Origin of the sequence: Weissella sagaensis, from assembly GCF_005405285.1 — a bacterium.
Lineage (GTDB): Bacteria > Bacillota > Bacilli > Lactobacillales > Lactobacillaceae > Weissella > Weissella sagaensis.
Window position 1 is genome coordinate 1 of record NZ_BJDT01000005.1, and the last position, 115343, is coordinate 115343.

Sequence of the window (115343 nt, forward strand, 5' to 3'; positions counted from 1 at the left end):
GATTAGCCACTCATACTCAAAACAAGGTTATCCTTATGATAATGGGCCAATTGAAGCTTTTCACTCATTGTTGAAGAGAGAGTTTGCCTTTCAAACAACTTTTTCCAATTTTGAGGACTTGGTAATCCGAACCTCAAATTACATCAGTTGGTTTAATTCCGACAGAATTAGAACGAGTGTTTAGAAAAATATGTGCCATTTATTGACATAGGAGCACATCATGTAGTGATGCCATTTCTTTTGATATTTCACTTAAAATACTGTTAATTGCATTCAAGCCAACTATAGTATCATGTTCAACTGAATTAATAGTTTTATCGTTCTTTACCTTTCCAACGGCATCGTTGTAGACCTGTTTGATCTTATTGATTAACTCATTTTGTCGATTAATACTTAATCCTGAATGATAAACTTTATCAATCACTGTCGCTTTAGCTTTATCCAACTTGTTAATAGAAACATTCTTAGCAGCTTGCAATTTAGCAGCACCACTAATGTTATTAATAGCTATTTCACTATCTTTTTCAGCGAGAGCAACTTCTTGAGAAGATGTTGTATTAGTGATGTGACTATTAAAATCAGTAACTACTTGCAGTATTCCATCAATAAATCGTTGCTTTTCTTTGGACGTTAAGTTTGAGTTTTGATTAATCTCTTTAATGGCCGCTTGAGCTATTTGATTAATTTTATCCTTAGCAACATTTTGTGCTGTTTGTAAGGCTTCACTCTCTTCAGTAACTGTGCCTGCAATACTATTAATGGCATTAACGCCATCCGTCGTATCTTGGTTAACTTGGACAATCGTTGTGTCTGCCGTCACCTTATCAACGGCTGTATCATACGCTTCGTTGACGGCATTAATCAATGCATTTTGTCGATCTGCACTCAAACCTGATTCTGTAATTTGAGCAATCGTTGTGTTCTTAGCTTCATCTAACTTTGCGATACCCTCATTCTTAGCGGCTTGTAACTCAGCGGCATCACTCACGACTGCAATATTGGCTTCACCAGTTTGTGTTGCTTCAGTTGCTTCGTCTGGACTTGTTGCTTGTGCAATTTGATCCTTTGCTGTATTTGCTGCTTCATCAACGGCAGCCACTAAATCATGCTTTTCATCCGCTGTTAGACTTGCATTATTATTAATGTCGTTCTTGGCAGCTTCCGCTGCTGCATTAATGGCATTTTGCGCTGTCTCTTGTGCCGCTTGTAAGGCTTCACTTTCTTCAGTGACTGTGCCTGCAATACCATTAATGGCATTAACGCCATCCGTCGTATCTTGGTTAACTTGGACAATCGTTGTGTCTGCCGTCACCTTATCAACGGCTGTATCATACGCTTCATTGACGGCGTTAATCAATGCATTTTGTCGATCTGCACTCAAACCTGATTCTGTAATTTGAGCAATCGTTGTGTTCTTAGCTTCATCTAACTTTGCGATACCCTCATTCTTAGCGGCTTGTAACTTAGCCGCATCACTCACGACTGCAATATTGGCTTCACCAGTTTGTGTTGCTTCAGTTGCTTCGTCTGGACTTGTTGCTTGTGCAATTTGATCCTTTGCTGTATTTGCTGCTTCATCAACGGCAGCCACTAAATCATGCTTTTCATCCACTGTTAGACTTGCATTATTATTAATGTCGTTCTTGGCAGCTTCCGCTGCTGCATTAATGGCATTTTGCGCTGTCTCTTGTGCCGCTTGTAAGGTTTCACTTTCTTCAGTGACTGTGCCTGCAATACCATTAATGGCATTAACACCATCCGTCGTATCTTGGTTAACTTGGACAATCGTTGTATCTGCCATCACCTTATCAACGGCTGTATCATACGCTTCATTGACGGCGTTAATCAATGCATTTTGTCGATCTGCACTCAAGCCTGATTCTGTAATTTGGGCAATCGTTGTGTTCTTAGCTTCATCTAACTTCGTGATACCATCATTTTTGGCAGCTTGTAAGTCAGCGGCATCACTCACAGCACTAATATTGGCTGTACCTGCATCCTCAGCTGTTGTAACATCGGCAACGTTCGTTGCTTGATTGATGTCATTCTTCGCATCTGTTGCTGCATTAGTGATTTGCTCTTTGTACGCATCCTTTTGTCCAGCTGTCAGACTCGTGTTGTTCTCAATCGCAGCGATTGCGTTTGTTGCTGCGGTATCAATTGCATTCGCAGCATCATTCTTAGCTGCTTGCAATTTAGCCGCATCACTTACAGCACTAATGTTTGCTGTACCTGCATCTTCAGCCGTCGTAACATCCGCAACGTTCGTTGCTTGATTGATGTCATTCTTCGCATCTGTTGCTGCATTAGTGATTTGCTCTTTGTACGCATCCTTTTGTCCAGCTGTCAGACTCGTGTTGTTCTCAATCGCAGCGATTGCATTTGTTGCTGCGGTATCAATTGCAGCCACAGCATCATTCTTAGCCGCTTGCAATTTAGCCGCATCACTCACGACTGCAATATTAGCTTCACCAGTTTGTGTTGCTTCAGTTGCTTCGTCTGGACTTGTTGCTTGTGTAATTTGATCCTTTGCTGTATTCGCTGCTGCATCAACAGCAGCCACTAAATCATGCTTTTCATCCGCTGTCAGACTTGCATTATTATTAATGTCGTTCTTGGCAGCTTCCGCTGCTACATTAATGGCATTAACACCATCCGTCGTATCTTGGTTAACTTGGACAATCGTTGTGTCTGCCGTCACCTTATCAACGGCTGTATCATACGCTTCATTGACGGCGTTAATCAATGCATTTTGTCGATCTGCACTCAAACCTGATTCTGTGATTTGGACAATCGTTGTGTTCTTAGCTTCATCTAACTTCGCGATACCATCATTTTTGGCTGCTTGTAAGTCAGCGGCATCACTCACGGCACTAATATTGGCTGTACCTGCATCCTCAGCTGTCGTAACATCGGCAACGTTCGTTGCTTGATTGATGTCATTCTTCGCATCTGTTGCTGCATTAGTGATTTGCTCTTTGTACGCATCCTTTTGTCCAGCTGTCAGACTCGTGTTGTTCTCAATCGCAGCGATTGCGTTTGTTGCAGCGGTATCAATTGCATTCACAGCATCATTCTTAGCTGCTTGTACCTGGGCTGTATTTTTAATATTAGTAAAACTAATCTCGCCATTCTGTTCAGCGGTCAAAGCATCTTCAGGACTTAATGTTTGCCCAATTTCCAAAATTGCATCATCATGCACCTTATTTATTTGTGATTCATAATCACTAATTTGTGTACTTGTTAAACCATCTATATTATTAATATCATTAATCACATTTTCCGTTGCCGTTTGTAATAAATCCATGGCATAATCCTGGCCATCTGCCAAACCAGTTATTGTGTTTAAGTCATTAATAAATGAATCGTAAGCATCTGAATTTGCTGAATTTTGAGAAACATTATCTACAAATTTATCAATAACACTAGCAACACTAGTGTTAACTTGACCAATTAAGCTCTCTTTTGCTGATTTGTTAAATGAGTTAATCCATTAATATGAGATGTAGCATCTGTTGCTGCTGCATTAACTTTATCTCTATATTGTTGAGCAGTTAAAATACCTAAGTCAGCTGATACGACATCACTATCCAAAAAATTGTATGTCGCATATAAATCAATATTTGTACCAGGTGCTAATGTATTAATAACATCATTGGGAATAATTTCAAATATGAATTTATAACCTTTACCATTTGGATCTTTTGTCATTGATGCTTGTGCAGCATAAACAACTGTGGTATCTATCCCGTTTTCTCTCCAGTATGGACTATCTAATTTTTGACCAGCAAATTCATTGCCATTAATTGTGGCATGAATATACGCACCCGGCGTATCCGTATAACCACTCACTTCTAAATATTTACCATTTTCTTTAGTAACAGTAACATTATCATCAACGATATTTACTTCGCCATTAGCCTGAACAAATTCTAGTGATGCAACACTTGCATCACTACCTATTTGATTTAATAATGAAATTAATTTATTTTCATCAGCCTGTGTTAAACCAATGATTTTTTTACTATCCGCGTCAGTAACCAGAACATTACCACCACTAACAGTAAAACTAATTGTCTTAAAAGGCCCTGTAGTTGCGCCATTTGTTTTCAATCGCGCTTTTGACAAACTAAAACTACCGTCTTTAATCCACTGTGCTTGTGAATTAGTCCCTAAGTGCAATAAGAAATCTTTTGGACTTTCAATTGAAACATTTCCACCTGTATCTAATAAAACAATTGATCCAGTACCACTAGTTGCATCATCCAGTACAATTTTAAAAGTACTACCCAATAATTTAGCATTTCCAGAAATTTGAACTAATGTACCAGAAAATGATCCCATATCATGGCCATTAACATTAAAAGATGCGCCATAACCAGTGTTTAACTGACCATTAATGTAAACAGCTGTATTTGATGATTGTCCACTACCGCCATAACTGCTAATGTTTCCTGTAACATTGATATTAACGGTACCACCATCGTTAATATTCATAATTGTATTTTTGTCTGTAATACTAATTGCAGCAACCCCTTGAGATGAATCTTCACCCGCGTTGATGTTCAAAGTACCACCGTTTTCCACAGTTAGAACACCACTACCTGACATATAGATTCCATTAGCCTTATTACCCCATTCAGCGGAACCATTCTTTCCGGTACCATTATCGTGTGGGGTTAAAGTAACGATAGCCCCTTTTTTAACCGTAATACCACTATTATTTCCTGTCATACGAATAACATTGTCTTTGAAGGTTGATCCTTCGAAAATCGACCCTTCATCAAAAATAATATAATCATTCTTACCAGTGAATTCTAAGACTTGTTGTGAATTACTAACACTTACAATCGAACCATCGACTGGACTAACATAAGAACTAACGGCCTTAATCGTATTTTTACCCTGGAAAGTAACAGTTGTATTATCACTAGCATAAACTAATTGTGCTCCTGTATAACTTGTATTCCTAAACGTAATATTTGATTGCTTAGAAGACAAAAAAACATCTGTATTAATAACACCATAATAAACCGTTCCATAAAGATCAATATTTTCATAGGTTAGGTTAAGTTGACCTTTTGGATATGCGCCTCTAAAATCAATAGCGTAACGACCACCATCATTTGAGCGAATTAATAAAGTATTATTATCTCTGACTGCAACGGATTGCGAACCACTACCTGATGCAACAATATTATTATCTATAATTATTTCATTAATATCTTTATTTTTTAAGGCACTCGTAAAATCATTCCAACTGGAAACATGAACACTAGAAATAACCTGCGATGCAGCTTTAGTACGTGGTACTGTATTAGCTTTTTTTATTTCGGCATCCGTAACAGCTGCTGAACTACTTCCGCTTACTACCGCACTACTATTTGCCGTTACTGCCTCACTATTAACACCTGTAGCATCGCTTGTTGCTGTTACTTCACTATCTGCACTTACGGCACTACTACTATTAACGCTCGTGGCACTACTTGTTGCTGTTACTTCACTATCTGCACTTGCTGCACTACTACTATTAACATTCGTAGCATTGCTTGTTGCTGTTACTTCACTATCTGCACTTGCGGCACTACTACTATTAACATTCGTAGCACTGCTTGTTGCTGTTACTTCACTATTTGCACTCGCAGCACTGCTTGTTGCTGTTACTTCACTATCTGCACTTACTGCACTACTACTATTGACACTCGTGGCATTGCTTGTTGCTGCTGATGTTTGCGAGTCAGCATCGTTTAAATTTGATTCAGTCTTGACTGTAGTCACTTCATTATTTGAAGAAGTTGAACTAATATTTGATGAACCATCATTTATTTGTTCATCTTGTTCTACTTTATTACTAGCAGAAATATTTTCTGTTGTTATTTGCTTATCCTCAGAAGCAGGTAAATTTTCTTCTTTTGTTACTGGTTTATTATCTAAAACCACTTGTGGTTGTGATAACTCATTTGTTGCATTATCATCATTACTAATTTCAGAACTAGCATCATTAGTTGTATCCGCATGTACACTATCAGCATGAACTGCCCCCGTTAACATCACGGTCATTATAGATATGCTGGCAAAAACCCACCGCTTACCGTCCTTATACATCTTGTAATGTTCTTTCGAATTATTAATACCCATGATAATGTAACCTCCTAATTTTTTTGCGTTTACAATGTATTGTAGGTTATTCATTAGGCATTCATCATTATCAAAAACAGTCTATTACTATCAAAAAGTATCTATTTTTATATATTAATAACCATAAAAATTAATATACATTTTTATATTTTTTCATAACAGACTTTTATCATTCAAGTTCAATATTTTAATATGCTAATTAAAAACGACCACTAAATTTCATAAAAAATCCAGTGGTCGTTTATTTATCTTATTCATTTAAAAATATGATTTATAGCTAATTGTTTTTTACACTTACTTTTTAGCAAAATACTCTTGGCAAATATTCACAATTCGTTCTGCTGTATGACCATCACCGTAAGGATTCTGAGCATTTGCAACTCTTTTATATTTATCAGCATCATGCAAAAGCGTAAGCATTGCTTGTTTTACTTTAAATGTATCTGTCCCAACTAGTTCTAAAGTACCTGCATCGACCCCTTCTGGACGCTCCGTTGTATCTCTTAAAACTAAAACAGGTTTATTTAACGATGGTGCTTCTTCCTGTACACCGCCTGAGTCAGTCATAATAAAGTAACTACGTGCAGCTAAATTATGAAAATCAGTAACCTCTAAAGGGGCAATTAAATGGATATTGTCAATATTTGCAAAAATTTCATGTGCAATCTTTTGCACATTAGGACTTAAATGGACTGGATAGATAACATCGATATTAGAATTTTCGATAGCTACTTCTTTAATTGCAGTAAAAACATCTCGCATCGGTTGTCCTTGATTTTCACGTCGATGCATCGTTAATAAAATAATCTTATGATCAACCGGTATTTCATCTAAAACACCATGGCGATAATCAGTATGTACTGTATATCGCAAAACATCAATAACAGTATTACCTGTCACGAAAATTTGTGTTGCCGTATGCCCTTCTTTTAACAAATTATTTTCACTAAGTTGTGTTGGTGCAAAATAAAGGTCAGCTAAATCATCAGTTATCATTCTGTTCATTTCTTCTGGATACGGTGAATATTTATTCCAAGTTCTTAAACCTGCCTCAACGTGTCCAATTGGTACTTGATGATAAAAAGCGCTCATACTCGCTGCCATGGTTGTTGTTGTGTCACCATGCACTAAAATCAAATTAGGGTTTTCTTGTTCTAAAATACTATCTAATCCCAAAATAACTTTACTAGTTATCTTAGACAGCGATTGATTTTTCTCCATAATATTTAAATCATAATCAGGCGTGATTTTAAATAGCTGTAATACTTGTTGTAGCATTTCACGGTGTTGACCAGTCACGACAACCATTGATTGAATATCTTCTCTAGCCTCAATTTCTTTAATAACCGGAGCCATCTTAATTGCCTCAGGACGTGTACCAAAAATCGACATTATTTTTAACATGCTAATTTATTCCTTCCAGCACAGCCATCGTTGTCAAAGTAGCATCATAATAATTATTTGTGACAAGTGGTTGTGCAAAAATCTTTTGTTGACTCGTAAACAGTTGATTATAATTTAAATTACGTTCTTTATTAACAGCGTAAAATATAGGTGCTCGAAAACTATTCGATTGATAATTATTCAATGGATGCCCATTTAATGCATAACCTGCCGTAATTTTTTCTTGTTTATCAAAAAAATCTAATAATTTATGGCGAACTTTTTGAGCCCGTAAATCATTGCTATCCGCTAACATCATTGGTACCCGACTTGCATTTGCTGAATAATCCCCATCATTCAGTGAAGAAATAGTCTGTGGCTTTACAGGGTAGGCATCCTTTACCTTTATCCAGGCAAAATCCGGTACTAAGCCCGTTTTGTGTTGATTACTTAAATCAACCATACGATCCAACATCCCGCTTTTAACCGTTATCCACCGCTTATCATGCGATTCTTGATAAAAAGTTTCAAAAAAAGCAGGCGCAACATCTGACGTACGCATTAAATTATAGTAATCAGAATTTTTCGTTGCCCAACTTCCTACAGTTAGCACACGCATCTTTTCATTATATTCATAAGTTAAAATGTCATTAGCTACATTACGTGCTAATTTTTGGTAATAAGTTTGATGCTTAGGCCAAACTTTTTGGGCTAATATTAAACTTTCAGCAATATATAAATCACCATCAGTTGCACTACTACGTTGACTAACCCACCTACCGTCTTTTTTACTTTGTCGCCATTTCATCAAATAGGTCGTATTTTGACCAATACTTTCACGATGATGCAAATAATAATTCAATAAACTTTTGAAATCACTTTCTTTAGCCCAACCTTTAGCGCCTGCTTTTACTGTGATGTAAAGTCCATAACCCTGTCCTTCTGATAATGCAACTGGCTTATCAGGCTTATTACTCGTATTAACAAATGTTTCATGCTTATTTTTCTTAATGACATAACTTTTTTCCCAACGATTATAGATTCGCCTTTCAACCTGTTGTGAATTTATTTTATGTAAAATCATAAAAACAGCAATATAAATGATTATCAGACAACCAATCAAAATCCACATTAATTTAACACGCTTCATTCGCTACTCCTTTCTATCGCTTAATCAAATCGTTTTGTTTTGACCCAAATATTACCGTTTCTACGAAATATTGCATCTAAACATACCGAAATAACAGCATGGACAGAAACAACGATGAACAACTGTGCATATGTGAAATATGATGCTAACGACAACCATATTTGTCCGGTTGTCGCCTGACCAAATTGTGTCGACATAGCTAATGAATTTTGCAACATATACAAAACAATCATCAAAATCCAGTTAATTAATAAAACTTGCATAATCAAAACATTGTTACTACCAAAACTAAACGGCATCATAATTGATGGATTAAACAGATTAGCAACCATAAAGCCAACATTCGTTATGAAGATAAGATCTGATAAAATGATTGCAGTGTTAAATAACAGGAAAGTACAAGTAATATAAAAAGTTTTCAATTTAACACGCCAGTTACTACGATTAAATAAATTTTTAAAGTTATGAATGACAACCTGATAGTTTCCTTTAGCCCAACGTAAACGTTGGAAATAATAGTCATGCAGGGTTTCAGGTTCTTGTTGAAATGCTTCAGAATTGTAAGCTAAAGCAATTAATTTACCACTTTGCATAATTTTGAAGGAAATGTCGGTATCTTCAGTCAATGCACCATTGCGCCAACCCCCAATAGATTTGGCAAATTCACGGTTAATAATAAAATTAGTTCCTGGAATTCGCCAATCTTAAACATATGCCAGACAGCACAATGTTGAATGCGATGTGTGACAACAATTTCTTGATTAATACACTTTGTTAAAAAATTTTGTTTTGCATTACGTGTTTTATTACGACCAAAAGCAGCCATATATTCTTCTGGATTTTCAATCGTTTTTTTCACCAAAAAATAAAGGGCATTTTTCTCTGGCATTGCGTCAGCATCATAAACACCAATGTATTCTCCCTGAGCAACTTTAAGCGCATCATTTAAAACACCCGCTTTGCCTCCTTCTCCTGTTCGTTCAATGACTTGTGCATTATGATGCATATATTCTGGTTTATTTAAAACTTTATGCATCTCTGTGGCTGTCTGATCATTACAATTATCGGCATATAACAAAATTTCAACTTTATCTGTTGGATAATTAAGTTTTAAAATAGCTTCTAGAGTTTGTGCAATAACAATTTCTTCATTGTGAGCTGGTATCACAATTGTTACTTTTGGATATACAGGCAGTGGTGTTATCTGTGCGATTTTAGTACTATTTTTTAGCCAAAAATGGGTTGCTCCACCTAAAGTGTTAAGGACATGGCGAGTGATAACCAAATTGAAATTAGCGTTATGATCATTACACTTTGAAAAAACATTTCTTACTTACCTACTATTTCTTTCTTGCTTATGAGCAATTTGTTTTAACATTGTTTTCTCAACACGAAAATAAATAATCCATTGAAAAACAAAAATCACTAACAATAGCACAAAAAAAATAAACGTTATGATTAATAACAAATGTAAAAAGATATTAAGCATTATTGTTCAACCTCTTTTAAATACTCAACAACTAAATCTGTCTCCATCATGCGTTCAACATGTTTCATAGCCTTATCAAACGTCAAAAATTCAACCACATTAACAGCATCAACCTTAAGATGACCCCATTGAAATTGCGGTGTTATTTGTGAAGTATTTACCTCATTTAAGTAGTTCTTAGTGATTTGGTTACGCCTTACAAATGAATCATCTGTTGTTTCATAGGATACGATTAAAAATGTTCCCTTCTCCAAGTAATATAATGATTCAGATGGTAACCGCTTATTTTTTAGTACCTTCGCAATTTGACTGAGTGTTTGTTGGTATTCTGTCTCATGAAATTGACGGAATTGTTGACTATGTACCCAATTAATAGCTGTTACGTGCACCCATAAATTTTCATCTTACTGAATAAAATTAACAATCTTTTGATACATCTTTTCAGCATTATAGGCACCCTGCAATTTTGTAGCTTGATTATAATGTTGAATATACCGTTCTATCTGGTCTCGATTAACATTTTTGGAACTAAATGTTCCTAATAAACTTCTATTAAAAATCGTAATACCCGCTACCAACGGTAAAACTAAAATTAATAATAATTTTGATGGCAATGGTAGCAACATTTGTCCAAATACCAAAAAGCTACTACCTATTGTTGTTAGTAAAATAATGACCCATGTGGACAGAATACTTGATAATAAACTACCAATAAACAATCCCATAATAAATAAAACAATTATTGGCATAATAATATTTGGATCATATGAATTAACAGCATATATAAAAATAATAAATGCTGAAGTTGTAATAAATAAACTTAGCAAAGCTAATCTTATTGTATGTCGTTGCGCCAAAATAACGTTCTCCATTCTTAAAATAATAAGCATCTATTGCTAGATGTTTAAATATAAATGATGATTTTAGTTAACCTGCTAATTAAAATTTCTCCAGGGAAAATAAATTCCTAATATTTTAGCAAGTTTTAATAAAAGAAAACAATCAAATTAAATTAATTTATCTCATCTTTTTATAAAATAAAAGAAACAATAAACTTTATCATCAATAATCACTAAATTAACAACACAAAAAAAGTTACTAGATTCTTAAAACCTAGTAACTTATAATATTGTTTATCTTTTTAATCATTCAATTCAACGGGTGCATCAATCAGCATATCACTGGCAGCATCATCAATATTAGCGACAATTTTAATATGCTGTTTATGATTAATAAACGTAACTGGTGCATCCCCACCATATTCACCATCAAGATTAATCATAATTTTGTCGTTCTTTAATGACGATACTTCAACACGTTCAGACTTTGCATAAATTAAATTAGGATTATTAATATGCTTTCCTTTTAAGACTTCAGTAATCAGATTCAAAATTTCTGCAAACTTAGTTGTCTTAACAATCAACAAGGTAAACTTACCATCATCTAACTTAACATCGGGCACGATTTGTTCAAAGCCACCAACTGAATTAGTTAATGCCAAGAAAAACATGGCTGACTTACCTTTAAACTCACCATCGTCGTATTTAATATGCAAATCCATGGGTTTAATACTAGTCAACATTTCAGCCCCTTTTACAACATAAGCCAAGTAACCATACATTGACTTTAACTTAGAAGGAACCGAATACGTTAATTCTGATAAAGAACCACCTGCAGCAATATTAATAAAATACGAATCATTTGACTGACCAATATCCATTTTAGCAGCCCGCCCCTTTAAAATTACACGAGCTGCAGCTAACGGATCTTCACGTGGTATGCGCAATGCACGCGCATAATCATTAGTTGTCCCAGCTGGAATGATAGCCATCATTGGTCGGTGTTCCAACGGTGCAATACCATTAACGACTTCGTTTATTGTACCGTCACCACCTGCAGCAATAATTAGATCAAACCCTGCCTTCGCTGCACGAGTTGCCTCATTCATTGCTGAATTTTCTTCAGGGGTTGTTGCAAACGCACTCGTTTCATAGCCAGCTTGTTCATAAACATCTAAAATATCAACTAAATCTCGACGAATCGCCTCACGACCAGACGTTGGATTATAGATAATTCGAGCTCGTTTCATTACATTATTACTCCTATTGTTAGTATATGTATGAAATCAGACAAACTGTCTGATTTCTTAGTGTCAACATCATCAAACGATGTACAACATTATTTTTAGTTTATTCTGGCTTACGTGCTTGTAATCCAGCCATCAGTAACTTATTGACAACTGCTGGATTAGCACTACCTTTAGTTTGTTTCATAATTTGACCCACTAAGAATCCAACCGCACGATCTTTTCCATTATGGAAATCAATAATTGATTGTTCATTATTATCCAAAATGTCATCAATCAGCGGTGTCAAAATTGCCGGATCAGATAATTGTTTCAAGCCATTCTTTTCAACAAACTCAATTGGGTCTTCACCCTTAGTGATAGCTTTGAAAACCTTCTTGGCCATCTTAGTTGAAATCGTACCATCATCAATTAGCTTAATCATATCGGCTAAGTGAGCTGGTGTTAATGGGGTTTCTTCCAAATCAGCTTGTTGCTCATTCAAAAAGGCATTAACATCACCCATCAAATAATTAGCCGCACGTTTTGGATCAGCACCTTGTGCAACTGTTGCATCAAAGAAATTTGACATTGCCAATGTTTGCGTCAATACTTCTGAATCATAGACCTCTAAGCCAAGTTCATCAACATAACGTGCTTTACGAACACTAGCTGTTTCTGGCAACTTAGCTTGCACTTCTTCAACCCACTCATCGCTGATATGCACTGGTGTCAAATCAGGCTCTGGGAAGTAACGGTAATCATCTGCCGTTTCTTTAACACGCATCAAAACAGTTTCACCAGTTGCTTCATCAAAACGACGAGTCTGTTGTTGAATTGTACCCCCTGACATATAAATCTTAGCATGGCGGTTCTCTTCAAATGCCAAAGCTTTACGTACATAGTTAAATGAATTCAAGTTTTTCAACTCAACCTTTGTACCGTATTCTTTAGCCCCAACGGGACGAATTGAAATGTTTGCATCAACACGCATTGAACCTTCTTGCATCTTAACATCAGAAATACCCGTAAACTGGATAGCTTGACGTAATGCTTCTAGGTAAGCATATGCTTCATCAGGTGATGAAATATCAGGAGCACCAACAATTTCAATTAAAGGCGTTCCTTGACGATTCAAATCAACATAAGAATAACCATCTGTTCCGTGGGTATTCTTACCCGCATCTTCTTCGACGTGTAATTCAGTAATCCCTACGCGCTTCTTTTGACCTTCAAATTCAATCTCCAACCAACCATTACGGCCAATAGGTTCTTGTTGTTGTGTAATTTGATATGCCTTAGGATTATCTGGATAGAAATAATTCTTACGATCCCAATGCAAATCACGAGTAATATCGGCATTCAAAGCCAAAGAAGCCATCATACCGAATTCCAAAGCACCTTTATTTGCTTGTGGCAAAACCCCTGGATAACCCCAATCAATAACGTTTGTATTGGCGTTGGGTTGTGCACCATATTGTACTGGAGAAGGTGACATTGCCTTAGAATTTGTTTTTAACTCAACGTGGACTTCTAAACCAATTGTCGTTTCAAAATTTGGAACTGCCATTAATCCTTACCTCCTGGTACTTTTTCAAACAAACGCGTTGCTTGCTCATACGCATACGCTGCGCGATAAATGGTTTCTTCTTGATAACGATTAGCAATCAATTGCATACCAACAGGTAAACCATCAACAAAGCCGGCCGGTACTGACATACCTGGTAACCCAGCCATGTTAACTGGAATTGTCAAAACGTCATTCATATATGTGACTTCAGGATCATCTTGGTTAGCACCAAAGTCATAGGCGACATTTGGTGTTGTTGGTGCAACAATCAAATCATAATCGGCAAATACCTTTTGGAAGTCATCATTCATCAACGTACGTACTTGCGCAGCCTTTTTAAAGAAAGCATCATATGAACCGGCTGATAATGAGTATGTTCCAAGCATGATACGACGCTTAACCTCATCTCCAAAGCCTTGTGTACGTGTTTGAACGTACAAATCTTCTAAATTCTTAACATTTTCTGGACGGAATCCATAACGAATACCATCGAAACGTTGCAAGTTTGAAGATGCCTCAGCAGAAGCGATGATGTAATAAGCAGCAACCCCATACTTTGTGTGTGGTAATGAAACTTCATCAACCGTTGCACCTAATTCACGTAACTTTTCAATACCTGCACGAACGGTTGCTTTGATTTGATCATCAATCCCATCAGCAAAATATTCCGTTGGTACGGCAATTTTCAAGCCTTTAATATCACCATCTAAATGTGCTGTAAAATCAGGTACGGGTTGGTCTGATGACGTTTGATCATTAACGTCAGTACCCGAGATCGTACGCAAGACGCTAGCATTGTCTTTAACATTACGCGTAAATACGCCCACTTGGTCAAGTGAAGATGCAAAGGCAATTACACCAAAACGTGAAACACGGCCATAAGTTGGCTTCATACCCACAATACCATTAAAAGCAGCTGGTTGACGGATTGAACCACCCGTATCAGTTCCCAACGCAAATGGTACTTGCCCAGCAGCAACTGCGACAGCAGAACCACCAGAAGAACCACCAGGTACCTTTGTTTGATCCCAAGCATTCTTAGTCTGCTTATAATATGACGTTTCAGTTGTTGAGCCCATGGCAAATTCATCCATATTCAACTTACCAACCCCGATTGCACCTTGTTGGCGTAAACGCGATACAACAGTGGCATCATAAATAGGCTTGAAGTCTTGCAAAATCTTTGATGCAGCAGTTGTGGTAACATCCTTAGTAATTAAATTATCTTTAATACCATATGGAATTCCAGATAAAATATTATCCGGATCAATACCTGCTTCATCAATTGCAGCTGCTTCGGCCAAAGCCTTATCTGTCATTGTTGTTAGAAATGCATCATAAGTGGCATCAGTCTGTTCGATGTTTGCTAAAGTTTCTTTTACCAAATCAACAGCTGTTATCTCTTTGTTGACAAGCTTTTCATGCAACTTTTGAATATCTGTATGCAAAAAATCCATTAATCTTTAGCTCCCCCATCAAGAATTGCAGGCACCTTAATTAAGGTGTCTTGGTGTTCTGGTGCATTATGCAACAATTCTTGCGATTGGTGGGCATTATTAGCCACATCATCTCGTAAGACTGTATGCATTTCCGTAACTGAATACGTTGGCTTAACATTTTCTGTATCTACCTCAGCTAACGTTGTAACCACATCAAAAATTTTACCTAGATGATCTGTAAACATATCAGCTGCTGTATCCGTTAAAGCTAACTTTGCTAAGTTAGCTACATGTTCAACTTCTTCACGCGTAATTTGCTCGTTTGCCATGTTAATTCCTTTCATGCTTTGCTATAGCTATTTTACAAAAGATTTTACATTTAGTATATGTCATCTGGCAAATTTGCTAGATTATCATAGATAACGTGTCACTTACCGTTTAATTCTCACCCTAGTAAATGAAGCACGCATTCTTAATAAACGTTTTAATCAATATAATATACTTATTTTACACGTTTTTTTAGCTTGAAAGTAGTATTTTAAATATAAAAAACCACATGTTCAAAGCGCTATTAATAGTCCATTTTTTAGATACTTAAATAATTTTAGCTAAATACTTAGCCAATCCATCTTCATCATTAGTATATTCAGTCACATCATTGGCAATCGCTTTTAACTGTGAATTACCATTTTTCATGACAACACCGTGCGTGGCATAGTCGATCATTTCATAATCATTCATCTCATCTCCAAAAGCATATACATCAGCCTTATCAATGTTAAAAGCCCGTTGTAAAATCTGTAACCCAGTATCTTTAGCCACCCCAGCAGGGGCAATTTCTAGGACTGGTGAACTCGCACCCCATGTCTTAACCATTACCCGATCAGCACCATATCGATTTGTCACATATTCTTGGATCACGTTTTGATGCGTTTCATTTTGGGCCTCAATCAAAATTGAATTAATATTCTTTTTTAAATTTAATCGATTCAACATCTGTGTTGTTGCTTCATTTTGTGGAAAGAAAAAGGCCTCAGCTGAATTTTTGGGCGCAATTACGCTGTTTGTCCAAACTTCAGAACGATTTTCAGCAACAATCGATTTAATCGCCAAATCAGTTGCGTTTTCAATCAAATCAAACGCAATTTCACGATCTACTTTATAAGAATAAGCATGCTCCCAAGGCGTATTAGGAATTTCACCAAGTGCCCCATTAAAATTAACCATTGGTGATATAAGCCCCAACTGATGATAAATATCCATTGACAAACGCACAGGCCGCCCCGTTATAATGGCAACCACATGGCCCGCCTGCTGCGCCTTTTTAATCATTTGTTGCGTCATTAATGATACCTGTCCAGCGTCATTTAATGTTGTACTATCTAAATCAATCCCAATTAATTTTCGTCCCATTTATCTTTTCCTATTAATCTTTTGCATCTGCTAATGTCACAATTGGCACTAATAACTGACTGTGCTTTGTATCAATTGTATAAGTAATATTTTGATTGCCACGCACTGTCATTTCAAAATCAGTCCCGTAAATAACAACACCTAATTGATGGCCTGCTGTTAACTGATATAACGTTGGTTGCAAAGTTAAGGTTAAATCAACATATTCCTGTGGTCTTAAATCATTGACCCGCCATGAGTTTTCACGATTTTGCATATTTATATGACCAATCGTTATCATTTTAAATGGCGTTGCTTGTGCTAATTCAAATTCAACTAATGACGTTGGTTGCCAATTCTTGCCACGATCAATTTGTTCCCCTTGGGGCACAGGTTTATTCGTTAAGCGTCGTTCTATCCCATAATCAACTAACATTGCACTGACCAAGCCAACATTTGCAGATGATTTCATGCGCAATTGCAAAGATACCTCACCATCAATTAACAAATCTTGCGCCTGTTTAGGTTGTAAAAACATAATGCGTGCATGGTCCAAATCATGCTTTTCACGATTCATCATTAACGAGCGCCAAGTTTGATAGTCTTTACTGTAAGTAGCATAAGCTTGCTTCGTTTGCTGATCTGTATAACTAACTGGTGTTTGCACATTAGCTAATGAAATAGCTGTTGGTGTTGTTTGCCCCCAACTAGCCTTTGTCTGCCACGTATCTGGCTGTTGATTATTTTGCCATGTTATATCTGGTAATTGTGTTTGGGCCTGATTATTAACATCATATAATTTATAGCTTAGCCATAAATTCATTTGATCACTAAAATCTAATGACCGATTGTTATTAATATAAATATGCTGACCTTGATGTAAATATAACTTTTTGACAATATTCAACTCTTGTAATTTTTGGTATAAACGAAAGACCTGACGTGGCTTCACGTTCCAATCATTTAATCCCTGTACCATAATTACATCAGCCTTGACGTTGGGAACATTTTTTAAATAATTACGTGCATCCCAATAGGCATTATAATTACCACCTACTCGATCCATCTCTTGAGCAGTTTGCACTTGTTTTTGATGCCATTGCGCTTTAGTCCGATGCCAGTCACCTGCATCCTGCATTCTTGAATATACTAATTCTGCCAAAACATCCATATCCTCACCAGGAAAACCACCTGGTGCAATCGTTAAACCATTGTCACGATAATATTGATACCAGTCAGAAATTGCTGCTTCAGAAATAACTGTTTCTAGACCAGCAACGCCTGTTGTCGCTACCGCTGTTGCTAACGTCCCCAAATAGGATTTACCAGTCATAGCAACTTTACCATTCGACCATACCGCTTTAATTGTTATACCGCTTGTTTTGTCAGTAAATGCACGCCGATTACCTGCCAACCATTCAACAACCGCCTGCATACTAGCTACTTGTTCTGGTGAACCAGTATCTTGCATACCATCCGAATCACGCGTCCCCACCCCAGACGAGTACACAACTGCAAAACCACGCGATAAGAAATAGTTATTTAAATCAACATGTGCCGTTGGATAAAATGTTTTGGTGGCTACCGATGTTTCGCCATTTTTTTCATGACTTGTCAACACGTTAGTTGGTGCTGCTTGATAGGCAATTTCGTCATACGTAACATGGTTTGGTCGCTTTCTTTCTAGTGGTACATTAACCTTATGCATTTTTTGATCACTAATAGCATCATTTGTTCCTTGATAATATGGAGATGCTGTAAACAATACAGGCACTAACTGGTTCGTTGTTGGTCGAATAATATCAACACGGACCAAATCTTTTATACCATCATCATCCGTATCTAAATCAGTTTCAACGTAAACAACTTCCTTTTTTAATGACTTTGTATCAAAAGTCACCATTGCTTTACCATTAAAAAATAGTGATTCGTTAGTGGTTTTAAAGTAGCCATGACTCGCCAAAAAATCAATAAACTGAAGCCCATTTTTAGTATGGGTCGTTAATAAGTCATACCATGCTGATAACAAATCATTAGTTGACCAAACTCCCGGTATATTAGCCAACGGCAATCCCAGTGCCTGAACGCCTTTCATTGGTTCTGCTAATGTGTAGTCAACATTTTCTGTAAATTGTAATAACTGTAGTGCAACACTATCAAATTCTTGCATTGTCAATGTTGTACAAGTGGTCAAAAAATCAGCTAAGTTTTGATTTTCATTAACCATATAATCAGAAAATTCAGTTGTTACAGCCGTTATTGTCGCTGCTTGCTTCATTAATGCTGCAAATAATGTTATTGGTCCCTGTTGAGCAGCTAATTTAATTGGTGCATCATAAAAACCAATCGCCGTTAACTCTGTTATTTTTTGTTCAAAAGTTGTCTCAATAATCCCAAATTGATTTATCTTCATGTGATCATCTCCATTTCAATGTTTATATTATAACAAACATTAAAACAGAATGAGAACCAGCTCAACCTCAAACAATATCGTTTAAACGATACCCCAAATAATTCAATCAAAAAATATGGCCCATATAAAAAAAGGTGTGTCAATCTACCCTTTAATATAGTAGATTGACACACCTTAAACTTATTTCAAAAAATAAATTCTTAATGTAACATAGCAAAATTTTAATGATTAATCGTTATTGCCCCCTCTTCACCAGCTATCTTCAATGCTTTGTTTTGATCACCAGTTATGTAATCCGTTTCACCCTGATCTTTATCATTTACTTCAAGGTCACTATCACTATTAATCACTCTCATCCCCGGCACAACGACATTATTCAATTTAATATCTGAATTATCACTCTTAATTTCACTAGCTTCCTTAAGTGTTAGTCGGTTAGCATTAAAAGCAACGTCATCGCCAGTTACATGTAATTGATTTGCACTAACATTTTTTAGACGATAACTACTTGATTCACCATTCATGTTAATTTTATCTGCATGGAGTGATTGTAAACGAACACCACCATAATAATTTGTAATGACGACATTTTTAGCTGAAATGCCTTTCGTAATAACACCACTACCCTCAGTTCTAACCGCTAATTTATCTAAATCAATCCCTCGAGGTACCGTAATCGTTAACTTTTGACTTGATGGTTCAATCCCTAAGATAAATCGATCACGATCATGCATGGTGATATTCAAATCATCATTATCGGCATGCAATTTAAACTGGTCAATATTTGTATAATGACCTGAAATATGCCATTTATCGCCTTGTACTAAGTTAATAATACTATTTGAACCACCATTAATAGTTAGTTTTTTGTATTGATGGTCTGCAAGTGTCTTATTAAATTTATGCGTCTCAACAATTTTGGGGCCGTTATCCCAAGTAATAGCTGTATTAGCACCTGTAGATAGACCAATCACTACCATTGCGCCACCAACAACCATGACGCTACCACCAGTGATTAATGCTGCTTTTAATCCCATCTTAATGTGCCCCCTTTACATTATTTTTACTCAAATAACGGTTACCTACCCATTTGATAAATGTTACTAACATTTCAAATAACCAGCGTGTTACACGCCAAACGATTGGTGCAAAGAAGATAACAGCACCAGTCAACAGCAACCCTGCTCCAATGTAAAAGACGCCGGTGGCAACTGATTGCCAAAGTAAAATAACACCGTTAACAAAGGCGATTAATCCCCCTGCTAATACACCAATAATACCAACATAAATACTAAATAAAATGCCCAAGAACAAAATGATTGCTGATATCAAAATACCAATCACACCAATCGCAATTGGAATTAAGAAAGGTGACGCAAATAACCCTAAAACGACTAACCAGACAAGATTCATCCGATTTTTAGTTCGTGTACTACGTGGTACCGTATCATCAGCTACTTCATCATTTTCAATAAAATACTCAATTTTTAAAGAACGAGCGAATTGTTTCGGTGTCCCATATTTTTCTTCAATATCTTGTATTGAGTAGCCCGCATCTAACATTTGTTCTTCGTAAAATTGTAATAATTCTTCCCGTTCATCAGTTGGTAAATCTTTTAAATAAGATCTCACATTATCTAAATACTCTTTAATCATTACGCTCCTCCAATAATGAATTAACTGCCTCTCTAAATGACGCCCATGAGTGAACAATTTCTTGCAGGTGACTTACTCCTAAGTCAGTTATGTGGTAATATCGTCGATTACGTCCTTCAAATGGTTTATCGTATGTCTCTAGATAGCCATCTCGTTTTAGCCGTCTAAGTACCGGATACATGGTGGATTCGCTTACCCCCAATAATTCTTGCATTGATTTGGTAATAATATAACCGTAAGTATCCTCTTTAGTTAATACTGCTAATACTGAGCCATCTAGTACCGTAGTTGGCACTTGAATATTCATGGCTTTTCTCCCTATTTTTCAATATTATATTTCGTATACCATTATATTATACGACATATAATGGTATGTCAAGAAAATGCTTATTTTTTAATAGTCAAAAACGCACGGATAATGAATAAAACATTATCCGTGCGTTTAACTTTTGATTTTAATAATCAATCTGATTAACTAATTAGCTAAACATTTGACCAACAATTTGGAATACTAATTGGAGATTTAATGCTGTTAAGACAGTAAATATAATCCAAGCCAACCAAGTCATCCACTTTGGATTAGCAAAATCTTCACCCATAACCTTCTTTGAAGAAGTAAAGGCAATTAGTGGTGCCATCGCAAATGGCAAAGCAATTGATAAGAACACCTGTGAATAAACAAGCAATTGATCAAGCTTTCCTTCGTCCCCACCATATATTAATGTGAAAGCGACAACCGGAATCAAGGCCAAACCACGTGTAATCACACGACGTAGCCACATTGGTACTTTCAAGTGTAAGAAACCACCCATGATAACTTCACCAGTTAGAGTTCCAGTAATTGTTGAATTTTGACCTGATGCTAACAAAGCAACCGCAAACAAAGTCGATAGAATTGGTGAAGCAATTGCTCCAGCAATTGCACTATCACTCAAAGCACTGTACATTTGTCCAAATGTTCCAACTGAATCACCGTGACCGAAGAACAACGAAGCTCCTAAAATCAACAAGAATGAGTTAATAACAAAGGCTAGTGACAATTGGATATTTGAATCCCATGTCATAAAACGAACACCTTCTTTTAGCTCTTCTTTGTTATCACGATTAACATTACGTGTTTGCGAAATTGATGAGTGCAAGTACAAATTATGTGGCATAACAGTTGCCCCAATAATTCCTAATGTCATCAAAAGTGGTGAATCAGCACCGTGAATACCAGTTGTGCTAACTGCTTGAATTTGTGGTAGATAACCACCAAACAATTCTACCATGTTAGGATCTGATGATACGACCAAGTATCCGAAAATAAATAAAATCGTTAAAATAAGTGTGACAACAATAGCTTCGATTTTTCGGAATCCAAAACGCATCAATAGCAACAACAAGACAACATCTAAAGCAGTAGTCAAAACAGATGCAATCATTGACCAACCAAATAGCAAGTGTAAAGCAATCGCTCCACCAATAACTTCAGCAATATCGGTAGCCATCAAAGCTAACTCACTGATAATCCATAAAACAATACCGCCAGTTTTATTCGTACGTTTTCTAGTCGCTTGGGCTAAATCTTCGTGCTTGACCATTCCCAACTTACCAGCCATATATTGTAGCATCATCGCAATCAATGATGAAATCAAAACAACTGATAATAGGGTGTAGCGATAAGTTGCTCCACCAGTAACTGAAGTTACCCAATTACCTGGATCCATATACCCTACGGCAACTAATGCTCCTGGACCTGAAAAGGTCCATAATTTACGCCAAAATGAACCACTTTTAGGTATTTCTACCGAGCCATTCACATCGCCCAGGCTAGCATCATCCGCTGCGCTTTGAATTAAGCCCTTTTTTTCTGTCATTTCTTTCTCAGACATGACAACCTCCTAAGATAAATAATTGTCGTCGTAAGGTCATCCCAGTGTACTATTTACTTTTTGTATATAGTGCTAAATAAAATTCATAAAGATTTTCGTCCAACTTGGTTGTTGAAAGCTTATGACTTTCACTTAACCGGGAGTATTCCCACCCGCAAAGAACATCTTACTCTGTTGCTAGATAAGATGCAACCATTTATTTTCTTTATTTTTATTTTTTTTATGCAGTATTGTCAAAAAGTTTATCAATCAATTCAATATAATTTTACTACCGACTAAATTATTTTCGGATTTCGATTAAACAATAGAATGATTATAGTTATCCACTGCTGATGAACTTCATTTCTTATTTTTATAACGGCATCGTTACTTTAAATCAATTTGTGCCATTTTTAACGCAAATTTTCTGCCATCCCCATTAATAACTTACGCATAAATTGATCCCCTGCAACCAAATATTTAGGATGTGATTTACGACGAAGCATTGCGCCTACTTCACCCTTTGTTACTTTAAAATCTGCAGCCTGCCAAAAAGCTAACAAATCTTCAGTTGTATATGACATCGCAATTTTAATTTTTTTAATCACAACATTATTAATATCATTATCACGTTGCATACTATAATCTTGTGGTGCTAAAGAACCATCTTCATTTTTCTTATGCCCGCGTTGTGACACAATTAAACCATTCATAAATTTTTCTAAATCATGCCGTGATAATTGCGCATCACGTGCACTTTCCGGGGCTGGCTTGGCAATAATGGCCAAAAATTCAGCCTTCGTTAAATCCAAATCACCCAATTTAAAAATGGCTAACATATCTTTACTACTAATATTAAAAATATACTGCAAACGACGAACGATATCATTATTATGCATTTACTAATTAACTTCTTTCATTTTTGAGATTATAACAACTTATTTGCCAATAAAAAAACTGTTTATTTCCATATTTGTTACTTTGAAAATAAACAATTTTAACTTATCCTTTTAGGATTTGATCAATTTTACTTAATTCTTCTGTTGATAACGTCATATTATCAGCAACTTTAACATTATCTAATAAATGGTCAACTGAAGAAGCACCAATTACAATTGACGGTACCCGCTTATCTCGTAACAACCAAGCCATTGCTAATTGGGCCAAAGTTTGACCACGGTCAGCAGCAACTTTATTTAGTGCATTAAGCTTGGCAACTGCACCCTTAGGATCTTCTTGAATAAATGCATTTGTTCGATGTAATGGCATGTCAGCTGGAATGCCATCCAAATAGCGATCAGTCAATAAACCTTCTGCCAATGGTCCATACGCAATTAAGCCAGCATGATGATCATCTAAAGTTGACAACATATCACTTTCTTCAGCTTCACGATTAAACATGTTATATGACATTTGATTACCAATAAAAGGCGTATGTAATTCATCAAATATTTTTGAAATCTCAGCCACTTGTTCAGTTGTGTAATTAGATACACCAACATACAAAACCTTACCTTGACGAACCATTAAATCAAGGGCTTGCGCTGTTTCACGTAAATTAGTGTTAGGATCCCAACGATGTGCATAAAAAATATCTACATAATCTAAGTGCATCCGTTGCAATGACAAATCCAAGGCAGCTGTTAGGGTTTTCTTACCCGAAAATTCACCTAGTGGCCCTGGCCACATATGAAAACCAGCCTTTGTTGTAATGACTAATTCGTTACGATATGGTTGTAAATCTTTTTGGTACACCGCCCCAAATGTCTCTTCAGCAGTCCCATCTGCTGGGCCATAATTAGAAGCATTATCAAACGAAAAGATCCCGTTATCAAACGCTTTTAAAATAACCTCACGTGAATTTGATAGTGGCATTTGATCACCTAAATTACGCCACAAACCAAAAGACAGTGCGGGTAAAATTAAACCGGAATCTGATACGCGACGATATGGCATAACATCATACCGGTTATCTGCTGCTGCATAAACCATGTTTGTACCTCCCAAATTTGACTTCATATTAATTTTAAATTAGTAAATGTTAACGTCAGGATTGTTACTTGAACGCAATAAGACGTCAATCCGATCGTTATCGTGAATACGTTGAATAGCCTCTGCTAATAATGGTGCAATTGATAATACTGTAAACTTAGGATTCAACTTTTCTTCTGGAATCTGAATTGTATCTGTGAAAATATATCGTTCAATATTATCATCAGTTGCTAATTTATCAGCAGCATCTCCTGATAAGACTGGATGAGTAGCAGCAACATAAACTTCAGTTGCGCCATTAGCCAAAAGTGCACGAGCTGTCATTTGTACACGGTAACCTGTATCCACGATGTCATCTACAATTACAGCACGACGACCATTAACATCGCCAACGATTGCATCTGGTGACTCTGGCTTTGTCATGGCGATATTATCATTAACAACACCCCATGGTGCTTTCAAAATATCAGCAAATTTACGGGCGCGACCAGCACCAGTATGATCTGGTGACACAATTACCAAGTTATCCGTCATATTACGACTATAAAAATAGTCTGTTAATAATGGCGCTGCTTTTAAATGATCCACTGGAATATCAAAAAATCCTTGTATTTGCTGGGCATGTAGGTCAATTGAAACGACACGATCAACACCATTCATTTCAATTAAAGAGGCCACCATTTTAGCGGTAATAGGTTCACGAGACTTTGCTTTGCGATCTTGACGTGCATACCCCATATATGGCATAACCACAGTAATTTGTCCCGCCGATGACCGGCGCAGTGCATCAACGACAATCATGATTTCCATGAAAGCATCATTTACTTCTTCTGCAATCGGCGCAATAACATAGACATCATCTCCACGAATGCTTTCTTGAACTCGTTCATAAATTTCACCATCAGCAAAACGCTGAATATCTACTGGTGTCAATGGTATGTTCAGCTCTTCAGCCACAGATTTTGCTAGAATATTATTGGTACTTAACCCTAACAATGTTATTTGAGATTCCACGAACGAATGCCTCCATTTCTCATCCTTACTTCTTGTCTTCTTTATTTTACCAAAATAAACAACGTTACGGTATCTTTTATCTATATATAATCTCGCTAAAATTTATGATAAACCTAAGTTTAATTTGCAAATAGATTTAATTACCCCTATACTAAAACAAGCGAATCAAATAAGCTGGGGTGCCAAGAGCTGGCTGAGAAAATACCCATAGAACCTGAGCAATGTAATTTTGCTAGGGAGCTTCTTGTTTATCATGACAGTAAACAATCCCAGTACCCACAAAGACATGTGTCTTTGTAGTGCTGGGATTTTTTTGCTACCAGAGCTTTGGCGATTCGACGATATTATTTTAAGGAGGTTTGCAATTTATTATGCAAACAGTTAATGAGTCAAAGACAAAATGGTCACTACGGGATGTTATTTTCCTAGCAATCATCGCCATATTTTTTGGGGTTATTTTTGAGGTGTGGAGTGCTTCTTATTATGCTGTAGCAGCAACGCCTTTGAAGCCATATGCCAATGATTTAACGTTAGGCGTTTGGTTAATGGCCGCCCCACTTGCTGGTGCAATTTTACAAAAAGTAGGTAGTTCACTACTAGGCGAAGTCCTAGCTGCTGCTGTTGAAATGATGCTATTTTCAAGTTGGGGTGCCGCTAACTTGATTTCTGGCTTTGTTCAAGGTGTGGGAACTGAATTAGGCTTTGCCGCAACTGGTTATAAAAACTGGGGTAAACTTGGTTTGACTTTTTCTGTCATTACAACCACTATTGTCACGTTTATCTGGGATTTGTTTAATAGTGGTTATGCAGACTATAAACCCAGCTTGATGATTACCCTATTTATCATCCGTTTAATTTCAGCTGGGTTCTTTGGCGGCGTCTTAGTATATTACATTCAAAAATTAGTTACCAAGTCTGGTGTCTTAAAACATTAAGCTTATGACAAATTTAAAAGTTGAAAATTTTAGTTTTGCGTATGCTGATAATCAACCAAATATCTTAAATCAAATTAATTGGCTACCACAACCCGGATCATTTAACCTATTAATTGGTCCTTCAGGTTCAGGTAAATCAACACTCTTAAAATCAATGGCTGGTTTATTGCCAAAATTTGGTGGTGTCATTACTGGTGGCCAAATTTTATTAAATAATGAGCCCATCCAACCTATTGTCCCATTTGAAAGAGCACGACGTATTGCTATGCTCTTTCAAAATCCAGATCGCCAATTTGCAATGCGTACTGCCCGTTCACAATTAATTTTTGCATTAGAAAATCTTCAGCTATCACTAGACGTGATTAATCAACGGGTCCCATTGGCTCTTGAAGCACTCCACCTAACTGATATTGCTGATCAAGAATTATTAACATTATCAGGTGGTGAGAAACAGCGTGTCGCCCTGGCTGTTGTGTTGGCAATGGATAGCGATATTATTTTATTAGATGAACCTTTTGCAAGTGTTGATCCGACAGCTCGTTTAGCCTTGTTAGCTGATTTAAAAAAATTACAAGTTGAACAACATAAAACAATTATCATCTCAGATCATGATTTATCTGGTTATGAAAAATTAGTTGATTATTTATATGCCCTTGATACTAAAACTGGCACATTGTCCCAACAACCCTTAACAAAACTAGATAACTTACCGGTCATCACACCGTTTTATGGTGTACCTCATCCCACAGGTCATCTTAGTTTTAACCAACTCACGTTAACTGTTGGTCAGCAACGGACTTTGTTAGCTGAAAGTTCTTTCACCTTACCTAGTGCCCAGATTGGCTTATTATCTGGTGCCAACGGCATTGGTAAATCGACTTTATTTAAAGCATTAGGTCACCAAATAAAGTATGCTGGTCAGATTAATTGGGACGGTCAAGACACCCGTAAAATAAAGTTAAAAAATTGGACCAAACAAGTTGCCTTAATTTTCCAGTCGGCGACAGACCAATTTGTCAAAATGACCTTACAAGAAGAAATCAATTTATCGCAACGTCATAGTTTAGCTGCGTCTTATTGGACACATGAACGTATTCAAGCCGCTTTAACGACCTTGCATTTGGATCAATTATTAGATCATGTTGTTTACCAGCTGTCCGGTGGCCAACAGAAAAAATTGCAGGTTTTAAGTATGTTGATTATGGGACAACCTGTTTTGTTACTTGATGAGCCATTAGCCGGTCTAGATAGCAATTCTGTTCAAGCTATTATGCAGTTAATTAGTGATAGCATTCAGGCAACCCAACAGAGTGTCTTAATGATTTCTCACCAACGTACTGGCTTGGCTAACTTTATTGATTATGAATTAGTCTTCAAGAATAAATCACTCATCTTAATTGGGGAGGCCAACAATGTTTAGACTAAATCCAACAATTTTAGTTGCCATCATGCTTGGCATTGGTATTGAAACATCATTTGTTCGCTCAATTATTTTAAATGGTGTCGTTGTTTTGATAAGTGGTGTTTATCTGCTGACACAGCGTCCAAATTTTAAGTTAATTGGCTTAATGATTTTGATTTCACTCCCCCTTGCTTTTGGGACGTGGTGGTCATTCATTGCCTTTGGAACTGGTGACACACACCATTTAGCGCTCGTCTACGCAACCCGTTTGTACGCCTATTTATTCTTAGGTGCTGCTGTTACGCTGACTGTATCTGTTAAAGATTTACTAATGAGTTTAAATCAACATGCTAAAATATCTAATACATTTACGTATGGTTTATTAGCTGCTTTTAATTTGGTACCTCGCGTACGCCGCCAAGTCCAAATTATTCGTTATGCTGGTGCCTTGCGTGGCGTGACGTATCATTTATGGCAACCACAAATTTACTTTAAAGCAATCTTAAGTGCTTTGCATTGGTCTGATGATTTGGCTATTGCCATGACTTCTCATGGTTTTTCAGAAGGCTTTCCTCGAACACAAACTGTTACAGACCATTTATCAAAATGGGAATGGCTTTTACCAATTATTTTTGTTCTATTATATTTATTAGTTGCCATCATCTTTAAACCTTGGTAAAAAATAGCTTGCGAAGAACGTAGCCACTTACATGGCATCACGTTAAGGCTTAAATCTTTTAGAACACATTTAAGGCCTAAATCCAAATAATGGATTTAGGCCTTTTTTGCGTATTGCGTATAAAATCATTTATATACCGGATTTATTTTTAATTTATGATGCTTTAATGAACGATATCAACCATAATCAATTTTCAAAATCCGCAATTAGTATGCGATTACTTGCTACTGATTGATCAGGATCTACTTTTCCAAAAGCAGCCCGAGTTAACTGTAATTGATTACTTTCTACACCAAAATAATCTTGAATTAAATCACCTATAAAAACTAACAGGGTTTGACTATCTAACTCAGTCTCATGACGTAATAATGACCCACTATTTTTAAATGGCCCTGCATTACGCAAATCATCAACTTTTTGTTCTAAGGCTGGTAATCCTGCTACTAGATGATACAAAACATGATTTTCATGCTGCCACTTAGTCAAGTGAATAACATGACGTAAATCTGTTAACCCAACTGGTAAAATCATATCAGCACCAACTGCCACTAATTGCATTGCTTCATGACTATAATTGGCAATAGAGGCCGTTAACGCATTTATTGATAACGTAAAATTCCCGTTATAATCAAACATTGCTTGACCTAAAAGCATTTCAGTACGTGTCACATACCCAATACGATCAAAATTTTCATCTACTTGTAATGCGTTGTTTAAATAAGTTTTAAAAACATCAGGCGCACGCCAATCTAAACGTAATCTAATATTGTCCATCCCAATATCATCCCCGATACCATGAAAAGTCACTAAAGAGTAGCTCATGGTTCCTGGAATACTAGCAATCAGTGCTTGTCGTTCACTTTCAAAAAATCGACTTTTATATATCATAACTTGTTCCCCATTTTTGCAATAAATCTGTCAGCAACAATTGACCAGGTGCAGAACTGCTAATGACAGTTGCAAATGTTAACTGTGAGCCATATTCCCTGCCAATTATACGAGAAGGTATCCCCATGGTGCCCATTGCCATTGTAATCAACGGTTTTTTTGCATCTTTTGCAACCTTTTTTGTACTCGTTAATAAAGCAGCAACATCACTTAATTGTTGCGGCATAACTGCCAATTTAACAATATCAATTGGTAAAGTGTCCATTTTCTCTAATAGTGGCACTAAATTAGTGGGTGTTTTTGTAAAATAATGCTTTGACCCAATGATTTGCACATCATTGGGGATTTTTTGTAATAAATTTTTCTGATCTGCCAATAAACTGATTTCAATGTCTAAAGCGGCAACACCTGCTGAAATGGCATTTAAATAAACATTTTCATATGTCTGTTTACGATATGTTTTTTGGCCACCTTCCGCCTGCGTACGCCAAGTAAAAATAACAGGCTTATTGACTGCTTGGCAAACCTTTTGGATATGCGTAACCATTAAATTATCTAACGCACCAAGATAATCCACCCGCCATTCAGCAACATCAACTGCACTTTCTTTGAGCAAACTGGCTTGTTGAACTGCTTGTTGCCAAGTATTAGCTGTAATAGGCGCAGCAATTAATGGCCGATCAGCTGTTGCTGTGACTGCCCCTATTTCTAACTGTTTCATCCCCAATATCCTTTAAATATGCAATAATTTCATTGGCTACTTGCTCTGCACTTTTATTATCTGTGTAAATTGTTTTGGTTGCAATAGCAGCATATTTTGGTAATCGATCTTCCCAGAGTTGTGCTAACTCAAGTAATGATTTATTTCGCACAATTGGCCGTGAATTATCTTTAACTAAGCGTTCCATTGTTTGTCCAAATGAACCAGACAAATAAATAACTGGCACTGGCATCTCCGCTAACAACTGGCGATTTGCACTTAATTCAATAATGCCACCGCCTGTTGCAATGATGCCTGGTTTATTGACTGCTGCCATTAAAATTTGCCGTTCAATTTCTCGAAAGCCATTTTCACCAATTGTTGCAAAAATGTCGCCTGGTGTTTGCGACGTCTGATCAATAATTAATTGATCGGTATCTAGTAAAGATTGCATTAGTTTAGTCGCTAATAATTGACCAACTGTTGTTTTACCAGCACCCATAAATCCAATTAAAATAACTTTCATTTTATGATAAAACCTCATCTAAATCTTTGAAAAATTTAGGATATGAAATATTAACAGCATCTGCTCTAGCTAAAGAAACATCACCGGCCGTAATTAAAGCAGCAATTGTCAACATCATACCAACACGGTGATCACCACAAGAATCGACAACAGTTGGGGTTGTCACATGTAATGGCGTATCGCCATGCACATAAAAACCATCTTCTTTCGCTTCAATATGCGCACCTAATTTATTAAGTTGTGTCGTCACAGTTGCAATACGATCAGATTCTTTTACATGTAACTCACTAGCACCAGTAATCAGTGTGTCACCTTTAGCCTGAGTTGCTGCCAAAACAATCAAAGGCATTTCATCAATCATCGTGGGTACATCAGTCGCTGTCACAGTCGTCCCGCGCAGTGTTTGTGAATGTACCCGAATATCAGCAATTGGCTCCCCAATTGTCTGTTCGGCTTTAAATTCAAACGACCCTCCCATCCGTTTCAGGATATTAATAATACCCATTCTTGTCGGGTTCACACCAACCTGTTTTAGGGTTAAATCACTATCTGGCACTAATAAAGCGGCAATTAACCAATAAGCTGCTGATGAGATATCACCTGGAACCTGAATATTGGTTGCTATCAGGTTCGTTTGTGGCGCAACAATCACGCGATTATCAACCCGCTTTATGGAAATACCAAATGCAGCCAGCATACGTTCAGTATGATCTCGTGTGGGAATAGGTTCAATAATGGTTGTTGTTTCATCAGCCTGTAATGCAGCCAAAATAATGGCACTTTTAACCTGAGCTGAGGCCACTGGTAATTCATATGATATCCCTTTTAAACTTTTAGTAGCCAATTTTGTTACTGGTAAACGATCATTTTTCGTAACAAAACTAACACCCATTGCCATCAGCGGTTTGATTACCCGTGCAAAGGGGCGTTTAGACAAACTACTATCACCACGAAAAGTTAAAGTGAACGGTTGTTTCGCTAACAACCCCATTAATAAACGAGCGGAAGTTCCCGAATTTTCCATGTTCAATACTTGTTTTGGCTCAGTTAACGTGTCTAATGATTTACCATGGACAATTAAGTCATCACCATCATGCTCAAAAGTCACACCAAGGTTGGACATTGCTGTAATTGTACTGTTAACGTCTTGTGAATCTAATAAATTGTGAATTCTGGTATCTCCTGATGCAATGCTTCCCAACATCACTGCACGATGTGAAATACTTTTATCACCAGGCATTATTAGTGTTCCCCGCAGATGCCGCCCCATTGTTTGTAACTTCAAATTGCCCATTATTTAACCTACAATTCTTTTATCATTAAAAATTCTTAATTTCCTCACGATACGCAGCCACTTGTTCTTGCAAGCGTGACAAACTATCCGTATCAAATTTATCTAAGATGGCTTTTGCCAATTCAATAGCCACCATTGCTTCAGCAATAACTGCCGCTGCTGTGACTGCAGTTGTATCAGACCTTTCTGTTGACGCACGATGATCTTCATGTGTATCGATGTCAACACTTTGCATTGGCTGATATAACGTTGGAATTGGTTTAACAACACCACGAACAACAATCATCTCACCAGTAGTCATACCACCTTCAAAACCGCCTAGATGATTAGCACCTCGGTAAAAACCACGAGTTGCAGACCAATAAATTTCGTCCATAACTTGACTACCATATTTATCAGCATTATCAAAACCACCACCAAATTCAACACCCTTAAAAGCATTGATGCCAACAATTGCACGAGCAATTTTAGCATCTAGTTTTTCATCAGCAGTAACATATGACCCTAATCCAGCCGGCACACCTGTTGCCATCATTTGGACAGTACCACCCACTGTATCACGGTTTCTTTTTGTTTGGTCAATAACGGCTTGCATCGCTTGATCATCTGCAGCAGTCATTGAACGTGTCGCAAAATTTTCAGTTACGGCACGTAATTCTGCCAAATTTTGATATTTAGTTAATTGTGTCAAATCACTCTTAACCGGACCTATGTTCGACACAAATCCGTGCACATCAATATCTAATGCTGCTAATAATTTTTTAGCAACTGCACCCACAGCTACACGCATAACTGTTTCACGAGCGGATGAGCGTTCCAACACATTGCGTAAATCTGCTTGATGCCGATATTTCATCCCCCCAACCAAATCAGCATGTCCTGGTCGCGGACGCATGACTTTACGTGTACTATTTTCAATCGTTGCTGGTATATTAGGGTCCATAATTTTGGCCCAATGATTATGATCATCATTATGAACATTTAGGGCAATGGGTGAACCTAACGTTACCTGATGACGTACGCCTGCCATAATTGTCACTGTATCAGTTTCAATGACCTGACGTTGACCACGACCATAGCCATGTTGACGTCGTGCTAATTGTTCATTAATATCCTCAGCTGTAATCGTTAAACCCGCTGGAATTCCTTCAATAATAGCGACTTCTTCTGGTCCATGACTTTCACCTGCTGTCATATAACGCATTGCATATCACGCTCCTTGCATAAATTTGTTCATATCCGTTAATGCTTTTGGGATAATTAGTGGCTCACCTGGCGTTTTAATTGCGACTAACTGCAAGACACCTGCACGATTTTTCTTGTCATGCACCAATTGATGCAACATGTCTGGATTTTGCACTAACGACGAGTCAATTGGCAGTCCAACTACGGTTAATCTATTACGCAAATCATCCAAAAATTTTGCCGTGCTAATATCAGCTTTTACAAATCGTTGCGTAATTGCAATCATGCCAATTGAGACTGCCTCACCATGCCGTAATTTACCATGTGCCAATAACTCAATGGCATGCCCAATTGTATGTCCAAAATTAAGATATTTGCGAATACCCGCTTCCTGTTCATCTTGTTTAACAATCTCGGCTTTATATTGCACCGACTGGATAATTAACGTTAACGCATTCTCTAAAATATCGGCTTTTGATTGTATCTTACCAGTTAAGTTCCACAAAACGCCACCTGCTAGTGCACTCGTTTTTACAACTTCGGCATAGCCTTCCACTAAATCACGCGCCGCTAGTGTAGTTAAATATGTCGGATCAATTAAAACTAAGTCGGGCTGGTAGAATGTTCCCATAATATTCTTAGTTTGACCTAAATTAATGGCCGTTTTCCCTCCTACGCTCGAATCAACTTGGGCAGTCAAAGATGTGGCAAGTTGAATAAATGCAATGCCTCGCATATACATTGCTGCAGTAAGGCCTGCCAAATCACCAATGACACCACCACCAAGAGCAATCACACCATCATCACGTGTAAAATGATTATCTGCTAATGTTGTGATTGCTTGTTCTAGATACGGTAACGTTTTCGTTTGTTCACCACCTGGAAGAACCAATGTTGTAACCTGATAGCCAACTGCTTCTAATTGTGCACGTGTTTCTGCTAAATAATGATGACCAACTTGTTCATCTGTCATAATAAGTATTTGCCGTTGTGACCAAATACTTTTAATTTGCAAACCAATCTGTTCACGTAATCCGTTTGCTATTTTGATTTGATAGGTTTTATTAGGAAGAGATACCGTTATCATGATTTTACCTCACTATGTCGTGAATGGCTTGGGCTTTCTCAAATAAACTAACCATTTGTTCTGGTGTTAACGCTTGTTTACCATCAACCAATGCTTTTGTTGGTTGATCATGAATTTCAATCATCAAACCCTGAGCACCAGCTGCAACGGCTGCCAAACCAGTTGCTGTCACATGTTCAGCAACTCCAGCAGCATGTGATGGATCCGCTAAAATAGGCAAATGTGTCAACTCTCTTAATACTGGAATCACACTAACATCCATTGTATTCCGTAAATATTTTTGATCAAAACTACGAATACCACGTTCCATCAGCATAATTTGCGTATTTCCCTCTGAGGCAATATATTCAGCTGCACTTAACCATTCATCGACTGTGGCGCTCATGCCTCGCTTTAATAATACGGGTTTGTCCTGTTGACCAACTGCTTTTAGTAACGCAAAATTTTGCATATTACGCGTACCTATTTGGAATATATCTGTGTACTGACCAACTAAATCAACATCAGCAGGACTCATAACTTCTGTCATCATATCCATTCCTAAAGTATCTGCAGCTATTCGATGCCACTTAAGCCCTTGTTCACCTAATCCCTGGAAACTATATGGATTAGTTCGTGGTTTATATGAACCACCGCGTAAAATAGTGGCACCAGCTGCCTTAGCAGATTTTCCCATTGCTAAAACATGTTCAGCTGATTCAATAGCATCAGGTCCCGCAATTAAATTAAAATTATCGCCACCAATTTGACTATGAGCCGTTTGAATCATGGTATCGTTGGGGTGAAATGTTCGACTAACCTGCATTGCTGCTGGATGTTCAGCAATTATTTCAATAACATCATCTTGATTAATGAACGATAACGCTGCACTATTTTTAATATCAGCAAAACCAACGCGATTTTCAAAGCGATAAACATGGTTTAATTGGAAACTCTTAGCTTGTGTTACGACAGTCTGTGCTGCTTGTTTATCTTTCATTACAATAATCATTTTAATTTCTTCTTTCTTTTGAAATCGCCGCCAACATACGTTGTTGATCAGGGAATATACCCGTCCAAGCGGCAAAACTTAATGCCCCTTGCCCGGCTAACATAGCTAGTCCATCCGTTGCTGCTCGATTAGCTTGTTTGGCTGCTGCCACAAAAGGTGTATCGTCTGTCTTATAAATAATATCAACGACTTTTGCTTGCCGAGGTGTTAAAGAAAATTGTTGCGGTGATAACAGTGACGGTTCACCATTCATCCCCACACTTGTTGCATTCACAATTAGATCAGCTGTTGGCAGGTACTGTGTAATGGTTGCCAAGTCGTGCAATGGTTCTTGCATAAAGTGCGCTAGAGCATCTGCCTTAGCAACAAATTTTTCATTCATACGATTGAATACATGCACTTGTGTCGTTTTCGGGGCACTTGCAATAATTGCTTGCGCTGCACCACCTGTCCCAATAATAATCGTCTGTTTAGGTACTTGCTTTATTGTCGTCCAAAATCCCTGTCCATCAGTTGTATCACCAAATAAACGACCATCACTAATGGTAATCGTGTTAACCACACCAAGCCGTTTAGATAAATCCGATAGTTCATCCATATAAGGCACAACTGCCTGCTTAAATGGCATCGTAACATTTAGTCCTTTGATACCTTTAGCAACTAATTGTGGTAATGCTGTTGCTAAATTTTGCGGTGCAATAGGAAATAATTGATAATTTGCATCAATCCTTGCCAGACGAAATGCTTGGTTTTGCATCACTGGTGATTTTGAATGTTCAACCGGATAACCAATTAAGCCATAATAATCTGTCATTAATCTCTCCGGGAATTTTATATTTTTAACAAGCAAAAAAGAGACTAACAAGAAGTAGTCTCTTTTTTGTTACTAAACTCTTCTCAACTAATAAGTTTACTAAAATCAGAAGAGCATTCCAATACCGTAATGAATTGCAATTGTTATTAAGCCAATAATAATATTACGAATAATAGCCCGTTTAGGCAGACCTTGTCCTAATTTAGCACTTAAAAAGCCAGTTAAAGCAACCGCAATAATTGTTGCCCCAATCGTTGCTAAAAACTGCCACTTTAAGGGTGCTAAATACATTGCCGCAAGCGGTAACATCCCACCTAAGCTGGCACAGATTAGTGAAGAAAATGCTGCTGACCAAGGGCTAACGTAATGGCCCAATGTCATGTCATATTTCACTTTTAAAATCGTCTCTAGCGGAATTTTATGCATCAACTCACGGGCAATTTTATGGGCCGTTATTTCAGTTAATCCTTGATCGTAATAAAATTGATAAATGTCTTGCTGTACTTGCTCAGGTTGTGATTTGATGCGCCTTTTTTCATCTACAACCACAACTTTTTGTGCATCTGATTGTGAACTAACCGAAGCATATTCCCCTGATGCCATTGATAAGGCGCATGCTAATAAATCCGCTAGGCCGGCCAATAAGATTGTAAATTGATTGGTCGTTGCAGCGCCTACTGAAAAAAGCACCCCAACTACTGTTAAAATACCATCATTTGACCCCAAAACGCCTGCTCGAATTGTGTTCAATTTTTCTGACATGATGCTTGCTTTTTTTGTCATAATACTAAGCTCCTATCAATGAACCAATTAAATAAGTAATAATCATCGTAAAAACCCCTGCCATAATATTACGGATAGTCGCTTTTTGTTCATCTGCGCCTGATAAACGAGCCGCCATAAATCCAGTAATTCCTAGAGCAATTAAAACAGCAATACCTGTTGCCATAATACGTATGTGCTCAGGTAATAAGGTAATCGCCAACATTGGCAACAATGAGCCCAGCGGAAAAGCAATCATTGAGGCAACCGCAGCCGATACAGCTGATATTTCATGATGTTGTGAAAAGCCATAACGTTCTTTAATTGTTGTTCCTAAAGGATCTTGATTCATTAATTCAGTCGTGGCAGTCAACGCTAATTCTTTAGAAATGCCTTGTTGCATATAGCGTTCTTTTACAAAATTAAATTCTTCTTGATATCTATCTTGTAGAGCTGATTTTTGCTGTATGATTGCCTTCTTTTGGGCATCATTTTCTGAGTGCACGGATACATATTCACCCATGGCCATGGAAACCGTTCCTGCTAAAGCCCCTGCAAATCCAGCAATAAATATTGCAAAGGAGCTTGTCGTTGCCCCTGCAACGCCAATAACGATACCAGATACAGATAAAATACCATCATTAGCGCCCATTACCGCAGCTCGAATAATATTATTTTTTTGTGCTAAATCTTGTTTTGTTTTCATGCGATAGCCTCCTCCCAATAATCTTAATTATACACGTTAAAAAATCAAAAATGTTTTTGACTTAAAGTAAGAGTTTTTGCAAAACAAAAAATATTCCCATAAATCAGACAAAATAAAAATTCGTTTATAACCACACGGATTATAAACGAATTTTAAAGACAATTCAGCTGTTTAGAGTTGCCTCTTCATATAAGTTAAAACTGGCATACCAATCAATGGCACTAAAATAGCACCAACAATTATTTCAAAAATACCGTTAAAACCAGCAATTGAAACAATCAACCACTGCGCTAAATTAGTATGAGGAATACCCGTAAATGACGTATCCATTATTGTAAAACTAATCCAAGTAATCGCTAATACTAAGGTCGTATTAATCAAGGCAGATAGTCCACCTAAGATACTTAACCAAATACCTTGCTGTTTAAAATCACGTTGTTGCACAAATCGATGATACAAATAACCAATCAAAAAGCCAACCATTATTCGTGGCACGAGTGCCGTAACCGGATTACGAAAAATTAAAGCACCAATACTCGGTACGCTTGACCAGGCGTGCCACAGTGAATATGCGCCCCATACAAATCCTAATAAGGCCCCGCCTTTTGGTCCTAAAACCATGCTACCAATTGCGACTGTATAGGTAATAATTGTAACAGCTGCGCCAATGGCAAACGCCCCTAATGGTAAAGTGCCTAACCAAGGGACAATTGATTGTAATAAAACAATCCCAATGAATAAGGCAGTTAAAACAAGTTGTCTACTTTTATTCATACGCGGTTGCATCAGTGTTCCTCCAAATTTATTGTTTATGTTTATAAAATATTCATTAATTATCATACAACAAATGTTTGAAATTATTACACAAAATCTTTTAAATTGTTTAAAAAAGCAATTATATGGTCAAAAAAATAGCCTTTCAAACTAAAAAATAGTAAAGACCTGATTAATAGGCGTTTACTACTTTTTAAACGTATATCAGCAAGCAATAAGCTACATACGGTTTTTTAATATTTTATTGATTTGCACGTTTCTTATCAAAATAAATATTCATACGGCGAATTGCTTCTTTTAAATCTTCATCCGATGCGGCATATGAAATACGAATATATTCTGGTGTATATTCAGAAAAAGCAGCCCCTGGAATGACAGCAACGTGTCCATTTTCAGCTAAATCTAACGCAAAAACTTCACTGTCTTGATTCATGTCAGCTGGAATCTTAGCAAAGATATAAAAAGCACCTTCTGCCGGTACAACTTCAAAACCAAGTGCTTCTAATTGCGGTACCATCCAATCACGTCGCTTTTTGTAAATATCGCGCATTCCCTCAGCAACATTAGCTGATTTTGTTAAAGCAACGGTTGCACCATCTTGGATAAACTTAGGTAAGGCGAACGTTAGCGCCTCATGTACCTTTTGTGCCTGATCAACAAAGGCTTTATCAGCAATAATAAAGCCAATACGATACCCTGTCATCGCATGTGACTTTGATAAACCAGTCATTAAAATTGATTGTTCTGGCAAAAGACTAACCATTGAAACATGCTCTTGATCATATGTTAATTGTGCATAAATCTCATCAGAAATCACCCATAAATGGTACTTTTTAAAGACATCTGCAAGCGCTTCCAACTCCTCGCGTGTGTACGTAACACCAGTTGGATTAACTGGATAATTAAACAAAACCGCTTTAATATTAACATCAGATTCTTCAACAGTTTGCGCAACTAATTCTGGTGTTAATTTAAAATTAGTTGGTCGTGTATTAACGGCAATTTTTTGACCATGTGCCAAATCTAAAGACGCTGTATACGGTGCGTATGCTGGTTCAGGAATCATTAAGCCTTCGTTTTCATTTAGTAAAGTCATAAAAATCACATTGATAGCTTCTGATGCGCCCACAGTTACAATGACATTCGTTTCATCATCAAATGGTAAATCATAGCGTGAACTATAATACGCTGCTGCTGCTTGACGTAAATCACGTTCCCCTTGCGCATCAGCATAGTGTGAATTATTATTGGCAATTGATGACATGACAGCTTCTTTGATATTTTCATCAACATCAAACCCCGGTTCGCCAAATGTTAAACGTAACAAATCTGGTATGTCACGCACTTGTTTTTGAAAACCTGTTAACCCATCAGGTGCTAGATTCGTGATTTTGGCATTCAACGGTTGTACAAATTCATTTTGCGTCATTTTCATTCACTCACATTTCTATTTATTTTTTAATTTAATATCACAGTGATTATTAAATTTAAAGTCCATTTTACTATCTTTTTCTACTCTAACACAACTAGTAAATCAGTTTATTATACTAAATTCATGATAAAATAATCATATACCATTCTCATAAAACAATGTTTTTTTAATCATTAAACTAAAGGAGGCTTAAAATGTTAGATTTTACTGACACGCCAATTGAAGCACCCATTCAAAATTGGGACTGGGCACCTATTAAAGAAGTGCCAATTACAGAAAATAACGAGCCCTTAGTTTCATTAAGTTATTTACCTGAAAAGATGATTGTTAGCCCACAGTATTTTATCCAAAATTTACCTGGTACCTACCCTGAACTATTTGCTCGGGCACATGTACAAGAAAAATTAATTGAAGCAGCGCGTAGACTACCTTACGGCTATAAATTTGTTGTGTTTGATACGTGGCGAAGTATTCCCACCCAACAAGCCTTATTTGATCAAATGAAATTATTTGTTAAGCGTGACCATCCGACTTATTCTGACGAAGAAATTCAACAAGCAGCTTTACGGATTGTCGCCTTACCTTCTACTGGTGAAAAGAAACCTTCACCGCACAACACTGGGGGCTCGGTTGATTTATCAATCATTGATGAAAAAGGACGTCTATTAGATATGGGTAGTCCCTTTGATGATATAAGTCTTCGTGCCAAGACGACTTATTATGAAGTAGATGATACTTCTGAAAAATATGAGGAAGCACGCCGTAACCGACGTTTGCTTTATCATATTATGATTCAATCTGGCTTTACTAACTATACTGAAGAATGGTGGCATTTTGACTATGGTAACCAAAATTGGGCAAAATTAAGTCATCAAGATCACGCCTTATATGGTGCTACTAAACCAGTATTCCCTTGGGTAAAAACGTATTAATTATATTAATAATTTGTCATATACATTCTAAATATCAAGATTAAAAAACAACAAACTGCTAGATGTCGTTTGTTGTTTTTTAATTTTATGCATATTAATTATGGGATATTTATTGCTAATCCAAATTTATGCTTGGCTATGAATTAAATCACGCTTTGCTAATTCTTCAGCAATTTGAACCGTATTCCAAGCCGCCCCTTTTAAAAGATTGTCAGAAACAACCCACATATTAAAGCTACCTGGATTTTCAACATCCGCCCGCACACGACCCACAAATGTTTCACGCTTATTCACGGCGTTTAACGGTTGCGGGTAGATTTGATGTGCTGGATCATCTTCCAAAACAACACCTGGTGCGGTTGCCAAAAGTCGTTGTACATCTGCGCGTGTTGCAGATTCATCAGCGACAGTAACATAAACCGACTCACCATGACCAACTGGTACTGGTACACGAACCGCCGTTGCTGTTACCTTAACTTTAGTTGATGTTGGATCACCAAACATAATTTTCTTGGTTTCTTGCATCATTTTTTGTTCTTCATACGTATAACCGTCATCTTGGAACGTATCAATTTGGGGTAACAAATTAAAGGCTAACGGATAATGTTTTACATCACCCTTGGTTGGTAAAATATCAGCTGTTTGGGTTTCACCATTTAAATGTTGTTGTGCTTGTTGTAATAATTCGTCCCAAGCGCGCTGCCCTGCTCCTGAAGCAGCCTGATATGTCGAAACAATCACTTGTTTTAGACCATAAGCTTTACGTAGTGGTTCTAATGCAACAACCATTTGAATTGTTGAACAATTAGGATTAGCAATAATGCCATGATGATCAGCTAATGCATCTGCATTAACTTCAGGTACAATTAATGGTACATTGGGATTCATGCGCCAATGTGATGAATTATCAACAGCAACAGCCCCACGTTTGACAGCTTCGGGTAACAATTCTCCTGCAAGGCGTCCACCTGCTGATGCCAATACTAAATCTACCCCGTCAAATGATGCTGGTTTCGCTTCTTCAATTGGAATAACTTGTCCTTTAAATTGCCGCATTTGACCAACCGAACGTGCTGATGCTAACAATTTCAATGATTTTACTGGAATTGTTGATTGTTCTAACTGTGCTAAAATACGCGTACCAACTGCACCAGTTGCACCTAAAATTGCAACATGATATCCTTCATTCATCTTCTTTCCCCCTCATGTGATTGGTTCTAACCAAAAATTTGCTACATTAAAAGCACAATGCTGAAAAATCCAGTTGTGCTTGCAATGATTATTTATTTTTTAGTTCAACATAATGTTGCAAACGTGTCATAGCTGTTTGCAAATTTTCTGTTGAAGCTGCATATGAAATACGAATATACCCTTCACCACCAGCACCAAAAATTGAACCAGGTGCGATTCCTAGTTTGACAGTTTCTGCTAAGTCATAAACAAATTCCAAATCATTAGTATTTAACGATGCTGGAATTTTTGCAAAGATATAAAAAGCGCCACCTGGTTGTGCAGCAGTGAAACCGGCCTTAGCTAAACCTGCTAAGACCAAATCACGCCGCTTTTGATAAACTTCTCGCATCGCAACAGGATCTTCACGTCCGTTGCGTAAGGCTTCAATAGCACCAGCCATCATTGGCCCCGGGGCAGTTGCTACCATTGATTGATGCGCTTTACCTACCTGAGCCATTAATGCTGCTGGCCCAACTACGTACCCAATTCGATAACCTGTCATGGCATGTGATTTTGATAAACCGCTAATCAAAATCGTCTGTTCTGGTAATAGTTTAGCCATTGATGTGTGTTTTTCATCATAAACAAGTTCTGCATAAATTTCATCAGAAATAACTAACAGGTTATGCTCACGCAAAATGTCAGCTAAGGCCGCTAACTGTGCAGCTGAATAGGTTACACCCGTTGGATTTGATGGATAATTCAATAAAATTGCTTTTGCATTAGGATGCTCTGCGATTGTTGCCGTTAACTTTGCTGGTGTCACAATAAAATCAGGTGCTGTATTTAAACCAATTACTTCAATATGATTCATTTTTGCAACTGATTCATAAAGCGGAAATGTTGGCGTGGGAACAATTAATTCGTCTCCAGGATTAAATAATGCCTGAAAAGTCGCATTGATGGCTTCAGCGGCACCCACAGTAACGCTAATTTCAGATTGTGGCTGATATTTTGGTGTATCAAATCGCTCTGTCAAATAATCTGAAATGGCTTCACGCAATGCCATTACACCTTGTGATGGTGAATAGTGCGAATCATCAGCTGCAACGTCAGCAATAATTGCTTGCTTGATATGTTCAGGAGCTGAAAAATCAGGTTCACCCAATGTTAACTTTAAAATGCCGTCTATTTTTGAAAACTTATCATCAACCACCCGAATTGGTGATGGGACAATCTTAGCCAATGTTTTATTGAATTGGCTAACCAACGCTTCACTCACTTCAACCATCTTTACTTCTCCTTGGCTTATCCGCCCACATTCTTTTATTTATTATAATACCTTGTCTAATCCTGTTTGTAATCCTTTAACAGTATTCACACGGCGAATGGCTAATGCAACGCCACCCATGAATGATTCACGCGTAAATGACGTTTGTTTAATACGCAACGTTTCACCTGGTGCACCAAATATCACTTCTTCTTCCGCAACATACCCTGGTAAACGCATTGCATGAACTGAAACGCCATCTATTTCATCTCCACGCGCTGTATCAGCATGATCAGTTGAAACAGGTGTTTGTATTCTAGCTTTTGCAATTGCTTGCGCTGTTGCACGGGCCGTTCCTGAAGGGGCATCCACTTTTTTTGGATTATGAATTTCTAAAATTTCAGCATCTGGTAAATATTTAGCAGCTTGGGCTGCAAATTGCATTAACAAAACTCCCGATAACGATAAGTTGGGTACAATCAATCCTGTTTGACCATTCGCTTCACTAAGCTTTGCTAATTGATCAATTTGATCTGCTTGTAAACCACTAGTCCCAACCACTAAATTAAAACCATGTTGCAGGGCATATTTTCCATTATCAAAGGCGGCATCTGGCTGTGACACATCTACCCATACATCAGCCGCAACGTCAATATCAGCCAAATTTGTAAAAACTGGCACATGACTTTGACGTGGTGTACGCGTCAAAATACCAACAAGTTCTAAATCTGTTTGTGTCGTTATTAATTGTTGAATAGCTTGTCCCATTTTGCCGAAGCCACCAGCTAAAAATACAGTTATCATGTGTTCTATCCCTTCCGCTCAAGCTTCTCTAAAACATCTTGCGTCTCAACATCATCTAATGGCAAAATTGGCAAACGGGTCACATTTTGTAATTCCCCTTGATGCGCCAAAACGGCTTTGACAGGTGCTGGGGATGGATAACTAAATAAAGCAAGCATCTTAGGGGTCAACCAACGCTGTATTTCACCTGCTTTAACAATATCACCCGCAGCCAATGCCGCAAATAAATCTGTCATTTCCTTACTATATAGATGTGCAGCCACTGAAATTGTTCCAGCTGCACCAACCGCTTTGGCAGCTAATGTTTGTGAATCTTCACCTGTATAAATTTTAAAATCTGCCGGCGCATTTGCCACCAAATATGCCAAATCATCAATACTCGTCACTTGTTTAACTGCGTTAATATTTGGATGTTTTGCTAATTGCAAGACACTTTCATTCGTCAGCCCAACAACTGATCGTCCAGGAATGTTATAGATCATAACCGGCACGGTTGCAGCATCGGCAATTGCTGTAAAATGAGCAATCATGCCTTTTTGATTGGGCTTACTATAATACGGCGTTACAGCCAAAACAGCATCAATTCCCGCAATACCACTGACTTCTTTAGCAAAAGCAACTGAATTCGCAGTATTATAATCACCAACATTGGCAATTACCGGACCAAAATCCCCTACTTTAGCCGCAAAATAAGCATATAGAGAAATCTTTTCATCATGTGATAAGGTTGGCGCTTCACCTGTCGTACCGCCAATCACAAAACCTTGTGTACCTTCAGCAATTAAACGACCCGTTAAAGAATCTAAAGCCGGATAATCAATGGTATTTTCTTGCGTAAATGGCGTAATAATTGCCGTAATTAACGAAATATTTTCATACATTTTATTCACACTTTCTATTGTTGCATTCGCCAATTCAAAAACTTCGTAATTGCTCTAATACCTGGTTCAATAGCTGATTCATCAGGTGCTAAATGACTATCATGTAAACCATGCTCAGCATCACCAACTCCTAACCAAAACATTGTACCTGGAATTTGATTAATTAAATAACCGAAATCTTCACCTGTCATTGCCGGTTGTGACACTACAAAATCAATTTCTTTATCTTCTTGCATAAATTGCATAAAATTTGTTGTCGTTTTTGAATCATTATTCACCGGCCAATAGCCACCTTGGTTTAATTCAAGGTCAAATGTAACACTATACATAGCCGCAGTACTTTGTGCAATCTCACGCACACGTTGCTGCATCATTTCTAAATCAGCTTGCTCAAACGCACGAATTGTTCCCGCTAATTTGGCTTCATTAGGAATAACATTACCAATCGTACCAGCCTGTAATTTACCAATCGTGATGACCCCACCACGAACTGGATTCACATTACGTGAAACAATTGTTTGTAGTGCCATCACAAATGAGGATGCTGCAACAATCACATCTTGCGCTTGGTGTGGAAATGCTGCATGACCGCCACGCCCTTTAATCGTTAAGTGAATTTCGGTAGTACCTGCAAATAATGTTCCTTGCCGTGTCGCAATTTGCCCAGCCGGCATTGCTGGTTGATCATGCAATGCATAGAATTCATCAGGCCGCCACTCATTCACAAATGTTCCCAACTCATATAATTGTTTGCCCCCTGCTTGTTCTTCTTCAGCCGGTTGAAACAAAAAAATCAGATTATCGACAGGTTGATGTGTTGCAAAATATGCTAACACACCTAATGCAACCGTCATATGAATATCATGACCACATGCATGCATCACCCCAGGATTCTTTGACGCATATGCTAAATCAGTTTCTTCATTAATCGGTAGCGCATCAATATCCGCTCGATAGCCAATGGTTCTTGTTGGCTTGCTACCCGTTAACCGAACCAACAAGGCTGTCGGTACAGCTGGAATTTCGCGAATCGTTAACCATGATGATTGCCACGACAAAATAATTTCTTTGAGATATGCTTGTGTTTTAAACTCCGCCATTGATAATTCCGGATAGGCATGTAAATGACGGCGAATCGCTATTAAATCTAGATCAGCTATAGCCATTACTCCTCCTCCTTTGATTTACAATGAGCGCAATGCATCAACTAATGCCGTTTTTGCTTGTGTCTTTTCATCAATTTGTTTAATAACCTTGGCTGGAACACCTGCAACAACAGTATTAGCCGGCACATCCTTGGTAACAATCGCACCTGCTGCAATAACGGCATTGTCACCAACCTGTACACCCTCAATCACAACAGCATTTGCCCCAATTAAAACATTATCACCAATCGTTACTGGTGTGGCTGAAGCAGGCTCAACAACGCCTGCCAAAACGGCTCCAGCACCAACGTGACTATGAGCACCAACGATTGCGCGGCCACCTAAGACCGCGCCCATATCAATCATAGTCCCCGCACCAATTTCAGCACCAATATTAATCACAGCCCCCATCATAATGACAGCATTATGGCCAATCGCAACTTGATCACGAATAATGGCACCTGGTTCAATACGAGCAGAAATATTTTCATAATCCAACAAAGGTACCCCACTATTACGGGCCAACAATTCAACATGATAGTCAACAATCTTATCGCCAGCAGACTCAATAACTGGTTTAATTTCTTCAAAATCACCAATCACAACACCTGTCTTTGTTTCAATAAATGATTGTACCGTTTCTGGCCAGATAATCTGAGTCAAATCGCCTGCTAACGTAACTCGGGCTGGTGTTTTTTTAGGGGCAGTGGCAATGTAATTAATAATTTCTTGTGCATCTAGATTATTCATATTTTCTTCTCCCAAAGCGTTCTTTTTTAGTGATAATGCTTATCCAAACGTAGCATATCAGCATACGTTTCACGTTCAACAACTAATTGATCCTGGCCATCCTCAACAAAGACAACAGCAGGTCGTGGATTACGGTTATAATTTGAAGCCATTGAATAGCCATATGCACCAGTTGCTAGCACAGCTAAGATGTCGCCTGGCTTCGTTTGTGGCAAAGCTTGTTCCCAGACTAACACATCCCCAGATTCACAATACTTGCCAGCTACTCGGACAACCTGATCAGAAGGTGCCTGTGGATTATTAGCTAATACGGCTTCGTACTTTGCTTCATATAAAGCTGGGCGAATGTTATCACCCATACCACCATCAACAGATAGATAACTCCGAATGCCTGGCACATCTTTTCTTGCACCAATTGTATATAAATTATAACCAGCAGGCCCAACAATGGCCCGCCCTGGTTCAATCCAAATCGTTGGCATTGCCATCCCATATGCAGCAGTTTTTTCAGTAATCGTATCAATAATGGCTTCAACAAATTCAGTTGCAGGTAATGGTTCGTCTTCCTTCGTATAACGGATACCAAAACCGCCACCTGTATTGATAACTTGTGGTTCAAAGCCCCATTCGTGGACCAAGTCAACCAGCTTAGCAGCAGCCATTTGAAAACCTGTCACGTCAAATATTTGTGAACCAATATGAGCTGAAACTCCCAAAACATTCAAATAAGGATCAGCTAATGTTTGTTCTAGCGCTGCTTGTGCTTGGCCACTATTAACATCAAAACCAAATTTACTATCAGTTTGTCCGGTTGAAATGTAATCATGTGTATGTGCTTCAACACCTGGTGTAATCCGCAATAACACATTTTGCTTTTTATTACGTTCGACTAATAGTTCATGTAATAGATTAATTTCATAAAAGTTATCAAGAATAATGGTCCCTAAATCATGATCAATCGCCATACTTAATTCTTCAACAGATTTATTATTACCATTGAAAGAAACGTGTGCCATGGGAAAGTTAGCAGCCAAGGCCGTTTGAATTTCACCACCAGAAACAACATCTAAATGAATGTCTTCTTGAGCAGCAACCTCATACATCGCCACATTCGCAAATGCTTTCGAAGCATATGAAACAGCATAATCTATGTGCCGATTAATGAACACGGTCTTAAATGCACGCATTTGATTACGAATGCTATTGACATCGTACACATACAATGGTGTTTGATATTTTTGTGCTAATAATGTAGCGGATAGCCCCCCAATTGTTAGTTCACCAGCTTGATTCACTTGATATGGTGCTGCCATAATTTTTCCCCTTTAATCTGCTATTACACGCAATAAGCGCTCTTGTAAGCCTGTTGCGACAACCCATGGCGCTAATGCCACATGCTGTGCAACATCTTCTAATGTATTTTCATATTGTCCTTGTTGACCAATAATTGTCACAACCGTTCCAACTGGTAATTCTTCTGGTAACGAAATCATCATCTGATCCATTGCTAAATTACCAACAATGGGAGCCCTTTGTCCATTGATTAACACTTCGAATCCTTTTAATGATCGTGGTAATCCGTCGGCGTAGCCAATAGGTAAAGTCCCAATCCATTCACCCTCTTGCGTATGGTATGTATGTCCATAACTAATGGCAGCATTGGCTGGCATTTTTTTCACATAAATCAGTTCTGTTTCTAGCGTCAATACCGGTCTTAAATAATCGTCAGCAAGTACTGTTCCTCTTGATGGTTCCATCCCATAAATAACCGTGCCAGCACGAATATAATCTGTGGGTAATTCATCTGCATGATATAACGCTGCTCCTGAGTTAGCCAGATGCACCATTGGTGGCATAGGTAACCTATCTGTTAAAGTATGCCAATTCGCTAACTGCTCATGAAAGTAATCATTGTTTACTGAATCTGCTTCAGCAAAATGCGTCATAATACTTTGATAATTAAATGGTGTTTTAGCGTCTTGAACGTATGTTATTGCTTGAGCTAATGCCTCACGTTTCCTAAAGCCAATGCGACCCATGCCGGTATCAACACCTAGATTAACTTGTAATTTGTTAGCCGTATGTTCAAGATTATGAGCTGCTAGTTTCAGCCAATCCAGATCACTTACGGTTGCGATTAAATCATTTTCAGCCATTATTTTAGCGTATTGAGGTAATGTAATGCCCAGAATTAAAATCGGTGCCGTAATGCCGGCTTGCCGTAATGCCAGTGCTTCATCTAACACAGCAACCGCCAGGCCATCAACACCACCTTTAATGGCTGCTTGAGCCATCGTTTGCAACCCAAAACCATAAGCATTGGCCTTCACTGCCAAAAACATAAACTTGGCACCACTTATTTTTCTAGTAACCGAAACATTATGCGTAATTGCTGATTGTGAAATTTTAATCCTAGTTGGTCTTGTTATTGCTACTACCATGTTGTAAACCTCTATTTTAATTTCTGACACAAAAAACCGGTCGACAGGCACTACTGCACTGTCAACCGGACATAAATTTATCCTATAAGACTGTGACAATAGCTCCCCGCTTATTAGCGACAGTCTAATAGTTATTAGCTATTATCCCAACAATCCAAATGGCACAATTTGAATTATTTCGGCAACCGCTCCTTTTACTTAGTTTCTTAACCTGTGCAGGCTCCACTAAGCGACTCTTATTGGTTGCAACCTCTATTAATCATTAACGTAACATTAGAATATATTAATTTTATTACTATGTCAACACTTGACATTAATCTTTTTTTCACTTTTAATTAGTGCCAATTAGAATTTTATTTGGAGGAGAAAAATGAAAGTCGTAAAATTTGGTGGTTCATCTCTCGCAACCGGTGAACAAGTTCAAAAGGTTTTTAATATTATCCAAGCCGATGAGGACCGTAAAGTCATTGTTGTATCAGCACCTGGAAAGCGTTTTTCTGGTGATATTAAAGTCACTGACTTATTAAAAACTTATGCTGACCAAACCATCGCTGGGGATGACACAACCAATATTGTATTAACAATATTGGACCGTTACCAAGCTATTGCCGATTTTTTTGGATTAAAAGAAAATAAGATTATTCCGCAAATAAAGCAAACATTATTACAATTAAACCGCGTTCACTACCCTTCATTTGACCACTTATACGCTGCTTTCATGGGGCATGGTGAATTACTTAATGCACAATTAATTGCTTATATTTTACAAGAAATTGGCCAACCTGCGGGTTTTATTTCTCCTACTGATTTGGGGATGATTGTGGCAGGTTCTCCAAGAGCTGCTCGCTTAGATGCAGCGAGTTATGAACGTATGCACAATTTCCAATATAATCCTGATAAATTATTAATTGTTCCTGGTTTTATTGCCTATACCAATGACGGTTATGCCGCAACTTTTAGTCGTGGCGGTTCTGACATTACAGGAGCAATCTTGGCCCGTGGGCTACAAGCTGATTTATATGAAAATTTCACTGACGTTTCAGCCATTTATGCTGTCAATCCCAGTATTGTCCCACATCCAAAATCGATTGAAAAAATGACATATCGAGAGATGCGTGAATTATCATACGCCGGGTTTGCCGTTTTTCATGATGAAGCCATCATTCCTGTTATCGAAGCGAATATACCAATTAACGTCAAAAATACTAATGATCCAACAGCACCCGGTACACTAATTGTGCCTAATCAAGCAATAACACCCACTTATCCTGTAACTGGTATTGCCAATGATGATCGATTTGCAGCATTATATTTACATCGTTATTTGCTTAATCGTGAAGTTGGTTTTACATTAAAAATATTACAAATTCTTGCATCATATAACGTCAGTTATGAACATATGCCTTCTGGAATTGATGATATGACAATTATATTTGATAAATCACAATTAACCCCCACTATCAAAGCCCACATTAGTCATGATTTATATCAAACAATTGCACCTGATGAATTAGAATGGCTTGATGATTATGCTATTATTATGATTGTTGGCGAGGGGATGCAAAGAAATATTAGTACCCTTAACAAAATTACAGATGCATTAGCTCAAGCTAACATTAATCTTCCAATGGTTAATCAAGGTGCTTCTCAGATTTCAACAATGTTAGGTGTCCCTGTTGACCAAATGAACGAGGCTGTTAAAGTCATTTATGAAGCCGTTTTTTAAGCCGCCATTTTATAAAATGCCAGCAAATAGACATCTTTCATCTAAAAAAGTCGTAAATTACCAATAATTTTGGTAATTTACGACTTTTTAAATATATGATGGTTTATTAAAATTTACTTTTAGCATAATTACGTAAAGCTGATTCTAAACCAGCATGCCGATTAGCTGGTTTGACATCTAGTGATTGATGAATTTGGCCACCCGCATTGGCATAATTAGTTGATTCTGTATTCGCAATCATTTGTAATTCAGATAATGAATAATCTGCTTGTACTTCAGAGAACACTAACGCACCACTTTTTGTGACCGTTTGATGTTCTTCAAGCGCTGTCCACATTGATATAATGGCACCTTCGGCATTAAAAATTAGTTCCAAATGGTAACCTGGCATGGCCATTTTGACATTACTATTATCAGCGACACCACGATTATGAAAATTAGCCTTTGGATATGAAACTGGCGTACCCGTTAACTGTACTATTTTTTCAGCAACATCAGCTTGTGTCAACTGTTCACGTTTTATTAAATCAACCACTGGTTTACTTAAATAATAACGTAATTGATTATCAATCACTTTATCTAATTGATGACTTGTTTCATATTTAGAACGAATCCCGTTCCAAGTATGATGCTTTAAACGCATCATAAAAGCAACTTGTTTAACAAATTCTAAATAGTCTTCAAATTCAGCCATATTTTCGATATGCAAGTAATACAAGTCAGCATTTTTATTTTCAAATCTAGTTGGCCAATGTCCTAATTTTGTCATTTTAACAAAGTTTTCTGAGCTAACTGTCATCCCCAAAAGCGCATATAGCATTTCTAAACGATCTGTTGCTGGCACACCACCACGGTGGAATCCGGCAACATACATCTTGGTAAATAGATTAGAACCAACACGATGTGCTTCAAGCCATGCTTTTGATAAGATAGCTTGCATGGTTTCATCACTTAGTTGTTCATCATTAAAAATTTCATCAACATACGCTGCAATTGATTTAGGTAGCCAACCATCATTCATAAGATGCGTTGTTTGCGTTGATAAAGTTGCTGTCATTAACGTCCGACGCTTATCCACCCCATTCGGTGACTTTATTAACTCTCGCGTTCGTTTAAACAATCCTGTCATTACAAAATGACCTCCTCGCTACAAATAGCTTACCATATTTTACATTAAAGATGCAGTTGATGAACGTATAACTAATGTTGTATCAAAGGCCGTTACTTGACGTGCCATATCTGGTTGTTTAATACGTTCTATGACTGTTTTTATTGCTGCTTTAACAACTAATTCAACTGGTTGTTGAACTGTTGTTAACGCTGGCGTGAAGAATTCAGCATAATCTGTATCATCATAGCCAACGACAGATATATCTTCTGGTACTCGAATGCCATGTGCATTTAAACCTGATATTAAGCCAACTGCTAATTCATCATTGAGCGCAAAAGCTGCCGTCGCCTGTGTAATTGAGACTGCCATTGCAGCTGCCCGACCAGCATGCTTTGTTAGATTACGCGTCGTCACTTCACTTACTTTTGCACCTGCAGCTAACATGGTTTCTTTAAAAGATGCTGTTCGGTAAAGTAAATTATCGGTATATAGTTGATTTCCTAATAGCACCACATGTTTATGACCTAATGATATTAGATGCTGCGCTACTAGACGCCCCCCTATTTTATCTGAGGCATAAACAGCATCAGCATCAGATAATTCATCATGGTTTTCTAATACTACTAGCGCAATTCCCCGTTTTTTCAAACTTTGCGCAATGGCAACTGGTTGTGTCAGTTGACTAACAACAATAATCCCGTGAGCGCCTGAATTAACCAGTGTTTCAATCGCTTGATCAGCAGCTCCCCGATCAGCCGTCATAATTGATAATGACGTATTTTCAGGTAAATGTTCTTGCATTTTTTGAACAATATTCCCAAAAAATTGTATCTGTAAACTAGGTACTACCACACCAATCAGCATGTTAGCACCTCGTTTTAAACTGCGTGCGCTGGCATTCGGCACATAACCTATTTCATCGCGCGCAGCCAGTACTTTAGCCTTCGTTTTTTCAGAAAAACGCCCGCCCTTACCATTTAATACTTGTGAAACAGTAGCAATAGATACACCAGCTAAACTGGCTACATCTCTAATTGACACTTTTCCCATTTAAACACCTCTATTCCATTAATCAAATTGTAACGTGACTAGCCATTCTTTTACAATTAAAAACAATGGATTATTTTTAAATTTAGCTAATATATATTAAAACATTTTACCAACATTTAAACGATTTAAAAACCTTTTTAACTTGTTTATTTAAAATACTTGTTTACTTTAACCAGAAGAACAGTATAATATACTCTTGTAAGTCACTCAGGGTAGATTAAGATGCGTCAAGTGCTGTGGAAACGGAATGTGGGCCACAGACGAAGGATTTTCCGCGATATCTTAATCACATTCACTGCAATAAGTGAAACCCTCCAATTTAAAAGGAGGTGTTTTCAAATGAAAACATTATCATATGGATTACCACAATTACGCACAAAGCAACTCGCTATGCTGGGCATTTTGATGGCATTACAACTTGTCATTAGCCGTTTTTCATTGGGGACTGCAACAATCAAAGTTGGGTTTACTTTCTTGATTGTTGGGATCATCGCTAAATGGTACGGGCCATATTGGGGGATGTTAGTTGCCACATTTATGGACGTTATTAGTAGCTTAATGAATGGTTACGGTTATTTTTGGGGATTCACGATTTCAGCTATCATCGCAGCTGGTATCTATGGCTTTTCGTTTTATAATCGTCAAACTATTTCCATCCTTCGTGTTGTAGTAACTGTTTTCTTCGTATTACTTATCGTCAATGTGATTCTCAATACATTATGGGTCACATTAATTGGTAATATTCATAATATGCAAACTATCATGTCTCTACTGTGGTTACGTATTATCAAACAAATTGTCTTTTGGCCAATTCAGAGTATCCTATTGTTTTTATTACTTAATAATAAAACAATTGAAACGCTCCATAAAAAAATCTAATACGAAAATATTTAGGATAGCTATAGGTATCCTAGTTTAGAAAAGCAGTAAATTCACCAATTTATTTTTGGTAAATTTACTGCTTTTTCATATGTTTTAAAAAATATTTATCCCATGATAATCATCAAAATTACTAATTATAGAAATTAGAAATAGTTTTTAACCTATTATTAGTAACTTCGATGCACGGTGAATCCAGCATGACAACACGCCGCTTCAAATGAACTTGCAAATTTATTACGCACAGCTGGTGTTGCAAATACCAATTTGGTTTCAGTATAAATATCACCACAACCAATCCGATAAACACAACTGTCATATACTTGGCCAACAAATATTTCAGGCTGACATGTTAACGTATTTTCTAATGAATTAACTAATTGCTCAACCATATGATCCGGAATATCTCGTGTATTCTTCAGTAAATGATGAATGCTTGCACAGCCTGTTGACTTATGATGATAACTTGTTTTAATTTCTGGCATGATTAACCTCCACTTATTTTACCAACAACTTATACCTATTAACTTCTATATTTTTATCATAACTAATCATTTTTGTTTTTTCAAGCATATAAAAATATTCATACTCGAAAAGAATATTACTGGAGATTTATGGTATAATTAACCCTATTAATCAATATACAAAACGAGGAATTTTTACACTATGACCGAATCCATTTCGAAAACACAGTATCTACAGACTATATTGGAATTAAGTGGCGGCGATGAATCAACCAAAATTTCAAATAACCAAATTGCTGAACACTTAAATGTTACACCTTCATCCGTATCAAATATGCTGGCAAAATTACAAGAAGCCGGTGAAGTTAATGTCGTGCCTTATTATGGTGTTACTCTAACAAAACCTGGTCGTGAAACTGCCCTACGTTTAATTCGTTCACACCGATTAATAGAAACTTTTGGTGCGACTAAACTTGGATTATCAATTTCTGAAGCACACTCAAACGCCGATAACCTAGATCACGATGCTGACGATCAATTCATTAATGCCCTCGATAAATATTTAGGTTTCCCAAACCTAAGCCCACATGGTCTCGTTATCCCCGACATCAAACACCACTACTCACCTAAATCATTACGTTCATTACGTGAAGCTAGTGACGGTGAAACTGTTAAAATTAATAGTTTTACTGAAGACTTAGAACTCTTGCAATATACAGAGACACTTAAGTTAGGACTTAATACAGTTTGGACAATTAAAGAACGTCTACCATTTGACGGGCCATTAGTGCTAGTATCAAATGATACAACGTTACAAGTAACCCAACATGCAGCCGACTTCATTTATGTTAATGATTAACTAACAATTATAGACAAAAAGGACACTAAGCAACCATTTTTTAGATGGTTAGCTTAGTGTCCTTTTTATAACGCTGTTTATTAACATAATTGATAGTCTGCGTATATGCAACGTCACAGTTTTGGTTTATTTCTCACCAAAATTATTTATAAAATACAAAAGCGTTTGCAATTCGTTTGTTAAGTCCACGTTTTGTACACGAACGCTATTAGGTACATCTAAACGTAATGGCGTGAAATTTAAAATGCCACGAATACCAGCATTCGCTAAACGATTAGCAACATCTTGTGCCACATCTGCTGGTACTGTTACAATTGCAACATCAATACGTTGGTCCATAATTTGTTTTTCTAAATCAGCTAAACTATAAACTGGAATACCTGATTGAATGGTATTTATAATTTCTGGTTTAACATCAAATGCTGCTGCGATACGCGCATTAGAACTTTGATGAAAGTTAAAGTTTAATAATGCTTGTCCAAGATTTCCAACACCAACTAATGCAACTGAAGCCAACGTATCCTGATTTAAAATTTCACCAAAGAAATTCATCAAAGCTTCAACATCATAACCATACCCACGTTTACCTAATGCGCCAAAATAAGAAAAATCACGTCGAATTGTTGCAGCATCAAATTTTACCGCTTCAGATAATTCGTTTGATGAAACGCGAACAGTCCCAGAATCAAGCAACAAATTTAAATAACGATAGTAAATTGGCAATCGCTTTGCCGTTGCTTTAGGAATATCATGTTCAACCATTTGGTTCGACCTCTTTTTTCAAAATTTAACAAGTTTCACAAGCAAAGAATAACATTGTGAAACCAATACTACCTATTATCATAACATATGCAGTAATTTTTGTGAACTAAATAACAATTAATAATTCACAAATAAGCGTTATTTTGTAAGCGGTTTCTAAATATTGGTATATCTATCGGCTAGTGTTTTGGCTTTCCCTTATTCTTACGGTGCTTTCTTTTTGCATGCTTTTCTTTGGCTAATCGATCTTGTCGTGATACCGTTGGTTGCGTATTAACTGCCTTCTTAACCGTCTTTTTTGACTGCGTATTTTGAGTTGGTTCGTCATTATTTTTTGTATCGTTAACTACTTTACGAGCCTTATCACTAACTGTATTTTTAGTTTTAGAACCCTTATGTGCTTTATCTGCTGATGAAGTTAATGCCTTCGTTTTATGCGATACGATCGTTTTAACACCAGTAACTGTTTTAATATCAACAGCAACTAATTTCTTTAAATCACGCTGGTCATGATCATTACCAAATGAAATCACTAACCCTGCTTTACCCATACGGCCAGTACGACCAGCACGATGTGTATATGTTTCACCATCACGTGGCAAATCAAAATTAATAACTGCTGGTAAATCAGGAATATCCAAACCACGAGCAGCCACATCAGTCGTTAATAAGAATTTTGCTGTCCCCTTACGAAAATTATCCAACGATTTAGCACGTGTTGTACTGGAATCACCACGTACCAAAGTTGCCATTGCCACATGTTCATGGGCTAAGAAACTAGCTGTAATTTTTAGTTGCTTTGTCGTATTAAAAAATACCATTGCTTGGAAATGTTTTTGCGTTGCTAACTGACGTAAACGCTTTTGGCGTTGATCACGTGCTGTTGGCCAAAATTCATGCTTAATTGCTGTTGGAATTTCTACATGTCGCTGATCAATGCGTAAGAAATCTCGTTCAAAAAGACCACTCGCTTTTGTCTTATCAACTTCTGTTGCCCCAAACAAAGCAACTTGTACGTCTTCGTCTGCAATTGTATCCCAGATTTGATCAATTTGATTTGCTGTATCATCACGTAGTAATTCATCAGCTTCATCAAGAATCACCGTTCGTAAACGCTTTAACTTTAGTTTACCGTTACCAATGAGTTCGCTAACACGACCTGGTGTCCCAACCAAAATTTCAGGATGCTTTTTTAATCGATCTAATTGATGTTTAACATTAGCACCACCCGTTAATGATAATACCTTTAGTGACAAAATATTTGCCCAGTCACGCACAACTCTTGTTGTTTGCATGGCTAACTCTTGTGATGGCGCTAAAATTAATAATTGTTCACCATCATTTGGTACTATTTCTGGCAATAATGGCCATGTAAAAGCTAGTGTCTTACCAGTCCCAGTTGGTGCTAAAGCATCAATTGATTGTCCTTCTGCTAAAGGCTTAGCAACTGCCTCTTGTATCGGTGTTAAAGTTGTAAATCCAACACTTGTTAAACGTTCTTCAAAACGGGAATCCATGTTTTCTCCTTAATATCTAACCAGTGCTACTTGTCTGCAGGAAATACAATACCTGCATCTTGTCGTAAGTCAAATAGTACTTGGTTAACAGTTTGACTTAGTGTCAATAATGTTTCGTATGCTTCCTTAGTTTCTGTTTTATTAGTCATCATATTAGCAAACAGCTCTGCTTCGGCAATCATTGGATTAACCGCAGGTGCTTGACTTAATTCATGGGCGACCTTATCTGCATCATAATAAGTAATATCTAATACTTCTGCAATATCACCAATCACTAATGTATCACGTAACCCTAAAATTTCTGAATTTAAATGACTGTTAGATCCTTTACCAAATTGTACTGTAACATCAAAATCTTGGTAACGTAAGATTGCTATCCCACGACCATCGGCACCATTGCGTAATGGCGTTGCAAAATAATGACTTGATTGCGGCTTTCCAAACAATTTAATTGTTGCGTAAATTGGATAGATTCCTAAATCAGTTAAAGCACCTGCACTAAATTGGCGACTCAAAACATTCGGTTCATCACCTGCTAAATATTCGTCAAAACGTGATGAATATTTTTCATAAACAAAAGTCGCCCCTGAAATTTTTGTCATTTTGGCAACTTGCTCTTCAATAATTTTAAAATTAGGTTGTTGAATATGACGTGCTGCTTCAAACAGGCGTACATTTTCATGTTCTGAAAGTAATTGCATAATTTGTGCATATTCACTCGGATTTGAAAATGCTGATTTTTCTACAATTACGTGAAGATCATGCATAATAGCTGTCTTAACTTGTTCAAAGTGAACACTGTTTGGTGATGCAATGTAAACAACATCAATACCACTATTATAAAAAGTTCCTAAGTCAGTATAAACAGCGTCAACATTAAAATCTTGACCAAATTTTTGACCAGTCGATTCGTGACGAGAATAAATAGCTGTTAATTCATATTGACCTGACTCATTAGCTGCTTCAACGAATTGCTTAGTAATCCAGTTTGTTCCAATGATTCCCAGTTTGTATGTCATAATACATCTCCTTTTAATCCGTTCTGTACGATTAGCCACTGTTTATTATACCATTTACAACAGTGAAAAAAGTTGCCTTAAACCATATAAACGATAAAACGCAACTATTTTTCATTATTTAAATAACGTTAATACCCAAACTATTCTTAAAATGCTCTAACGCCCATTCTTGGCCATGTTCAGTAAAAGTGGCTACCCCATCTTTTAAAACGGTTAATTGATAATTTAAATTGTATCCATAAATAGCTGTATGTAAAACACATATGTCCGTACATACTCCTACCAAGCATAAATCATTAATTTGTCGTTCTCGTAAAAAATTATCTAGGTTTGTATTCTGAAACGCCGAATACCGATTTTTGTCAAAACGATAGACTTTTTCATGATGTTGATTAGCTAGATACCACGATTGTAATTGTCCATAATATTGCTGGCCCCACGTCCCAATAATATTATGTGGCGGAAACATTTTGTACTCAGGATGATAAATATCGTTTTCAAAATGTGTGTCTGTTGGCAAAATAACATAATCGTCATTATCTAAAAATTTTTGTGCTTGTTCCACAATATATGATTCCAATGCTTGTCCTGATTTACCACAAGTTAGTGTTCCTTCATCAGCAACAAAATCGTTTGTATAATCAATAATTAGCAGTGCTTTTGTCATGTCTTGTCACCCCCATACATTGATTGTATCATGCTTTTAGGGAGAAAAATACTTTCGTTGTCACTACAAATAGCATTAAAATAGGCCGTCAAGCTGCCACCATTTGAAATGGTGGCAGCTTGACGGCCTTCAATATTTTAAAGATTAGTATCTACTACCATAACCAAGATAAAGTATGGTTATGGTAATTTTATCCTATCTCTAACCATACAATTAATCTTTACGCTCAAGTACAGTAACTGATTCAATATGTGTTGTTTGTGGGAATTGATCAACAGGTTGTACATCGCCCTTAATTGCATAACCATTTTCTTCAAATTGCACAATGTCACGTACTAATGTTGCTGGGTTACAACTAATGTAGACAATCTTCTTTGGTGCCATTTTTGCAGCAGCATCAATTAATTCAGGTGTTAATCCTTTACGTGGCGGATCAACGAAGATCACATCCGGTTGCAAACCATCTTGTTGCCAAGCAACCATCTTTTCTTCAGCCTTACCTAGCTCAAATTTAACATTATGCACATTGTTCAAATCTGCATTACGCTTAGCATCATCAATCGCAGCAGGGACAACTTCAACCCCTAGAACTGACTTAACCTTATCAGCAATCGTCAATGAAATTGTTCCAATACCCGAATAGGCATCAATAACGGTTTCATCACCAGTTAATTCAGCTTTATCAGCTGCTAACTTGTACAAAACTTCTGTTGTTTGTGGATTAACTTGATAGAATGAATTTGGACCAATAGCAAATGTCTTATCAAACAAAGTATCTTTGATGACCTTGTTTCCCCATAGGACGTGGTTAACATCCCCTAAAATAACATTTGTTTTATCTTGATTAACATTTTGAATAATTGACGTTACTTCAGGTAATGCATTCTTGATCTCTGGAATAATAATATTAGCACCTGGAATACGCTTTGAACGAGTTACCAAGACAACCATCATTTCGTGTGAATAGTAACCACGACGAACCATAATATTACGAATAACACCTTTATGATGAACCTCATCATAAGCAGCCACGTGGAACTTACGCAAGATATCACGAATAATCACAATAGCCTTATCAATTTCTGGATCTTGAATATAGAAATCTTCAATAGGCATCAAACGATGTGAGCCACGACGGAAAAATCCGGTCGTTAATTGACCCTTAATTTCACGTGCAGGAATTTGCGCCTTATTACGATAACCGGTTGGATTTTCCATACCAATTGTTGGTGCAACATTCACATCAACGTGTTGTTTACGGAATAATTCACTAATTTGTTGTTGTTTAAATTTTAATTGCGCATCATATTTCAAGTGTGCTAATGGTGCAATCCCTGTTGTTAGGGCTGCACTATTCACATCATTATTACGGTTTGGTGATGCTTCCAGTGTCTTAACAACACGTCCAAAAGCATAATTAGTTGTAACTTTAGTAATACCTACCCGAATTTTTTCTCCAGGTACTGCATTTGTTACGAAGATGGGAAAATCATCAACTTTAACCACACCATTACCTTGATATGTTAAGTCAATAACTTCAGCATCAAATTCTTGATTTTTAACCACTGGGGCTTTCTTCTTCATTACTTTCTCCTTCTTTGGCCTTTGCGACGACCAACAATCATTTTATTGTATCACAGGCGACTACAAACAAAAACACTTAACTACCAATTAATAGCCAAGTGTTTTTAAAACTACATTTTCTTTAATGCCGCAATCCGTTCTGACATTGGTGGATGGGTTGAAAATAAATTCGTTAGTTTTTTTGTTTGCAAGGGATTTGAAATATAAAGCGCTGCACTTTCAGGTGAAACATTTTCATCTGACATAGGTTCACTATTAGAAATCTTATTTAATGCCTGAATTAAACCTTGTGGATTTCGTGTTAATTCGACTGCACCAGCATCTGCTAAAAATTCACGATTTCTAGAAATCGCTAATTGCACCATCGTGGCTGCAATTGGTGCTAAGAATAACACCAAAATCGAAGCAACCATCGCCACAATATTGCCCTCTTTATCATTACTACGACGATTACCACCAAAATACCAAAAATGCGTTCCAAAATTGGCAAGCATGGCAATTGCTGATGTCATCGCCACAGCAATTGTTTGCAATCGAATATCATAATTACGCACGTGTGTCATTTCATGCGCCATAACCCCTTCTAATTCTTCACGAGTTAATGCTGATAAAATACCCGTTGTTGCTGCAACTGCAGCATGTTCTGGATCATTACCTGTCGCAAACGCATTAGGACTTGGATCATCAATAATAAATACTCGTGGCATTGGCACATTGGCAACTAAAGCCATATCTTCAACAATGTGCCATAAATCAGGCGCTTGATCTGAATTGGTAATTTCGTGTGCATGATTCATGCTCATCACAACATCGGTTGACTGACTAAACATATATCCGGCATAAACAACTCCCGTGATGAGTGCAATCACCACGCCAGGAATCCACGCACTTAACAAGTAATACCCTAACGCAGCACCAACAATTCCCATGAACAAAAAGAAACCAACAAATAGCACAATCGTTTTGCGCTTATTCTTTGCAATTTGTTCAAATAACATTGCTCATTACCTCGTTATAGTCCTTTGTCATCAAATGACACATTAACAACTTCACGTTCTTCAGCCGGTGTTTCTAAGAATTCACTTGGCTTAAAGTTGTGTAATTTAGCAATTAAATTTGTTGGGAAAGACTGTAACTTTGTATTGTAGTTTGCTGTAGTTGTATTAAATAATTGACGAGAATAAGCAATCTTATTTTCAGTGTTACTTAATTCTTCCATTAATTTATTATACTGATTAGATGCCTTCAAATCAGGATATGCTTCTGCTACTGCAAAAATTGACTTTAAAGTACTGGTCATTTGATCAGACAAAGCCATCGTCTTTTGGTGATCATCAGTTGGTACTTGTGTGATGGCATTACGTAAATTAACAACCTTTTCTAAAGTACTCTGTTCAAATTTAGCTGACCCTTTTACCGTTTCTACCAAATTAGGAATTAAATCATTACGGCGCTTCAACTGTACATCAATTTGACTCCATGATTCTTGTGTTCGCATACGTGCTTGCACAAGTCCATTGTAGATTCCCACCCACAACAGAATTAAAACTACTACTATACCGAAAATTATCCATCCAATCATCGTTTTCTCCTATCTTGATAAACTAGTTTCAAAACACTACTTTATTTAAATATATTGTACCATGTATAAAAAAGACTTGAAATTTTAAAATTTTTTATTCAAAAAAAGCCGGGCATTTCTGCCTCGACTTCTGCTATTATATTTACTTAACGTATTCTGCAAGAGATGCTTGAATAGCTGCTAATTTTTCGTCAGCAATTGTTTGCGTATCACCTTTAGTCCCAATATATAGCTTAATTTTTGGCTCAGTACCAGAAGGACGAACGGCTACCCATGAACCATCAGCTAGCCAATACTTCAACACATTAGCTTTAGGTAGCGTTAGTGTTGTTTCGATACCTGTTTGTGTATCCGTTTGTACTTGTTGTGTAAAATCAGCGACCTTAATAACCGTAATATCACCCAATGTGACTGGTTGTTCCGAACGGAATTTAGCCATTAAATCAGCAATCTTGTCAGCACCATCAATTCCCTTAAATGTTAACGATTGTGTGTTCTCAACAAAGTAACCATACTCATTAAATAAATCTTGTAAACCATCATACAATGTCTTACCTAGTGATTTATAATAAGCAGCAACTTCTGCCAATAAAACAGTTGCCTGAACCGAATCCTTATCGCGTGCAAACGACTTTACCAAGTAACCATATGACTCTTCAAAGCCAAACAAGAAAGTATGTTCCTGCGTGTCTTCATAAGATTGAATTTGTTCAGCAATATATTTAAAGCCAGTTAACACATTGATTGTTTCAATATTGAAGCTCTTAGCAATATCTGCCGCAAATTCTGAAGATACAATTGACTTTACCAATACCCCATTGGCTGGTAATGTTCCCGCTGACTTCTTAGCTGTTAGTAAGTAATTTAGTAGTAACGCACCAATTTGATTTCCTGTTAATAATTGGTAGTCACCTGAAGGCAAGCGCACTGCAGTTCCCATACGATCAGCATCTGGGTCAACCCCAATGACAACATCAGCTCCTTGTTCTTTAGCCAAGGCAATACCCATAGCTAAAGCAGCCGGATCTTCAGGATTTGGCAAAGCAACTGTTGGGAAATCACCATCTGGCTGTGCTTGTTCTGGAACAATTGTCACATTTTTAAATCCCGCATTTGCTAATGCTTGACCAGCAATTAAAGCACCCGTTCCATGTAATGGTGAATAGACTAATTTCATATCATGACCAACTTCATCAATCAGGTCTTGATTGACTGTCACATTTTTAATTTCAGCCAAATAAGCATCATCAATGTCTTTACCAATTGTCACTAGTAAGCCTGCTTCTGCCAACTCTTCCTGTGACTTAACAGGTACAGCAAACATATCTGCTTGGCGAATAGATGCCGTAATGATATCAGATTCTTTTGGTGGCATTTGACCACCATCTTCACCATAAATTTTGTAACCATTGTATTCTTTTGGATTATGAGATGCCGTAATCATGATACCTGCGTATGCATTAACGTGACGGACCGTAAATGATAATTCAGGTGTTGGTCGTAATGATTCAAAAACATAAGCCTTAATACCATGAGCGCCCAAGACTTTTGCTGATTCAATAGCAAATTCATGTGAAAAATGACGTGAATCATATGAAATTGCAACCCCACGTTGCTTCACATCATCATTCAAAGAATCCATCAATTTAGCAAGACCTTCAGTTGCTTGACGAACCGTATAAATATTCATACGGTTAATACCAGCCCCTAACAAGCCACGCATACCAGCAGTTCCAAATGATAATGGTTGATAAAAAGCATCCTCTGCTTGCGTATCATCATTAGCTAAAGCCATCATCTCAGTTTGCAAATATTCTGGCATATCTGTGTGTTCTGCCCATACTTGATAATTTTCTTGCCAAGTCATTTTAAATGTATCTCCTTTATTTGTTTCACATTCCCCAACATAGCTATGTTTAATTGTACCATAGGATGATTATATTTATTTATTGAACAAAAACGCTTCCCTCATTTTGTGATTATTTTTAGTTGTTCGCCACCAATAATCACTTCATCCACAATATTTAAAAATAACCCATGCTCAACAACCCCAATTGTTTGTTCTAAAAAATAAGCTAAACTTTTAGGATGATCAATTCGTTCTAAAGATAAATCAATAATATAATTATCTACATCCGTTGTTAATCGACTCCCCGCTGCAGTACGCCTAAATGATGGATGCAAATCAGCCTCTGCAAAGCGTTTTAAAAGCTGATGGCTACCATAAGGGACAACTTCAACTGGTAGCGGAAATTGACCAATTACATTATGATATTTAGACTCATCAATAATCCAAATGTTTTTATGTGCATTTAATGCAACAATTTTTTCAAATAATAATGCTGCCCCACCACCCTTGATGCCATTAAAATTTAAATCAACCTCATCAGCACCATCAATTGTTACATCAATATAGGGCACTTCATCTACTGACGACAATTTAATTCCCAAAGATTTTGCCAATGCTGAGGTCTTAGATGATGTTGTCACACCAACAATATTTAAACCTTCAGTATTAATTCGTTTAGCTAACATTTCAATAAAAAAGCGAACCGTTGAACCAGTACCTAACCCAACGACCATATTATCTTCAATTAAGGTAGCCGCATATTCCCCTGCTTGTTTTTTATATAACGTCTGTTTATTTAACATGTCTACGTTCTCCTAATTGTCCCCTGATGCCCTTATTTTAAAGCTAAATGATTTAAAAAGATACAAAATAAGAATAGCAATCTCCACATTTTAAATGGTAGATTAACATCCTTAATATGATTCCCCAAATTTTACTTTTCAAAAAAAAAATGATAGCTAATATCACTATTAGCTATCATTTGATTTAAAATTTTCTAAAACGTGCCCGACGTTGTGCAAGCAATTTTTCAGCCGGCATCTCTGCTAATTTAATGATTTCTTCATCTAATTTAGCCCGAATCAACGAGAACACACGAGCATGTGAACGACTTTCTGGAATGATATATTCAATGACCTGTTTACTTAACAAATCATTAGGTGTCAATCCCATTACTGCAGCCGCTTCATCATGACGCTTAGCATCTTTCCAAAGAATTGAAGCAAACCCTTCTGGTGAAAGAATTGAATACGTTGCATTTTGGAACATCCAAACTTGATCAGTTGTTGCCAATGCTAGTGCACCACCAGAACCACCTTCACCATAAATAATTGCAATCATTGGCACTGGTAACTTTAAGCTTTCAAGAATACTTTGGGCAATTGCATCCCCTTGACCTTGATCTTCAGCTGTTTTACCAGGAAAGGCCCCTGGCGTATTAACAAACGTAATGATTGGACGACCAAATTTAGCCGCCTGCTTCATCAAACGTGTTGCTTTACGATAGCCATAAGGTTCTGGTGACCCATTACGCTTAGCAAGCTTATCATTAATATCCGTTCCTTTATCAATTGCAATAACAGTAACTGGTCGTCCGTTTAAGTTAGCCAGCCCGCCAATGATACTTTCATCATCACCAGCATAGCGATCACCATGTAATTCAAAGAAATCGGTAAAAATACCATCAATAATTTCACGTGCCATAAACCGATCTTCACGTGAACGCTTGACAATTTGTACAGGGGTTAACTCACGTCTAAATAAATTTACCATGACTAACGACCTCCCTGTGGTTTATGAAATTTAACAAGTTGTGATAAAACGTGTGTTAAATCTTTACGTTGCACAACGGCATCAATAAACCCATTTTCTAATACTGTTTCAGCACGTTGAAAATCTTTTGGTACCTTCTCATGAATTGTTTGCTCAATAACTCGTTTACCTGCAAAGCCAACCAACGCATGCGGTTCTGCCAATGTCACATCTCCTTGCATTGCAAAAGATGCTGTCACACCACCAGTAGTTGGGTCAGTCAAAACGACAAAGTATGGTAAATTAGCTTCTTGATGCGCTGCAACAGCGGCTGAAACTTTTGCCATTTGCATTAATGAGTTAATACCCTCTTGCATACGAGCACCACCTGAAGCTGCAAATAGTACAACTGGCAATTTTTGCTTAGTAGCCGTTTCAAACAAACGTGTTATCTTTTCACCAGTAACGGTTCCTAAAGATCCCATCATAAAATAAGAATCCATAATGCCTAGTGCAACAGTTTGATCGTCTAACACTGCTTTTCCTGTCAAAACAGACTCTTTCAAATCAGTTTGTGCCTTAGCACGTGCTAATTTATCAGCATAACCTGGAAAATCAGGATCAGCCAATGTTAAATCAGCATCCCATTCTTTAAAATCATCAGTCATTAAGTTAACACGTTCATATGCTTGCAAACGGAACCCATAACCACAATTAGGACAAACACGTTCTTTTCCTAATTGCTTAGAATATAATTGTTCACCACAATAAGGACATGCTAAAAACAAACCATCAGGTATTTGTGCATCAACATGCGCATCTTTTTTGATTTTAGGTAGTTTGACATTCGCTTGATTAAATAAATCCATCTCTTGCCTCCTACTTGTCAGCTGTTAATGTCTTTTGCCATGCTGGTAAAAACTCTTGTTCTAGATATTGCGTTGTAAATAGGCCTTCAGCAACCCCTGCATCGTTTAGCAAAGCTTCTTGGAAATCAGCATTGGTGTTAATGCCATCAATAACCATTTCATTCAAAACACGCTTCATCTTAACGACGGCTTCCTCACGAGTTGCACCATGAACTAATAATTTTCCAATCATTGAATCATAGAACGGTTGCACGATATCACCTGAATAAACAGCTGAATCAATGCGAATACCTGGACCCCCGGTTGGCAAAAATACAAAGTTTAATTTACCGGCACTTGGCGCAAAGTTACGCTCAGGTTGCTCAGCATTTAAACGCACTTCAATCGCATGACCGTTAACCTTAATATCAGCTTGTTGCATCGCCAATGGTTCACCAGCTGCCACTTGAATTTGCATCTTAATTAAATCAACATCTGTTGCCATCTCTGTAACTGGGTGTTCAACTTGGATACGTGTATTCATTTCCATAAAGTAGAAATTACCATCGTGATCTTCCAAAAATTCAAGGGTTCCAGTATTTTCATAATCCAAAGCATCAACCGCACGCGTCGCAATGCCACCTAATTCATCACGCATAGCTTGGGTAACACCAACAGCTGGACTTTCTTCCATTACCTTTTGGTTATTACGTTGCAAGGAACAATTACGTTCTGGGAAATACAAGACTTGTCCTTGTTGATCACGAATGACTTGCATTTCAATATGACGCACATTTGTCATGACTTTTTCAACATACATGTGGCCATCACCAAAAGCTGCTTTGGCTTCATGTTGCGCATCATCAAATTTATCAGCTAATTCATCTTCAGCATAAACAAAGCGCATCCCTTTACCGCCACCACCAGCAGCAGCTTTTAGTAACAAAGGATATCCAATGCGTTCGGCAATTTTTTGAGCTTCACCAGCATTATGAATAAACCCTTCAGAACCAGGGATAACTGGTACACCAGCCGCACGCATAGACTCACGCGCGTTCGCTTTGTTACCCATTAACTCCAAAACTTTCGGACTTGGACCAATCCATTTAATACCGACTGCTCCAACCATCTCGGCAAAAGCTTCATTTTCTGATAAGAAACCATAACCCGGATGGATTGCTTCGGCACCAGTCAAAAGCGCTGCACTTAAAATATTTTTCATATTTAAGTAACTGTCTTTTGATCTAGGACCACCTACAGCAATTGCTTCATCAGCTAGTCGCACATGTAGGCTATCCGCATCAGCTGAAGAGTAAATAGCAACAGACTTGATGCCCATTTCTTTCAGCGTTCGAATAATACGAACCGCGATTTCACCACGATTTGCCACTAAAACTTTTTTGAACATATTAATCTCCAACTATAAACGTTAAGTCGGCTGTCGTAACACGTTTGCCATTGACATAAGCCGTTCCTTTACCTTCGCCAATTGGGCCACGCAAACGTGTAATTTTCACTTCCAAACGTACTTGATCGCCAGGCCGAACCATCTTACGAAAACGTGCTTTCTTAATACCACCAAAATAGGCAGTTTTCCCTTTATATTCAGGCATTGAAAGTAAAGCCACGGCACCAGTTTGTGCTAAAGCCTCAATTGTTAAATTACCAGGGAATGTTGGGTCACCAGGGAAATGTCCTTGAAAAATTTCTTCATTAATAGAAACATTTTTGATAGCGACTGCACTTTCACCGGGAACTAATTCCTCTACAGTATCCAACATTAACATTGGGTAACGATGAGGTAAAATTTCTTGAATTTGTTGTGTATTTAATACTGACATTTCAAGGTCTCCTTATGCATCAGGCTGGATACGGAACAAAGCATGTCCATAATCCACGACATCTTCTTCTTCAACCAAGATTTCCTTAATTGTTCCTGCCACTTCACTTTTAACCGGCGTCATTAACTTCATTGCCTCAATAATTGCAACTTGTTCACCGATATTAACGTGATCCCCAACTTCCTTAAACGCAGCAGCATCTGGCTTAGGCTTTAAGTAAACCGTTCCAACCAATGCGGCTTCAATCAAAACACTGTTATCAGTCCCTAAATCGGCTGTTCCTTCAGTTGATTTTGATTCTGCCACAACTGCTGGTTGTGGTGCAACAGTTGGTTGCATGGTTCCCACAACTGGTTGTGACATTTCATTCTTACTTAAATGCAAATTAAAATCTTCAGCTTGTAGTGAAAATTCACGTAATGAACTATTCTCTAAATCTTGCATCAAAGTACGAATTTCATCTAATTGCAAACCCATTACTTTTCGCTCCACTTCTTAAAAATAACAACTGCATTATGACCACCAAAGCCATAGTTAGCTGACAGTACATACTTTGGTGCAACATACTTGTTTTCGTCATTAACAAGTGTCACACCCATCGTTTCTGGGTCTTGTTCAGTTAAGCCAACGTTAACTGGTAACTGTTCACGAACAATGGCACCAATAGCAGCAATTGCTTCAATCGCACCAGCTGCTCCTAGTAAATGACCAGTCATTCCCTTAGTTGATGAAACCAAAACGCCGTTTTTACCAAAAACTAATTCCATTGCTTTTGATTCGGCAGCATCATTAGCACCAGTAGCAGTTCCATGAGCATTAACATAATCAATATCACTTGCTTGAATACCAGCATCTGCTAATGCCAATTTAACTGAGCCGGCAGGTCCAGATCCATCAGGTGTAGGACTTGTTAAATGATAAGCGTCAGAATTTGAACCATAACCAACTACTTCAGCAATAATTTGTGCACCGCGTGCTTGGGCATGCTCCAATGATTCTAAAATAAGAACCCCTGAACCTTCACCCATAACGAAACCATGACGGTTAACATCAAATGGTGTTGACGCCTTTAATGGATCTGGTTCGTTTGAAAGTGCTGTTAGCGCAGCGAATCCTGAAATTCCCATTTCATTAACAGAAGCTTCAGCACCACCAGTAATCATCACGTCCATCTTACCTGATTGAATTCGCCAAAAAGCTTCACCAATCGCATTAGTAGCACTTGCGCAGGCAGTTGAAACGGTATAATTAATTCCTTGTGCATTGTAACGCATTGAAACATTACCTGAAACCATATTTGGAATAGCATTAGGTACGAACATTGGACTAACACGTTTTGGTCCTTTGTCATGCATCTTAATAACTTGTTGTTCAATGGTTGTTAAACCACCAATTCCTGTTCCCATAATCACACCGAAACGGGCAGGATCATCAACACCATCTGCTAATCCAGCTTGTTCAAGCGCCTCACCAGCAGCATGAACAGCATATTGTGAAAACAAATCCATTTTACGTGATTCACGCTTACCAACACGGGCAGATGGATCAAAATCTTTCACTTCACCAGCTACAGTAATCCCCGTTTCAGTTGCATCGAATTTTGTAATTGGTGCAATACCAACTTCACTGTTAAAAATACCATTCCAAAAATCTTCAGTACTATTTCCAACAGGGGTAACAGCCCCTAAACCTGTAATAACAACTCGAGTCATCTTGTTCTCCTTTATTTGTTAGCATCGCCATACGTATGAAAAAAGTAAGTAAAAATATAAAATAAGTGCAAAACATACGTATAAGTCGCTTTAAATATATAAACCACCATCAACCGTAATTGTTTGGCCGGTGATGTAATCGTTTTGAGCCAAGAAAACAGCTGTATTTGCAATTTCAGTTGCTTCACCAAAACGTTTCAATGGCACTGCCTCCAACACTTGATTTTTCACTTTATCAGATAAAGCATCAGTCATGTCAGAAACAATCATCCCTGGTGCAATCGCATTAACACGAATACCACGCATTGCACCTTCCTTAGCCAATGTTTTTGTTAATCCAATAATACCAGCCTTTGAAGCAGCGTAATTAACTTGACCAACATTTCCCATTAAGCCAACAACAGACGCAATATTAATAATTTGACCAGTTCGTGCACGAAGCATCTTTTTGAATACTGGTTGCGTTACATTAAACGTACCATTTAAATTCGTATTAACAACTTGTGCAAAATCGGCTGGTTTCATTCCCATGGCTAATTTATCATTAACAATTCCTGCATTATTAACTAAAATATCAATGTTTTTAATTTCAGCAAATAACCCATCCAATGCTTTTTGAACGCTGGCATCATCTGCAATATCTGCTGTAATTGCCATTGTATTATCGCTAAATTCAGCTAAAACTTCAGCCTTTGGCGCTGAGCGTCCATGCAAAATAACATTTGCACCAGCTGCATCAAAAGCATGCGCAATTGCCAAACCAATACCACGAGTAGAACCCGTTACTAATACTGTTTTTCCTTCGAGATTCATTACTGCGTCTCCTATTCTGTTGCTGCTAGCATTTCGCGTACTTCCTGATACGTTTTAAAGTCAGTTACTTTGTAACGCTTAACATCCTTACCAACAATTTTTCGAGCAAATTTATATAATGTATCGCTTGGTCCAAATTCAATCAAAGTATCAATACCGTCATCCACCATCGCTTGCAATGCTTGTGCAAAATAAGTTGGTGAAACAATTTGTTCTAATAAAGTTTCTTTAACGTCTGTAAACTTTTGACCTGTTGTATTTGAATAAACATCAAATGCCATTGGTGCAAATTGTTCATCTGCCAAGCGTTCCGTCAACTGCTTAGCAGCTGGATCCATCAATGGTGTATGAAACGGTCCAGAGACTGGTAATTCAACCATCCGCGCAACACCTGCTTCAGTCAAAGCTTGCATCGCTTGATTGACATCATCTGCAACACCACCAATAACTAATTGATTAAAAGTGTTGTAGTTAGCTGGGTAGACTTTTTTACCAGCTGCTTGCAAAGTTTTGATTGTATCAACCACAAGGTCTTGATCATCAGTCATAACGGCAACCATTTTACCTGGATTTTCTTCACCAGCTGTTTGCATATATGCACCACGATCTTTAATAATTGCCATTGCTTGGTCAAAGTCTAAAACATTTGCTGCTACTAACGCACTATACTCACCCAAACTTAGGCCAAGTGTTGCCTGAGGTGTTGGCATAACATCAGCTAGTGACCGATAAATTGCCGTACTCATTGCTAGGATAGCTGGCTGTGTATACTGTGTTTGCTTAACATTTTCCTCATCATTAACAATGGTAGACATAATGTCATAACCCAACACCTTGCTGGCTTCATCAATGGTTTCTTTATAAACAGGTACTTGCTCGTATAAATCAGCACCCATGCCAACCTTTTGAGCTCCTTGCCCGCTCATTAAAATTCCAAGTTTCATATGTCCTCCAAAAAAGTTAATTCAAAAGGTCTTCTGCTTGTGACCAAGTGTCTTCTAAGATATCAGCAACTGGTTTTAATTCAGTAATTAAACCTGATATTTGCCCAGCCATAAAGGCACCTGTTGTCTTATCACCATCAACAACGGCACGACGTAATGATCCATTCTCTAGATCTTCAATCGCATCATCATCTGGTTTAGGCTTTTGAATTTCAATACGTTCTTGTTTAACAAAGTTTTTTGACATCTTTGTCTTCAAGACACGTGCACGATTACCCATGATTTCACCAGTAATCAACGTATCAATATCCTTCGCCTTAACAACAGCGTTTTTAAAGTTATCGTGAACTTCTGATTCTTCAGATGCCAAAAAACGTGTCCCCATTTGGACACCTGAAGCACCTAGCATAAAGGCAGCAGCAACACCACGACCATCACCAATACCACCAGCAGCAATAACCGGAATATCTACTGCATCAACTACTTGGGGTACTAAGGTCATCGTTGTTAGACTACCAATATGTCCACCAGATTCCATACCTTCTGCTACAACAGCATCAACACCTTTTTTCTCCATCATTTTGGCTAAACCAACTGATGGAATAACTGGAATAACAAAAATGTCATGACTGTGTAACTCTTCAATAAATGGCGATGGATCACCAGCACCAGTTGCAACGACCTTAACACCTTCTTCGATAATGACATCAAATACTTCACGAATGTGTCGTGATAATAGCATGACATTAACCCCGAAAGGCTTATCCGTTACTTCTCGTGCACGGTGGATTTCTTCACGAACTTTATCAGCTTTCCAATATCCTGTACCGATAATGCCTAATCCACCAGCTTCTGAAACGGATCCAGCCAAGTGACCCGTACCAGCCCAAGCCATTCCACCTTGAATAATTGGATACTTCATGCCCAACTTCTCAAAAAGTGGGTTTTTTAGCTCAAAGCTCATAATATCGTCCCTTCTAACTAACAGTGTTGCTTATGCGTTTACTTGTTCTGCTACCTTGTTAACCAAGTCTTGAACAGTTTGAACTTCTTCTGCAACAGCTAGCTTAATATCAAATTCATCTTCAACACGGTTCAAAACTTCAAACAAGTCTAATGAATCAGCATCAATATCTTCGCTCATGTTAGTTGTTAGTTTAACTTCGTCTTCTTCCAAATCAAATTGGTCAACCAAGATTTCGCTTACTTTGTTAAAAATTTCTGTTTCAGTCATGTTATTTTCCTCTTTTTCTGTTATTAATTCGTTTTATTATAAATTATAGTTGGATGATTAATGCACCAGCAGTTAAACCACCACCGAAGCCAGCGAGAGCGATTTTTTGTCCATCATGAACGACGCCTTCAATACGTAATTCATCTAACAAAATACCGATGCTTGCTGCACTGGTGTTACCATAGTTCGCAACATTAATCGGAAACTTTTCGATTGGTTGCCCAAATCGTTTTGCAATACTAGCAATAATGCGAGCATTTGCTTGATGTAATAAATACACATCAATGCTATCAGCTGTTAAATTGGCTTTGTCTAAGGCCTCAGATAGAACTACTGGTACTTGGCGTGTCGCAAAGTTATAGACCTCACGTCCATTCATATGGAAGTAAGGATCTGCTTGTGATAACTCACCAGTAAAATAATTACTATTGCGTTGATGACCGGCTGTTAAAAATTCTGATTGCTCACCATATGTCTTTAACGATTCGGCCAACAGCCCAACTTGAGCTGACGTTTTTTCTAACAAAACACCGGCCGCCCCATCACCAAATAACACTGCTGTTGATCGATCCTGCCAATCAACTAACTTACTAAGCACCTCAGCACCAATCACTAGACCACGGTGATACTTAGTGGCTAACAAAGCACTCGCCATACTGATTGTATAAACAAAACCAGAACATGCGGCAGATAAATCCCAAGCAAAAGCATTATTTGCTCTGATATTTCCCTGTACTTGTTGCGCAACACTTGGTGTCAAATTATCTGGTGACATGGTACCGACAATAATAAAATCAAGTTGGTCCGCCGTTATACCCGATTTTGCTAATAATTTATTTGCAACACTGGTTGCTAAATCACTTGTATTTTCATCGTTAACAACATGTCGTTGATGAATTCCTGTCCGCGGATAAATCCAATCATCAGATGTATCCATAAACGTTGCTAATTCATCATTTGTTACGACTCGCTGCGGTACTACGTGGGCAGACTCAACAATTGTAAATTGTTCCATATCGTCCTCAATTAAAACTGTATTAGCTCATGAAGATATTCTTGTAAGTCTTCGATAGCTTCTTCGACTACCGGTGCCTTACTTTTTTCTAATGAATCAAACAACGAATGTGTCATGCCACGATGAAACGCCTCATGAGCTCGAAATACGGTACGACCTTTATGCGTCAACCCAATTCGAACCACGCGACGATCCTTTGTATCACGATTACGAACGACATAACCTTTTTTTTCAAGTTTATCAATCACGCTCGTCATGGCACTTGGTGTCAAATGCATCATTTGTGCTAATTGAGAAGCTGTGCGTGTGTCATACATAGTAATCGCTGCAATCGTGTGCATATCTTTAATAGAAATATCTTTAAATCGTGATTTACGCAGAGAAGCTTCCTCAATCCACATCACATTATTAAATACATCTACTAATGTCTCATTCATTTTTTCAAAAGAACGCTCTTCATGTGCACTCATACTTATTTCTCCGCGCTATTAGCTGTTTTTTCTTCAGGTGAAACGACAAACATAAGTTCAGCACTTGTAGCCAACTGATCATCAACCGTTGCCTTTACTTTTACCGTTCCCATATTTTCACGTAAGTTACCAAACTCAACATGTAACTTTAAAACATCACCTGGTCGAACCATATGTTTAAATTTAGCATTGTCAATTCCCGTCATATAAGCTGTTTTACCAACAAATTGTGGAGATGACAAAATTAAAATTGAAGCGGCTTGTGCCAATGATTCAATAATCAAAACACCTGGCATTACAGGATTCCCTGGAAAATGTCCTTGGAAAAACTGTTCATTGATCGTAACATTCTTAGTTGCAACCAATGACTCACCAGGAGTCATTTCATCCACATAATCCATATATAAAATAGGATAGCGATTAGGAATTAAATCCATGATTTCTGTCGTAGATAGAACTGCCACAGTTATTCTCCTTCCAAAATTTATTTCGAACATCGAAATATTCGATATTCAAATCTTATTTCTTTTTAGCTAAAATGTCAACTTATTAGACACCCTTATGTTTTTTATTCAATAAATATGCGTAATATTAGCTATTTTGTAAGTTATTTACTTGTTCTGAATTTAGACAGTTGAATAAAAAAATAGCAGATTACCAAGGGCTTGGTAATCTGCTATTTTAAAATTTTCTATTACTTATCAAACTTAGACTTCAAATTGTCAATTGCATCTTCAGTCTTGTCCTTCAAGTCTTCAGCAGCATCTTCAACTTTATCCTTAGCGTCACCAAAGGCACCGCGCGCCTTACCAGCTAAGCCTTGTGCCTTACCCTTAGTCTCAAGCTCTTCATTATCTGTTGCAGCACCAGCAACTTCTTTAACCTTACCTGAAGTTTCGTCTACTTTACCTTTTAAGTCATCTTCAATTGCCATAGTTAAATTTCCCCCTATCAATAGTAGCTTTATGATAACTAATATTAATTAATATTGCAAACAATACGCATCATTTTATTATTTAATATAAAATTTTAATTAAACTGATATTTTTAAAGTTTTTTTAATAAATACTTGAACTAAAAATCATCTAATAAAATCAAATACAACATCATTCAATTCACCAGGTGATTCAATATGTGGCATATGACCAACCCCTTTAAACTCATAAGTCATCCCCTCATTTTGCTTTGTTAAGGATACACAACGTGCACCATGCGCCGATGACCACATAGGTGATTGCTCCCCTGTTAAAAATAACTGTGGTTTATCGATGTTCATTAAAACATCACACCAGTTCTGTGATAAATGATCAACTAACAATGGTAAATTACGCTCAAAGTTAAACGGATGTAATTGATTAGTCTTCTCAATTTGTTGTCTAATCATTGCATTCACCGGCTTTTTGGTCATTTGTATTTCAGTCACTCCCTGTACCTTAAATGGTAGATTTTGCCAGTCCAAATCCAAAGCACCAAATGGCCAATAATCTGTATTTAATGCTTTAGGGGACTGATCAACTGTAATAATATGTGAAACGAGCCGATTTCCCCACAAAGATAAGTAGGCCCAAATAACACTTGCTCCCATAGAATGACCAACTAAAACAATATTTTCCAAATGTAAATAGTCAATTAAATTGGCGAGATCTTGTCCTAATCGAGCAATTCTTAATCCTTTAATGGTCTGACTTGATGAACCATGGTTTCGATGATCTAAAGTAATGACACGATAACCAACCTTCTCAAAAAACACTTTTTGTGCATACCATTCCTCTTTAACACCAGAATAACCTGCTAAAAATATAATGGGTTGGCCTTCACCACCAGTATCCGTATACGCTAAAGAAATACCGTCACTTGTCCTAAATTTCATTATAAAATGCCCTCTAACAGCGCACAGTAAATTGTTAAAATCAGTAGATCAGCTGAGCCACCTAAACTTAAATTTTTTTCAATAAATAAATTATCTAGTTGTTCTAAATATAGCCTACCACCTTCTGTTTGGCTGCCCCCTAATGAAAAGAAAAAATCAACTTTCTCTTTAACCCATGGTAAAACATTTACATTTCCTGCCCGTTTAATTAAATTAGAGTCTTGAGAACTTTTAACAATCAACATTAATGTATTTAATAACCGTTGATTGCGCGTCCCATTACTACGCCGTAGGTAAGGCAAAGCAACCTTAATAACCGTCGGGTAACCGGCAGCTGCTTCCTCTCTAATGCCACCTTTACCGTACTGTAAAAATTGCTTTTCACCCGCCGTTAACTTTTTTTTAGCTGATAAATCGGCAAAATCATTTTTTAATAGATGCGTTAACATTTTTTCCACGACCATCATTAATTTTGTTGTGTCATACGGTATTTTTTGCCGTTCTAAAACACCGGTAGCAGCTACTAAAATCCCCAAAGAAAATATAGCGCCTTTATGTGTATTCACATTATTGGTCGCTGCAAACATCTCTTGCTCTGCCGTTATTCCCAAAGGACGTATTTGCTCAAATAACTCCGACAAATCACGCTTATCAAAATTAATTGCTTGCTGGTACACAGCTTCAAAATATGGGCGCAATGTAATAGCACTATCAATGAAAGTAAATACATCCATATCATCATGGGCGCCAACACTGGCAGGGTCTACTAATCCTGGTTTAGGCGTAACAGAAACTTCATACAATAATGCTTGTAAGGCAGCATTCACAACTTGTTGATTATACATATTCATAAACCTCAAAATATTGATTAGCTAACGAATTAATTGCCGCTTTCATGGCCCCAATATCATGCTTTTGTGACCGTGCACATACCTTAGCTGGTTGATGACAAATAAAACACTGCCGTGATTTAAATCCTAACGCCGTTCGCGAAAGCTGTTTGTGCTTGTTGTTGCCGCTCATGACATCAACATCAAACAAACGCCCCACCACAAAGTCAAGCTCAAACTGAATGGCTTGTCGTTTAATTGTGTTAATGTCATTATCTACAATGATGAAACCTTCTGGACCAGTTATACGATCCACATATAACATGTCAATGATACCTTTTTCACCTATATAATCTGTTATTAATTTTTGCCAACCTGCTTTGAATAAACGAAAAATAGCCTGATTATTTTTCACTTCACCAGGTATATTTAATTTGACTGACATAATGACTTTATTAGTATATTTAGTCATTAATTTTATCTGTTGGTCAGCACGCCATTCTTTGTTATTTAAGACATCTACTAACGTCACTGACGTTCCCTCATTAAAAATATCAATCATGTCGCTGCCCTCCAAATAATATATGTATGGATAAGTTGTATAATCACAACTTATCCTGATTAGAAAGTTACCTCGTAAAATAATAATTATTAATCTTTAACTTCTTTAACAACATCAATTAATGAACCATCACGATATTCAATCATGGCAACAGTTCGATCAGTAAATTCTAATGCCTTAGGCTTACCAACAATCTTTTCAGCCATTTGTTGCATTTGTTCAATTGTATAAACCGGCACACCTGGAATATGACTTAGTGCATCAATCAAATCTTGACGCTTTGGATTAATTGCAATGCCAACCTCTGTTACTAATACATCAATTGAGTCACCTGGTGTGACCACGGTTGTTACGTCTGGTACAACGGTTGCAATACGACCACGGACCAATGGTGCCGAAATAATCGTTAACTTCGCTTTAGCTGCATCCTGGTGTCCACCAATTGCACCACGAATAACACCATCTGAACCTGACATAACATTAACGTTAAACTTGGTGTCAATCTCTAAAGCTGACAAAATCACAACGTCAAGTTTATCTACCATAGCACCTTTGTTTGCAGGATCTGCATACCAAGAAGCATCAATTTCTTGTTGCTGCTTGTTTAAGTGCATTGACGATGCTGCACCTTTATCAAAGTCCTGTACATCCATGACACGGTCAACAAGGCCTTCTTCAAGTAAGTCAATGGTTGGCTTAGTAATACCACCCAAAGCAAATGATGCCTTAATTTGATTATCAATCATTGATTGACGTAAGAAACGCGTAACAGCTAGGGCTGCCCCACCTGATCCTGTTTGGAATGAAAAACCATTCTTAAAGTAATCAGAATGTGTAATAACTTGGTTAACGGTCTTAGCAATCTTTAGTTCTTTAGGATCCTTTGTAAAACGAGTTGCCCCCGAACCAATCTTATCTGCATTACCAACGGCATCAATCTTAACGACATAGTCAACCTGTGTTTGCTTAATTGAAGCTGGTGTATTTGGATATTGCTTTAGATTATCAGTGATTAAAACAACTTTATCGGCATATTGCGCATCCATCAATGCATATCCTAATGAACCAAAAGCTGTTTCACCATCCATACCATTAGCATTACCCATTTCATCAGCATTTGGAACCCCTAAAAAGGCCACATCAATCTTGATTTCACCAGACTCAATAGCTCGCGCACGATTACCATGTGAACGGAAAATGACCGGATTCTGTAGTGCCCCGTGTGAGACAGCATCCCCAAGTGATCCACGCATACCAGATGAAGTAATATTAGTTACAACACCCTTCTCAATTGCTTCAACCACAATATCATTCATAACATTAGTTAGTGAAGATGGTGCTAATGTTAAATTTTGATAACCTGCATCAATAATAATTCGCATGACTTTGTTAAAAACATAGTCACCTTCTCTAAAATGGTGATGGAATGAAATAGTCATGCCATCCTGAACCGTTTGTTTTACAACTTCTGCAAGCGAACTAACAACTTTACTTTCATTAGCTGTTGCGTGCACTTTTGGTGCAACACGTTGAATTTCAGGATTACCAAAATTGGTCGTCTTAAAAGGCTTATAATTCAAGTCACTCATTAATGTATCTGGTAACTCACGGTTTACACTATTCTTCAATGTTATTTCCCTCCTCATCTACAAGATGTGCTGCTTTAGCCAGGCGCATCACACGTTCTGCACGTAATACAACTGGTCGATCAACCATTTGACCATTCATTGAAATAACACCAGAACCCTTAGCATGTGCTTGGGCAATTGCAGCAACAACGTTCTGTGCATTTTCAATTTCTTGCTTAGTTGGTTGATAGACCTTATTAACCATCTCAATTTGCCGAGGGTTAACTAATGACTTACCATCAAAACCAAGTTGGTGAATTAATTTAGTTTCACGATAGAAGCCTTCTTCATCATCCATATTTGTAAAGACGGTATCAAAGGCTGCAATGCCGGCTGCACGAGCGGCATGAAGAATCATGTTACGAGCGAATAATAATTCTTGGCCATCAGCGTAACGGTGTGTCTTCATATCAGTTGTATAATCCTCTGCTGATAACGCAATACCAATCATTCGCTTTGAAGATTTAGCAATTTCGTAAGCATTTAAAACACCTTCAGCTGATTCAATAGCAGCCATAATATTAGTTGAACCCACTTCATGGCCGAACTCTTTTTCAGCATCAGCAATCAAAGCTTCAAGTTGCAGCATCATATCAGCAGATTCAACCTTTGGTAATCGAATAACATCAACACCAGCTTTAACCATAATTTTAATATCAGTTTCATAGTAAGGCGTGTCAAGCCCATTAATACGGACAACAAGTTCAGCATCACCATAATCAACCGTTTGTAGTGCCTCATAAACTAAATAACGGGCTGCATCTTTTTCACTCATTGATACGGCATCTTCCAAATCAAACATGATTGAATCAGCGCCATATATACCTGCATCTTTGACCATTGCTGGATTATTACCTGGTACGAACATCATCGTACGACGCAAACGTTCTGCTTGTTGTGCCATTAGAGTACCTCCCACTTTGGTTGATCAACAATGTCTAGTGCTCGTTGGACAGCTGCAATCGTACGCGCCTTGATAACCATATCAAGAGCCCCTTTGTCAACGATCTTAACATCTGCATTCTTAACATCATATTGACGTAGTACGTCTGTTACAGTTTGACGAATTTGATCACCAAATTGCTTTTCTACATCTGATTCAACTTCAAATTGAATACCTGAAGTTCCTTTTGAAATCATAATTTGCACATCAGATGACTCTAATGTTCCGGCAATTGCCGTCTTATTAATTTCCATGAATTTTTTGTCCTTTCTTAATACGATCCTGTAATACGGCCATATTTTCTTTGATAAAGTCCATCGTCGTTTTCGGTAACATATTAGCAATCAACTTTACTTGATTAGTTGCAATTGCTTGTCTAACAGTTGTTGCGGAAATCACCTGTCCAGTGCTACTTTCCTTTCGTGGCACAACAGATACCGCTATATTATCAGTAAGTTCACGTTGTAAAGTTTGATTATAAATATTGGTTGTATGCGATAATGGCTCACTCCCAAGATAACGACGTGTAATATTTAATTCAGGTGCAATCTTTTCTTTAAATAAACGAGCATCTAAAGTTGTTTGATATGCAATCACATCATCGGCCGATTGCATAAAGTAAGCTGGGAATGTGGTATAACTAACCATATAATCGCCACCATTAACAATGGTGACATTTGATAGATCAGCAACACCAGCTGAAACTAGTTTGACACGTTCTGTTGTGGTAAACAGAGAAGCATCTTGACTAACGACAAAAACATACACTGAATCATTCTCTTTAGCGGCCTTTTCAATCAAATAGCGATGCCCTAAAGTAAATGGATTAGCATTCATAACAATTGCTGCAATTTTCTTATCGTAAGAACTTACAACATGCGGTATATCGGATAAGTAGTCATTAATATTGGGTCGTCCGCTCTCTAACAATACCCCTTTCGTTGTACCGGCTAATTTTTCAAATCCAACATGTTCAAAACTTGTCACATATTTCGGCTTTGTAAAAACAAAAATATGATAAATGCCACGTTGCATCAATCGATTGATTAATTCAGTCAAAATAGTATTGAATCTCGAACCATTTGTGACACCTTTTTGGCATACTGCAACATATTTAATAACTTGCCCAGCAATTGATCCAGTAGCGACTAATGTTTCGCCATCATATATGCCAATCGTTTCATCAATTTTTGCAACTTCATTTTCACTGAAATCTGTTATGCCACAATCGGTTAAAAATGCCTGCCATTTTTTCTTAATAAGTGGATTTGTTAAATATAGATCTTGAACCTGCATTGACTACACCTCCTCAACCATTCATTTTATAAGAATGTTTGTAACATCATAATAATTGGTACCACAATAATGAATAATACGGAAGTTGATACAACGACATTAGTTGCAAACTTGACATCCCCATGATATTCATTTGCCATAATTGGTAGCACTGCCAAAGTTGGGGTAGCTGATTGAATAATCAATGTTTGTTGGAAAACAGGATTTAATTGAACACCAAACAAGTGGACACCTAACAAAATTAAAACAACCATAATGATAGGTGACAAAATAAAGCGACCACCTAAAGTTAAAAGAACATGACTATCAAACTTCATATTCTTCAAACCAAAGTTACTCAACATAATACCAATATAAATTAAAGATAATGGGGTCACTAAACTACCCAATTCTGGTACAAAAGTTTGACTCAAAAAGGTTAATGATTCATATGCATGCTTTAATGGTGCTATATAAACAAATGGTAAAGATGCAATAAATCCATATAGTGGTACAGGTAACAAATGTGATAAATCAAATTTTACTTTCTGTCCATTTTCACCAGTTGTTGGATCATCTTGTGCAATTACCCAAACACCAAGTGTCCAAACAATGATTGTATTGATAATATAATAAACCAGTAAATATGGAATTGAAGTTTGTCCAAATAATGCAGTATTTAGTGGCATACCAATAAATACTGTATTAGCACCATTAATTGCTTGTATCATCAAGCCTCGACGGCCACGTGGTACCTTCAATATCTTCACAACATATGATGTTATCAAATACCCAATCAAAATCGCTAAGATAACATAAATTAGCCCGGCTGCTAACTTCGATAGTTGGGAAGAGTTAAAACGTTCCAGCATGGAGTTAAAAATCGAAACTGGCAATGCAATTTTCATAATCAATTTTGATAATGAATTTGAAAAGCCCTCTGAAAAATAGCCTTTACTCTGAGCAAAATATCCAACGGCCATTAGCAAAATAATTGCTAGAACCGATTGGATCGCATTCCAAAACACGTCCATATCGTCACACTTTCTATTTTAACTTCCTATTTAAATATAATTTTATTTAATTATTTGCATATTCCATAACAGCTTGGGATACCGCCTGTACAACACCTTCATCGAATACACCTGGTACAATACTTTGCTCACCTGGTTTTGTAATTAAGCCAGCTAATCCTTCTGCAACTTTAACTTGCAAAGGCATATCCACCTTTTTTAAGCCACTGGCAAGTAATCCTTTAAACAAACCTGGAAAAGCTAAAATATTATTAACTTGATTTGGCCATTGTGATGAACCCGTCGCAACAATAGCAGCACCTGCTTTTTTAGCATCCTCAGGATCAATTTCTGGCACAGGGTTCGCTAAAGCAAAAACAATGGGATTTGTAGCCATGCGCTTAACTTGGTCAGCGTCTAAGACATTAGCATCAGATAAGCCAACAAACACATCTTGGTCTGTAATAACTTCATTAAGCGTCTGACCATTAGCTTGGATAACCTGTTTAGCTAAATCACGTTGGTAATTGTTGTAGCGCATATCATCTTCACGAATAACACCATTGATATCAACTAAGGTAATATGTTTAATGCCTGCAGCTAATAAAATTTTGGCAGTTGCAACACCTGATGCACCAACACCATTAATCACAACTTTCAAATTCTTTAATGGCTTATCTACGTATTTAGCAGCGTTAATTAACCCTGCTAAAACAACAATCGCAGTCCCCGTTTGATCATCATGGTAGACCGGAATATCTAATTCATTAGCTAATTTTTCTTCTATTTCAAATACACGCGGTGCAGCAATATCCTCTAGATGGATACCAGCAAATGATTTTGCCATATTCTTTATTGATTTCACAAATTCGTCAACAGGTACCTGATCTAAAGCAAGCGGGACAGCATCTACATCTGCAAAATCTTTATATAGTAAAGCTTTGCCTTCAATAATTGGTAATCCTGCCGATGGCCCGACATTTCCCAGTCCTAAGACAGCTGATCCATCGGTTATAATGGCAACTAACTTTCCACTCATTGTATACTTGTTTTTTTGAGTTTCATCTTTTTCAATTAGTTTTGCTAAGTCTGCTACCCCTGGTGTATAAGCTTCACCAAGTTCAGTTCGATTAGTAACATCAAAGGCCGAATCAATCCCCAAAACACCGGTATGTTTTTCGTGCAATTTAAGCACTTTATTCATATCAACCACGATTTACACCTCTAATACATCAATTTATAAAACTTGAATTTTTGAACGTGCGCATGTTCTTTTGTTAACATTTATAATTGTAACGCTTGGTTTTAAAAAAATAAATACATAATTTTATATTTTTAAAAAATAAAGAAAATATTTTAAAAATGATAAATGTATTTGCGCCGTATTCACAATAAAAAAATAAATAGGCGGCTGATTTTCATTGTGAATAAAATCAGCCGCCTATTTATTTTTTTATTATCTATCTAATATTAATTATTTTGATCCGTTAAAATACGATTTGCAACGGATTCTGTTGTAATTAAATCAGTGATGAGCCCCCCACGCAATGCTCCTAAAGCAGCATTTGTTTTAAACTTGCTCTTAACGACCGCAACTCGCCGTGGCGTTGCTAAAATATTAGCTAAGTCAATACCGAATGTTTTATCAGCACCCAAATTTAAAAAACATCCATCAATGTCGTAAGGACGACCGTACACCATACCAACAATCTCATCAGTATTCACATTAGGAAAAATGTCATTAATACCTTGATGCCATGCCGGAATTGAATTAACTGAAGACAACGTGCCTAACCCTGTAAAGATAAGATTCATCCGCTTAGCAGCAGCAAACGTCTTCCGTATAGAAATTTCATTTGCCAATCCCTGCCGCACATCATCATTAACAATATACAATGGTCCCACCATTGTTAAATAATTAGCTGAAAACTTATATGCCGCACGTTCTACCATGCGTGTCGTTCCGACAGATGAATTATATTTCATATTTTCACCCATAAATTGTGTGAACGTCACATTTTCTAAAACTTTACTTTGGAATTTTGAAATAACCTCATAAATCGTCCCACCCCAAGCTGTCCCAACAATATCATTGTTGTGAATTAATGATTGAATATGATCAGCTGCAAAATTAATCGTGTTTTGAATTGTATCATTCGGGTTTTCTGCAAAACGAATCACATAAACATTTTGAATATTAAACGCTTTTTTTATTTCTTGTTCCAACTCTACATTACGTGTTGTCGGCATGTTAATTTCTATTTTAACGATGCCACTATCACGCGCATCCTTTAAATATTTGTTTACCAAATAACGACTAATACTATACTTTTCTGATATTTCAGCCAAACTTAATTGGGAAATATAAAAATCTTGGGAAATATTTGCTATAAAATCCTTCCTATTCATCTGTTCTCCTATTACCCCTCATTATTTAATTCTACTATAGCATATTTCAAAATAATCAACATCTTTGAAATATTTTAAAATCAAAAACTATAATCGCTTACAAAATTTAATAATGACGCACGAATAAAACCACCAATCTAACCATTTTAATTTGGCAGATTGATGGTTAATAGACGTCTTCATCATATTGTTTTGGCGCTTTACACATCCACGACTTTGTTTTCATTACCATACATCATAGTCGTTTCGCACACCAGGTTTATAATGATTATTTTTAGAATTAGTTTAATCCCAAACGTTTATAAATATCATCCACATGCTTCAAGTGCCAATGATAATCAAAAGCATCATCAATTTGGTCAGGTGTCAAATTCTGGGTAATTGTTTCATCTGCATCAACCAATTCGCGGAACTGACGTTGCTCATCCCATGAACGGGCTGTCAGTGGTTGCACTGTATCATATGCAGCTTCACGAGATAAACCAGCATCAACTAATTTCAACAATAAGCGTTGTGAATAAATTAAACCATACGTACGTGTCATATTTTGTTTCATTGTCTCAGGGAATACTTGCAAATTCTGCAAAATATTTGTCATACGGTGCAACATATAATCCACAACTGTTGTGCCATCAACCAAAATAATACGTTCTGCACTTGAGTGAGAGATATCGCGTTCATGCCATAGTGTCACATCTTCTAGAGCAGTGATTGAATACCCACGCAAAACACGTGACAACCCAACAATATTTTCTGAACCAATTGGGTTACGCTTGTGAGGCATCGCTGATGATCCTTTTTGACCACCACGGAAACCTTCCTCAACCTCATGAATTTCAGAACGTTGCAAGCTACGAATCTCAGTTGCCATTTCTTCCAAGTTTGAACCAATAATTGCCAATGTTGTCATATAATCAGCATGCAAATCACGTGGTAAAATTTGTGATCCAATGAGTTGTGGTGTCAGTCCCAACTCTTTCATTGCCACTTCTTCCACTTGTGGTGGAATGTTCGCAAATGTCCCCATTGCCCCTGAGAGTTTACCAGTTTCAATCGCCTTGGCAACATTATCAAAGCGTTCAATGTTACGTACAGTTGCTTGATAAAAACGGGCCATTTTTAGGCCAAATGTTGTTGGCTCGGCATGGACACCATGTGTACGTCCCATCATAACTGTTTCTTTATACTTTAAAGCTAATTGTGCCAACGTTTCTTTTAATGTTTGTAAATCAGCCTTAATGACTTGATTTGCTTGTTGTAGCCGTAATGCTTGGGCCGTATCAACAACATCAGTTGACGTTAATCCATAATGAATCCACTTTCGTTCATCACCAAGTGACTCAGAGACATTTCTGGTAAACGCTACAACATCATGCCGAGTTGTTTTTTCAATTTCAGCTATGCGATCAACATCAAATTTTGCATTTTGACGAATTGCATCTAAATCTTCTGCCGGTACATGTCCAACTGCTACCCAGCCTGCCGTAGCTGCAATTTCAACATCTAACCATGATTGGTATTGATTTTCAAGCGACCAAATGCGTCCCATCTCAGGACGCGTATAACGATCAATCATTTTTTTATATCCCCTTACACCTTTTAAAAACGCGAACAAACTATTATTTATATTAATTATTGTATCGTAAATACGAATTATTTTCAGCTATTTTCCAAATAAAAACTGCAGTCAATAATGACTGCAGTTTTTATAAGTTCATTACTTATTACTACTCTTTGCTGCCTGTGCTGTTGCAGCAGCTTGTGTATAAGTTGACAAAACATTTTGCAAGGTAGAGTCTTTAATATTAACATCTGCCTTACCTAATTCTTCACCCACAATTGCTTGGACTTTATTAGTATCAGCCATTGTTTGATCCACCAAAATCATCTTCATCTTTGGCTTAAGCGTCTTAAATGACTTCTTTGAAGCTTGTGAATTCTTCTTGATAATAAAATATCCTTGTGATGATTGTGATTGGACTGGTGTCTTCGTGTACTCACCATCCTTAAGCTTAAAGGCAGCTGACTTAAAGTCATCCTCCAAGTTAGTATCAGTCGAATCAAAGGCAGTCATCTTACCACCATTTTTCTTGGTATTCGTATCAATTGACTTTTCTTTTGCTAACTTAGCAAAATCGCCGCCCTTATTTAACTCATCAATGACCTTTTTAGCATCATCTTCAGACTGTGTCAAAATAACAGAAACATTAGTTTTTGGTTGATAATCATTATAAGTTTTACGTAATTGCTTTGTTGAATAGTTTTCATTAGCAATAACTGCTTGCTTTTCTAATGCTTGAATTTCTAATGATTGTCGGAAGCCATCTTCATCCATACCATTTTGTGACAATGTCTGTGAGAATTGCTCACCATATTGTTTTTTGGCATCCTTAAATTGGTTTTCAACAGACTTCTTTGAAACTTTATCACCATACTTGTCATTCAAAACTTTTTGAATAATCATATTGGCTAATTCTTGTTGTCCTGCTGGGGACTTCTTCAAATTTTTGTAATACTCAGCTTGTGAAACGTTACCCGCATCAGTCGTGACGATTGATTTGGGACCGATTCCCCAGGCTGCTAGACCAACTGCTACAGCAATTGCTACTAGCACACCTAATACTTTTTTCCACATGGGTAGTGCCCTCTTTCTTGATATTAATAATACAACTTTTCTAGTTTATCATATAAATACAACTGTTACTTAAATTAAATGATATGTCGCCCCAATTGCATAGCGCCCGTTATCTAACATCTGATCAATTTCCATATGCTCTTCAAAATCTGCATGCCAATAAATTAACTGTGCTTTGGGAATACGCCATTGTAATGATTTTAATTGTGCCAAGAATTGTTGTTCAACATGGGTTTGCCGATTTAACATATAACGAATCACCAACCGCATCCAGTCAATCCCTGTCACTTTATCCAAAAAAGCCACCATCGTAAATGGCATTGGACGAACCACCATCAATGGTTCATCATTATGACTAGGCTGATGCTTAATCAACATTTGATATAGACCAGGTGTTTCCGAACTCATTTGTGGACGCGGAATTTTATCCCAAAGTGCTTCTGTCATCACAGATTGGTCTAAAATGATACCATCATTACTTTGACTGCCCATGCCAATTAAGTAAATAGTTTGACCATCATAAAAGTAATTAACAATTGTCCGTGAAGCGTCATCGACAATACTACTTGGCAAATATTTTTCTTTTGCAATAACCTGCACATCAATACCATTCTGTCGCAAGCTATTAATCAATTTAATACGATTACCAGGCACAAAAACCTGCATTGGTTGTTCAATTTCAATAACATTCATAACATCAGAAATCTCTAATGGTTCATAATACTTCTTGTTCCCTAACTGTGGCATAAACATTAAATCAGTTGGACTATTGTTCATTAGCACAGTTTGAATACCTTGCGCCTGCAATTCTGCTGCTACCATTGCCATAACATAAGAAGCGGCAGCGCCATCCCCTAAACGAAAACCACCTGCCCCAATTACTAAGGCGGTATATTTACCTAACCGAGTACTTTCATTCTCTGATTCAAAAGTTGAATAATACTGATTCGCAGCTTCTTCAAATTCACCTGCGGATGGTTCAAACGCTTTATAAGTCGGCAAAATACCATTATCCCACCGATACCGACGAACTTCTTCATATTTTGCGTGCCACAAGCGCGCAATTAACCCATCTGACAAACCATAATATTTTGCCAACTTAACAACATCTACTTGCCAAGGATTATTTTTTACTGTTTCTTCTAATTTGTTAATCTGTCTTAATTTATAAAAATAGAACGCGTTAATTTTCGTCATTTCAGCTAATTCATCAACCGTGTATCCTCTTCTTAATGCTTCCAAAAGAACAAAAATACGATTATCCCGAGGATGAATAAGCTGTTCAATAATTTCATTATCTGTCAACGCATTCATCACGGTTGGTGAGAAGTTACGATTATTGAAATGAGCCGCTCGGATGGCTTTTTCCAACGCTTCTTCAACACTGCGCCCCACACCCATTGTCGTACCAACCGATTTTTGCACTGTATTTAAACGGTGCTCCGTTTTAACACCATTAGATTCAAAATCACCAAATGAAAAAATTGGAAAACGAATGACAATGTGATCCATTGTTGGTTCCAATAATGCCGTATGGTTAGCTCCAATTACTGGTGTTTTAACTGATTCTAGCGTCTCGCCCAAAATCAATCGCGTGACCACTGGAATTAGCGGATACCCTGTTGCGGCAACCAATAAAGCTGCTGTACGATCAAAATATGGTGTCACACGGGTAATAACGTAATCATCACTTTTAGGATCAACCGCAAATCTAACTTCCAATAAACCAATAACATCAAAACCACGGATAACTTTAAAGGCTGCTGACCGTAATTTTTGATAGACTGGATCTGGCAAAGTTTGAATAGGCGTAATCGCAATGGAATCTGCAGAGTGAATCCCCACCGGATCCATGTCTTCAACACCACCAATCAAAACAGTCGTATCTCGTTTATCACGAATTACCAGCATTGATATTTCTTGATGACCACGAATACTTTTATCAATATTAACTTGATGCGTAATTGATCGGTTAAGTGCCGTTTCAACTGCTTCTTCTAAGTCATCAATATCAGTGACTTGCAATCGTAGTGTCTGTCCCATTGGTGCAATTGGGCGAATGACAACTGGCAAGTCGAAATCTCTAACAGCATCAAATGCCTCACTAACATCACTAGCTAAACGCGATTGAACTGTTGGAATATCTAGCTGTTGCAAGCGTTCATGTAAATATTTTGTATTTTGTGTTGCTTGCATCACCGGTAGTGACAAACCTAAAACTTTAGGTGCACCATTACCCATTAACTTCAAAATGTCAGCCCCTAGGCGCGTTGCTGTTGAACCACCCACTGATGTTACCATAGCCGTGATATGTTCTTTAGCAATAACAGCCATCAAATTATCAATCGTTAATGCTTTTTCAATGACCTGAATATCGTGACGACTAGTCGTAAACGCATATGGATTGTCATCGACAATAACGACTTCATGACCATATTTTTTGATAACATCAACAACTTGAAACGTTGCAACATCACCTTCAGTTTCACGACCAAAATCATTGGCTGAGCCACCTATAATAAGCACTCGTTCTGTCATATGACACCTCCTCCTCGCCGTGCCATCACCATTTCCATAAACTCAGCAAAAGCTTGGGTCTCTTCTAATGGTCCTGGTGCAGCATCTGGGAAAAATTGCACACTGAATGCTGGATAATCGCGATGCCTTAATCCTTGAATTTGATTATCCGTAATATCAATGTGCGTGACAAATAGCGGCGTATCTTTAATAGAAGTATTATCAACAGAGTACGCTTGGCCTTGCGTTGCAAAGATAATATCATTTGTAATTTGCTCACGAATTGGGTGATTCATCCCATGATGTGCTGATGCTAATTCGGTAACTTTGGCGCCATTAGCAATGGCAAATAACTCATGGCCTAATCCAATGCCAAATAACGGAATTCGTTGCTCAAACTCACGGATAATCTCAAGCGCCGTTTCTGGTACTTGATTTGGATCACCCGGTCCCGATGAAATCACAATGCCATCTGGATCAAGATTAGCAACTTCATCAAGCGTTGCTGAATAAGGCAAGACGGTGACATTCGCATCAAAATCACTTAACATTCTTAAAATACCACTTTTAAGTCCAAAGTCTACCACAACAACATTGGCGCCTCGTCCTGGATTAGCATAGGCTTTGGGTGTTGAAAGCTGTGCCACTTGCTGATTTGTCAGCACCATTGCCCGCAATTGATCGAAAGCGTGATCGTCTGGTTGATCAACAATTGATGCTTTTTGTATGCCAGTTTCACGTAAGTGACGTGTTAAAGCGCGCGTATCAATTTGTGAAATACCAGGTACATTATGCCGTTTCAAATAATCATTTAAACTTAGTGTCCGTAAACGATTAGTTGATATTTCAGCTATTTCACGAACAACAACACCCTTTACAGAAGGCACAATTGATTCATCCGCATAGTGATTAATACCTGCAGCACCAATAGTTGGTGTTGTAAACATAATAATTTGATTGTAATAAATTGGATTCGTGATAATTTCTTGATACCCGGTCATAGCTGTATTAAATACTAATTCCCCAAAAGTTGTTGCAGGTGCCCCAAAAGCTTCACCTGCATACACGGTACCATCTTGTAAAATTAAATAACGTGTTGTCATGACGTTGGTATCGTTTAGTCAGAATACTAAACGATTCCTCCTTCCCGGTTAACGGTCAAAGTTACTGGATTTCAATACCATCCATGCCATCAAATTCCTTCATTTTTACTCGAATACTTTCAGAAGTTGCTGTCGGAATATTTTTACCGACAAAATCAGCTCTAATTGGTAGTTCACGATGACCGCGATCAACTAATACAGCTAAATTAACTGCTGCTGGGCGCCCATTATCCATAATGGCATCCAAAGCTGCTCTAATTGTACGACCTGTAAACAAAACATCATCAACTAAAATAATGCGTTTATTATCAATATTTTCCTCAAATGATATTTTTTCGCCCGTATTTTGATTATCGTCATCCCGATAATGTGTGATGTCTAATGGAATAACCGGAATTGTTGCACCTTCTAATTGTTGTAGCCGTTCAGCAATTCGTTGCGCAATAAAGACACCCCGTGTTTTAATACCAACAATTGCCAGATTTGTGACACCCTTATTTTTCTCAATGATTTCATAAGTAATTCTTGTAAGTGCTCGTTGCATCGCCATTGCATCAACAATCTCTTTTGCCATAATTTATTCCTTTTCTCTCATTAATTCACACCTAATAAAAAAGAGACACTACTCTCCTAATTCTAAAAGGGTAACGTCTCGTTAGATTTATTTATCACATTACCTTCTAGCAATCTCACTGAACTACCTTAAGAAAGTTTCAATTCTTTTATATCTCATTTTATCATGTTAAACACTATTTGCGAACACATGATTTACTTATTCTGCGTATGGTTGTAATTGACTTAGTGCCTGTTCAAAATAATCTGGTAAAGGTGCTTCAAATTGCAAAGCTTCTTGCGTCGTTGGTTGTGTCAAACCAAGTGTTGCTGCATGCAAATATTGCCCATTTCCAGCAAGCGTTTTTTTAGGTCCATATAAAGGGTCGCCTGCAACAGGATGACCAATATAGTCCATGTGAACACGAATTTGATGTGTTCGTCCCGTTTCTAGCGTCACTTTCAATAAGGTATACCCAACAAAACGTTTAACCACTTCAAAATGGGTTATAGCGTCACGTCCACCGGCCACAACCGCTTGTTTTTTACGATCAGCTTTTGAACGACCTAAAGGTGCTGTAATTGTCCCTCTATTTTCCGTGAATTCACCATGTACCAGCGCATAGTATTGACGTAAGTTTTTTTTAGCTTTTAAATCTGCTGACAATGCCTCATGAGCTTTGTCATTTTTAGCAACCATCAAAAGGCCAGACGTATCTTTATCAATACGATGAACAATTCCCGGACGGATAACACCATTAATAGTTGAAAGATGGGTATGATACATTAAAGCATTTACTAATGTACCATCTGGATGACCCGCCGCTGGATGAACAACCATCCCCTGTGGCTTATTGATGACTAATAAATCATCATCTTCATAAATAATATCTAAAGGAATATTTTCTGGCTTAACATCTAATACAACTGGTTTTGGAACAGTAAAAGTAATCACATCACCCTCATGAACCTTATACTTAGCCTTTTTTTCATCCCCATTAACTTTTAGCACACCATCATCAATCCATTTTGAAATTTGTGTACGTGTGTAGTCAACAAAGGTATCTGCTACTACTTTATCCAGACGACCAGTCTGATCTGTAATCGTCAATGTTTCTTCAGTCATTTACTTACCTTTAATTTCCTTTTGTAGTTGATTTAAGAATTTTTTATTCATCCAATAACTATATCTTTCATCCTCGTAACTAAAGATGACCGTTCTTTTTGTAAATTGAACATGTTGCATTTCTTTAAAACGCACTTTTTCTGTATGGACACCAATCATCGGCATGATTAAAATAGCATCCGCTGATAATGTAACGCGTCGTCTAAAGTACGTTAATAACGCAATAAATAAAAAAACAATCGTAGCAAATATCGTCCAACTATTTAAATGTGTTACCTCAAGTTGCATTATCAAGGCAAACATTGCAATCATGATAATCCATAGCCAATTAATTAGTCCAAGTAAACCAGCCGGTTGGTAGTATCCTTTCATTCTGAAATCCTTTCCGATTTGTGTCTTATCAACTAATCATCTCATAATATCTCTGCTTTTTAGTATAATAAACTTAGAGGTGCTTGTCATGTTAATCAAAATATATTCTGACGCTGCTAGTCAAGGTAATCCTGGCCGTAGTGGTGCTGGCCTAGTTATTCTATATAACGGCCAACAAATTCAAAAACATCACTATCTTGGTATTATGTCTAATCACGAAGCTGAATTTGCTGCTGCAATTTGGGCTTTCAAAGAGTTAGCAAAAATTGCTACGCCAAATGATACTATCATGTATTATGCTGATTCTAAATTAGTCATTGATAGCATTAAGAAACGTTACGCCAAACATTTTAGTGAACAATTAACGCAGCTATTAAGACAACAAGATAATTATCAACTTTTAATTGCAAATTGGATTCCAGAAAAACAAAATCATGGTGCTCACCAACTTGCTTGGCAGGCTATTCATCATGCTTAATTTGACCAATGCCTGTCCAGGCACTAATTAACGAGCAAACAGGTGATAACAAAGCAAAGAAAGTAAACGGCGCAAACGAAGTTACTGAAACACCTAGTGTTTGTGCTGCAAAACTACCAGCAACACCCCAAGGTACCAAGTAATTAATAACTGTCCCTGAATCTTCTAACGATCGTCCTAAAGTCAGTGGGTTAATTTTTAAACGTGTAAAACTTTCCTTCCATAATTGACCAGGCAAAATGGTTGCTAAGTATTGTTCACCAATCAAAAAGTTAGCTGAAATACCTGTCATCACAGTCCCTGTAATAACACCTGCTTGCGTCTTAATACGTGTTACCAATGGTGTCATAAAGGCACTAAGAATTCCTTGCTCTGTTAATAGTCCACCTAAAGCCAACGCCAACATAATAATAATAACTGTTGGCATCATTGACAACATACCACCACGATTTAACAAACTAGCAAGCATATTATTTTTTATTGTTGTTGTTGAACCATTCATAATCACATCCGAAAATTGTTGTAGCGAATGATTAAATATAAATATGATACCCGTTACTGCAATGTTCACCAATAACGTTGGAATTGCTGGTATATGACGCCAAGCCATAATAAATAACAAAATTAATGGCAACATTGACCACCAATTTGGTGATAATAATGAGGCCAAGTGCTGTAATTCATGAACATCACTAGTGACCTTTATTTGTTTGCTTAAGAATGTAAAAATTAATAATGATCCAAGCAATGCTGGAATTGTCGTCCACATCAAGTTCTTAATATGTGCAAACAAATCAGTCCCTGCAATTGATGATGCTAGGTTGGTTGAATCTGATAGTGGTGAACTCTTATCTCCAAAGATAGCACCCGACAAGGCTGCTCCAGCAACAATCCCAGGATCAAATCCAATTGCCGTCCCAACGCCCATCAACGCGACCCCTACTGTGGCTAAAGTCGTAAAAGCTGAACCAACCATTGTACCCATAACTGCCATAATCAAAACCGTGCTAGGTAAAAACCATTCTACATTGGCCAACTTCAAACCTGTCCATAGTAATGTGGGAATTGTATTGGTTTCCATCCAAAGACCAATTAACATACCGATTAGCAGGAATAAAAATAATGGTGCTAATGCTTGTTCAATCCCTTTTAACAGTTGTCCTTGAATATCCTGCCAAGATGTTTGACGCGTTCTAGCGTACAACATGACAAAGATAATACTTATCACTAGCGGTACATTGGGTGATAAACCAAACCCCAAAATACTAATACTAAAAATTAAAATGACTGCAATTAATAAAACCATACTTTGCTTAAACGTTACTGACTTATTCATATTTCTTCTCTCCTTCATCGCTGCTTATTTATCAAATAATTACCCTAAAAGAGATAACGACTAAGTCCACCAACGTGATTGATATGCTTTAATACCCCAATGTCTTGCTCCTTTCAGCAATAAAAAAGTCCCAGTAACAAGTCAATTGACTCATTACTGGGACGAAAAGTTTCCGCGGTACCACCCAAAAATTAGTTAGTACGCAAAAACTAACTCTCTTTAAGATATTTACGATGTTTAAATAGTTCAATCATTCCACCTGCGCTACTCACAGCTACCGTAGCTTCTCTGACATACAATGAAATGTTCTACCAATGTGCATTATTGTACGCACCTATTAGTAAAGTGTCAACTAGCAAATTAGAATATGCGAGTTTGTGCTTTTAAAAATGGTTCGTAAATAGTCTCCTACTCTCTAAAAAGTTCCCCAAATACGATATTTTACAACACTTCAAAAAGTACACAAAAAAGCCGTCACACAGGCATTTAGCGCTATGAAACGGCTTTTTTAGGAAATTGCGATTAAGCAAGTCCATATTTCTTATTGAACTTATCAACAGCACCGTCCACAGTAGTAAACTTTTGCTTACCAGTGTAGAATGGGTGTGAATCTGAAGTAATTTCAACACGAATCATTGGGTAAGTAGTACCCTCAAATTCGATAGTTTCGTCAGAAGCACGAGTAGAACCTGACACAAACTTGTAACCAGTAGTTGAGTCAACGAAAACCACTTGGTGGTAATCTGGATGAATTTCAGCCTTCATTATTTTCTCCTTATCGCCCTGAATTTATAAAAATCAGAGTCAGTTTATTTAACTAAACTATATTAACATAAAATTTTATAAAATGATAGTTTTTCACTAAAAGCTATCATTTTATTTTATTCTTCTTCAGCCTTCAAAACAGCCATAAAAGCTTCTTGTGGGACTTCAACAGTTCCAACTGATTTCATACGTTTCTTACCACGTTTTTGCTTGTCCAATAATTTTGCTCGACGATCAGGATCACCTGTATGAATACGTGATGTAACATCTTTACGATAAGCCTTGATAGTTGAACGTGCCACAATTTTAGAACCAATTGCAGCTTGTACTGGAATTTCAAAATTACGACGTGGAATAATCTCTTTTAACTTCTTAGTAATGACACGTGAACGTTCTTGCGCAAAATCACGGTGCACAATAAAACTTAAAGCATCAACTTTATCCCCATTCAACAAAATATCAATTTTAACCAAATCAGATTGACGATAACCTGATATATCATAATCTAATGATGCATAACCACGGGTGTTTGATTTTAATTTATCAAAGAAATCAAAAATAATTTCAGATAGTGGCATGTAATACTTAACATTTACACGGCTCTCATCTAAATAATCCATCGTATCAAATTCACCACGCTTAGCTTGCGCCAACTCCATAACGGCCCCAACGTAATCATTTGGTACCATAATCTGGGCATGCACAAATGGTTCTTCAATTGTTTTAATCTCAGCAACATCTGGTAATTCAGACGGGTTGGCAACATCAACCATCTCATCATTAGTAGTAAACGCATGGTATGTCACTGATGGTGCGGTTGTAATCAAATCCAAGTCAAATTCACGTTCAAGACGTTCTTGAATAACATCCATATGTAATAGACCTAAGAAACCCGTTCGAAAACCAAAACCTAATGCTTGTGACGTTTCAGGCTCAAACTCCAAAGAAGCATCATTTAATTGTAATTTTTCAAGTGCATCACGTAAATCATTGTATTTGGCATTATCAGTTGGATATAGTCCTGAGTACACCATTGGGGTCATTGGCTGGTACCCTGGTAATGGTTTTTCTGCTGGTTGCTTAACATGTGTTATTGTGTCACCAGGTCGTGCATCGCGAATATTTTTAATAGATGCTGCAACATATCCAATATCCCCTGCCATTAAATAATCACGTTTAATAGGTGTTGGTGAATTAACGCCGACTTCTGTTACTTCATATGAGGCACCAGAATTCATGAATTTAATCTTTTCACCTGGTTTTAAAATACCTGTTTTAACACGAACAGTTAAAATAACCCCTTTATATGAATCATATGCCGAATCAAAAATTAGTGCTTGTAACGGGTCTGTCAAACTACCTTCTGGAGCTGGAATATCCGTAACAATTTTTTCTAATAGTTCTGGAATACCAATCCCCTTTTTGGCCGATGCCAACACAGCATTAGACGCATCAATACCGATTACATCTTCAATTTCAGTTTTTACAGCTTCTGGATTAGCAGCTGGCAAATCAATTTTATTAATAACTGGTAAAATTTCCAAATCATTTTCAATTGCTAAATAAACATTTGCTAATGTCTGTGCTTCAACTCCTTGCGCAGCATCAACAACCAGGATAGCACCATCAGCGGCGGCTAATGAACGTGAAACCTCATATGAAAAATCCACATGGCCTGGTGTATCAACTAAATGGAAAATATAAGTTTCACCATCATTAGCCTTATAATGCACCTCAACAGCGTTCATTTTAATTGTAATACCACGTTCACGTTCCAAATCCATCGTATCCAATAACTGATTTTGCATTTCACGCTCAGTAACTGTGTGCGTTGCCTCTAAAATACGATCTGATATTGTTGATTTACCATGATCAATATGAGCCACAATACTAAAATTACGTATATGGTTTTGGCGCGCCTGCATTTCTTCTATATTCATTATTTGCGCTCCTATGTTGTATTTATTCTGTCCTTACCATTATACAAGTATTCTTAATATCATGGTAGTACTCCCTGATCCATTATTTTTTATTTAATTTATCGGTCATTTCCTTGGCCTTGTCATCGACTGATTGGTTAAATTTTTTTTGCCGATACTGTGTATAAATAAAGCCAGCTAACAAAATAATGATAATGATCCATTTAAGCATTTTTCCATTCTCCTTTGATAAATAGTTAATATTTTTTATTTTAATTCACTCTTCAATTGTATTTTACAACATTTTCAATTACACTCAATTTAAACAACTTATTAAGGGGGCATTCTTATGGCTGATTTGCCAGAAATTAAACATGAAACGACCAATAGCGAGGACATGGTGCCATCAAGACTTTCTAAACAACCACAACAATCACAAAAACCTGTTATTTCTTATTTTGTGCGTAAGTTATTAGCCGCTGCTGGTGTCATTTCAATTATTTTAGGAATTTTTGCATTTGTTTTCAATACAGAATGGTTACTTGCTGTTTCGATTATTTTTGGTCTTTTTTCAATTTTCATTGCTTTTATTGATCTCATGTTATTTAGTAATAGTGTTTATCTACGTGGTGCCCATTTAATGAGTGCCCTACTAAGCGCTGTGATGGGTCTTGTCTTATTATTCCGTCAAGATTTCACACAAGATTTTATTGGTTTGGTATTCGGCTTTTGGATTCTATTTAATGCCACAAGTAATTTAGCACAAACTTGGGTTCCCGAATTATTAATTGGTTGGCAACGTTTAGTTGGCTTGATTATTGGTGCTGTTGGTCTTGCTTTAGGATTATTCCTAGTATTATTTACAGGATACACGCCTCACAACATGCAAATTATCTTGGGTGTTTACACTGATCTATTAGGTATTTTCTTCTTACTTGTTAGTTTTTTCAGTCATAAAAACGACTTGAACAGTAATAAATAAATATTATCTACCAAAAAGGCAGTCTCAATGAGACTGCCTTTTTATATCAATGATTAATTATAAAATTGGTGTTAATAATCTCGAGAAAAATTGTTTAAATCGTTTCCAGGAAGACTGTGCTGCAAAATACTCTGATGTCAAAAGTTGTGAATCAAGTAAATCCTTTTCAAAAATTGCTTCCATTTCTAATGCTAATCGTTCACTATACAAAAATGCATTGACTTCAAAATTTAGAGAAAATGAACGAATATCCATATTAGCACTACCAACCGATACGATACGATTATCAATCACGATTGTTTTGGCATGTAAAAATCCTTTGTTATATGCATAAACTTCAATACCATCATTAGCCAAGACACTTGCATAATATTCTGTTGCTCGATAAACAAACATATGATCAGGTTTTGATGGAATCATAATTCTGACATGCACACCCGACTTAGCCGCAATTGCAAGCGAATCCATGATTGCTTGATTTGGAATAAAGTAAGGTGATTGAATCGTAATACTTTCATGGGCCATTGAAATCATACGTAGGTACCCTTGATAAATCTGATTTGATTCTGAATCCGGACCTGAAGACACAATTTGCATGGCAACATCACCACCCGTATCATGTGACGGGAAATATTCCTCACCAAACTTCAACTTTTGATATTTATTGGTAGCATTCCAATCCATAAAAAAGCGACTTTGCATGGCCAAAACAGCATCCCCAACAACACGTAAATGTGTATCACGCCAATAACCAAATTTTTCTAAACGACCTAGATATTGATCACCAATATTAAAGCCACCAATATAACCAATATCACCATCAATAATAACTAACTTACGGTGATCATGATTATTAACATGCAAGGGCATGATTTGCCATTTTGGCATTAAAAATGCTTCTACATGCCCCCCTGCTTCACGCAATCGTTTATATAATTTGTTATTTTTACCGCCAGACCCCCAGCTATCATAAATAACACGAACTCGTACGCCTTCTTTAGCTTTTTCAGTTAATAAATCAACAAATTCATTACCTAACTTATCATTATAAATCGTATAATATTCAACATTAATATGATGCTTAGCCGCTTTAATATCAATAAATAATTGCTTAAATTTTTCATGACCATCTGTTAAAATGTTTACTTCATTTTGATTCGAAAATATTGCTTGCTCATTTTGTAAAAATAAGCGAATAAAAGCTTGTTCTTCCACATAGCGTTCTGAATCAGATAATGCCATAACTTCTTTTTGCTGATTATCAGCAATCTTATCAATACCCAAAACTTCTTGTGTTTGCATATTAAAAATATGATGCCCTGACAATTTTCGTCCAAACAAAAAATAAATTAAGAATCCGATTCCAGGAAACAACAATAACACAAGCATCCACGCCCAAATAGAAGTAATATCACGATAACGATCTCTAAATACCGTTAAAATAGCTGCAAAACTATTAACTACGAAGATGATTTCAATTAATATCATCAACCAATGTTCAGCCATAACCCATCTCCTTTTGAATGATAGTCTTTATTCTATCAGGTTTATATGCCAATAATATATCAAACATTAAAATTAAAGGGTTACTTTAATAAATTATGTTTTTTCAAATAAAGATGTGCGACCTTATCAGCAGACTTGTGTTGAACCGTTACTTGATAATTCATATTAATCATATCTTGATTTGTTATTTTATTATCTAAGCGCTCTAGACTCTTTTTTACACTTGGATATTTTTTTAAGATGTTTTCCCGTACCAATGGTGCTCCTTGGAATGGGGGAAAATATTTTTTATCATCAACTAAAGTTACTAACTTATCAGCCTTCAATTGTGGATCTGTTGTATAAGCATCCGTGACATCAATTTGGCCATTAGCTAATGCATTATAACGCAAACTAGACGACATACTTTTCACATCTTTAAATTGTAATCCGTAAGCTTTTTTCATACCTGGATATGAATCCTTTAATTCATAAAAATCATGATCAAAACCTGCTGTTAATTGTGATGACATCTTTGCTAAATCACTAGTTGTTTTTAAATTATATTTCTTAGCATCACTTTGTCGTACTGCTAATGCATATGTATTTTGATATCGCATTGGTGCTAAATAAGTTAAATTAGCCTGATTATATAAGGCTTCCTTTGCATCATGATAGGCTTGTCTTGGTTGGTGGCTAACAGTTTTCCCTTTGATAAGGTTTTGTAAAACAGTACCAGTAAATTCTGGGTAAATATCAACATCACCACTCTTAATCGCTTTATAAATAAATGTTGTGCCACCAAAATCCGGTTTCAATTGCACGTCCAAACGTGCATTATCGGCTTCAATTAATTCTTTATACATATTTATTAAAATTTCTGGTTCACCGCCTAGTTTACCAGCAATTGTAATACGTCCTTTAGGCTGTGTTAGTGCTTTACCAGTAAAATAACCACCAAGTAACAAAATTGCAACGATCGCTAGGATGCCCATTTTTTTCAAAGATAATTTACCAATTATTTTAATTAACCATGAAAAAGCCAATGCCAAAACAGCAGATAAAATTGCGCCTAATAATAGCTGTGCATTATCATTTGTCTGGATACCAATCATAATAAATGATCCTAATCCACCACCACCAATTAATGCTGCTAAAGTAGCTGTTCCAATAATCATGACCATTGCAATGCGCAATCCAGATAAAATCAGCGGCATAGCCAATGGTAATTGAATTTTAAATAACTTAAAATATTTTGAAAAACCAAAAGCTTCAGCTGCTTCCAATAAATTCGCATCAATTTGCGTTAATCCTGCATATGTATTTTGAAAGATTGGCATAATTGCATATAACACTAATGCTATAACAGCAGGAAATGTCCCAATACCAACAAATGGAATTAAAACACCTAATACAGCTAAACTAGGTATCGTTTGAATGATACCTGCAATTTGTAAAACAACTTCACCTGCTCGTCGATGATTCATTAAGATAATAGCTAAAGGAATTGCAATCACTGCCGCAACTAAGATTGCAGCCAAAGAAAGTAGGATATGCTCTTCTAAAGCGACAATAATGTCGCTTGCATGTGTCATCACAAAATGCAACAAATCATTTAACATTTTACGCTCCTTAATATTTGCTAATATACATTAATAAATGACGTTGATTAATGATATATTGTTGGTCAATAATAGCACTATCATGACGATACAACATAGCTGCCAGTTCTTGGAGAGTTTGTGTACTTTTAAGATGTGGTCCCTCAACGGACACATCAGTAGTAATCTTCTGTCCTAGGCCAGCCTCAAGTAAATCAGCAATTAACGTTATTCGTTGATTGTTAAATAATGATGATACTACTGCATTAGCCGGTTGATTAATAATTGTTTGCGGCTTACCTACTTGTTGCAGCTCCCCATTAACCAATACACCAATTTTTGACCCCAAGCGTAACGCTTCTTGCATATCATGTGTGACAAAAACAATTGTTGGCCTAAATTCTTGATATAAAGATAGTATTAAATCTTGTAATTGTTTACGTGATAATGGATCTAATGCACTAAAAGGCTCATCCATTAAAATAATTTCTGGCTTAGTAATTAGCGCACGGACAATACCAACACGCTGTTGCTCCCCACCAGATAGTTCACGTGGCATACGCGTTCCATATTGTTCATATGGTAACCCGACTTTATCTAATAATATTTTGACTAATTGTTGCCTTTGACTACGTTTAACGCCATTTGCTTCTAACAAAATACCTGCATTTTGACTAATCGTAAGATTGGGGAAAAGTGCAATATTTTGTAAGACATAGCCAATATGTCGCCTCAAAATTGTCGTATTCGTACTTGCTACATCTTTATTATCTATCAAAATTTTACCGTGCGTTTGCTGTGTTAGCCGATTAATCATTTTAAGAATTGTTGTTTTACCACTACCACTTGGGCCAACTAATACAAAAAATTCACCGGATGCAATCGTTAAATTAAGATGATTCACAACTTGTTTATCTTGATACGTTTTTACAACATCCTCAAATACAATCATTGTAATATTCCTTTCATTATATATGTTTTAACTAAATTTAGTGCTTTTATCATAATATCAGTATATAAAAAAGACTGGGTAAACTAAACCCCAGTCTCAATCTGATTATAGCAAACTAATTGCTTCTTTTAATTGTTTTACCTTATCTGCAATATTTGGTGCTTGCATAATTTCACTCACTACGGCCACACCAACAATATTGGTATCTGTCAGCGTATTGATATTGTGTTCTTTAATACCACCAATTGCAAAAACTGGTATATCAACAGTTTTCGTAATTTCTTTTAGCGTTTGCTTACTAGTTGGCTTTGTAATAACTTTCGTTTGCGTTGGAAACATTGCACCAGTTCCTAAATAATCAGCACCTTGCTGTTCTGCTTCAACCGCACGTGCTACCGTTTTCGCTGATACGCCCAATATCTTATTTGGTCCTAATAATTTACGGGCCACATCAACTGGTAGTTCATCATCACCTATATGCGCCCCACTAGCATCAATTGCCAAACAAATGTCAATACGATCATCAATAATCAACGGTAAGTGATACCGATCCGTTATCTTTTTAACTTTAATAGCTAGTTCATAATACGCACGTGTGGTTAAATCTTTTTCGCGTAATTGCACAAAAGTTACCCCATTAGCACATGCTGTATTAACTCGTTCTAAAAATGTTTCCTCGTTTTCATCATAGCGTGATGTCACTAAATACAATTCTTTTGCCATTAATAGTCCCCTTCATTTGATCCATCCAATTTGGATTTTGTTCACCCAGTAATGATAATTGGTTTAGAAACTGTTGTCTAAAATCAGCAATTCCTTTTGTTGTGGCGGTCATTTTAGCTTGTTCACCCGCAATATTTAAATAACTAATCGCCAAAACAGCAGCAGTCTCAGGCACAATTTGTTCACCTAATAAAGCTGCTAACAGTGCACCTAATACATCACCTGAACCCGTAAAACAATCCAATTCTAAAACACCATTCTCTAAAACCCACACATTATTTTGGGCTACAATAATATCTTTTGCTCCTGTAGCAACGTAAATTGAAGTAGTTGGTAGTGTTTTGAGTGCTGTTATTAACTCTGTAAATGCTGCAGGTGTTTGATCGATTTGGTTGCCATCCACACCACGACCATTTGTTTTCAATCCTGCAATTGCTCGCATTTCTGAAATATTACCACGCACAATTGTTGGTTCATACGTCATAATCGCAGTCGCTATATGCATTGCTGTCCTAGCACTTGCGACACCTACTACGTCTAAAACAAAAGGTTTATCATGATAGGCTAGCTTACTTGCAGCCAGCAAACTCTCTTCTTTAGCTACGGATAAGCTACCTAAATTTAACAAAACACTGTTTGTTTGTCTTGCCAAATCTGAAAAAGCCCGAACATCTTCAGTCATTATAGGTTTTGCACCAATATAAAGTAATGCATTGGCCACTGTTTCAACGGAAACCGTATTCGTTATACAATGAACTAACGGTGCAGTAGTCAATGGCATGGTTACTTTTTCCATTATCGTATCACCCTTTTCCCATTAAACACTTGCATCATATCTTTAAACAAAGAAATTTTCTTAGCTTGCTGCCAAATTAACCAAGCAGCTACCGCCCCCATTAATGTTGCCCCTAAAAATCTTGGCGTATACAACAACCAATATAAATCTGTTTTAGTACCTGTAAATAATACCATTACCGGATAAGAAACTAATGAACCAATAATCCCCGTCCCAATAATTTCGCCAATAATTGACCCGTAAATATTCCGCGTTAGGCGTGCACCAACACCTGCTAACAATGCACCGAAAACAGCCCCCGTTAATGCCAATGGCGGAATCCCCATCAAAAGCATTCTAATAATACCACAACATACGGCCATAACGGTTGCATATAATGGCCCCATTAAAACACCGGCCAATATATTAATAACGCTAGACATCGGTGCCATGCCTTCAATACGTAAAATAGGCGATAATACAACATCCAAAGCAATCATCATTGCTAAGTAAGTTATTTTCCTAACTTTTGAATTCATCTTAATTCTCCCAAAAATTTTACTGCTTATAAAAGTCAGACAACAAAAAAGGCCTTTTTGCAATAAAAAATCACAAAAAAGCCTTTATAAATACAATTATTCATATTGGTATTTTCACAATTCCTACGCTTAAATAACTAAAACAGGTACGAAGGGTCTAGAGCAATCCTCTTTCTCAGCCATAAATGGCTCCCCTTTGTGATTAATATTCTATTATATTACCATCATAACACATCAATCAACAAAATACTGACTAATTAATATATTGGTTAACGACTTGTGTTATATATTTCCAAAATAGTTTATTAGCATTGGACTCATGCTCTTGTTTTAAACGTATAAAGCCAAAATTACTGGTTGTATTTAACCGCACCTTACGCTTAATCAGTTGATTATCATTACTAATATCAACACGCTTATCCATAACCAAAGCAATTCCCATACCATTTGAAACCATGTTTAATATTATATCAACACGTTTTCCTCGATAAGCAACAGCTGTTGTTAACTGCTGTCGTTCAACCATCATACTAAGTTTATTAAATACTAATGATTCTTCACCATCCAACACTAAAATATCTTCTTGTAAGATATCATTGATTGACAGTACTCTTTTGGCCGATAAGGAATGATTTGCTGGCAACACAGCCACTAAGCTATCTTGATCGGTTAACAGTGTTTCAAATTTATTGTTTAATCCTGTAATATATTGGCCAAAAATAATATCTGCTTGATTGTCTAATAATGAGTCAACAAGCTTACGATCTTTAATTTCAGAAAAATGTAATGTTACTTCTGGAAAATTTTGATGAAAAGAGCTCATTAATGAAAACCCTTCGTAATTTGAAAAAGCTGACATCGTATGAATTGTTAAGACATTGTCCGACTCAATATTATGTTGATTTAATGTTTGTTGTAATGCATCAAATTCATGAATGATTTTTTTAGCATACATTTCTGTAATACGGCCTGATTCAGTTAGCGAGATACGGCGATGTTCACGTATAAATAATTTTGTTTTTAATTCTTTTTCCAAGGCTAATATTTGTTTAGAAACATTTCCTTGTGTTGTATATAATCTTCTAGCTGTCTCAGAATAATTTTCGGTTTTAGCTAAGTCTAAAAACACATTAAATTTATGAATATCCATAATAGACTTCCTTATACATTACTATTTGGAATAGTTTATCACAATTATAACCTGTATGGCATCTCAATAATATTAAAAGTGTTTAAAATATTTTAATTTAAAATAACTTTCATGCTTGTATTTATAATGAACAAGTAGATTACTCATAATAAAAAAGCAATAAATCACCAAAATTGGTAACTTATTGCTTTTTAGTATGAGACATTTATTTTTCAGAAATAGCAGCGATTCCAGGCAAAGTCTTACCTTCTAAGTACTCCAATGAAGCACCACCACCAGTTGAAATATGACTTAATTGATCAGCAACACCTAATTGTTGTACAGCAGCGGTTGAATCACCACCACCAACAATGGTTGTTGCCCCATTTTCAGTCACTTTAACAAGTTCTTCACCAATAGCCAATGTTCCCTTAGCAAAGTTTTCCATTTCAAATACACCCATAGGTCCATTCCAAACAACTGTCTTTGCATCTGCAAGAACTGATTTAAATAGCTCAATTGACTTAGGACCAATATCTAGCCCCATGTATCCATCTTTAATGTCACCTTCAGCAACATATGACTCTGCATTATTTGCAAAGTTATCAGCTGCGACAGCATCAATAGGCAATACTAACTTATCACCAGCATCAGCAATCAATTGCTTAGCCAGTTCAACCTTGTCAGCTTCAAATAATGAATTACCAATTTTTTCACCCTTAGCAGCAGCGAAAGTGTAAGCCATTCCACCACCAACGATTACCTTATCAGCTTTTGCCAATAGATTTTGGATGATTGTAATTTTATCAGAAACTTTTGCACCACCAATAATGGCAACAAATGGACGTTCTGGATTTTCAACTGCACCACCCAAAAACTTAATTTCTTTTTCCATCAAGTAACCAGCTGCTGTTTGTTCAATATTAGCTGCAATACCTGCATTAGATGCATGTGAACGATGAGCCGTTCCGAATGCATCATTTACAAATACGTCACCTAATGAAGACCAGTAAGCACCTAATTCAGGATCATTCTTTGACTCACGCTTAACTTCCTCACCATCAACAACATCAGCATAACGTGTATTTTCAAAGATTAATACTTGACCATCTTCTAATTGGTTAATGGCTTCTTCTAGTTCAGGACCTTCAATGGCAGGAACAAAAGTTACAGGTTGACCAAGCAAATCAGCCAAACGTTGTGCAACTGGCTTCATTGATAATCCAGGCTTATCATCTTCACTCTTAACACGACCTAAGTGTGAAAACAATACTGCACGTCCACCTGCTGACAAAACATGCTTAATAGTTGGCAATGCTGCTACAATACGGTTATCATTAGCAACTTCTTGTTGACCATCAACTTCCTTTAGCGGAACGTTGAAGTCAACACGCATCAATACTTTTTTACCTTTTAGCTCTAAGTCATCAACTGTTAATTTCGTCATAAAATTCCTCTTTTCTCTACTAAAAATAACTAAGAAATTTATATAAAAAACGGGTGGTTCAGACTATTACTAAACCACCCGTTTTCAATAATAGTTATTCCACTATTAAAGTGTTGCCAAGTGCAACAAAGTACGGATCATGTTTGAAGTGAAACCATACTCGTTGTCATACCAAGCAGCAGTTTGTACTAATTGCTTATCACCAACAGTGATAACCTTAGTCAAAGTTGGATCAAATACGGCACCGTGTGTGTCACCGATGATATCTGATGAAACAATTTCATCAGCATTGTATCCAAATGAATCATTTTCGTACTTCTTAACAGCTTCGTTGATTTCTTCAGCTGAAACAGTCTTTGACAAAACTGTTGTCAATTCAGTAACTGAACCGTCAACAACACCAACACGTTGTGCGTGACCATCCAACTTACCAGCAACTTCAGGAACAACCAAACCGATAGCCTTAGCAGCACCAGTTGAGTGAGGAATAGTATTTACAGATGCAGCACGATTTGAGCGCATCTTCTTACCCTTAGGACCATCCAAAAGCATTTGAGTACCAGTGAAAGCGTGAACAGTAGTCATCAAACCAAGTTCAATACCAAATTCCTTGTTCAAGGCGTTTGCCAATGGTGCAAGTGATTGAGTAGTACATGAACCAGCAGATACAATGTTATCATCTGCAGTCAATGTATCTTGGTTAACACCGTACACAACCGTTGGAATGTTACCAGCAGGTGCTGAAATCAACACCTTCTTAGCACCAGCATCCAAGTGAGCTTGTGACTTTTCTGCTGAAGTGTAGAATCCTGTTGATTCCAAAACAACTTCAACACCATCGTTAGCAACCCACTTCAAGTCAGCTGCGTTACGCTCAGCGTATACACGGATCTTCTTACCGTCAACGATAATACCTTCTTCATCAGCTGAAACTTCAGCTGCCAAAGTACCATGTGTTGAATCATACTTCAACAAGTATGCCAACATAGCAGGGTTTGTTAAATCGTTAATTGCAACAACTTCAATGTCATCTGCAGTATCCTTCAATTCAAGGATGCGACGAAATGCTAAACGACCAATACGGCCAAAACCGTTGATACCAATCTTAACAGTCATATTATTAAGATCCCTCCCAAAAAATTCTTTTTTTGTTACGTTCCTACATGATATATTATACGACTTTACTTATATTTTCGCAAACAAAGTAAGTCTCTGAACAAATGCTTAATTTCAAAATTTATTTCCAAAAAAATTATATTAGATTGATTATAAAAAAATTGTTTAACAATAGATTATTATGTTTATAATCTGATTTAAGTTCCAAAATAAACACTCACGAATAAGAGTTTTCTGAAACGTTTAATCAGCTATTTACCGATTATTTATCATTAATTAATAAAATTTTCACAATCTATTTTTCAAGCACAAGACGGTGGGCCTCTTTATCATCTACACCACCTAACCTAATCAATCCATAGCGCATTAGTAAATTTATTCCCCTAACATATCGGTGTAATTTTCCCATGAATAAATTTTCAAGTATCGTTACAATTGTTAGTGCCACAATCCACAAACACATAAATATCCCCAAAACAATTAAAAAAGCAATCATTGCATTACTCATAGCCACTCCTCCTGTTAGTTTAAACTTAACTAATGTAACTAATTAAAGTCCTACGTGTTTTTCCTTAGGACTAAATTAATTATAGATTAGATTAAAACTAAAATCAACAGTTTTATTAGGTTTAATTTAACAGGCCGCTGTGACGGTATAAATCCACGGTTTCTTGTGCAAAATCCAACGGGTAACCTAAATACTCACATAACATCCACGCTTCAAATGGCTGATTTTCATACTCTTGTGCAATCTTTATCATAGTTTCTTCGCTAGTCATATACTTAATAACTGCTTCGCGAGCAACAACTTCATCATTATGCGCTAAGCTTGTATTATAGTCTAAATGATTCCCAATGTCTGAAATCGCATGATGAAATTCCTCTACCAAAGTACGCGCCTTTTCAAAAATGGGTAGCGTTTTATCAATAAATATATACGCTTTATCTTCCTTAAGATAGGCAACACCATCTAATCCCGAATTTTCTTTTAAAGGCATTGTATCTAAAATAACGGGTGTCATCCCTAACTCTAATAAATCATTTTCTACTCTTATCAAGAGATTATCATAGCTATCTGTTCCCATTCCGATCCTCATAATTAGCAATCAGGCCCTCAATGTATGACTTAGCACGATCAATGACACGTGCTCGCTCTTCATCTGGTAAACCTGAAATGTCTATTCCCCAATGTGCTGCCATTAATACTGGTTCATCAGTCATCATCGTTTTTGAAACTTGACTTGGTTCTTCAACAAGATCTGATTTTGCAATTTTAAAATATTCGGCCATGGCCTCGATCTTATCAATTCTTGGATATGTTTTACCATTTGACCAATCCGAAATTGTTGCTGTTGATACGCCAATTATTTCGGCCAAATGTGCTGCTGTTATCTCATTTTGTTTAATATAACGTTTAATGTTTCGGCCCATCGTGGCCTTTCCTTCGGATGATGCCATTGTATTCACCTTTTCTGTTATAAATTTATATTATTATAGTTTTTATTATAAAGGTAAACTTAACTAACTGCAAGGTTTAACCTAATGATACTTCATTAAGCATTTTATTTCTATTGCTAATACGAATCTATTGGTTTATAATTGTTATTTGTTATGGACCTGTAGTGTAATGGATATCACGTTGGATTCCGGTTCCGGAGATGAGGGTTCGATTCCCCCCAGGTCCATTTTATAGATGCTATAAACGTTGATATAAAGGCATTTACATTGTCCCTAGTGGCAAATTAGTGGCAAATCTGTTTTTGGTTTGTCAGTTAATAATTTGAGCCTGTTGAACGATTATTAATTTAGTCGCTCAATAGGCTTTTTGTTTATCAATACAATTTGATTGGTTTACTATCTGCTTATATATAGGTAGAAAACACAAAAAAAGCCCCACCAGTCGCAATGACCAGTGGGGTTTTTAACTTGATAAATGTCTTTTTATGCACACAATTATTATGATTAATTCCTTTAGGAAAAAAGGTATCAAGTCAAATAAATTATAATTTATTTATAGTTTATTTACAACTAGATTCATTTATAAAGTGGTCTAAATCAACCAGTTTAACAAGTTATGTGAATATCTTTATTTAGCTAACAGTGATTTAGCACTATACCAAATCATACCATAATCACCTTCTTTGATACCTGCTCCATTCGAATTGTTGTCGTATTTATCAATCGTCCCATAGTCATAACCACGCATAAATTTTACGTTATCACCTACGCGAGTTGCTGCATAGTTACCACGAGTCACATTATCCAACATTGCTAGCGGAATACCATTAGCCGTCCATGAGGCGTCTTTACCACCAGCCAAGTCGTAATTGATTGCTTGCCACATACCATTGACAAAGGTAATCTTGTCCACACGGAAGCTCTTATAGGCCGTGAAACGATTACCAGCATTCTTAAACTTCTTGATTGCAGAAGTATCATGATTTACAGCAGGTTTAATAGGCTTAGTTGGTGTCACATTAGGTACAATAGCATCCTTATCAGTTCCTGCTGTAAAGAAATTATCATACAAGATATTGGCATCAAATACACCCAATGAACTGGCAAAAGTTTGCTTGCTTGTCCATTGCCAAGCATGTTCAGTTGAATAATGTTTCATGTCAGCAGTTGGTACATATGGATATTGAGCGATCCATGCCTTTTCACCGTCTGGTGATACTGAAATGGCTGAACCACCTGTATACGTCGTTGAGCGATAACCACCATAACGGGCTACCTCCGCCTCAAATGCACGAGCAATAGGTTGCATTGCTCGTCCCATAGCGATTTGGTTTTGGTTCTCAATATCAACAGCTAGTACAGCGCCAACAGGTAATCCATCAGCTTTGGCCATGTTGACTGCGTATTGTGCTTCTTGAATGGCACCAGCCACCGTTGTTGATCGTAAATAATGGTACCCGTTGATATAAACACCTGCTTGTTGTGCAGCTGCAATGTTTCCTTTAGCAGTCCAATCGTGGAAACCGACACCCTCACTAATTTTTGTGGTAATGGCTTTAAGTCCGTAGTTATTACGCATGTAAGTGAATTCTGGTGACGTCATGGCTCCATTATGATTAGAAACATCAATCATGTCTACACGTGGCGTATCAGCATGTACGTTTGTTTCACCAATACCACCTAATGCAAAAACTGTACCTAAGACAACCAAGGTTGTTTTTAATTTATTCATTGGTCATTCCTTTCATTTTTGTGACCGCCGTTTCAATAGCATCGTTAAGTTCTTCTGATGTAAATAAATGTGCTTTATCCAATGTCACTAGATAATCAACGATATATTTCAGTGCGTTAGCTTTCTTTTCAGCGCCAACAGTTGAACTTTGTTCTGCCCAATTTACAGCTGATTCAGCTAATACCAATAAATCACTGACTTTTTTATTTCCTGTAAATCGACGTTTTAAGATAAAAATTAGCCAAATTAAAAGCACTGGTGCAATACCTGATTGCCACAGTGCTAATGCTAAATGCGTAAATTCATTATTCAATTGTCTGTGATTCCCTTTCTTTGTGTAGCTCACTTGCCTCTTTAACGTACGCTGTGTTTCCATCACGGATTGATAACTCGCGAACATGCATATTAATCACTTCGCCAGTCCCATTGCCACCTAATCGCTCGTGATATGCTTCGTACAAATAGTTAAAGTTATTCACTTCGTCAATCGTTGCATACCCTTGATTTAGTAATCGGTTACCTTCATCGTAAATACGATCATGCAAACTTGCTATCAATGATTGCTTAACAATTTCAATATCTTCAATGACTGCTGCATGTTCCCGCTCGTACGTTTCAATTACTGGCTTATTAGCTTCTGATATTGCCATTGCTAGTCTCTCGGTCTTACTATGCTGCCTACGCTGTAACCAGTCACGAATTAATTTGAATATTGGCCAAGCTGACACAGTTCCAATGATTCCAAAAATCGTACCGATTTCAGTTAGATATTGTTCTAATTGATTCATTATTCAGTTGGCACCTCATCTTCATCAGTATTTTCAGCTCTATCAGACACCAACTTTTGTATTTTAACTTTTGCGGCAGTTTTAATATCATCTTCTGATGACGTCATAGAAATGCCGTCCTCTTTTGTAACCTGTACACTACCATTTAAACGATTAGGATAGGTACCTGCATCAAATGAAACCGAAGCATAATTCAAATCTAACTTTCCGTTAACAAAACCTACTTGCAAATCTCCTACCGTGATATTCATGATTATTTCTCCTCTTCTGTTTCTAGGGCATCAAAAAATGCGTCAAAAGCTTCTGCATATTGTGGGTCAATTTCTCCATCCCATTTAGCAAAATATTCTTTTAACGCATTCATTAGTGTTGGTTGATTTAGTTCAATCGTTACTTGTTCGTTTAGCAATACTGCGTGTTCGTCATTGTAACCATCAGGCACAACACCGTCAGTCCAACTGATTTGTCCTTGTTCGGTTACTTCACCACCGAAGTCCGTTACTAATTGTCTTTCGCCTTCTGATAATTCCTTTAACGAATCATTCAGCGATTTAACTAACTTAGTCCGTGCTCGGCTGATTTGTGCCGGCAATGTCAGCGTCTGTAAAAAATTCCCTATTTGTATTAGTTCAGCATTCTTAAAATTCATTTTTATTCTCCTTTTTACCAACCACCAGAAGCTGCTTTTAACACAACTGATAGTGGGTATACTGTGTTTTTATATAAGAAATACAACTCCGTGCTACCAAATAAAATACCAGGCCCGTCATCCTGTTTTTGATTACCAAATATCCCTGGATATGTCGTCCCATTATATTCTGTTGCACCAAAATAAAGGCCTTGATAAGCTCCGTTTGGAAACATCATGACATCTGAATGAAATTCCGTGTGGTCCCAAAAATGCCAACCAGGCAAATGTTTTGCACCACCTGCCAAAAGCTCGTTTTCCCAAGTTAGCAAAGGCATTCCTGTTGGTATATTCCAGCCATCGCTAACAGAGAACATGAAACCATCGCCTCCGTGTTTGGCAGCATCAGCAGGATGACCACCTTGGGTCTTCCAACCGTCAAGGTACATAATCAAATAGTCTTGATTGTCTCTACCCACAACCGTACCGTGCTTCAAACCACCAATATGTTCGGGGATTTTAGTAGTGTTATTATACACTGTCATATCAATTTGTCCTTCTGATATAACAGTGCTGCTTCGATGCGAGTTAGTATAAAATGATACGTTATTAGCATTGACAACTACCTGGTTACTATAAGCATCACTCCAATAACTCTTAATAAAATTCGTGATATTACCCGATAAGCTACTTACGTCTAAGTTGATGACATTAATTTTTGCAGCGTTGATAGTACCCGTCGTGATATTACTTGCGTTTAGATTTTTAAAATTACCTCCCTTAGCGTAAAAATCAGCTGTAACAGTCGTGTTACCCTGCAAAGTAATGTTCTTATTAATCAACGCCATATTATTGTTATCAGCTACGATACCACTAGTTATCTTACCTAGATTATCAGCCAATCCAATCGACCAATTGTCTTTGAACAATTGCAATACTGTCGATGAATTAGTGGCACTACCCGGCATATATGGCATAGCTTTATTTGTAAAACTAAGCATCGGCTTAGTGAGATAGGCTGTTACTTTTTCGCTTGCTACGAATGCAATCGTTAATGAAGTAGCCTTATCAGGAATATCAATACCTTCAATCTTTTTAATATTCCAACCGGTCCCTTTGTCTGACCAATCAGCTGTGATTGATTTACCAATGGTATTACCAGATGAGTCAACAAAACTCATTGATACTGTTTGTGTTCCAGCGCTTTCAGAAGTCCTTGCTTGCCAGCTTAGCGAAATAGTACCTCTAGCTCCTGGCGTACTGGCTAAAGCTACTTTTTGCGACAGTGATGCCATTGATGCATTATCACTCTGCGTATTGAAACCAACAGTTATTTTATTAGCCGTTTTATCAAAATATGAACGATAGGGCTTTTTACCGCCTAAAAAGTTGTCTACTGACCAACCTGATAAATCGGGATTAAAATCAGAATTCACTAACATGTTAGGTGTACCTACCCCTAGTAAAATACCGTCGGCCTTTTGGTCAAAGTAACTTTGATAACCTTTTTCAACCGATGTAACACGTTGATCAATTAAATTAGTCAATTGCGTACGAGTCGTATTGTCGCCGTTCTTACGGTCTTCAATTTCAGTTGTAACTTGACCAGCTGTTTGCGTTTGGGTGGACTGAATATCTGAAATATCGCCTTGCATATGGTTAACAGTCGTTTGCGTACCATTTGCAGTGGTAATAGCAGTAGTTGCATCTTTTTGAGCGGCGACTGCTTTACCGTCTGCTGTACTTGCAGCTGTTTTTGCTTGAACAGCGATACTTTGCCCATCGCTTGCTAAATTCCATGTTGCTGAAAGACCTTTGCTAGGGTCATCAAC

114 protein-coding genes, 1 tRNA gene, 1 pseudogene and 3 riboswitches (1 of these 119 running past the window's edge) are annotated in these 115343 nt (G+C 37.1%); of the genes and pseudogenes, 11 read left to right on the forward strand and 105 right to left on the reverse strand.

Annotated elements, in window-relative coordinates:
* Positions 1-184 (forward strand): integrase core domain-containing protein (locus FFM55_RS05815; protein ID WP_170999657.1); only part of this gene is annotated, 184 nt, incomplete at its 5' end.
* Between the two features lie 15 nt (positions 185-199).
* On the opposite strand, the gene FFM55_RS05820 is transcribed toward FFM55_RS05815, so the two are convergent.
* The 20 genes and pseudogenes from FFM55_RS05820 to FFM55_RS05915 form a co-directional block, all read right to left on the reverse strand.
* Positions 200-3307: a DUF1542 domain-containing protein gene (locus FFM55_RS05820; RefSeq protein WP_137600669.1), complete on the reverse strand. Its 3108-nt coding sequence runs from the start codon at positions 3305-3307 to the stop codon at positions 200-202.
* Positions 3308-3453: 146 nt separating this feature from the next.
* The gene (locus FFM55_RS05825) at positions 3454-6138 is read right to left on the reverse strand and encodes a KxYKxGKxW signal peptide domain-containing protein (protein WP_170999663.1); all 2685 of its coding nucleotides are present in this window, start codon (positions 6136-6138) and stop codon (positions 3454-3456) included.
* A gap of 294 nt (positions 6139-6432) precedes the next feature.
* Positions 6433-7548: a non-hydrolyzing UDP-N-acetylglucosamine 2-epimerase gene (gene wecB / locus FFM55_RS05830; protein ID WP_137600671.1), complete on the reverse strand. Its 1116-nt coding sequence runs from the start codon at positions 7546-7548 to the stop codon at positions 6433-6435.
* The gene (locus FFM55_RS05835; RefSeq protein ID WP_137600672.1) at positions 7544-8671 is read right to left on the reverse strand and encodes a glycosyl hydrolase family 8; all 1128 of its coding nucleotides are present in this window, start codon (positions 8669-8671) and stop codon (positions 7544-7546) included. The genes wecB and FFM55_RS05835 overlap by 5 nt, the downstream gene beginning before the upstream one ends.
* A gap of 20 nt (positions 8672-8691) precedes the next feature.
* Positions 8692-9979: pseudogene (locus tag FFM55_RS05840) on the reverse strand (glycosyltransferase family 2 protein).
* A 180-nt stretch (positions 9980-10159) separates the two neighbouring features.
* Positions 10160-10549: a hypothetical protein gene (locus tag FFM55_RS05845; protein ID WP_137600673.1), complete on the reverse strand. Its 390-nt coding sequence runs from the start codon at positions 10547-10549 to the stop codon at positions 10160-10162.
* A 15-nt stretch (positions 10550-10564) separates the two neighbouring features.
* Positions 10565-11017 carry a hypothetical protein gene (locus tag FFM55_RS05850; protein ID WP_137600674.1) on the reverse strand — a complete coding sequence of 151 codons (453 nt, stop codon included), beginning with the start codon at positions 11015-11017 and terminating at the stop codon, positions 10565-10567.
* 284 nt (positions 11018-11301) lie between these two features.
* Complete coding sequence (locus tag FFM55_RS05855) at positions 11302-12249, reverse strand: diacylglycerol kinase (protein ID WP_137600675.1); 948 nt, start codon at positions 12247-12249, stop codon at positions 11302-11304.
* A gap of 100 nt (positions 12250-12349) precedes the next feature.
* On the reverse strand, positions 12350-13795 hold the full coding sequence (gatB, locus tag FFM55_RS05860; RefSeq protein ID WP_137600676.1) for an Asp-tRNA(Asn)/Glu-tRNA(Gln) amidotransferase subunit GatB: 1446 nt from the start codon (positions 13793-13795) through the stop codon (positions 12350-12352).
* A complete protein-coding gene (gene gatA / locus FFM55_RS05865) occupies positions 13795-15252 on the reverse strand; it encodes an Asp-tRNA(Asn)/Glu-tRNA(Gln) amidotransferase subunit GatA (RefSeq protein WP_137600677.1) in 1458 nt (485 codons plus the stop codon). Before gatA ends, gatB begins: the two co-directional genes overlap by 1 nt.
* Positions 15252-15563 carry an Asp-tRNA(Asn)/Glu-tRNA(Gln) amidotransferase subunit GatC gene (gatC, locus tag FFM55_RS05870; RefSeq protein ID WP_042492849.1) on the reverse strand — a complete coding sequence of 104 codons (312 nt, stop codon included), beginning with the start codon at positions 15561-15563 and terminating at the stop codon, positions 15252-15254. The genes gatA and gatC overlap by 1 nt, the downstream gene beginning before the upstream one ends.
* A 265-nt stretch (positions 15564-15828) precedes the next feature.
* A complete protein-coding gene (locus tag FFM55_RS05875) occupies positions 15829-16647 on the reverse strand; it encodes a Cof-type HAD-IIB family hydrolase (RefSeq protein WP_137600678.1) in 819 nt (272 codons plus the stop codon).
* Positions 16648-16660: 13 nt separating this feature from the next.
* Entirely contained in the window at positions 16661-19039 is a 2379-nt protein-coding gene (locus FFM55_RS05880) for a Xaa-Pro dipeptidyl-peptidase (RefSeq protein ID WP_137600679.1), read from the reverse strand.
* A 221-nt stretch (positions 19040-19260) separates the two neighbouring features.
* Positions 19261-20076, reverse strand: a complete 816-nt coding sequence (locus FFM55_RS05885; protein ID WP_137600680.1) for a DUF4097 family beta strand repeat-containing protein — start codon at positions 20074-20076, stop codon at positions 19261-19263.
* Between the two features lies 1 nt (position 20077).
* Positions 20078-20695: a DUF1700 domain-containing protein gene (locus FFM55_RS05890; protein WP_052348401.1), complete on the reverse strand. Its 618-nt coding sequence runs from the start codon at positions 20693-20695 to the stop codon at positions 20078-20080.
* Positions 20688-21002, reverse strand: coding sequence for a PadR family transcriptional regulator (locus FFM55_RS05895; protein WP_137600681.1), 315 nt, complete (start codon positions 21000-21002; stop codon positions 20688-20690). Before FFM55_RS05895 ends, FFM55_RS05890 begins: the two co-directional genes overlap by 8 nt.
* Positions 21003-21174: 172 nt before the next feature.
* A complete protein-coding gene (locus FFM55_RS05900) occupies positions 21175-22569 on the reverse strand; it encodes an Nramp family divalent metal transporter (protein ID WP_137600682.1) in 1395 nt (464 codons plus the stop codon).
* A 392-nt stretch (positions 22570-22961) separates the two neighbouring features.
* A complete protein-coding gene (locus FFM55_RS05905; RefSeq protein ID WP_137600683.1) occupies positions 22962-23447 on the reverse strand; it encodes a DUF1456 family protein in 486 nt (161 codons plus the stop codon).
* Positions 23448-23550: 103 nt separating this feature from the next.
* Positions 23551-24540 carry an aldo/keto reductase gene (locus FFM55_RS05910; protein ID WP_137600684.1) on the reverse strand — a complete coding sequence of 330 codons (990 nt, stop codon included), beginning with the start codon at positions 24538-24540 and terminating at the stop codon, positions 23551-23553.
* Between the two features lie 39 nt (positions 24541-24579).
* Complete coding sequence (locus tag FFM55_RS05915; protein ID WP_137600685.1) at positions 24580-25554, reverse strand: ribose-phosphate diphosphokinase; 975 nt, start codon at positions 25552-25554, stop codon at positions 24580-24582.
* A 371-nt stretch (positions 25555-25925) separates the two neighbouring features.
* Between FFM55_RS05915 and FFM55_RS05920 the strand changes: the two genes are divergently transcribed.
* From FFM55_RS05920 to FFM55_RS05930, 3 genes are read left to right on the forward strand one after another with little or no spacing between them, the layout of a single operon-like run.
* Positions 25926-26489, forward strand: a complete 564-nt coding sequence (locus FFM55_RS05920; RefSeq protein WP_137600686.1) for an ECF transporter S component — start codon at positions 25926-25928, stop codon at positions 26487-26489.
* Between the two features lie 4 nt (positions 26490-26493).
* The gene (locus tag FFM55_RS05925) at positions 26494-27909 is read left to right on the forward strand and encodes an ABC transporter ATP-binding protein (protein ID WP_137600687.1); all 1416 of its coding nucleotides are present in this window, start codon (positions 26494-26496) and stop codon (positions 27907-27909) included.
* Positions 27902-28570, forward strand: coding sequence for an energy-coupling factor transporter transmembrane component T family protein (locus tag FFM55_RS05930; RefSeq protein ID WP_137600688.1), 669 nt, complete (start codon positions 27902-27904; stop codon positions 28568-28570). The genes FFM55_RS05925 and FFM55_RS05930 overlap by 8 nt, the downstream gene beginning before the upstream one ends.
* 186 nt (positions 28571-28756) lie before the next feature.
* On the opposite strand, the gene FFM55_RS05935 is transcribed toward FFM55_RS05930, so the two are convergent.
* From FFM55_RS05935 to FFM55_RS05990, 12 genes are all read right to left on the reverse strand, one after another.
* Positions 28757-29458 (reverse strand): hypothetical protein, encoded by a 702-nt coding sequence (locus FFM55_RS05935; RefSeq protein WP_228179745.1) that lies wholly within the window; start codon positions 29456-29458, stop codon positions 28757-28759.
* Positions 29448-30179, reverse strand: a complete 732-nt coding sequence (gene aroD / locus FFM55_RS05940) for a type I 3-dehydroquinate dehydratase (RefSeq protein ID WP_137600689.1) — start codon at positions 30177-30179, stop codon at positions 29448-29450. Before aroD ends, FFM55_RS05935 begins: the two co-directional genes overlap by 11 nt.
* Positions 30139-30684 carry a shikimate kinase gene (locus tag FFM55_RS05945; protein WP_137600690.1) on the reverse strand — a complete coding sequence of 182 codons (546 nt, stop codon included), beginning with the start codon at positions 30682-30684 and terminating at the stop codon, positions 30139-30141. Before FFM55_RS05945 ends, aroD begins: the two co-directional genes overlap by 41 nt.
* Before the next feature lies 1 nt (position 30685).
* Entirely contained in the window at positions 30686-31978 is a 1293-nt protein-coding gene (gene aroA / locus FFM55_RS05950; RefSeq protein WP_137600691.1) for a 3-phosphoshikimate 1-carboxyvinyltransferase, read from the reverse strand.
* A gap of 25 nt (positions 31979-32003) precedes the next feature.
* Positions 32004-33182 (reverse strand): chorismate synthase, encoded by a 1179-nt coding sequence (aroC, locus tag FFM55_RS05955; protein WP_137600692.1) that lies wholly within the window; start codon positions 33180-33182, stop codon positions 32004-32006.
* 6 nt (positions 33183-33188) lie between these two features.
* Complete coding sequence (gene aroB, locus FFM55_RS05960; RefSeq protein ID WP_137600693.1) at positions 33189-34250, reverse strand: 3-dehydroquinate synthase; 1062 nt, start codon at positions 34248-34250, stop codon at positions 33189-33191.
* A gap of 4 nt (positions 34251-34254) precedes the next feature.
* On the reverse strand, positions 34255-35241 hold the full coding sequence (gene aroF / locus FFM55_RS05965) for a 3-deoxy-7-phosphoheptulonate synthase (protein WP_042492827.1): 987 nt from the start codon (positions 35239-35241) through the stop codon (positions 34255-34257).
* A gap of 1 nt (position 35242) precedes the next feature.
* Positions 35243-36055, reverse strand: coding sequence for a shikimate dehydrogenase (aroE, locus tag FFM55_RS05970; protein ID WP_042492826.1), 813 nt, complete (start codon positions 36053-36055; stop codon positions 35243-35245).
* A 105-nt stretch (positions 36056-36160) separates the two neighbouring features.
* Entirely contained in the window at positions 36161-36838 is a 678-nt protein-coding gene (locus FFM55_RS05975; RefSeq protein ID WP_042492825.1) for a VIT1/CCC1 transporter family protein, read from the reverse strand.
* 4 nt (positions 36839-36842) lie between these two features.
* On the reverse strand, positions 36843-37523 hold the full coding sequence (locus tag FFM55_RS05980) for a VIT1/CCC1 transporter family protein (RefSeq protein WP_042492824.1): 681 nt from the start codon (positions 37521-37523) through the stop codon (positions 36843-36845).
* Between the two features lie 171 nt (positions 37524-37694).
* The gene (locus FFM55_RS05985; RefSeq protein WP_137600694.1) at positions 37695-38309 is read right to left on the reverse strand and encodes an ECF transporter S component; all 615 of its coding nucleotides are present in this window, start codon (positions 38307-38309) and stop codon (positions 37695-37697) included.
* Between the two features lie 229 nt (positions 38310-38538).
* The gene (locus tag FFM55_RS05990; RefSeq protein ID WP_042492821.1) at positions 38539-39726 is read right to left on the reverse strand and encodes an aminotransferase class I/II-fold pyridoxal phosphate-dependent enzyme; all 1188 of its coding nucleotides are present in this window, start codon (positions 39724-39726) and stop codon (positions 38539-38541) included.
* A gap of 197 nt (positions 39727-39923) precedes the next feature.
* On the opposite strand from FFM55_RS05990, the gene FFM55_RS05995 reads away from it, so the two are divergent.
* On the forward strand, positions 39924-40661 hold the full coding sequence (locus FFM55_RS05995; RefSeq protein WP_137600695.1) for a M15 family metallopeptidase: 738 nt from the start codon (positions 39924-39926) through the stop codon (positions 40659-40661).
* Positions 40662-40787: 126 nt separating this feature from the next.
* Here the strand turns inward: FFM55_RS05995 and FFM55_RS06000 are convergent, their stop codons facing one another.
* The 8 genes from FFM55_RS06000 to alr all read right to left on the reverse strand — a co-directional run bounded on the left by FFM55_RS06000 (position 40788) and on the right by alr (position 49125).
* Complete coding sequence (locus FFM55_RS06000; RefSeq protein ID WP_137600696.1) at positions 40788-41852, reverse strand: aspartate-semialdehyde dehydrogenase; 1065 nt, start codon at positions 41850-41852, stop codon at positions 40788-40790.
* A gap of 88 nt (positions 41853-41940) precedes the next feature.
* Positions 41941-43125 carry an aminotransferase class I/II-fold pyridoxal phosphate-dependent enzyme gene (locus FFM55_RS06005; protein WP_137600697.1) on the reverse strand — a complete coding sequence of 395 codons (1185 nt, stop codon included), beginning with the start codon at positions 43123-43125 and terminating at the stop codon, positions 41941-41943.
* Positions 43126-43167: 42 nt separating this feature from the next.
* Entirely contained in the window at positions 43168-43908 is a 741-nt protein-coding gene (gene dapB / locus FFM55_RS06010; protein ID WP_137600698.1) for a 4-hydroxy-tetrahydrodipicolinate reductase, read from the reverse strand.
* A gap of 5 nt (positions 43909-43913) precedes the next feature.
* Positions 43914-44789, reverse strand: coding sequence for a 4-hydroxy-tetrahydrodipicolinate synthase (dapA, locus tag FFM55_RS06015; protein WP_042492816.1), 876 nt, complete (start codon positions 44787-44789; stop codon positions 43914-43916).
* Positions 44790-44803: 14 nt separating this feature from the next.
* Positions 44804-45955 carry an N-acetyldiaminopimelate deacetylase gene (locus FFM55_RS06020; protein ID WP_137600699.1) on the reverse strand — a complete coding sequence of 384 codons (1152 nt, stop codon included), beginning with the start codon at positions 45953-45955 and terminating at the stop codon, positions 44804-44806.
* An 18-nt stretch (positions 45956-45973) separates the two neighbouring features.
* Positions 45974-46684 carry a 2,3,4,5-tetrahydropyridine-2,6-dicarboxylate N-acetyltransferase gene (gene dapD, locus FFM55_RS06025; protein WP_137600700.1) on the reverse strand — a complete coding sequence of 237 codons (711 nt, stop codon included), beginning with the start codon at positions 46682-46684 and terminating at the stop codon, positions 45974-45976.
* 26 nt (positions 46685-46710) lie between these two features.
* Positions 46711-47997, reverse strand: a complete 1287-nt coding sequence (gene lysA / locus FFM55_RS06030; RefSeq protein ID WP_137600701.1) for a diaminopimelate decarboxylase — start codon at positions 47995-47997, stop codon at positions 46711-46713.
* 12 nt (positions 47998-48009) lie between these two features.
* Positions 48010-49125, reverse strand: coding sequence for an alanine racemase (alr, locus tag FFM55_RS06035; RefSeq protein ID WP_137600702.1), 1116 nt, complete (start codon positions 49123-49125; stop codon positions 48010-48012).
* Between the two features lie 91 nt (positions 49126-49216).
* Positions 49217-49388: riboswitch (Lysine riboswitch) on the reverse strand.
* A gap of 107 nt (positions 49389-49495) precedes the next feature.
* Here alr and FFM55_RS06040 point away from each other — a divergent pair.
* Positions 49496-50851, forward strand: a complete 1356-nt coding sequence (locus FFM55_RS06040; RefSeq protein WP_137600703.1) for an aspartate kinase — start codon at positions 49496-49498, stop codon at positions 50849-50851.
* A gap of 106 nt (positions 50852-50957) precedes the next feature.
* On the opposite strand, the gene FFM55_RS06045 is transcribed toward FFM55_RS06040, so the two are convergent.
* Positions 50958-51980, reverse strand: a complete 1023-nt coding sequence (locus FFM55_RS06045; RefSeq protein ID WP_042492808.1) for a DUF3114 domain-containing protein — start codon at positions 51978-51980, stop codon at positions 50958-50960.
* 39 nt (positions 51981-52019) lie between these two features.
* Positions 52020-53012: a ribose utilization transcriptional repressor RbsR gene (gene rbsR, locus FFM55_RS06050; RefSeq protein WP_042492807.1), complete on the reverse strand. Its 993-nt coding sequence runs from the start codon at positions 53010-53012 to the stop codon at positions 52020-52022.
* A 206-nt stretch (positions 53013-53218) separates the two neighbouring features.
* Positions 53219-53312: riboswitch (THF riboswitch) on the forward strand.
* 39 nt (positions 53313-53351) lie between these two features.
* On the opposite strand from rbsR, the gene FFM55_RS06055 reads away from it, so the two are divergent.
* Positions 53352-53891: a folate family ECF transporter S component gene (locus tag FFM55_RS06055; protein ID WP_042492806.1), complete on the forward strand. Its 540-nt coding sequence runs from the start codon at positions 53352-53354 to the stop codon at positions 53889-53891.
* A 170-nt stretch (positions 53892-54061) separates the two neighbouring features.
* On the opposite strand, the gene FFM55_RS06060 is transcribed toward FFM55_RS06055, so the two are convergent.
* On the reverse strand, positions 54062-54376 hold the full coding sequence (locus FFM55_RS06060; protein ID WP_042492805.1) for a hypothetical protein: 315 nt from the start codon (positions 54374-54376) through the stop codon (positions 54062-54064).
* Positions 54377-54557: 181 nt separating this feature from the next.
* Between FFM55_RS06060 and FFM55_RS06065 the strand changes: the two genes are divergently transcribed.
* Positions 54558-55214 (forward strand): metal-dependent transcriptional regulator, encoded by a 657-nt coding sequence (locus FFM55_RS06065; protein WP_042492804.1) that lies wholly within the window; start codon positions 54558-54560, stop codon positions 55212-55214.
* A 126-nt stretch (positions 55215-55340) separates the two neighbouring features.
* On the opposite strand, the gene FFM55_RS06070 is transcribed toward FFM55_RS06065, so the two are convergent.
* From FFM55_RS06070 to FFM55_RS06265, 40 genes are all read right to left on the reverse strand, one after another.
* Positions 55341-55976: a redox-sensing transcriptional repressor Rex gene (locus FFM55_RS06070; protein ID WP_042492803.1), complete on the reverse strand. Its 636-nt coding sequence runs from the start codon at positions 55974-55976 to the stop codon at positions 55341-55343.
* A gap of 179 nt (positions 55977-56155) precedes the next feature.
* Positions 56156-57493 carry a DEAD/DEAH box helicase gene (locus FFM55_RS06075; RefSeq protein WP_137600704.1) on the reverse strand — a complete coding sequence of 446 codons (1338 nt, stop codon included), beginning with the start codon at positions 57491-57493 and terminating at the stop codon, positions 56156-56158.
* A gap of 26 nt (positions 57494-57519) precedes the next feature.
* A complete protein-coding gene (locus FFM55_RS06080; protein WP_042492801.1) occupies positions 57520-58512 on the reverse strand; it encodes a Gfo/Idh/MocA family protein in 993 nt (330 codons plus the stop codon).
* Positions 58513-58630: 118 nt separating this feature from the next.
* Positions 58631-59179: a cysteine hydrolase family protein gene (locus FFM55_RS06085; RefSeq protein WP_042492799.1), complete on the reverse strand. Its 549-nt coding sequence runs from the start codon at positions 59177-59179 to the stop codon at positions 58631-58633.
* Positions 59180-59392: 213 nt separating this feature from the next.
* Entirely contained in the window at positions 59393-60763 is a 1371-nt protein-coding gene (gene rlmD / locus FFM55_RS06090; protein WP_042492798.1) for a 23S rRNA (uracil(1939)-C(5))-methyltransferase RlmD, read from the reverse strand.
* Between the two features lie 110 nt (positions 60764-60873).
* Positions 60874-61761: a zinc metalloprotease HtpX gene (htpX, locus tag FFM55_RS06095; protein WP_042492797.1), complete on the reverse strand. Its 888-nt coding sequence runs from the start codon at positions 61759-61761 to the stop codon at positions 60874-60876.
* A 14-nt stretch (positions 61762-61775) separates the two neighbouring features.
* Entirely contained in the window at positions 61776-62345 is a 570-nt protein-coding gene (locus tag FFM55_RS06100) for a LemA family protein (RefSeq protein ID WP_042492795.1), read from the reverse strand.
* A gap of 142 nt (positions 62346-62487) precedes the next feature.
* The gene (locus FFM55_RS06105; protein ID WP_042492794.1) at positions 62488-64212 is read right to left on the reverse strand and encodes a phospho-sugar mutase; all 1725 of its coding nucleotides are present in this window, start codon (positions 64210-64212) and stop codon (positions 62488-62490) included.
* A 101-nt stretch (positions 64213-64313) separates the two neighbouring features.
* The gene (gene rpiA, locus FFM55_RS06110) at positions 64314-64997 is read right to left on the reverse strand and encodes a ribose-5-phosphate isomerase RpiA (RefSeq protein WP_042492793.1); all 684 of its coding nucleotides are present in this window, start codon (positions 64995-64997) and stop codon (positions 64314-64316) included.
* Positions 64998-65181: 184 nt separating this feature from the next.
* Positions 65182-65967 (reverse strand): acetyl-CoA carboxylase carboxyltransferase subunit alpha, encoded by a 786-nt coding sequence (gene accA / locus FFM55_RS10055; protein ID WP_042492791.1) that lies wholly within the window; start codon positions 65965-65967, stop codon positions 65182-65184.
* A gap of 2 nt (positions 65968-65969) precedes the next feature.
* Positions 65970-66815 carry an acetyl-CoA carboxylase, carboxyltransferase subunit beta gene (accD, locus tag FFM55_RS10060; RefSeq protein ID WP_042492790.1) on the reverse strand — a complete coding sequence of 282 codons (846 nt, stop codon included), beginning with the start codon at positions 66813-66815 and terminating at the stop codon, positions 65970-65972.
* A gap of 10 nt (positions 66816-66825) precedes the next feature.
* Positions 66826-68202, reverse strand: a complete 1377-nt coding sequence (locus tag FFM55_RS06125; protein ID WP_137600705.1) for an acetyl-CoA carboxylase biotin carboxylase subunit — start codon at positions 68200-68202, stop codon at positions 66826-66828.
* Position 68203: 1 nt separating this feature from the next.
* Entirely contained in the window at positions 68204-68635 is a 432-nt protein-coding gene (gene fabZ / locus FFM55_RS06130) for a 3-hydroxyacyl-ACP dehydratase FabZ (protein WP_042492788.1), read from the reverse strand.
* A gap of 12 nt (positions 68636-68647) precedes the next feature.
* Positions 68648-69112, reverse strand: a complete 465-nt coding sequence (locus FFM55_RS06135; protein WP_042492787.1) for an acetyl-CoA carboxylase biotin carboxyl carrier protein — start codon at positions 69110-69112, stop codon at positions 68648-68650.
* Entirely contained in the window at positions 69112-70347 is a 1236-nt protein-coding gene (fabF, locus tag FFM55_RS06140; protein ID WP_042492786.1) for a beta-ketoacyl-ACP synthase II, read from the reverse strand. Before fabF ends, FFM55_RS06135 begins: the two co-directional genes overlap by 1 nt.
* A gap of 90 nt (positions 70348-70437) precedes the next feature.
* Entirely contained in the window at positions 70438-71160 is a 723-nt protein-coding gene (locus tag FFM55_RS06145; RefSeq protein WP_042492785.1) for a 3-oxoacyl-ACP reductase family protein, read from the reverse strand.
* A gap of 11 nt (positions 71161-71171) precedes the next feature.
* Complete coding sequence (locus FFM55_RS06150) at positions 71172-72104, reverse strand: ACP S-malonyltransferase (RefSeq protein ID WP_042492784.1); 933 nt, start codon at positions 72102-72104, stop codon at positions 71172-71174.
* A gap of 16 nt (positions 72105-72120) precedes the next feature.
* Entirely contained in the window at positions 72121-73068 is a 948-nt protein-coding gene (locus FFM55_RS06155) for a DUF561 domain-containing protein (protein WP_042492783.1), read from the reverse strand.
* Positions 73069-73098: 30 nt separating this feature from the next.
* On the reverse strand, positions 73099-73338 hold the full coding sequence (locus tag FFM55_RS06160) for an acyl carrier protein (protein ID WP_042492782.1): 240 nt from the start codon (positions 73336-73338) through the stop codon (positions 73099-73101).
* A 43-nt stretch (positions 73339-73381) separates the two neighbouring features.
* Complete coding sequence (locus tag FFM55_RS06165; RefSeq protein ID WP_042492781.1) at positions 73382-74353, reverse strand: beta-ketoacyl-ACP synthase III; 972 nt, start codon at positions 74351-74353, stop codon at positions 73382-73384.
* 11 nt (positions 74354-74364) lie between these two features.
* A complete protein-coding gene (locus FFM55_RS06170) occupies positions 74365-74823 on the reverse strand; it encodes a MarR family winged helix-turn-helix transcriptional regulator (protein WP_042492780.1) in 459 nt (152 codons plus the stop codon).
* A gap of 2 nt (positions 74824-74825) precedes the next feature.
* Positions 74826-75287: a 3-hydroxyacyl-ACP dehydratase FabZ gene (fabZ, locus tag FFM55_RS06175; protein WP_042492779.1), complete on the reverse strand. Its 462-nt coding sequence runs from the start codon at positions 75285-75287 to the stop codon at positions 74826-74828.
* Positions 75288-75517: 230 nt separating this feature from the next.
* Entirely contained in the window at positions 75518-75757 is a 240-nt protein-coding gene (locus FFM55_RS06180; RefSeq protein ID WP_042492778.1) for a CsbD family protein, read from the reverse strand.
* Positions 75758-75904: 147 nt separating this feature from the next.
* Positions 75905-76693 carry an alpha/beta fold hydrolase gene (locus FFM55_RS06185; protein WP_042492776.1) on the reverse strand — a complete coding sequence of 263 codons (789 nt, stop codon included), beginning with the start codon at positions 76691-76693 and terminating at the stop codon, positions 75905-75907.
* A complete protein-coding gene (citG, locus tag FFM55_RS06190; RefSeq protein WP_042492775.1) occupies positions 76693-77538 on the reverse strand; it encodes a triphosphoribosyl-dephospho-CoA synthase CitG in 846 nt (281 codons plus the stop codon). Before citG ends, FFM55_RS06185 begins: the two co-directional genes overlap by 1 nt.
* Positions 77531-78085: a citrate lyase holo-[acyl-carrier protein] synthase gene (citX, locus tag FFM55_RS06195; RefSeq protein WP_042492774.1), complete on the reverse strand. Its 555-nt coding sequence runs from the start codon at positions 78083-78085 to the stop codon at positions 77531-77533. The genes citG and citX overlap by 8 nt, the downstream gene beginning before the upstream one ends.
* 89 nt (positions 78086-78174) lie before the next feature.
* Complete coding sequence (gene citF / locus FFM55_RS06200; RefSeq protein ID WP_042492772.1) at positions 78175-79713, reverse strand: citrate lyase subunit alpha; 1539 nt, start codon at positions 79711-79713, stop codon at positions 78175-78177.
* Positions 79703-80617 (reverse strand): citrate (pro-3S)-lyase subunit beta, encoded by a 915-nt coding sequence (gene citE, locus FFM55_RS06205; protein WP_137600706.1) that lies wholly within the window; start codon positions 80615-80617, stop codon positions 79703-79705. The genes citF and citE overlap by 11 nt, the downstream gene beginning before the upstream one ends.
* The gene (gene citD / locus FFM55_RS06210; RefSeq protein WP_042492770.1) at positions 80617-80910 is read right to left on the reverse strand and encodes a citrate lyase acyl carrier protein; all 294 of its coding nucleotides are present in this window, start codon (positions 80908-80910) and stop codon (positions 80617-80619) included. Before citD ends, citE begins: the two co-directional genes overlap by 1 nt.
* A complete protein-coding gene (gene citC, locus FFM55_RS06215; RefSeq protein WP_042492769.1) occupies positions 80900-81952 on the reverse strand; it encodes a [citrate (pro-3S)-lyase] ligase in 1053 nt (350 codons plus the stop codon). Before citC ends, citD begins: the two co-directional genes overlap by 11 nt.
* 26 nt (positions 81953-81978) lie before the next feature.
* Positions 81979-82965: an AEC family transporter gene (locus FFM55_RS06220; protein WP_042492767.1), complete on the reverse strand. Its 987-nt coding sequence runs from the start codon at positions 82963-82965 to the stop codon at positions 81979-81981.
* Positions 82966-83011: 46 nt separating this feature from the next.
* A complete protein-coding gene (locus FFM55_RS06225; protein ID WP_042492766.1) occupies positions 83012-84157 on the reverse strand; it encodes an NAD(P)-dependent malic enzyme in 1146 nt (381 codons plus the stop codon).
* A 257-nt stretch (positions 84158-84414) separates the two neighbouring features.
* On the reverse strand, positions 84415-85353 hold the full coding sequence (locus FFM55_RS06230) for a sugar-binding transcriptional regulator (protein WP_137600707.1): 939 nt from the start codon (positions 85351-85353) through the stop codon (positions 84415-84417).
* A gap of 280 nt (positions 85354-85633) precedes the next feature.
* Positions 85634-86929: an adenylosuccinate lyase gene (gene purB / locus FFM55_RS06235; RefSeq protein WP_137600708.1), complete on the reverse strand. Its 1296-nt coding sequence runs from the start codon at positions 86927-86929 to the stop codon at positions 85634-85636.
* Between the two features lie 141 nt (positions 86930-87070).
* Positions 87071-87988: a peptidylprolyl isomerase gene (locus FFM55_RS06240; RefSeq protein ID WP_042492763.1), complete on the reverse strand. Its 918-nt coding sequence runs from the start codon at positions 87986-87988 to the stop codon at positions 87071-87073.
* Positions 87989-88057: 69 nt separating this feature from the next.
* On the reverse strand, positions 88058-90526 hold the full coding sequence (locus FFM55_RS06245) for an ATP-binding protein (RefSeq protein ID WP_137600709.1): 2469 nt from the start codon (positions 90524-90526) through the stop codon (positions 88058-88060).
* Complete coding sequence (locus FFM55_RS06250) at positions 90523-91608, reverse strand: carbamoyl phosphate synthase small subunit (protein ID WP_042492760.1); 1086 nt, start codon at positions 91606-91608, stop codon at positions 90523-90525. Before FFM55_RS06250 ends, FFM55_RS06245 begins: the two co-directional genes overlap by 4 nt.
* A 61-nt stretch (positions 91609-91669) precedes the next feature.
* Positions 91670-92182, reverse strand: a complete 513-nt coding sequence (gene pyrR, locus FFM55_RS06255) for a bifunctional pyr operon transcriptional regulator/uracil phosphoribosyltransferase PyrR (protein WP_042492759.1) — start codon at positions 92180-92182, stop codon at positions 91670-91672.
* A gap of 198 nt (positions 92183-92380) precedes the next feature.
* Positions 92381-93286, reverse strand: a complete 906-nt coding sequence (locus tag FFM55_RS06260; protein ID WP_137600710.1) for an RluA family pseudouridine synthase — start codon at positions 93284-93286, stop codon at positions 92381-92383.
* Positions 93287-93658: an EbsA family protein gene (locus FFM55_RS06265; protein ID WP_042492756.1), complete on the reverse strand. Its 372-nt coding sequence runs from the start codon at positions 93656-93658 to the stop codon at positions 93287-93289.
* A gap of 88 nt (positions 93659-93746) precedes the next feature.
* Between FFM55_RS06265 and FFM55_RS06270 the strand changes: the two genes are divergently transcribed.
* Positions 93747-94136, forward strand: coding sequence for a ribonuclease HI family protein (locus FFM55_RS06270; protein WP_042492755.1), 390 nt, complete (start codon positions 93747-93749; stop codon positions 94134-94136).
* Here the strand turns inward: FFM55_RS06270 and FFM55_RS06275 are convergent.
* The 4 genes from FFM55_RS06275 to FFM55_RS10065 form a co-directional block, all read right to left on the reverse strand.
* A complete protein-coding gene (locus FFM55_RS06275) occupies positions 94120-95472 on the reverse strand; it encodes a Na+/H+ antiporter NhaC family protein (RefSeq protein WP_042492753.1) in 1353 nt (450 codons plus the stop codon). The two genes, FFM55_RS06270 and FFM55_RS06275, sit on opposite strands and share 17 nt — an antisense overlap.
* 522 nt (positions 95473-95994) lie before the next feature.
* Positions 95995-96237: a type B 50S ribosomal protein L31 gene (locus FFM55_RS06280; protein ID WP_137600711.1), complete on the reverse strand. Its 243-nt coding sequence runs from the start codon at positions 96235-96237 to the stop codon at positions 95995-95997.
* Between the two features lie 116 nt (positions 96238-96353).
* Positions 96354-98177, reverse strand: coding sequence for a translation elongation factor 4 (lepA, locus tag FFM55_RS06285; protein WP_042492751.1), 1824 nt, complete (start codon positions 98175-98177; stop codon positions 96354-96356).
* 82 nt (positions 98178-98259) lie between these two features.
* Positions 98260-98388: a hypothetical protein gene (locus tag FFM55_RS10065; RefSeq protein ID WP_257607639.1), complete on the reverse strand. Its 129-nt coding sequence runs from the start codon at positions 98386-98388 to the stop codon at positions 98260-98262.
* Positions 98389-98505: 117 nt separating this feature from the next.
* On the opposite strand from FFM55_RS10065, the gene FFM55_RS06290 reads away from it, so the two are divergent.
* Positions 98506-99138: an HdeD family acid-resistance protein gene (locus tag FFM55_RS06290; protein ID WP_042492749.1), complete on the forward strand. Its 633-nt coding sequence runs from the start codon at positions 98506-98508 to the stop codon at positions 99136-99138.
* Positions 99139-99195: 57 nt separating this feature from the next.
* Here FFM55_RS06290 and cls read toward each other — a convergent pair whose 3' ends face one another.
* The 12 genes from cls to FFM55_RS06350 all read right to left on the reverse strand — a co-directional run bounded on the left by cls (position 99196) and on the right by FFM55_RS06350 (position 110363).
* Positions 99196-100644, reverse strand: a complete 1449-nt coding sequence (gene cls, locus FFM55_RS06295; protein ID WP_137600712.1) for a cardiolipin synthase — start codon at positions 100642-100644, stop codon at positions 99196-99198.
* A gap of 80 nt (positions 100645-100724) precedes the next feature.
* Positions 100725-102245, reverse strand: coding sequence for an ABC transporter permease/substrate-binding protein (locus FFM55_RS06300; RefSeq protein WP_042492747.1), 1521 nt, complete (start codon positions 102243-102245; stop codon positions 100725-100727).
* A gap of 10 nt (positions 102246-102255) precedes the next feature.
* Positions 102256-103176, reverse strand: a complete 921-nt coding sequence (locus FFM55_RS06305; protein WP_042492745.1) for an ATP-binding cassette domain-containing protein — start codon at positions 103174-103176, stop codon at positions 102256-102258.
* Between the two features lie 105 nt (positions 103177-103281).
* Positions 103282-103899, reverse strand: a complete 618-nt coding sequence (gene thiE, locus FFM55_RS06310) for a thiamine phosphate synthase (RefSeq protein ID WP_042492743.1) — start codon at positions 103897-103899, stop codon at positions 103282-103284.
* Positions 103862-104695 (reverse strand): hydroxyethylthiazole kinase, encoded by an 834-nt coding sequence (gene thiM / locus FFM55_RS06315; protein ID WP_137600713.1) that lies wholly within the window; start codon positions 104693-104695, stop codon positions 103862-103864. The genes thiE and thiM overlap by 38 nt, the downstream gene beginning before the upstream one ends.
* A complete protein-coding gene (thiW, locus tag FFM55_RS06320) occupies positions 104695-105213 on the reverse strand; it encodes an energy coupling factor transporter S component ThiW (protein WP_137600714.1) in 519 nt (172 codons plus the stop codon). The genes thiM and thiW overlap by 1 nt, the downstream gene beginning before the upstream one ends.
* A gap of 103 nt (positions 105214-105316) precedes the next feature.
* A riboswitch (TPP riboswitch) is annotated at positions 105317-105419 on the reverse strand.
* Positions 105420-105466: 47 nt separating this feature from the next.
* Positions 105467-106363: a LysR family transcriptional regulator gene (locus FFM55_RS06325; RefSeq protein ID WP_137600715.1), complete on the reverse strand. Its 897-nt coding sequence runs from the start codon at positions 106361-106363 to the stop codon at positions 105467-105469.
* A 205-nt stretch (positions 106364-106568) separates the two neighbouring features.
* Positions 106569-107789, reverse strand: coding sequence for a phosphoglycerate kinase (locus FFM55_RS06330; RefSeq protein ID WP_042492738.1), 1221 nt, complete (start codon positions 107787-107789; stop codon positions 106569-106571).
* A gap of 105 nt (positions 107790-107894) precedes the next feature.
* Entirely contained in the window at positions 107895-108905 is a 1011-nt protein-coding gene (gene gap, locus FFM55_RS06335; RefSeq protein ID WP_042492737.1) for a type I glyceraldehyde-3-phosphate dehydrogenase, read from the reverse strand.
* Positions 108906-109200: 295 nt separating this feature from the next.
* Entirely contained in the window at positions 109201-109413 is a 213-nt protein-coding gene (locus FFM55_RS06340) for a hypothetical protein (RefSeq protein WP_042492736.1), read from the reverse strand.
* Between the two features lie 121 nt (positions 109414-109534).
* Positions 109535-109990 (reverse strand): hypothetical protein, encoded by a 456-nt coding sequence (locus tag FFM55_RS06345; RefSeq protein WP_042492734.1) that lies wholly within the window; start codon positions 109988-109990, stop codon positions 109535-109537.
* Positions 109977-110363 carry a helix-turn-helix transcriptional regulator gene (locus FFM55_RS06350; protein WP_042492733.1) on the reverse strand — a complete coding sequence of 129 codons (387 nt, stop codon included), beginning with the start codon at positions 110361-110363 and terminating at the stop codon, positions 109977-109979. The genes FFM55_RS06345 and FFM55_RS06350 overlap by 14 nt, the downstream gene beginning before the upstream one ends.
* Before the next feature lie 155 nt (positions 110364-110518).
* On the opposite strand from FFM55_RS06350, the gene FFM55_RS06355 reads away from it, so the two are divergent.
* Positions 110519-110590, forward strand: a tRNA-Arg gene (locus tag FFM55_RS06355).
* A 401-nt stretch (positions 110591-110991) separates the two neighbouring features.
* Here FFM55_RS06355 and FFM55_RS09925 read toward each other — a convergent pair.
* The 6 genes in view from FFM55_RS09925 to FFM55_RS06385 are tightly spaced (at most 14 nt apart) and all read right to left on the reverse strand, a layout consistent with a single transcriptional unit that may run on beyond the window.
* Complete coding sequence (locus FFM55_RS09925; protein ID WP_240006009.1) at positions 110992-112095, reverse strand: GH25 family lysozyme; 1104 nt, start codon at positions 112093-112095, stop codon at positions 110992-110994.
* On the reverse strand, positions 112088-112408 hold the full coding sequence (locus tag FFM55_RS06365; protein WP_170999664.1) for a phage holin: 321 nt from the start codon (positions 112406-112408) through the stop codon (positions 112088-112090). Before FFM55_RS06365 ends, FFM55_RS09925 begins: the two co-directional genes overlap by 8 nt.
* A complete protein-coding gene (locus tag FFM55_RS06370) occupies positions 112401-112883 on the reverse strand; it encodes a hypothetical protein (protein WP_137600717.1) in 483 nt (160 codons plus the stop codon). Before FFM55_RS06370 ends, FFM55_RS06365 begins: the two co-directional genes overlap by 8 nt.
* Positions 112883-113134 carry a hypothetical protein gene (locus tag FFM55_RS06375; protein WP_137600718.1) on the reverse strand — a complete coding sequence of 84 codons (252 nt, stop codon included), beginning with the start codon at positions 113132-113134 and terminating at the stop codon, positions 112883-112885. Before FFM55_RS06375 ends, FFM55_RS06370 begins: the two co-directional genes overlap by 1 nt.
* 2 nt (positions 113135-113136) lie before the next feature.
* The gene (locus tag FFM55_RS06380; protein ID WP_137600719.1) at positions 113137-113532 is read right to left on the reverse strand and encodes a hypothetical protein; all 396 of its coding nucleotides are present in this window, start codon (positions 113530-113532) and stop codon (positions 113137-113139) included.
* Positions 113533-113546: 14 nt separating this feature from the next.
* Positions 113547-115343: the 3' end of a phage tail protein gene (locus FFM55_RS06385; protein WP_240006010.1), read on the reverse strand. 2757 nt of this gene lie beyond the right edge of the window; the window shows 1797 of its 4554 coding nt (coding positions 2758-4554); the start codon falls outside the window, past its right edge; its stop codon occupies positions 113547-113549.

Coding starts and splice junctions, on each gene's coding strand:
- FFM55_RS05820 (WP_137600669.1), bottom strand. CDS start 3,307: ATGGATTTATTACAAACGGCAACGGAAAATGTGATTAATGATATTAAT.
- FFM55_RS05825 (WP_170999663.1), bottom strand. CDS start 6,138: ATGGGTATTAATAATTCGAAAGAACATTACAAGATGTATAAGGACGGT.
- FFM55_RS05835 (WP_137600672.1), bottom strand. CDS start 8,671: ATGAAGCGTGTTAAATTAATGTGGATTTTGATTGGTTGTCTGATAATC.
- FFM55_RS05855 (WP_137600675.1), bottom strand. CDS start 12,249: ATGAAACGAGCTCGAATTATCTATAATCCAACGTCTGGTCGTGAGGCG.
- gatB (WP_137600676.1), bottom strand. CDS start 13,795: ATGGCAGTTCCAAATTTTGAAACGACAATTGGTTTAGAAGTCCACGTT.
- gatA (WP_137600677.1), bottom strand. CDS start 15,252: ATGGATTTTTTGCATACAGATATTCAAAAGTTGCATGAAAAGCTTGTC.
- gatC (WP_042492849.1), bottom strand. CDS start 15,563: ATGGCAAACGAGCAAATTACGCGTGAAGAAGTTGAACATGTAGCTAAC.
- FFM55_RS05875 (WP_137600678.1), bottom strand. CDS start 16,647: ATGGGACGAAAATTAATTGGGATTGATTTAGATAGTACAACATTAAAT.
- FFM55_RS05880 (WP_137600679.1), bottom strand. CDS start 19,039: ATGAAGATAAATCAATTTGGGATTATTGAGACAACTTTTGAACAAAAA.
- FFM55_RS05885 (WP_137600680.1), bottom strand. CDS start 20,076: ATGGGATTAAAAGCAGCATTAATCACTGGTGGTAGCGTCATGGTTGTT.
- FFM55_RS05890 (WP_052348401.1), bottom strand. CDS start 20,695: ATGATTAAAGAGTATTTAGATAATGTGAGATCTTATTTAAAAGATTTA.
- FFM55_RS05895 (WP_137600681.1), bottom strand. CDS start 21,002: ATGAATATTCAAGTGCCAACTACGGTACTAGATGGCTCAGTATTAGCA.
- FFM55_RS05900 (WP_137600682.1), bottom strand. CDS start 22,569: ATGTCTGAGAAAGAAATGACAGAAAAAAAGGGCTTAATTCAAAGCGCA.
- FFM55_RS05905 (WP_137600683.1), bottom strand. CDS start 23,447: ATGCATAATAATGATATCGTTCGTCGTTTGCAGTATATTTTTAATATT.
- FFM55_RS05910 (WP_137600684.1), bottom strand. CDS start 24,540: ATGGTTTATGCAGCAGCAGATAACCGGTATGATGTTATGCCATATCGT.
- FFM55_RS05920 (WP_137600686.1), top strand. CDS start 25,926: ATGCAAACAGTTAATGAGTCAAAGACAAAATGGTCACTACGGGATGTT.
- FFM55_RS05925 (WP_137600687.1), top strand. CDS start 26,494: ATGACAAATTTAAAAGTTGAAAATTTTAGTTTTGCGTATGCTGATAAT.
- FFM55_RS05930 (WP_137600688.1), top strand. CDS start 27,902: ATGTTTAGACTAAATCCAACAATTTTAGTTGCCATCATGCTTGGCATT.
- FFM55_RS05935 (WP_228179745.1), bottom strand. CDS start 29,458: ATGATATATAAAAGTCGATTTTTTGAAAGTGAACGACAAGCACTGATT.
- aroD (WP_137600689.1), bottom strand. CDS start 30,179: ATGAAACAGTTAGAAATAGGGGCAGTCACAGCAACAGCTGATCGGCCA.
- FFM55_RS05945 (WP_137600690.1), bottom strand. CDS start 30,684: ATGAAAGTTATTTTAATTGGATTTATGGGTGCTGGTAAAACAACAGTT.
- aroA (WP_137600691.1), bottom strand. CDS start 31,978: ATGGGCAATTTGAAGTTACAAACAATGGGGCGGCATCTGCGGGGAACA.
- aroC (WP_137600692.1), bottom strand. CDS start 33,182: ATGCGTTATATGACAGCAGGTGAAAGTCATGGACCAGAAGAAGTCGCT.
- aroB (WP_137600693.1), bottom strand. CDS start 34,250: ATGATAACGGTATCTCTTCCTAATAAAACCTATCAAATCAAAATAGCA.
- aroF (WP_042492827.1), bottom strand. CDS start 35,241: ATGATTATTGTAATGAAAGATAAACAAGCAGCACAGACTGTCGTAACA.
- aroE (WP_042492826.1), bottom strand. CDS start 36,055: ATGACAGATTATTATGGCTTAATTGGTTATCCGGTTGAACATTCAAAA.
- FFM55_RS05975 (WP_042492825.1), bottom strand. CDS start 36,838: ATGACAAAAAAAGCAAGCATCATGTCAGAAAAATTGAACACAATTCGA.
- FFM55_RS05980 (WP_042492824.1), bottom strand. CDS start 37,523: ATGAAAACAAAACAAGATTTAGCACAAAAAAATAATATTATTCGAGCT.
- FFM55_RS05985 (WP_137600694.1), bottom strand. CDS start 38,309: ATGCAACCGCGTATGAATAAAAGTAGACAACTTGTTTTAACTGCCTTA.
- FFM55_RS05990 (WP_042492821.1), bottom strand. CDS start 39,726: ATGACGCAAAATGAATTTGTACAACCGTTGAATGCCAAAATCACGAAT.
- FFM55_RS05995 (WP_137600695.1), top strand. CDS start 39,924: ATGTTAGATTTTACTGACACGCCAATTGAAGCACCCATTCAAAATTGG.
- FFM55_RS06000 (WP_137600696.1), bottom strand. CDS start 41,852: ATGAATGAAGGATATCATGTTGCAATTTTAGGTGCAACTGGTGCAGTT.
- FFM55_RS06005 (WP_137600697.1), bottom strand. CDS start 43,125: ATGGTTGAAGTGAGTGAAGCGTTGGTTAGCCAATTCAATAAAACATTG.
- dapB (WP_137600698.1), bottom strand. CDS start 43,908: ATGATAACTGTATTTTTAGCTGGTGGCTTCGGCAAAATGGGACAAGCT.
- dapA (WP_042492816.1), bottom strand. CDS start 44,789: ATGTATGAAAATATTTCGTTAATTACGGCAATTATTACGCCATTTACG.
- FFM55_RS06020 (WP_137600699.1), bottom strand. CDS start 45,955: ATGGCTATAGCTGATCTAGATTTAATAGCGATTCGCCGTCATTTACAT.
- dapD (WP_137600700.1), bottom strand. CDS start 46,684: ATGAATAATCTAGATGCACAAGAAATTATTAATTACATTGCCACTGCC.
- lysA (WP_137600701.1), bottom strand. CDS start 47,997: ATGGCAGCACCATATCAAGTGAATCAAGCTGGTGAACTAACAATTGGG.
- alr (WP_137600702.1), bottom strand. CDS start 49,125: ATGGTAGTAGCAATAACAAGACCAACTAGGATTAAAATTTCACAATCA.
- FFM55_RS06040 (WP_137600703.1), top strand. CDS start 49,496: ATGAAAGTCGTAAAATTTGGTGGTTCATCTCTCGCAACCGGTGAACAA.
- FFM55_RS06045 (WP_042492808.1), bottom strand. CDS start 51,980: ATGACAGGATTGTTTAAACGAACGCGAGAGTTAATAAAGTCACCGAAT.
- rbsR (WP_042492807.1), bottom strand. CDS start 53,012: ATGGGAAAAGTGTCAATTAGAGATGTAGCCAGTTTAGCTGGTGTATCT.
- FFM55_RS06055 (WP_042492806.1), top strand. CDS start 53,352: ATGAAAACATTATCATATGGATTACCACAATTACGCACAAAGCAACTC.
- FFM55_RS06060 (WP_042492805.1), bottom strand. CDS start 54,376: ATGCCAGAAATTAAAACAAGTTATCATCATAAGTCAACAGGCTGTGCA.
- FFM55_RS06065 (WP_042492804.1), top strand. CDS start 54,558: ATGACCGAATCCATTTCGAAAACACAGTATCTACAGACTATATTGGAA.
- FFM55_RS06070 (WP_042492803.1), bottom strand. CDS start 55,976: ATGGTTGAACATGATATTCCTAAAGCAACGGCAAAGCGATTGCCAATT.
- FFM55_RS06075 (WP_137600704.1), bottom strand. CDS start 57,493: ATGGATTCCCGTTTTGAAGAACGTTTAACAAGTGTTGGATTTACAACT.
- FFM55_RS06080 (WP_042492801.1), bottom strand. CDS start 58,512: ATGACATACAAACTGGGAATCATTGGAACAAACTGGATTACTAAGCAA.
- FFM55_RS06085 (WP_042492799.1), bottom strand. CDS start 59,179: ATGACAAAAGCACTGCTAATTATTGATTATACAAACGATTTTGTTGCT.
- rlmD (WP_042492798.1), bottom strand. CDS start 60,763: ATGAAGAAGAAAGCCCCAGTGGTTAAAAATCAAGAATTTGATGCTGAA.
- htpX (WP_042492797.1), bottom strand. CDS start 61,761: ATGTTATTTGAACAAATTGCAAAGAATAAGCGCAAAACGATTGTGCTA.
- FFM55_RS06100 (WP_042492795.1), bottom strand. CDS start 62,345: ATGATTGGATGGATAATTTTCGGTATAGTAGTAGTTTTAATTCTGTTG.
- FFM55_RS06105 (WP_042492794.1), bottom strand. CDS start 64,212: ATGACTTGGCAAGAAAATTATCAAGTATGGGCAGAACACACAGATATG.
- rpiA (WP_042492793.1), bottom strand. CDS start 64,997: ATGTTAAATAAACAGACGTTATATAAAAAACAAGCAGGGGAATATGCG.
- accA (WP_042492791.1), bottom strand. CDS start 65,967: ATGGTAAATTTATTTAGACGTGAGTTAACCCCTGTACAAATTGTCAAG.
- accD (WP_042492790.1), bottom strand. CDS start 66,815: ATGGATTTATTTAATCAAGCGAATGTCAAACTACCTAAAATCAAAAAA.
- FFM55_RS06125 (WP_137600705.1), bottom strand. CDS start 68,202: ATGTTCAAAAAAGTTTTAGTGGCAAATCGTGGTGAAATCGCGGTTCGT.
- fabZ (WP_042492788.1), bottom strand. CDS start 68,635: ATGTCAGTATTAAATACACAACAAATTCAAGAAATTTTACCTCATCGT.
- FFM55_RS06135 (WP_042492787.1), bottom strand. CDS start 69,112: ATGGGTTTGCAATTAGATGAAATTCGTACTTTGATGCAAGATTTAGAG.
- fabF (WP_042492786.1), bottom strand. CDS start 70,347: ATGACTCGAGTTGTTATTACAGGTTTAGGGGCTGTTACCCCTGTTGGA.
- FFM55_RS06145 (WP_042492785.1), bottom strand. CDS start 71,160: ATGAATCTCGAAGGAAAAACAGTATTAGTAACGGGTTCTACTCGTGGT.
- FFM55_RS06150 (WP_042492784.1), bottom strand. CDS start 72,104: ATGAAACTTGGAATTTTAATGAGCGGGCAAGGAGCTCAAAAGGTTGGC.
- FFM55_RS06155 (WP_042492783.1), bottom strand. CDS start 73,068: ATGAGCTTTGAGCTAAAAAACCCACTTTTTGAGAAGTTGGGCATGAAG.
- FFM55_RS06160 (WP_042492782.1), bottom strand. CDS start 73,338: ATGACTGAAACAGAAATTTTTAACAAAGTAAGCGAAATCTTGGTTGAC.
- FFM55_RS06165 (WP_042492781.1), bottom strand. CDS start 74,353: ATGGAACAATTTACAATTGTTGAGTCTGCCCACGTAGTACCGCAGCGA.
- FFM55_RS06170 (WP_042492780.1), bottom strand. CDS start 74,823: ATGAGTGCACATGAAGAGCGTTCTTTTGAAAAAATGAATGAGACATTA.
- FFM55_RS06180 (WP_042492778.1), bottom strand. CDS start 75,757: ATGGCAATTGAAGATGACTTAAAAGGTAAAGTAGACGAAACTTCAGGT.
- FFM55_RS06185 (WP_042492776.1), bottom strand. CDS start 76,693: ATGAAATTTAGGACAAGTGACGGTATTTCTTTAGCGTATACGGATACT.
- citG (WP_042492775.1), bottom strand. CDS start 77,538: ATGTATAATCAACAAGTTGTGAATGCTGCCTTACAAGCATTATTGTAT.
- citX (WP_042492774.1), bottom strand. CDS start 78,085: ATGATTGATATTTTTAATGAGGGAACGTCAGTGACGTTAGTAGATGTC.
- citE (WP_137600706.1), bottom strand. CDS start 80,617: ATGGCACAACAAGCAGAACGTTTGCGTCGTACGATGATGTTCGTACCA.
- citD (WP_042492770.1), bottom strand. CDS start 80,910: ATGGAAATTAATAAGACGGCAATTGCCGGAACATTAGAGTCATCTGAT.
- citC (WP_042492769.1), bottom strand. CDS start 81,952: ATGCAGGTTCAAGATCTATATTTAACAAATCCACTTATTAAGAAAAAA.
- FFM55_RS06220 (WP_042492767.1), bottom strand. CDS start 82,965: ATGGACGTGTTTTGGAATGCGATCCAATCGGTTCTAGCAATTATTTTG.
- FFM55_RS06230 (WP_137600707.1), bottom strand. CDS start 85,353: ATGAATAGGAAGGATTTTATAGCAAATATTTCCCAAGATTTTTATATT.
- purB (WP_137600708.1), bottom strand. CDS start 86,929: ATGATTGATCGTTATACGCGTCCTGAGATGGGACGCATTTGGTCGCTT.
- FFM55_RS06240 (WP_042492763.1), bottom strand. CDS start 87,988: ATGTGGAAAAAAGTATTAGGTGTGCTAGTAGCAATTGCTGTAGCAGTT.
- FFM55_RS06245 (WP_137600709.1), bottom strand. CDS start 90,526: ATGACAGAACGAGTGCTTATTATAGGTGGCTCAGCCAATGATTTTGGT.
- FFM55_RS06250 (WP_042492760.1), bottom strand. CDS start 91,608: ATGACAACACGTTATTTAATTTTACAAGATGGTACCGTGTATGCAGGT.
- pyrR (WP_042492759.1), bottom strand. CDS start 92,182: ATGGCAAAAGAGATTGTTGATGCAATGGCGATGCAACGAGCACTTACA.
- FFM55_RS06260 (WP_137600710.1), bottom strand. CDS start 93,286: ATGACTGAAGAAACATTGACGATTACAGATCAGACTGGTCGTCTGGAT.
- FFM55_RS06265 (WP_042492756.1), bottom strand. CDS start 93,658: ATGAAAGGATACTACCAACCGGCTGGTTTACTTGGACTAATTAATTGG.
- FFM55_RS06270 (WP_042492755.1), top strand. CDS start 93,747: ATGTTAATCAAAATATATTCTGACGCTGCTAGTCAAGGTAATCCTGGC.
- FFM55_RS06275 (WP_042492753.1), bottom strand. CDS start 95,472: ATGAATAAGTCAGTAACGTTTAAGCAAAGTATGGTTTTATTAATTGCA.
- FFM55_RS06280 (WP_137600711.1), bottom strand. CDS start 96,237: ATGAAGGCTGAAATTCATCCAGATTACCACCAAGTGGTTTTCGTTGAC.
- lepA (WP_042492751.1), bottom strand. CDS start 98,177: ATGAATATAGAAGAAATGCAGGCGCGCCAAAACCATATACGTAATTTT.
- FFM55_RS10065 (WP_257607639.1), bottom strand. CDS start 98,388: ATGCTTAAATGGATCATTATCATTATTTTGTTAGCTGGCTTTATTTAT.
- FFM55_RS06290 (WP_042492749.1), top strand. CDS start 98,506: ATGGCTGATTTGCCAGAAATTAAACATGAAACGACCAATAGCGAGGAC.
- cls (WP_137600712.1), bottom strand. CDS start 100,644: ATGGCTGAACATTGGTTGATGATATTAATTGAAATCATCTTCGTAGTT.
- FFM55_RS06300 (WP_042492747.1), bottom strand. CDS start 102,245: ATGTTAAATGATTTGTTGCATTTTGTGATGACACATGCAAGCGACATT.
- FFM55_RS06305 (WP_042492745.1), bottom strand. CDS start 103,176: ATGATTGTATTTGAGGATGTTGTAAAAACGTATCAAGATAAACAAGTT.
- thiE (WP_042492743.1), bottom strand. CDS start 103,899: ATGGCAAAAGAATTGTATTTAGTGACATCACGCTATGATGAAAACGAG.
- thiM (WP_137600713.1), bottom strand. CDS start 104,695: ATGGAAAAAGTAACCATGCCATTGACTACTGCACCGTTAGTTCATTGT.
- thiW (WP_137600714.1), bottom strand. CDS start 105,213: ATGAATTCAAAAGTTAGGAAAATAACTTACTTAGCAATGATGATTGCT.
- FFM55_RS06325 (WP_137600715.1), bottom strand. CDS start 106,363: ATGGATATTCATAAATTTAATGTGTTTTTAGACTTAGCTAAAACCGAA.
- FFM55_RS06330 (WP_042492738.1), bottom strand. CDS start 107,789: ATGACGAAATTAACAGTTGATGACTTAGAGCTAAAAGGTAAAAAAGTA.
- gap (WP_042492737.1), bottom strand. CDS start 108,905: ATGACTGTTAAGATTGGTATCAACGGTTTTGGCCGTATTGGTCGTTTA.
- FFM55_RS06340 (WP_042492736.1), bottom strand. CDS start 109,413: ATGAGTAATGCAATGATTGCTTTTTTAATTGTTTTGGGGATATTTATG.
- FFM55_RS06345 (WP_042492734.1), bottom strand. CDS start 109,990: ATGGGAACAGATAGCTATGATAATCTCTTGATAAGAGTAGAAAATGAT.
- FFM55_RS06350 (WP_042492733.1), bottom strand. CDS start 110,363: ATGGCATCATCCGAAGGAAAGGCCACGATGGGCCGAAACATTAAACGT.
- FFM55_RS09925 (WP_240006009.1), bottom strand. CDS start 112,095: ATGAATAAATTAAAAACAACCTTGGTTGTCTTAGGTACAGTTTTTGCA.
- FFM55_RS06370 (WP_137600717.1), bottom strand. CDS start 112,883: ATGAATCAATTAGAACAATATCTAACTGAAATCGGTACGATTTTTGGA.
- FFM55_RS06375 (WP_137600718.1), bottom strand. CDS start 113,134: ATGAATATCACGGTAGGAGATTTGCAAGTAGGTTTTGTTAACGGAAAG.
- FFM55_RS06380 (WP_137600719.1), bottom strand. CDS start 113,532: ATGAATTTTAAGAATGCTGAACTAATACAAATAGGGAATTTTTTACAG.